Origin of the sequence: Acidiphilium sp. C61, from assembly GCF_905116885.1 — a bacterium.
GTDB lineage: Bacteria > Pseudomonadota > Alphaproteobacteria > Acetobacterales > Acetobacteraceae > Acidiphilium.
On the sequence record NZ_CAJHNI010000005.1, the window covers coordinates 574,163 to 687,217 of the forward strand.

Consider the following 113,055-nt stretch of genomic DNA (forward strand, 5'->3'; position numbering starts at 1 on the left):
CCTATCCGAAGGAGCTTTCCGGTGGCATGCGCCAGCGCGTCGGCCTTGCCCGCGCGCTGGTCACCCATCCCGACCTGCTGCTGATGGACGAGCCGTTCTCGGCGCTCGACGTGCTGACCGCCGAAACCCTGCGCACCGACCTCATCGATCTGTGGTCGGAAGGCAAGCTGCCGGTGAAATCGATCCTGATCGTGACCCACAATATCGAGGAGGCGGTGCTGATGTGCGACCGTATCCTCGTGTTTTCGTCCGATCCCGGGCGGGTCGCGCACGAGCTGCGGGTGCCGTTTCCGCATCCGCGCAACCGGCTCGACCCCGCCTTCCGCAAGATGGTGGACGACATTTACGCGGTGATGACGCGGCGCAAGTCGCCGGCCGACCTGAAGGCCGAGGCCGCCCGCCCGGCCACCGGCTTCGCCACCCCGCTGCATCCGATCGGCACCAACCTGATGTCCGGCCTGATGGAAACCCTCGCCGCCCCGCCCTATGACGGACGGGCCGACCTGCCGGCGCTCGCCTCGGTGCTGCAATACGAGGCCGACGAATTGCTGCCGCTCGGCGAAACGCTGCAACTGCTCCGCTTCGCCGAGCTTGAGGATGGCGACATCCGCCTCACCGAGCAGGGACGCAACTTCGTCCATGCCGATACCGAGGAGCGCAAGCAGATCTTCGCCGCGGCGGCGCTGGCCAATGTCAAGCTCGTCGCCGCGATCCGCCAGGTCATCGACGAGCGGTGGAACCACCGCGCCTCCGCCGTTCGCTTCCGCGACGAGCTCGAGGATCACATGTCGCCCGAGCGCGCCGAGGAAACGCTGCGCACCGCCATCTCCTGGGGCCGCTACGCCGAGATCTATTCCTATGACGAGGAAGCCCAGCAGTTCAGCCTCGAGGATATCGAGGAGGAATAGGCCCGGCCGGCCTTGCCCCCCTGCCCGCTTTAACCGGCGGGGGCGGCACGCCATCTGCTCCAGATGAACACCGGAGCAGAAAGACTGCGTGACGTGCCGGTCGGCATCGATGCGACCGGCACCCGCACCGAGCACGATTCGATGGGCGCGATCGAAGTGCCGGCGGATCGCTACTGGGGGGCCCAGACCCAGCGAAGCCTGCGGCATTTCGCCATCGGCGAGCGAATGCCGACCGCGCTCTACCGCGCCTATGCGCTGGTCAAGAAGGCGGCGGCCGAGGCGAATGAGGAGCTTGGCGTGCTGCCCGGCTGGAAGGTGGCGGCGATTATCCGCGCCGCGGAGGAGGCGATGGCGGGCGCGCTCGACGATCATTTCCCGCTGCATGTCTACCAGACCGGCTCGGGCACGCAGTCCAACATGAACCTCAACGAGGTGCTGGCCGCGCGGGCGAACCAGCTGCTCGGCGCCGCCCCCGGCGCGCACGCGCCGATTCACCCGAATGACGATGTCAACCGGTCGCAATCCTCCAACGACACCTTCCCCACGGCCATGCATGTCGCAACCCTCGCGGCGCTGGACGACGAACTCCTCCCCGCCATCGACGCGCTCGCCGGCGCGATCGAGGCCAGGGCCGCTGCCTGGATGGACATTCCCAAGACCGGCCGCACCCATCTGCAGGATGCGGTGCCGCTCACCGTGGGGCAGGAATGGTCGGGCTATGCGCACCAGCTGCGCGACGCGCTGGCGCGGGTCCGGGCATCGCGCGGCGGGCTGCTCGAACTCGCCGCCGGCGGTACCGCGGTCGGCACCGGCCTCGCCGCCCCCGCCGGCTTCGGCCGGGCGATCGCCGCACGGATCGCCGCGCCCACCTCCAAGCCCTTTGTCACCGCGCCGAACAAGTTCGCTGCCCAAGCCTCGCTCGATGCGATGGTGGCGACGATGGCCTCCCTGCGCGGCCTCGCCGTAGCGCTGATGAAGATCGCCAACGACATGCGCTGGCTCGCCTCCGGCCCGCGCTGCGGGATCGGCGAGCTTCTGCTGCCGGAAAACGAGCCGGGCTCCTCGATCATGCCCGGCAAGGTGAACCCGACCCAGTGCGAGGCGCTGGTGATGGTCTGCATCCAGACCATCGGCGATGACGCGGCGGTCGCCTTCGCCGGCAGCCAGGGCAATTTCGAGCTGAACGCGATGCGTCCGCTGATCATCAACAACGTGCTGCGCACCTGCCGGACCATGACGGAGTCCTGCACCGCCTTCCGCCGGTTCTCGGTCGAGGGGACCGAGCTGAACCGCGTGCGGATCGACGAGCAGCTCGGCCGCTCGCTGATGCTGGTGACGGCACTGAGCCCGGAGATCGGCTATGACCGCGCCGCCGCCATCGCCCATCACGCGGCGGAACACGGCCTGACGCTGCGCGAGGCGGCGACTGGCTATGGCGGCGTCGACCCCGCGACGTTCGACCGGCTCTGCGATCCGGCGAGGCTCGTCGGCTCCGGCGTGGCCGGCGCCTGACCCCGCCCGGCAAAGATCGGCTCCGCCGCGCGCATCCTCGCCGCCAGCGCATCGGCGACGGCGCGGATCCGCGGCACGTCGCGCGTATCCTCGTGCTGGACCAGCCAGATTTCCCGCTCCGGCAGCGGCGGCGAATCGATCCGCGTCAGCCCCGCGCCGAGGGCAACGTGGTGCCCGAGCACGGCGATGCCCAGCCCGGCGCGGGCGGCGGCGAGCTGGCTCACCCGGCTGTCGGTCCTGAGGGCGACGGATGCCTTCGGCGCCATTGCCGCCAGGGCATCGAGCTCAGGATAGGCGCCGGTCTCGTCGCGCGACAGGATCAGCCGGTGCCCCTCGCCCACGCTGCCCGGCAGCGTGGGCGCGCGATGCGCGGCAAGATAGGCCTCGCTCGCATAAAGGCCGAACGATACCGTGCCGATCCGCCGGCCGAGCAGCGACTGCCCACGCGGCCGCGCCAGGCGGATGGCCAGATCGGCTTCGCGCGCCGCCAGCGAAAAGGTCCGGTCGTCCGCGATCAGCTCGACCACGATCCCCGGATAGCGGGACGCAAGATCGCCGAGCGCGGGCATCAGCACGGCAGCCGCGAAATCGGCGACGGTGGTCAGCCGCACCGTGCCTTCCAGCCGTACATCCCGGCCGCTGACCGCGCGCTCGGCTGCCAGCGCCGCCGCCTCCATCCGCTCCACCTCGGCGCGCGCCGCCTCGCCGGCGACGGTCAGCCGGAAGCCGCGCGGCGTGCGTTCCAGCAGCCGCACCCCGGCCCGCGCCTCCAGCGCCGCGAGCCGCCGCCCCATCGTCGATTGCCGCACGCCAAGCCGGCGCGCTGCCGCCGACAGCGTCCCCTCGCGGGCGATGGCGAGAAAGCTGCGCAGATCATCCCAATCCATCGGCGTTTCCATGCAAAATCGCATGACGATAACCGAAAATTCGGGTATTAACCATCCGACTTCGCATGGCTATCTCGGCTGTGAAGGAGATCACGCATATGGACCCAAAAATCGATGCAAGAACGGCCGGCTATGGCGCGCTGCTGCTGCGCCTGACCCTCGGCTTCCTGTTCTTTGCCCATGACTGGCTGAAATACGCCATTTTTACCCCCGCCGGGACGGAGCATTTCTTTGCCAGCCTCGGCCTGCCGGGCTGGTTCGGCCTGTTCGTCATGCTCTGGGAGCTTGCCGCCGGCGTTGCGCTGGTGCTGGGGATCTGGGCCCGCCTCGCCGCGCTGCTGATCGTGCCCGACCTGATCGGCGCCATCGCGCTGGTGCATATCCATAACGGGTTCTATTTCACGGCGAAGGGCGGCGGATGGGAATATCCCGCGTTCTGGGCCGTCGCACTCGTGGTGCTTGCCCTGATCGGCGATGGTCCCTACGCGCTTGTCCCGACCCCGTTCGGCCGGAGGACGACATGATGCAACCCGCTCTCTTCGTCAGCCACGGTTCGCCGATGCTGGCGCTGACCGAAACCCCGGCGAGGAGCTTCCTCGCCGGACTTTCCGCCACCCTGCCCCGGCCGCGCGCCATTCTCGTCGTCTCCGCGCATTGGGAGACGGACGCGCCGATGGTCAATGCGGTCGAGCGCAACGGGACTATTCACGATTTCTTCGGCTTCCCCCGCGCGCTCTACCAGTTGGCCTATCCCGCGCCGGGCGATGCGGCGCTGGCCCAGCGCATCGCTGCCCTGCTCGGCGAGGCCGGTTTCCCGACCGGGCTCGACCCGAAACGCGGGCTCGATCATGGTGCCTGGGTGCCGCTGCTGCTGGCCTATCCGGCGGCCGACATCCCCGTGCTCCAGCTTTCGGTCCAGACCCGGCTTGGCCCGCGCCACGCTTTCGACATCGGCCGCGCACTGGCCCCGCTGCGGCGCGAGGATGTGCTGATCGTCGGCTCCGGCAGTTTCACCCATGACCTGCGGCGCTTCCGCGGCCAGCCGGTCGACGCGCCGGAAACCGAGGACGTGACGGCGTTCAGCGCCTGGATGGACGAGGCGATTGCCGGCAACGACATCGCCGCCCTGCTCGACTATCGCGCCCGCGCGCCGCATGCGCGCGACGAGCACCCGACCGAGGAACATCTGCTGCCGCTCTTCACCGCGATCGGCGCCGGAGAGGGCGACGCGGCGCGGCGACTGCACAACTCGACCGAACACGCCATCCTGCGGATGGATGCCTACGGGTTCGGCCTTCCGGCCTGATACCGCACCGCCCAGCGCAGCGGGATCAGCGAGGCGAGCAGCAATAGCCCGGCGACGACGAGGGCGGTGCCCGAGCGGGGCACATCCGCCGTGCCGTCAGGCCCCAGCGTCGCCGCATAGATCGTGGTGAACAGCAGCGGACCGACCAGCGCGGTCAGCCCGGTCAGACTGGCGAGCAGGCCCTGCAACCGCCCCTGCTCGCGCCCGCCAATCCGGTGCGCCATGATCCCCTGCACCGCCGGCATCGCCAGCCCCCAGGCCGAAAGCACCGGCACACCGATCCAGAAAATCTGCGAATCGGGTGCCAAGCCGAACAGCACGAACCCGGCGGCACCGCCGATCAGGCCGAGGATGAGTGTCCGCGGCTCGCCGAGCCGGCGCACCATCGGCCCGACCACTACACCGCCGACCACGGCAAACCCCACCCCGGCGGCGGCGAGGGCCGCGCCGATCAGCTGCGGGCGCCAGCCGAACCGTTCCTGCACGTAGAGCACCATGACCGACGGCACCGCCTGCAGCGCAAGCGTACCGAGCGCGTAGATCGTCGCCGGCGCCGCCACGCCCGGCCGGCGATAGAAGCGCAGCGCATCGAGCGGATTGAGGCCCCGCCAGCCGATCCGTCGCCGCCGGCGCGGCGCGAGCGATTCCGGCAGCGCCACCAGGCCATACAGGAAATTCGCAAGAGACAGGCCGGCAGCGAACCAGAACGGCAGGCGCAGCGACACCGCGCCGAGCAGGCCGCCCAGAGCCGGCCCGAGCACAAAGCCGATGGCCGCGGCAACGCCCGAGACGCCGAAAGCCGCCGCCCGGCGCTCCGGCGGCGTGACATCGGAGATATAGGCGTTGGCCGCGGCGATATTGGCAGAGGAGGCGCCGGAAAGAATGCGCCCGGCGAGCAGCCAGCCGACCGACGGCGCCAGCGCCATCACGGTGAAATCCACTGCCTGGCCGAGGCAGGAGAGCAGGATTACCGGCCGCCGGCCGAACCGGTCGGACAGCGCGCCAAGCATCGGCGAGGCGATGAACTGCATCGCCGCCCAGGCCGCGCCAAAGGCGCCGAAGACATGCGCGCTGAGCACTGGCTGCCCGCCCACGAGCCCGGTGATGAGCGCTGGCAGCACCGGCAGGACGATCGCCATGGCCAGCATGTCCAGCAGGATCGTAGCCATGATGAAGCCGAAAGCGGCCCCGCGCCGGCGGGGCGTGGAGCCGCTCATCGACGATGGCGCAAGGCGCGCGCCATCCCTCAGGCGTAGTCGGCGCTGCTGGTGACGTCGCGCGTGCGGTCCGACTTGATGGCGTGGAACACCGGCGACAGCACGGTGGCCAAAAGCACGTTCACGACGAAGGTCGCCAGCGCGATGTAGCAGGGGAACGTCACACCGCCGATATGGAACGGATAGATCGATCCCTTCAGGTGGTTGAGCAACGCGAAATGCGTCGCCAGCCCGATGCCGACGGCCCAGCCCACCAGCAGCGCCCAGCCATTGTAGAACCGGGTGAACAGGCTGAACACAATGGACGGGAAGATCTGGATCATCCACATGCCGCCGAGCAGCTGCAGTTGGATCGCGTATTTCTGCGGCAGGCCGAAGATGAAGATCAGCGCGCCGATCACCATCACGATCGAGAACAGCTTCGCGATCTGCGATTCGGCGCTGGGCGACATGCCGGGGGCAACGAACTCCTTCCAGATGTCGCGGGTGAAGATATTCGCCGAGGCGATCGCCATGATCGCGGCGGGCACCAGCGCGCCGATGGCAATGGCCGCGAAGGCGACGCCGACGAACCAGCCCGGCAGGGTATGGATCAGCAGCGCCGGCACGGCGAAGCTCGGACCATAGGTCTTGAAGCCGGCGGCGAATTGCGGCAGCGCGGCAACGCCGGCGGCGATCGCCATGGCGCCGAGCAACGTGATCAGGCCGAGCATCAGCGAATAGGCCGGCAGGATGACGGCGTTCTTCCGCACCGTCTCGCTCGACCGGGCGGAGAGAATGCCGGTCAGCGCGTGGGGGTAGAGGAACAGCGCCATGGCCGAGCCGAGGGCGAGGGTCGCATAGCCCGAATAGACGCCCGTGGTGTGCGGGCCGGGGATGGGCAGCAGCAGCTTCGCATGCGCTATCTTGGCGAAGACACCCCCGAATCCGCCAAGGGAGGACGGGATCGCGATGATCGCGACGATGATCGTCAGGTAGATCAGCGTATCCTTTACCACCGCGATCATCGCCGGCGCGCGCAGGCCCGACGTGTAGGTGAAGGCGGCGAGCACGAGGAAGGCGAGGATGAGCGGCAGATGGCCGCCGAACCCGATGCCGAGATTGAACGCGCCGATCACCACCTGCATGCCGACGAGCTGAAGCGCGATATAGGGCATGGTCGCGATGATGCCGGTGACCCCGACGGCCAGCGCCAGCCAGCGGTTGCCATAGCGGCCGCGGACGAATTCAGGCCCGGTGACGAAACCGTATTTCGCCGCCACCCGCCACATTTTCGGGAACACGACATACAGGATCGGGTAGGCGACGATCGTGTATGGCACCGCGAAAAAGGCAATCGCGCCCGCGCCGAACATCAGCGCGGGAACGGCGATGAAGGTGTAGGCGGTGTAGAGATCGCCACCGATCAGGAACCACGAGATCAGCGTGCCGAACTGGCGGCCGCCCAGGCCCCATTCATGAAGCTGGCTGAGATCGCCGCCACGCCAGCGCGCGGCGAAGAAGCCCAGAATCAGGACGGCAACGACCAGAACGGCAAAGACAATGCCTGCAGCAAACATGGTTCGGGCTCCTCAGCTCTCGACGCGCCAGACGATCCAGATCAGGATCGCCGACAGCACGACCCAGAGGAGCTGGTACCAGTAGAAAAAGGGAAAGCCGGCGATTTCCGGCTTGGCGTGATTGAAGAATGGAACCCAAAGCGTGGCCACGAACGGCACCACGAGAAGGATCCGCCAGAACGAAACGCGTGGCTTACGCTCCGTGTTGTCATCGGGCATGGAATGACTCCGGGTTAAGTGAATGTCGATTACGACAACGTTACAGCCCTTTAGACGGACTTGCCCTCCCGGGGCAAGGTATCCTCAACAATCCGTGAGGTCGCCAGCCTGCAGGCGCGCCGGATGGCCCGCAGATCCGACAGTGCGGCGGAGAAATCCGTGTTTTCGATGATGAAATCGAATTCCATCTGGTGGGCCAGTTCGCTTTCGGCTTCCTCCATCCGGCGTTCGATGGTCTCGGCATCGTCGCCGCGCGCGACCAGGCGCGCCCGCAACTCCTCGACGCTGCGGGTGCGGATGAAGACGCCCACCACATCGTTCGGCAAGGCGCTGCGGAGCTGGCGAAATCCCTGCCAGTCGATGTCGAACAGGATGTCCCGCCCAGCGGCCAGCGCCGCCTCGACCGGTGCACGTGGCGTGCCGTAGCGCCGCGCGAACACAGTCGCGTGCTCCAGGAACGCGCCAGTCTCGACCATGGCGGCGAATTCTTCGGGCGATTTGAAGAAATAATGTTCGCCATCGACCTCGCCGGGCCGCGGCGCGCGTGTCGTCGCGCTGATCGACAGCGACATCCATGAATCGCCCTCGAGCAGGGCGCGCGAGAGCGAGGTCTTGCCCGCGCCCGAGGGGGCGGCGAGCACGAGGCACATGCCGCGCCGCTTCATGCCGGCCTACTCAATGTTCTGCACCTGTTCACGCAATTGCTCGATCGTCGCCTTGAGGTCGAGCCCGATCGCGGTCAGCTCCAGCGAAGCGGATTTGCTGCACAGCGTGTTCGCCTCGCGGTTGAATTCCTGCATCAGGAAGTCAAGCCGGCGGCCGACCGCCACGGCGTCGGCCAGCAGCGCGCGGGCGGCACCGACATGCGCGTCCAGCCGGTCGAGTTCCTCGCGCACATCCGATTTCGTGGCGAGCAGGGCGATTTCCTGGGCGAGCCGCTCCTGCGGCAGCGGATCGGCAGCGCCGAGCAGGTCGGCCAGCGCCGCCTGCAGCCGGGCGCGGTGCTGTGCCGCCTGTTCCGGCGCATGCGCTCTTGCCGCGGCGATCAGCCGCTCGATCGCATCGAGCAGGTCGCCGGCGATTACGGCAAGCCGCTGCCCCTCCTCGCGCCGCGCCTGGTCGAGGGCGGCGAGGGCAGCGTCGAACCCGGCCGCGAGGGTGGCGGCGAGAGCTTCCTGCCGCGCCGACTGCGCGTCATCGGCGGCCTCGTCGGCGAGGGCGGGGCGGATCACGCCGGGCAGGGCCAGCAGCGCCTCCGCGCGCGGCACCATCGCCCCGGGAATCCGGTCCGACAGTGCGAGGGCATGGCGCAGGAACCCTTCGAGCGCCGCCTCGTCCACCATCATCGCCGCCTGCGCCTCGCGCCGGAGCGTCAGCGTCGCCGACACATTGCCGCGTTTGAGCCGCTTGCCGGCGGCATCGCGCAGCGCCGGCTCCAGCGCGTCCAGCCCGGCGGGAAGGCGCAGCCGCAGATCGAGCCCGCGGCCGTTCACGCTGCGGATTTCCCAGACGAAGCTGGCATTGTCATGCGTGCCCGCGTGGCGGGCGAAACCGGTCATCGAGGCGAGAGACATCTTCATGGCCGCAGCGTTTCGCGCACATGATCGAGGGCGACAAGCCGCCCCTCGCGCTCGACATGCCAGAAGGTCCAGCCATTGCAGCTCGCCGCATTCTGCACCGCCGCGCCAACCTGATGGATCGAACCGCGATGGGTGCCGGCGATGATGCTGGCATCGGCTGCGACGGTGGCGCTGACGCGGCGCAACCGGTCGTGCAGCACCGTTCCCGGCGGAACCATGCCCCGCTCGACCAGCACGCCGAAGGCGATGCGGGGCGCATCGCGGCGGCTCGGCATCGCCTTGGTCAGATGCGCCGGCGCCGCCCGCATCTCGCGCAGCCGCGCCCAGCCGGCCTCGACATAGGCCGGATGCCGCTCGATACCGATGAAATGCCGGTTCAGCCGCTTGGCCACCGCCGCCGTCGTCGCCGTGCCGGAGAACGGATCGAGCACCACATCGTCGGGATTGGTCGCCGCCAGGATCACCCGGTGCAACAGCGCTTCCGGCTTCTGGGTGGGATGCAGCTTCAGCCCGTGCTGGTTGCGCAGCCTTTCGCCGCCGGTGCAGAGCGGGATCGTCCAGTCACTGCGCATCTGGGTGTCGTCGTTCAGCGACTTCATGGCCTGGTAGTTGAAGCGGTAGCGCGATGTCCGCTCGCGCGCCGCCCAGATCAGCGTCTCGTGCGCATTGGTGAAGCGCCGGCCGCGGAAATTGGGCATCGGGTTGGTCTTGCGCCAGATCACGTCGTTGAGGATCCAGAAGCCGAGATCCTGCATGATCGCGCCGAGGCGAAAAATGTTGTGATACGAGCCGATCACCCAGATCGTCGCGTCCTTGTGCATCAGCCGCCGCGCCTCGCCGAGCCAGCCGCGGGAAAACGCGTCATAGGCCGCGAAGTCGCTGAACTTGTCCCAGTCATCGTCGACACCGTCGACCACGCTGTCATCCGGCCGGCGAAGCTCGCCGCGCAGCTGCAGGTTATAGGGCGGGTCGGCGAAGACGCAGTCGATCGATGCGTCGGGCAGCATGCGCATCGTCTCGACGGCATCACCGAGCAGAAGCTGATCGAGCGGCAATTCGCGAATGGCGGTCAAGGGCAATTTGGGCCTCGGTCTGTCTCTCCCTCCTATACCTGACGAACCCGCCGTGGTCGCGTCAATGGCCGATTCGCATCCGGACCGGCAAAGCGGGTTGCATCGGCGGCGAATTGGGCCATCCTGCCCCGGCAATGCGGAGGATTTCATGCCCTACGAAATGATCATCACCGAAACCGACGGCGCCGTGGCGTTCATCCGGCTGAACCGGCCCGAGGCGCTCAACGCGCTGTGCGACCAGCTCATGACCGAGCTGGGCGACGCGCTGCGCGGCTTCGATGCCGATGCCGCGATCCGCTGCATCGTCCTGACCGGGTCGGAACGCGCCTTCGCCGCCGGCGCCGACATCAAGGAGATGGCCGACCGCACCTGGCCGGCAACCGGGCTCGACGATTTCATCGGCCGGTCGTGGGAGGTGGTGACGACGATGCGCAAGCCGGTGATCGCCGCGGTCGCGGGCTATGCGCTGGGCGGCGGCTGCGAGCTGGCGATGATGTGCGACATCATCCTCGCCGCCGATACCGCGAAGTTCGGCCAGCCGGAAATCGCCATCGGGGTGATCCCGGGTGCGGGCGGCACGCAGCGCCTCACCCGCGCCATCGGCAAGTCGAAGGCGATGGAAATGATCCTCACCGGCCGGATGATGGATGCGGAAGAGGCAGAACGCGCCAATCTCGTCGCCCGCGTCGTGCCGGCGGCGGAGCTGATGGCGGAGGCGACGAAACTGGCCAAGCGGATCGCCAGCATGTCTCCGGTGGCACTCCTGCAGGCCAAGCGCAGCATCAACGCCGCCTTTGAAACCACCCTGTCCGAAGGCATCAGATACGAGCGCGCTGCCTTCCTGCCGCTGTTCGGAACCCCGCATCAGCGTGAGGGCATGCAGGCCTTCATCGCCAAGCGCAAGCCGGATTTTTCCTGACCCCGGGTTTCACCCCTGTCCTGTCCCGGGCCTGAAACGACCGCGTTCAGGATCGGGACACAAGAGCACGTTCCGATCCGAAAGGATCGGATGTCGTGCTCTATCATATTGATAATTAGAGCATCTTTATCCGATCAGATGATTCTATCTGATCGGATGATGCTCTAGGAGCTGGACGGAGAACAGGCGATCCGGATCCGTCCAGCTTTCGGCCACCAGCCAGCCCGCCTCGGCGGCCAGGGCGGCGAAGCGGGCCTCGGAAAACTTGTGGCTGTTCTCGGTATGGATCGTCTCGCCGGCAGCGAATTCGATCCTGCGCCCGGCAACGCGCACGCTCTGCGGAACCCGGCTTTCGAGATGCATCTCGATCCGGCGGAACCTGTCGTTCCACACCGCCCGGTGGCGGAACAGCGCGGGGTCGAAATCGGCCTCGGCTTCCCGGTTCAGCCGGCTGAGAATGTTGAGGTTGAACGCCGCCGTCACCCCCTCGGCGTCATCATAGGCCGGGATCAGGATATCCAGCGACTTCTCGAGATCCACCCCGATCAGCAGCGGCGCGCCGGGCCCGAGCGCCCCCCGCGCCCGCCCGAGAAACGCGACTGCTTCGTCGTGATCGAGATTGCCGATCGTCGATCCCGGAAAGAAGCCGAGACGCGGCATCCCCGCGATCGCTGCCGGCAGGCGCACCGGGGCGAGAAAATCGGCGGCCACCGGATGCACCGCGATTGCGGGATGACGCCGCCGCATCCGCGCGGCGAGTGCGGCAAGCGCGGGGGCGGCAATGTCGATCGGGACATAGGCGGCGCTCTCCAGCGGGCCGAACAGGAATTCCGCCTTCCCTTCATCGCTGGCGCCATATTCGACGAGCGCAGCACCGGGCTCCACCCACGCGCCAAGCGCCGCCGCAACCCGCGGCAGCAAGGCGCGCTCGGTGCGCGTCGGGTAATATTCCGCAAGCCTTGTGATCGCCCCGAACAGCGCGCAGCCGGGCTCGTCGTAGAACAGCTTGGGCGGAAGGCTCTTGCGCGGTGCCGTCAGCCCGGCGAGCGCCTCGGCAACGATGTCGGTTTCAGGCGATGCCAGCCCCGACACCGTTCAGCTGTCCCGCGCGAGACGAAGTCCCGCGAACTGCCAGCGTTTGTCCGGATGAAAGAAGTTTCGATAGCTCCGCCGCGCATGCCCGTCCGGCGTTGCCATTGAAGATCCGCGCAGAACCATCTGATTTATCATGAATTTCCCATTATATTCACCGATCGCGCCGGCAACCGGGCGGAAGCGCGGATAGGGGCGATAGGCGCTTTCGGTCCATTGCCAGACATAGCCGGTCATCTCCGCGAGGCGCGGATCCGCCGCCGCGGCTTCCCATTCCGCCTCGGTGGGGAGTCGCGCGTCGCACCAGCGGGCATAGGCATCCGCCTCGTACCAGGAAACATGCATCACCGGCGCATCGGGATCGAGGCTCAGCACGCCTTCGGGGCCGAAGCTGGACCAGCCATCATCGTCGTACCGCCAGTAGAGCGGCGCCGCCCAGCCGCCGGCACTCGCCGCTGCCCAGCCGTCGGCCATCCACAACGTGCTGGTCCGGTAGCCGCCATCCGCCATGAAGGCGAGCCAGTCGCGGTTGCGCACCAGCCGGTCGGCAAGGCGATAGGGCTCCAGCCATACCTGGTGCCGCGGCCCCTCATTGTCGAAATGAAACCCACCCCCGGCGAACCCGATCTCGACGAGCCCGCCGGGACAATCGACGAAGCCGTCGCCGCCGGGCACCGCCGGGGTCCGGGCAAAATGCGGTATCGGCGCCGGGGCGAGGCGGTTCTGCGCGAAGGCATGGGTAATGTCGGTGATCAGCAGTTCCTGATGCTGCTGCTCGTGATTGAGGCCCAGCACCACCAGATCGGCCGGCGCCCCGCCGCGTTCGATCAGGCCCTGCATCGCAGCGTCGACATGCGCGCGATAGGCGGTCACCCGCGCGCCATCGGGCCGGGTGATCAGCCCGCGCTCAGGGCGAGGCTGCCGTTCGCCGACCGAATCGTAATAGGAGTTGAACAGGAACTGGAAGGCCGGATCGAACACCCCATAGCCCGGGGCGTGGGGCAGCAGCACGAACTGCTCGAAAAACCAGGTCGTGTGCGCACGGTGCCATTTCGCCGGGCTCGCATCCGCCATCGACTGGATGCACTGATCCTCGGCTGAAAGCGCCCGGGCAAGGTCTTCGGTGTGGGCACGTACGCGTTCATACGACCGGGCCAGGCCGGGCGGGGTGTAACCATCCATCGCAATCCCTCCGATGCCGTTCACAAGACATGGACGACCGGGGGCGGTTTGTCAGCGCTTTTTTGCCTCCGGCACGGCAAGTTCACGCGACGCCCGGCACGCCTTTCGATGTCGAATATTCGAAATGCAGCGCCTGTTCGGGGTGAACGATCGGATGGATCGCGTGCGCCGCCATCGCCGCCTCGGAAAATCCCTGCAGGATCAGCTTCAGCTTGCCGGGATATTCGGCGACGTCGCCGATCGCGAAAATGCCGCGCGTGCTGGTCTCGCAGGTGGACGGGGTCACGAGAACGTGATGGAGGGAAAGTTCGAGTCCCCAGGTCGCGACCGGGCCGAGATCGGTGGCGAGGCCGAAAAACGGCAGGAGGACATCCGCCTCGAGATGCCGCGTCGCCCCGTCGAGATCGGCAACCTCGACCGTGTGCAGCGTGCCGTCGGCGCCATGCAGGGCGTGCAGCTGGTAGGGGATCACGAGATCGATTTCACCCTCGGCCGCCGCCGCGGCGAGCTGGGCCGCACTTTCCGGCGCGGCGCGGAATTTCGCCCGCCGATGCGCCACGGCGATGCTCGCGGCGATGCCCCGCAGGGCAAGCGCCCAATCCACCGCCGAATCGCCGCCACCGGCGATCACCACCCGCTTGCCGCGCAGCGCCTCGCGCCGCTTCACGTAATATTGCACCGCACCGCTCGCCTCGTAGGCGGCCAGCCCGGCAAGGGGCGGGCGATTCGGGCCGAACGCGCCGGCACCGGCGGCGATGATGATCGCCTTGGCGCGGACAAGATCGCCCTGGTCGGTGCCGATGGTGAAATCGCCGCAGGCGCCGGAAATCGCCGTCACCAGCCGGCCGAGCAGACGCGGCGCGGCAAAGGGGGCGATCTGCCGCTCCAGATTCTCGATCAGCCCCGCCGCCTCGATCGCCGGCAGGGCGGGGATGTCGTAGATCGGTTTCTCCGGGTAGAGCGCGGCGCACTGGCCGCCCACCTCGCCCAGCGCATCGATCAGCACGGCGCCGAGTTTCAGCATCCCGCACTCGAAGACGGCGAACAGGCCCGCCGGACCCGCGCCAATGATGGCCACATCTGTGGTGATCGTCTCTGCCATGCCCCATGCGTAGCCGAAACCGCGCGCGGGTCAACTTGCAAAGACCGGCTGATCGGGCAGGATCGAGCAATGGGGATTCGAACGATATCGCTCAGCGGCGAGGACGCCACCGCGGCGCTGGCGCGGCAACTGGCCGCACATGCGCGCGCCGGTGACGCTTTCCTGCTCTCGGGCCCGCTTGGCGCCGGGAAATCGACCCTTGCCCGCGCCTTCATCCGCGCCCGCGCCAATGATGCCACGCTCGACGTGCCGAGCCCGAGCTTCACCCTGGTGCAGACTTATGAACTTGATCCGCCGGTGTCACATTTCGACCTCTGGCGCCTCGGCGGCCCGGAGGATGTCGCCGAACTCGGGCTGGATGCGGCCCTAGCCGGCATTGTCCTGATTGAGTGGCCCGACCGGCTCGGCCCGCTCGCGCCTCATGAGGCTCTGGCGATCGCGCTCGATTGGGACGAGGGCAATCACCGCACTGCAACGATCCGTGGCCCAGATGCCCTGCTCGAAAGATTTCTGCCATGATCCCCAAGGTCCGGTTCGTCGGCGCCGATCGCCCGTTCCTGCTTGAGCTTGCCCGCGCCTGGCTGGAGACGGCGGCGCATGCCGGCCGCGACCCGGCCGATGGCGTGCTGTTCCTGCCCACCCGCCGCGCCGCCCGCGCCGCCGCCGCCGCCTTTCTCGAAGCGAAAGGCGGGCCCCTGATCATGCCCCGCATCGCCGCGATCGGGGCGGCGGACGAGGCCGCCCTCGGCATCCTCGCCGGGCTCGACCTGCCGCCGGCGATCGCCGCAGAGGAGCGCCGCACCATCCTCGCCCGGCTGATCCTGAGCATGGGCGGGCGCGACGGCGCGCCGACCACCCTCGCCGCCGCGCTGCTGCTCGCCGACGACCTTGCCCTCCTGCTCGACACCGCCGCCCAGGCCGAGATCGAGCTTGCCGACACGCTGCCGGGAATCGTGGCACCCGAACTCGCCGAACACTGGCAGCGCACGCTCGATTTCCTGTCGATCGTCACGCGCGCATGGCCCACGATCCTTGCCGAGCGCGGCGCGGTCGATCCGGCGGTGCGCCAGCGGATGCTGCTCGATGCGCAAGCCGAGCGCTGGCGCCTGGCACCGCCGTCGCACCCGGTCTGGCTCGCCGGGCTTGCCGCGGCACCGCCCGCCCTGTCGCGCCTCGCGCGTGTCGTCGCCAGTCTGGACCAGGGCTGCGTGGTGCTGCCCGGCTTCGATCCCGACCTGCCGGACGAGGCATGGTCGATGCTCGATCGCACGCCGTCCCATCCCCAGGCCGGATTCCGCCGCCTCGCCGAGGCGATCGGTGTGCAGCGCGCGGAAATCCATCCCCTGCACGCCCCCCTGGGCGCCCCCCTGCACGCCCCCCTGGGCGCCCCCCTGCCCCCCCCCTGGGCACCGGGGAGACGACCGGCCGGGCGGGCCGGATCGCGCTGCTCCGCGATGCGTTCCTGCCGATTCCGCCCGCGGCGGAGGGCGTAGCGGCGGCGGATGACGGGCTCTGGCGACTTGATGCTGCCGATGAACAGGACGAAGCGCGGGCCATCGCGCTCACCCTCCGCGATGCGCTGGAAACGCCGGGGCGCGATGCGGCGCTGGTCACGCCGGATCGCGGGCTGGCCCTGCGCGTGGCCGCCGAGCTCGAACGGCTCGGCATCCGCGCCGAAGACAGCGCGGGCGAACGCCTCGCCGACACGCCGCCGGCAATCGTGCTGCGCCTGCTCGCCACCTGCGTCGAGAGCGGCTACGACGCCGTGCCCCTGCTCGCGCTGCTGAAACATCCGCTGGTGACGGCCGGTCAGCCGCAGGGGCGGTGCCGCGCCCTCGCCCGCCGGCTCGACCTGCTGCTCCGCCGCGCCCTGCCCGGCCCCGGCTTCGCGGCCATGCTCCACGCCGCCGATCACGAGGCCGCGCACGAGGCAGCGCCGGATGATCCGCTGCCTTCCTTCCTCGCCGATCTGCAGCTTCGCCTCCGGCCGATATCGTCCCGCCCGGCGAGCCTGGCGCCGGCAACCCTTCTCGCGGGGCTGATCGCGGCGACGGAAGCGATCACCGACGATCTCTGGGCCGGCGAGGCCGGGGCAGCGCTATCCGAGCATCTGGCCATCCAGCTCGCGGCACTCGACGGCCTGCCGGATGTCCAACCGGCGGAACTCGTCCCGCTGCTCGACGCGGTGCTGGGCAGTGCCCGGCTGCGGCGCCCGCGCGCGCGCGACGCGAACCCGCGGGTCGCCATCTGGGGCATGATGGAGGCGCGGCTGCAGCGGGTCGACACGCTGGTTCTCGGCGGCATGGTCGAGGGCGTGTTTCCCGCGGAACCCGATCCAGGGCCCTGGCTGTCCCGGCCGATGCGGCGCGCCGCCGGCCTACCGGACGATGCCGAGAAGATCGGTGAGGCGGCACACGATCTCGGCATCCTGATCGGCGCGTGCGACGAGGTGGTGCTGTCGGCGCCGCGCCGGCGCGGCCGCGCCCCGGCGGTGCCCTCGCGCTTTCTGGCGCGAATCGACCTCGGGCTGCGGGGGAAAGGCGGCGTGTTGCGATCACACCCGGCGCGCCAATGGTCCGCCAGGCTGGACCAGCCCGGCAGCCCGACGCCCGGCAGCCCGACGCCCCGCCGCACGCGGCCGGAGCCGCGCCCGCCGGCGCATGCAAGGCCATCCAGCTACTCGATCTCGAAGATCACGACACTGCTCGCCGATCCCTACGCCATCTATGCCAGCGAGGTGCTGAAACTGCGCCCGCTCAACCCGCTGCAAGCCGAGACCGACGCCGCGATTTTCGGCACCATCACGCATGATGCGCTGATGGAGGTGGCATGCTCGCCGGGCTGGGCCAGGGCAGAGGACGCACCGCGCCGGCTCGCCCACGCCTTCGCCACCGCCTTGCGCGCGCGGCGCCTGCGCCGGGCCCTCGAGGCGTTCTGGCTGGTCAGGCTGGAACGCATCGCCGGCTGGATCGTCGAGATCGAGCGCGCGCGGCTCGTCGAAAAGGGCGAGGCGGACGATATCAAGGTGGAACGGCCCGGCGCCTGGCGGTTCGGCCGGTTCACCGTCGATGGCCGCGCCGACCGCATCGAGCGGCGAGGCGATACGCTTGCGATCATCGACTACAAGACCGGCAGCCCCCCTACCGACCGGGCGGTGGAGCAGGGCAAGGCACCGCAGCTGCCGATCGAGGCGGTGATCGCCGAAGCGGGCGGCTTCCCCGGTTTCGCCGGCAAGGTCGCCGAACTCGCCTATTGGAAACTGTCCGGCGGGGCGACCGAGGGCGAGACCAGGGCCTTGTTCGGGAACAAGGCCGAATCGCTCGATCAGGTGATCGAGGCGGCGCGCACGCAGATCCCCCCGCTGCTCGCCCATTACGCCGATCCCGCGACACCGTTTCTCGACGCGCCACATCCCGGCCGCAAACCCAAGGATCAACCCTACGCCGGCATATCCCGCCGCGCCGAATGGCAGGAGGACGCATGAGCGACGCCATCGCAGTGGCCGAGGCAGCGCAGCGCGCGGCCTCCGACCCATCGGTTTCGGCCTTCGTCGGCGCCTCGGCGGGATCGGGCAAGACCAAGCTGCTGACCGACCGGCTGCTGCGGCTGATGCTTTCCGGCGCACCGCCCAGCCGCATCCTGTGCCTCACCTTCACCCGCGCGGCGGCCGCGGAGATGGCGATCCGCCTGCGCCGGCGGCTCGGCGACTGGGCCATTGCGACGGATTCCCGGCTCGATGCCGATCTCGCGGCACTCGACATGCCGACCGATACCGCGACGCGGCAGCGGGCGCGGATGCTGTTCGGCCAGGTGCTCGACCTGCCGGGCGGCATGCGGATCGACACGGTCCACGCTTTTTGTCAGTCGTTGCTGCGCCGGTTTCCGCTGGAGGCGCAGATCTCGCCGCATTTCGCCGTCGCCGACGAGGCCGAAGCCGCCAGCCGCCGCCGCGCCGCGCGCGAGGCCGTACTGGGCGATGACAGCCGCACGGCCGAAGCCGCACTCAGGCTTCTCGCGGGGCAGATTTCGGAAACCGATTTCGCCGGCCTGACCGACCGGATGCTGACCGACGCCCAGGCGAGGCTGGCGAAGCTCGCATCCCGCTACGAAACCGTCGGCGGCATCGCCGCCATGCAGGCGGCGGCGCTCGATGCCCCCGAAGCCGACGAGGACGCGATCCTGCTCTCGATCGTCGAATTCGACGATCGCAACATCCGCGCCACTCTTCGCGCGATGAGCGAGCGCAGCTCGGACAAGGCGCGGGAAAAGGCCACCGCCCTGCTAGCCTGGCTGGACCTGCCGCCAGCGCAGCGGGTTGCCCGGCTCGATATCTGGCGGGATGGATTTTTCACCGGCGCCGGCGCACCGCGCGCGATGACGACGCTGTTGAGCAAGGCGCTGGATGCCGCGGAGCCGGCACTGCGGACATCGATCGAGGCCGAACAGGCACGGCTGCTGCGGATGATGGACCGTCTCGCAGCGCGGCGCCTCGCCGATCTTTCCGCCGCCCTCGCCCGGCTCGCGCTGCCGATCCACGCCGCAGAACAGGGAGCGAAACAGCTCAATGCGCGGTTCGACTATGCCGACCTGATCGCCCGCGCCGCACAGCTTCTGGTCGATCCCGGTGCCGCCTGGGTGCTCTACAAGCTCGATGGCGGGATCGATCATATCCTGCTCGATGAGGTGCAGGATATCGCACCGGCGCAATGGGCGGTGATCGACGCGATCGCGGCGGAGTTTTTCGCCGGCACGGGGACGCGGCCCGATGGGATGCGCACGGTTTTCGCGGTCGGCGACCGGAAACAGTCGATCTACTCCTTCCAGGGCGCCGACCTCGCGAGTTTCGACGCCTGGCGGGCGGGCATCGGGGCCCGTGTATCCGCCGCCGGGGCGCGCTGGCATGAAGGCAGCCTCGCCACCTCGTTCCGGTCCACGGCGCCGGTTCTCGCCTTGGTGGACAAGGTGTTCGAGAGCGGGCCGGCGCGCGCCGGCGTGGTCATGCCCGGCGAGACGCTCGCGCATGGCGCAAGCCGCGCCGGACAGGCCGGCTCGGTGTCGCTGTGGCCACTGGTTGCGGCCGATCCCGATCCCGATCTGCCGCCCTGGGCGCCGGCAGAGACCTATGCCGAACAGGCCTCGGCGCGGCGGCGGCTCGCCCGGGCGGTGGCCGGATGGATCAAGGCCAATATCGGCACGATGCGGCTTGAGTCGCGCGGGCGCATGCTCGCCGCCGGCGATGTCTTGATCCTGGTCAGGCAGCGCAACGAATTCGGCATCGCCCTCACCCGCGCGCTGAAGGAGTACAATGTCGAGGTTGCCGGGCTCGACCGCATGGTGCTGACCGAAACCCGCGCCGTGGCCGACCTCATTGCGCTGGCCCGCGCCGTGCTGCTGCCGCAGGACGATGTCGAACTCGCGACCGTGCTGGCAAGCCCGCTTGGCGGCCTGTCCGACGAGGAGCTGATGCGGCTTGCGCTGGGCCGCAAGACCTCGCTGCGCGATACGCTGTTCGCCCGCGCCGACGAGTGCGCCGCCTTCGCCCAGGCGCGTGATCTGATCGCCGAAGCGCAGGCGCGGGCTGATTTCGTCACCCCCTACCGCTTCTTTGCCGAAGTGCTCGGGCCGATGGGCGGCCGGGCCCGGCTGCTCGCCCGGCTCGGGCCGGAAGCCGCCGAGCCGCTCGACGAACTGCTCGCCACCGCGCTCGACTATGGCGCGCGCGAGGCGCCGAGCCTGCAGGGCTTCCTCGCCGCGCTCGATGCCACCGCGGCCGAGGTCAAGCGCGAGGCGGAGGCAGCCGGCAACGCGGTGCGGCTGATGACCGTTCACGGCGCGAAGGGCCTGCAGGCGCCGCTGGTCATCCTGCCGGATACGACCGGACAGCCGGGGAAAGAGGCGCGCGAGATGATCCACTGGCTCGAAGCGCCGCAGGATGGCGGCGAGGTACCCATCTTCTGCCCCCGCGCCGACATGCGCAGCGCCGCGGTGCAACAGGCGCTTGCCCGGAGTGCGGCCCGCGCCGCCGAGGAATATAACCGGCTGCTCTACGTGGCGCTGACCCGCGCCGAGGACCATCTGGTCGTCTGCGGCGCGGCGCCGAAGACCAAGCTGCCGGACTCATGCTGGTACGAGAGCGTGCGCGCAGGTTTCGCCCGGCTCGACGGCGTTGCCGACCGCGCGGCGGAAGTGCCGCTGGAAGGCAGCATCCTCTGCCTCGAAACCGCGCAGACGGCAGCGCCGGACCGGACCGCCGCCGTCGCCACGACGGTCGCATCGCCATTGCCGCACTGGATCGGCCCGGAAACCGGCTGGCGCGCGGCGCCGCCGCCCGAGCCCAAGCGCCGGATCGACCGCCTGGTGCCGAGCCGCAGCGCCGAAGGCGAAAGCACGGGCCTAGCCGCTTCCTCGCCGCTGGCGGGCCGCGAAACCGGCCGCGCCGCCGGTCTTGCACGCGGCCGGCTGATCCATGCGCTGTTGCAGCATCTGCCCGATCTTGCGCTCGCCGACCGGCACGAAGCCGCACGCCGCTACCTGGCGCAGCCCGCTCACGACCTCGACGCCGCCGAACAATCCGCGCTGATCGAGGCGGTTTTCGGAGTGCTCGACCATCCTGAGCTGACGCCGCTGTTCGGCCCCGCCTCGCGCGCCGAGGCGCCCGTGGCCGGTATTGTCGGCGGCGTCGAAATTGGCGGGCTGATCGACCGGCTCGCCGTGCTGCCTGACCGGGTGCTTGTCGCCGACTACAAGACCGACCGCCGGCCGCCGGACGATCCGGCTGGAATCCCCGAGGCCTATGCGGCGCAGCTCGCCGCCTATGTCGCGGTGCTCGGCGGAATATATCCCGATCGGCGGATCGATGCGGTGCTGGTCTGGACATCGCAAGCCCGTGTCATGCCGGTCCCCGCCGCGATGCTGGCCCGGCATGCGCCGAAGCAGGACCAGCCATCCGCTTGATCGTCACGGGGCAAGACGCCATTCTCTTCTCAAACGCATCGCTTCAAGGAGCATTATCATGGGTGCAGCCACGAAAGCCGTGTCTGACGCGGAATTTTCCAACTCGGTTCTCGACTCGAAGGAGCCGGTTCTTGTCGATTTCTGGGCAGAATGGTGCGGTCCCTGCAAGATCATCGGACCGTCGCTGGAAGAACTCGGCAGCGAATATGCCGGGCGGGTTACCGTCGCCAAGGTGAATATCGACGAGAACCCGATGACCCCGACCCAGTATGGGGTGCGTGGCATCCCGACCCTGATCCTGTTCAAGGATGGCAAGCCGGCGGCACAGCATGTCGGCGCCGCGCCGAAAAGCGTGCTGAAGGCCTGGCTCGACAAAAACATCTGACCAGCCCTGCGGGTGGATGCGGCGTGCTGCATCCACCCGGAGCGCCCAGCCCAGCACCCGACGCATAAAGCATCATCCGCTCAGAGATGCGGCCCCAATAGCGCGAGATCCGCCGGGCCGAGCCGGTCCTTAGCGGTCTGTGCCTGGTGCCAGTAGGGGTAGTGCAGCTTGCGCTGGCTTACCGCATCCAGCATCGAGCGTTCTTCCTTGGTCAGCGTCAGGCTGGCCGCGCGCAGATTGTCCACCAGTTGCTCCTCGTTGCGTGCGCCGATGACGAGCGAGGTGACCGCCGGCCGTCCGAGCAGCCAGGCGAGCGCGACCTGCGCCGCCGAAACGCCATGCGCGCCGGCCACCTCGACCAGCGCCTCCACAATGTCCCAGAGCCGGTTTTCGTCGTGGATCGGGGGTTCGCTCCACCCGGCAAGCTGGCGTGTGCCGGGCGGCGTGTCCTGGTTGCGACGATGCTTGCCGGACAGCAGTCCGCCGGCGAGCGGGCTCCAGACCAGCACGCCCAGCCCCTGATCGATCGCGAGCGGGATCAGTTCGTTCTCGGCCTCCCGCGCTTCGAGCGTGTAGTGGATCTGCTGGCTGACGAACCGTTCGCGATTCGTCCGATCGGCGATCGCCAGCGCCTTCATGACATGCCAGGCGGAATAGTTCGAACAGCCGACATACCGTACCTTGCCGTGGCGGATCAGCATGTCGAGCGCCTGCGTCGTCTCTTCGAGCGGGGTCAGCCCGTCCCATTCGTGAACCTGATAGAGATCGATGAAATCGGTTCGCAGCCGGGTCAGGCTCGCCTCGCAGGCCGCGATGATGTGGTGGCGCGACAGGCCGCGATCATTCGGCCCCTGCCCCATCGGAAACCGCACCTTCGTCGCGATCAGCAGACCCTGCGGCCGCTTGCCGCCCAGCGCCTCGCCGATGATCTCCTCGGCGCCCCCGGTAGAATAGATATCGGCCGTATCAACGAGATTGACACCGGCATCGACGCACATGTCGATCTGCCGCCGGGCCTCGGCGCGCCCGACATTGCCGACCTTCCCGAACACGCCGCGCCCGCCCATCGTCATGGTGCCAAGCGTCAGCGTCGAAACCTTCAGGCCGGATCGGCCGAGCTGGCGATAGTCCATCGGGAGGCTCCCTGCGTTGTTGCGGCAGATGTCGTGCGGCGCGGCCGCCGGAACAAGGGCGCGACCCGTCAGGCGCCGCCGCGCGCGGTGCGCTATCGTAACAACTGTCATCGAGGCTTCACACTAAAGCGCCGCTCGCTGGTCTACACGCGATTTGACGGGAGGCGGTCCGCGATGCGGGCTCGCCCCGTTCTGTTTGTCGGGCAAAACGATCCGGCCGAAGTCCTCCCGCTCCGTCACCGGCCCGGGAATGCTCCGGGCGGAGTCTCGGAGAGTCAGCATGACCCTGGATTATATCATTCACCTCGCGAATTATTCCGACGGGGTACTTTACGTTCTCGCCGGTCTTTTCGTCATCGCCGTCGCGGTGATCATCGACCGGATGTGGTATCTCCGCCGCGCGATCCTTCGCGGCAGCTCGATCGTCCGCCGCATGGCCGCCATGGGCCGCGTCAACGAGGACGATCTGACGACGCTGCGCGACTATGCCGGCCGGATGCCGGAGGCGCTGCTGCTCGACACCGCCCTGAACCACATGCACGATACCAACCACGCCTCGATGAACAGCCGCATGGACGAGGCGATCATGCTGGTAGCCCCCCGGCTCGACCGGCGGATGTGGGTGCTGGATACGATCGTGACGCTCGCGCCGCTGCTCGGCCTGTTCGGCACGATCATCGGCATGTTCCACGCCTTCTCGGTGCTCGCGACACCCGGCCATGCGCCGGCCGAGGTGACCGGCGGCGTGGCCGATGCCCTGGTGGCCACCGCCTGCGGCATCTTCATCGCCATGATCGGCCTTGCCACCTTCAACATGCTGCAGAACCAGGTCCGCCTGATCATTCATCAGCTCGAGACGATCCGCACCATGGTGCTGAACCGCACCGATGGCGCGCCGGTCGTGCCCCATGCCGGTAGCCGCCCGGCGATCCGCACCGCGGTGGCGGCCTGATTTCATGAACATGCGCTATTTCGAGGCCCGGAAGGCGCGCGTCGAGATCATCCCGATGATCGACGTGATGCTCTTCCTGCTGGTGTTCTTCATCATCGTCACGCTGCAGATGATCCCGGATGCGGGAATCCCGATGCAACTGCCGAACTCGACGCAGACGACGCATCTCAAGCACCCGAAATTCACCGTGAACATCCTTGCCGATGGCAGTATTCAGGTGAAGAAACAGGTGCTGACGCCGGACCAGCTCACCGCCATGTTCCAGGCCGATGGCGATCCGTCCAAGACCGAGGTGACGATCGCCGCGTCGAAGGCCGTCGCCTTCCAGCATTTCGTGACGGTGATGGACGCCGCGCGAAAGGCGGGTGTCACCGATATCGGCATCGCCGCGCAGCCGGTTGCCGGAGCTGCAGCTTCTCCGGCCGGCGGAACGCCTGCTGCTGCCGCGCCGGCCAGCGGCAACTGACCCGACTGGTTGGCCGGGCCCGAGGCGGCCCGGCCAACCTTCAGTCGAGAAACATCTTTCCCGGATTGAGGATGCCGCGCGGATCGAGCGACTGCTTGATCGCGCGCATCACGCCAAGCGCTGCCGCCCCGTGCTCGCGCGGCAGGAATTCCCGCTTGCCGAGCCCGACCCCGTGCTCGCCGCTCGCCGCCCCGCCAAACGACAGCGCCTGGGCGACGATTTCACGATCGAGCTCCCATGCTTTCGCCCGGCCTTCCTCACCTTCGGGATAGAGGATCAGCACGTGGAAATTACCATCGCCGACATGGCCGACGATGCAGGCTTCGAGACCAGAGCGGGTCACCGCCTCGCGCGCCAGCGAAACCGCCTCGGCCAGACGCGAGATCGGCACGATCGTGTCGGTCGCAAAGGCGCCCTTGCCGGGATAGGCGGCCCGCGCTGCCCAATAGGCATCGTGGCGGGCGCGCCAGAGCCGGTTGCGGGCCTCGGTTTCGGTCGCGAAGGCGAAGCCGCTGCCGCCATGGGCCCTGGCGATCTCCTCGGCCATCGCCCCCTGCTCGGCAACACCCTGCGCACTGCCGTGGAACTCGAACATCAGCGTCGGGCCGGCGGTGAGATGATCGAGCTTCGAATAGGCGATCGAGGCTGCCATCTGCGCGGTATCGGCGAATTCGATGCGGGCGACGGGAATGCCCGTCTGCATGATCTCGATCACCGCGGCGACTGCGGCGTGCTCGTCGGCGAAACCGCAGACGGCGGCACCGATCGCCTCGGGAATGCCGTAGAGTTTCAGCTGCACCTCGGTGATGATGCCGAGCGTGCCCTCCGAACCGATCAACAGGCGGGTCAGGTCATAGCCGGTGGACGATTTGCGGACCCGCCCGCCGGTGTCGATCACGGTGCCGTCGGCCAGCACGGCGCGCAGCCCCAGCACATTGTCGCGGATCGTGCCGTAGCGCACCGTGGTCGTGCCGGACGCGCGCGTCGCACACATCCCGCCGATCGTCGCATCGGCACCGGGATCGACCGGGAAGAACAGCCCGTGATCGCGCAGATAGGTGTTCAGCTGCCGCCGCGTCACCCCGGCCTCTACCCGGCCGTCGAGATCGGCGTCATTCACCTCGATCACCCGGTTCATCCGCGTCAGGTCGAGGCTGATACCGCCGCGCACCGGCGTCACATGGCCTTCGAGCGAGGTGCCCGCGCCGAACGGCGTGACCGGCACGCAAGCCGCGTGGCACAGCCGCAGCAGTTGCGAAACCTCCTCGGTCGACTCGGGAAACGCCACCGCATCCGGCAGGCTGGTGGCAGCATTGGCCTCACCATGCGCATGGGTTTCACGGATATTGGCGTTCAGGCTGAGCCGCTCGCCGAAAATGGCGCGGGCAGCGTCGATCGTGCTCTGCGTGTCCATGGCTTCAGGCTAACGTCATTTCCCGGCAAAGTCATGTGCCGGCCCACTAGCCGCCTGCGCCGACTTGCCCAACCGGCGCGGAGCGAATACCGCATGTCGCCATGCAGACGACAGTGATGAAGCTTCTCTATCTGGGTGACGTTGTGGGCCGGTCCGGGCGCGAGGCCGTCATCGCCGCCCTGCCACGGCTGAAACAGGAACTCGGCGCCGATGTCGCGGTAGTCAACGGCGAGAACGCCTCCCACGGATTCGGCCTCGCGCCGGACATGGCGGACGCCCTGTTCGCCGCCGGGGCGGATGCCATCACCCTCGGCAACCACGCCTGGGACCGCAAGGAGATCATCCCCTATATCGCCCAGCAGAAGCGGGTGATCCGGCCGCTCAACTTTCCCCCGGGCACCCCGGGCGATGGCGTGGTCGACATCACCCTGCCGGATGGGCGGCGCGTGCTGATCGCGCAGGTGATGGGCCGGCTGTTCATGGACCCGATGGACTGCCCGTTCCGCGCGCTGGAAGGGGTTCTGTCGCGCGTGCGGCTCGGCGTTACCCATGCGGCGATCATGGTGGATTTCCACGGCGAGGCGACGAGCGAGAAAATGGCCTTCGCCCATCGGTTCGACGGTGCGGTCACCGCCGTGCTCGGTACCCATACGCATATCCCGACCGCCGATCACCATGTTCTGGCCGGGGGGACCGGCTTCATGGCGGATGTCGGCATGTGCGGCGATTATGACAGCGTGATCGGCATGACCAAGGAGGCGGCGATCGGCCGGTTCATCCGCAAGATGCCCGGCGAGCGGCTGCACCCGACCGAGGGTGAGGCGACGGTGTGCGGCGCGCTGATCCGAATCGCCTCGGACGGGCGGGCGCTGGCGGTCGAGCCGGTGCGCCTCGGCGGCCGGCTCGCCCCCGCCATGCCCTCACGCTGAGCGGCGACCGGGCAACATCCGCCGGATGATATGCTCGCCGCGCATCTCATGCCGCACGGCGCCGCCGACATGGGCGGCGAACAGAAGGATGATGGCGATCCCTCCCCAGAAATGGAGGAATTCGAAAACCTCCTGCACGCCGTGATTCTTGCCGACAACGACAGGTAGGGTGAACAACCCGAAGAACGGCACCGGGCGGCCATGCGCCTCGACGAACAGGATGCCGAAGATCGGCATCGCCAGCAGCAGCGCGTAGAACAGCATCTGGGTCGCATGCGCCGCGATCTGGAATGGGCGCCCGATCGTCTCCGGCAGCGGCGGCACGCCAGAGCGGCGCCGGATGATGAGGCGAACCACCATCAGCGCGAGAATGGCAAGGCCGAAGCTCATGTGGATGACCGCGAGCGGGCGGTGAACGGATTTCGAAATCAGGTCGTAATGCAGCAGCAGCCCGGCAATCACGAGTCCGATGACGGTTGCGGCGATCAGCCAGTGCAGGACCTGGATGGATGGGCGATAACGGGCGTCCATGGATTGACCTCGAATGATGTTCGCATTGATTGACCACAGGAAAATGGCGCAGCAATGGCAGGCTCGTTACGGCAATCATACAATTTCGTGAGCCCGGTCCTCGCGGTTCATGCCGACTGGAGCGTGAGCCCCGCGAAGCGCTGGATGAGCGTCGCCCGGCGCGAGGCTGGGCGCTGGCGCATCGAAGCGCCGGAAAAGGTGGGCGAAGCCGCAACCCTCGCCGCACGGCTGCTCGAACGCGCCGCCGGTGCTGCTGTTGCGTTTGGCGTCGACTTCCCGCTCGGCCTGCCCCGTGCCTATGCGCGTGCCGCCGGCATCGACGATTTCGCAGCGTGGCTTGGACGGCTCGATCCCGCTGCCCCCTTGTTTCACCCCTGCGCCAATCTTGCCGAAATCAGCCTTGGTCGACCGTTCTACCCGCTGAAGACCGTGGCCGGCGCCGGGCAGATGGCCCGTCTCGCGGCCGCGCTGGGGATGGACGGTGCGGCTTCGCTGCGCCGCGCGGTCGATTGTCGGACCGCAAGGCGGCCGGCCGGCGCGCCGCTGTTCTGGACGATGGGGGCCAACCAATGCGGCAAGGCAGCCATTTCAGGCTGGCGGGATTGCCTGCTGCCAGCCCTCGCACAAGGGCTTACACTGCGCCTCTGGCCCTTTGCCGGTGCGTTTCACGACCTCCTCGCGCCCGATCGTATCGCCATTGCCGAGACCTATCCCGCCGAGGCCATGGTGCAGACCGGGCTCAGACTGACCGGGAGCAAGCGTCGGCAATCGGACCGGTCTCGCCTTGCCCCCGCGCTGCACGCGCATTTCACCGCCTGCCGTCACGATTCCGCGCCGGAGCTGATCGCCCGGATCGGGGATGGATTCGGCGCCGCACCTGAGGGCGAGGATGCATTCGACTCCCTGCTTGGCGTGCTGGGGCTGATCCGGGTGATCGATGGCGCGCCAGATGGCACGGAGGCAGGACTGCCGGGCGATTCGGCCATCATCCGTGCGGTCGAGGGCTGGGTTCTGGGACAGGTCGATCCGCCGCTGCCTCCCGCTCCCGCATGAGCGCCGCCTCCTCGGTGCGGCCAGATTCGGCGAGCGCGGCAATCACGCCGGCGCGATCGGCCGGCGGCCGGTTCTGGCTGAGCTTGCGCTTCGCGATCATCGTGTCGATCCGCATCACGACCCCGACAATCCCCTTCAGCTGGCCGGCGATGAAATCATCCGGCGCATCGTCGACATGCCACGGGGCGGGCTGCGATGCCTCCTCGCGGTCGGTCAGCGTCGCCACGATCTCATGCAACCGCTGCGGATCCTCGACGATCTCCACCGGCCCGCGCGCATGCACCGCCTCGTAATTCCAGGTCGGCACGACACGGCCAGTCTCCCGCTTGGTCGCATACCAGCCGGGCGAGACGTAGAAATCATGCGCCTGGAAAATCGCCATCGCCGGCGCGCCATCGCGTAGCGCCTGCCACTGGCGGTTGGCGCGGGCAAGATGCCCGACCAGCGTGCCGTGAGGGGCCGGATCGGCGCGATGGAACAGCGGGAGATGCGTCGCCTCCAGCCCTGCCGCGGCGGCCGTCACCAGGATCGGCAGGCGACAGGCGCGGATGATGCCGGCAATGACCGCCGGATCATCCTCGGCAAAGGCCGGCGGAGTATACATCGCCGACGATCAGCCCGCGCCGCAGGCGATCAGCGTCGCCCGAACGGCCTCCACCGGCACCTCGCGGCTGGTGAAGGCGCCGCCGATGCCGCGGGCCAGCACGAAGGCCAGCCTGCCATCGCGCATCTTCTTGTCGCGCTGCATGTGACCGAGCAGCGCCTCGGCGCTCCAGCCGCCGATCCGGTGCGGCAGGCCGACCGCTTGCAGATGTGCTGCGATGCGCGGCGCGATCGCCGCATCGCAATGACCGAGCCGGGCCGAGAGATCAAACGCGCAGACCAGGCCGATCGCCACCGCCTCGCCATGCAGCAGCGCCGCGCCATAGCCGGTTTCGGCCTCGAAGGCGTGGGCGAAGGTGTGGCCGAGATTGAGCAGCGCGCGGCCATCCTGCTTCGCCTGTTCGCGCGGATCTTCCATCACCACCCGCCCCTTGAAGGCGACGGCGCGGGCGACCGCTTCTTCCTGCAAGCCCTGGTCGCCGCCGAGCAGTGCCGCGCCATGGCTCTCGCACCAGTCGTACAGCGCGGGATCTGCGATCAACCCGGCCTTGACGATCTCGGCATAGCCGGCGGCGGCCTCGCGGCGCGGCAGGGTGGCCAGAGTATCGCTGTCGATGATCACGAGGCGGGGCTGGTGAAACGCACCGACGAGGTTCTTGCCATGGCGTGAATTCACCCCGGTCTTGCCGCCGACGCTGGAATCAACCTGCGCCAGCAGGGAGGTCGGAATCTGCGCAAAGGGCAATCCGCGGAGCACACTCGCCGCCGCAAACCCGGCCAGATCGCCCATCACCCCGCCACCGAGGGCGATGATCGCGGTCTGCCGCTCCGGCTTCAGTGCGAGAATATCCTCGACCAGCGTGGCGAAGCGGGCGAGGCTCTTCGATCCCTCGCCTGGCGGGACAACGATCCGCTCATGGATGAAACCCGCATCGTCGAGCGCGCGCGCGAGCCTCGGCAGGTGGGTCTGCGCCACATTCGCGTCGGTGACCACCACCGCACGCCGCGCCGGCAGCGCCGCGGCAAGGCGGGCGCCTGCACCATCGAGCAATCCGCGGCCGATCACCACGTCATACCCGGCATCGGGCAGGTCGATCCGCACGATCTGCGCCGGCGCATGGCGGGCAAGGGCGGCGGCAACGGTCTCGGTGGTCATGTCCGGTGAGTCCTCGGTACTGTCGACGATAATATCCGCCCCGGCATAGACCGGCCCGCGGACAGCGGAAAGCCGTGCGAGGATCTCGCCAGGGTCGCCCTGGTTAAGCAATGGCCGGTGGGTCCGGCCGCGCACCCGGCCGAGCAGGACGCCGATGGTTGCGCGCAGCCAGACCGAAATCGCCCGTTCCCCGATCACGGCGCGGGTATCCGGATCCATGAAGGCGCCGCCGCCCGTCGCAAGCACGACGGGCGGGCCACCGAGCAGGCCGGCGATCACCTCCCTCTCGCGGGCGCGGAACGCCGCCTCGCCTTCGGACGCGAAGATCTCGGCAACCGTCTTGCGGGAAACCGCCTCGATTTCGGCATCGGAATCGTGGAATGGCAGCTGAAGCCGCGCGGCCAGCCGCCGACCCACCGCCGACTTGCCCGCGCCCATCAGCCCGATCAGCACGATGCTGCGCCCTGGATGAGCCGCGGGTGCGCCGGCGGCATGAAAACTCTTGTCGGACATCGTCGCGCGGATTACCACAAAATCTGCATGGCACTAGAGCGGCATATCGAAGCTTTCCTTGAATCGATGGTTGCCGAGCGCGGGGCGGCGCAGAACACCGTTCTTGCCTATCAGGCCGATCTCGCCGATTTCGCCGCGTTCTGCGCCTCGCGCGGCAGTGGGCCGGCTGCCGCCGATGCCACGATCGTGACCGACTATCTCGCCAGCCTTGCGGCCGCAGGGCTTTCCGCCCGCACCCAGGCCCGCCGTCTCTCGGCGCTGCGGCAGTTCCAGCGCTTCCTGCTGCGCGACGGCCAGCGCCACGACGACCCCACTTCCCTCACTTCCTCGCCCAAGCAGCCGCGGACGCTCCCGAAAACGATCAGCGAGGCGGAGGTGAGCGCTTTGCTCGCCGCGGCAGGCACACTCCCTGGCGCCTCGGGGCGAGTTGCGGAGGCAGGGCTGGAAATCCTGTATGCGACCGGAATGCGGATTTCGGAAATGCTGGAACTGCCCGCCCATGCGCTACCGCTGGATGGCAACATGCTGCTGATCCGCGGCAAGGGCGGACGCGAGCGGATCGTGCCGCTGTCCGCAGCGGCGCGAGATGCGGCGAAGACATTGCTCGACACCAACCCCGAGCGGCCGGCGCGCTACCTTTTTCCGGGCCGCCGCAAGGGCATGCCGATGACCCGACAGGCTTTCGCGCGCCTGCTCAAGCGGGTTGCCCTCGCGGCGGGGATCGATCCCGGCCGGCTTTCACCGCACGCGCTGCGTCATGCCTTTGCGACCCATCTTCTCGCCCACGGCGCTGATCTGCGCAGCCTGCAGACGCTTCTCGGCCATGCCGATATCTCGACAACGCAGATCTACACGCATGTCCTCGCGGAGCGACTGCAAAAGCTCATGGAAGAGCACCACCCGATGGCCCGCGAGGCTTCCGGGCCCGCCGAACAGATCCCCTGAACAGCTAGAGCATCATCCGATCGGGTAAAAATATTAATTTTGTCAATATGATAGAACACGACATCCGATCCGAACGGATCGGAAAGTGCTCCAGCGCCTATTTAGCGAGCAGCCTGCGAGCAATCGACTGAATGACCGCTGCAGTGGGGGATTGCGGGAATTCCGAGAGAAACAGGCGCTGCCCGCGGATCGCCTCGCCGATATTGTCGTCCCGCTGTATGATGCCGAGCAGCGGCGGATCAAGGCGCAAGAAGCCGCGGGCGGCGCGCGCCAGCGCGGCATGCGCCCTCCGGCCGGCAGGCTCGGTCTCGATCTGGTTGATCACGATCCGCGCATCGACGGCGGCTCCACGATCAGCCCGATCCCGCTGGAGCAGCTTGAGCACGGCATAGCCATCGGTCAGGCTCGCCGGATCGCCGGTGGAGATCAGAACCAGAGTATCTGCCAGCGCCGCGAGATGGCGCGATGCGGGCTCGACCCCCGTGCCGAGGTCGAGCAGCACGATGTCGTATCTGGTCTTCGCATCCAGCAGGCTGCCCACGAGGCGCTCGATCACGACTGGATCGAGGCCGGAGAAGGTGCCTGAGCCCGCCTCTCCGGCCAGCAGGTCGAACCCGCCCTGGCCGACCCTGACGATGCTGTCCGCGAGCGACGCCTCGTTGCGCAGGACCGCCCCGATATCGGACTCGGCAAGATGGCCGAGCTGGATATCGGCATTGGCGAGCCCGAAATCCGCATCGAGAACCAGAACACGCGCGCCGCGCGCGCTCATCGCCTGCGCGAGCGACAATGTGAGCCAGGTCTTGCCCACGCCGCCCTTGCCAGATGCAATGGCAATCAGTCGCGGCTGCGTGCGCGGCACGGCCGTTACCGCGGAACGCTGCGCGCGGTCATGGAGAGCGGACACGCCGGCGGGGCGGAGAAAGGCGGGCTCAGGCCGCATGAGCAACAGCGTCGCTGGCGGTGCAGGCGGCGAGCAGGCGCTCGACGATGAAGGCGGGTGTTACGGGCTCGAGCGCATCGCTGACGCGCCCGGAGGTTCCCGCCTCGGTCAAGGTGAGCGGCACGGCACCGGCGGTCGCGACCAGGCCGCCGAGACGGCGGGATATGTCAAGCCGGGTCGGGATCAGCGAGGTTGCGCCCGCATCATGAAACCGCGAGGCGATCTCGACACTGTCGGCCGCATCAAGGCCGGCTGGCAACACAAGCGCCACGGTCCCGCCAACCTCCTCCGCCATCGAACGGAGCGTATCCATCTCGGCGTTATCGAACGGATCCATGCCCGGCAGGTCGATCAATGTCGGCCGCAGCGTGGCCGGCCGCCGCCGGATGGCCTTGGTGTTGGAGGCAGTGTCGATGAATTCGGCCCGCAGGATCCGGCAGAGCGCGGCAAGCTGGGCAGAAGCCCCCGCACGGTTCTGATCGGCATTGATCACGGTGGGCCTAATACCCGAGAGCGTGAAGCGCGTGGCAAGTTTCACCGTCGTCATCGTCTTGCCGGCACCCGGCGGACCGGCGATGATCAGCGGGCGGTCGAAATCGAGCTTGCCAAAGGCAAACGTGCCGGCGACGGCCTCGTCCGGCGACTGATTTGCCCATGCGGTCGCGAGTTCAGCCGGTACACCATGGAACGACAGCGCCTGCCGCCAGGGATTGGTCGAATCCTGCGGCACTTCGGGATCCAGCGCCACAGTGATCTCGAATTCGCGCCCCCGACGTCGGCTGTCGAGGATCAGCGCATCAGGGCCGAGCAGACGATGGGCCTCGGCGAATGCTTCGCGCATGGAGGCCGACCTGATCACTTTGACTTTCATTCAAATCGCTCCAACGGTTCTGATACGGGCACGCGGGAAAATTTCGGTCTGGGCAAGCACTGGGGTGGTCGGACGGATACGTTCGACGATTGCCCGTACATGGGCGCGAAGTTGCGGACTGGTGAGCAGCACGGGCGTCTCGCCCTCGGCACCTGCGGCCTCGCAAACCTGCGCGAGCCGTCGCGTGAACTCGGTCAGCCGGTTTGGCGCAAGCGCCAGCTGCCGCGCCTCGGCGGGGCCCACCAGCGCCTCGGTGAGCTCGGTTTCCCACTCCGTGCCGATGATCACGAGCGGAACATATCCGTGCGATCCGGTATGGGCATCTGTCAGCTGGCGAGCGAGGCGGGTGCGGACATGCGCGGCAATGGCCGGGATCGCCCGCAATTGCATCGAGACCGCCTCGTGAATGCCCTCGAGGATTGTCGGAAGATCACGGATCGATACGCGCTCGGCCAGCAGGGCCTGCAGCACGCGCTGGACCCCGCCGACCGAGAAATGCGTCGGGATGAGGTCGGTAACGAGGCGCTGCTGTTCACGCGGCAGGTCGTCAAGCAGCTTCTGGGTTTCGGCGAAGGAAAGCATTTCAGCCATGTTGTCCTTGACCACTTCGGTCAGGTGCGTGGTCAGCACGCTCGCCGGGTCGACCACCGTGCATCCGAGCCCGATCGCCCTTTCACGGTCTACCTGGTCGATCCAGATCGCCGGCAGGCCAAAGGCAGGCTCGGTGGTCGGGTCGCCCGGCAGCTCCGGCCGGGTCCCCGAGGGCGTCATGGCCAGCAACCGGGTCGGCTGCAGAACGCCCGATGCTGCCTCGATCTCCTTGATCCGCACGGAATAGGTCGTCGCCGCCAGCTGCATGTTGTCCTGAATCCGCACCGGCGGGAGGATGAAGCCCATTTCGGTGGCGATCGCCCGGCGCAGCGCCTTGATCTGTTCGGTCAGGCGGGGCGTGTCGCCGCCCGCCAGAACAAGCAGCGCATAGCCGAGTTCGAGCCTGATCTGGTCGATTTTCAGCGCATCGGTAATCGGCGGCTCCGCCGGGCCAGCGGGTTCCGGTGTCGCCACCTCATGGTCGGACTGCGGCGGATTCTTCCATCGGTAATATGCCCCCCACCCCGAAAGGCCTGACAAGGCGAGAAACGGGATGAACGGCAACCCGGGCAGGATTGCGAGTACGAAGGCGCCGGCTGATGCAATCGCCAGCGGCTTGTGCGAGCGGCTGAGCTGGGCCACCAGCGCGGCATCCGCGGTACCTTCAGCGCTGCCTTTGGTCACCACGATACCTGCGGCCACCGAAACCAGCAGTGCGGGAATCTGCGATACCAGTCCCTCACCGATCGAGAGAGTGGTAAACGCCGATGCGGCGTCATGCACTGACATGCCGCGCTGCACGACGCCGATGGCAAAGCCGCCGACGATGTTGATGGACGTGATGATCAGGGCCGCGATCGCGTCACCGCGCACGAATTTCGCGGCACCATCCATCGCACCGTAAAAGCCGCTTTCCTGCTCGAGGTCGGCACGCTTGCGGCGGGCCGTCACCTCGTTGATCGCGCCAGAATTGAGCTCGGCATCGATCGCCATCTGCTTGCCGGGAATACCATCGAGGGTGAACCGCGCCGCGACCTCGGCGACGCGGGTGGAGCCCTTTGTGATCACGATGAAGTTCACGACGATCAGGATCGCGAAAACGATCAGCCCGATCAGCAGGTCGCCGCCCATGAGAAAGCCGCCGAAGGCTGCGATCACGTGGCCGGCGGCTTCGGCTCCCTCATTGCCGTGCGACAGGATTTCGCGCGTCGCGGCGATGTCAAGGGAAAGGCGAAGCAGCGTGGTCAGCAGAAGGACCGTCGGGAAGCTCGTGAAGTCGATCGGCCGGCGGATGAACAGCGCGACCATGAGCACAAGGATACTGCCGGTGAAGGAGAGCGACAGGCCGGTATCCAGCAGGAAAGGCGGCAGCGGCACGATCAGGATGGTGATGATGCACACCACACCGACCGCGAGACCGATATCGGTGCCGATCCGGATTTCCTGCAGACGCCCCCGCAGAGTTGCGATATCTGTAGCAGCCATCAGGCGGCAACACCGTTATGGGGTGCCGGAACATCGGCACCACGGGCGGCATAGTCACGCAGCTTGTTGCGCAGCGCACGGATGGAAATTCCGAGAATGGTTGCCGCATGGGTGCGATTGCCGAGGCAGCGATTCAACGTCTCCAGGATCAGCGCCTGTTCGACATCCTCGACCCGCCGCCCGACAAGCGCGCCAATCGTGCCGCCCGACGCCAGAGCTTCTCCGGCATCGAGCATGCCCGGCTGATCCCGTGCTTCGCCCGAGAGGCCGATATGCTCGACATCGATCATCGGACCCGGCGACAGCAGGACCGCACGATGCATCGTGTTCTCAAGCTCACGCACATTCCCGCGCCAGGTATGGGCAAGCAGGCGTTCCACTGCCCGGCTGGTCAGGTGCTTTACCCCCGCCTCGTTCAACCGGGCATAATGCGCCACGAAATGATGTGCGAGCGGCGCGATATCATCCGGGCGCTGGCGCAGCGGCGGAATCCGCAGAGTGACAACGTTGAGACGAAAGAACAGGTCCTCGCGGAAACGTCCATCCGTAATCGCGGCACCAAGGTCGGCATTCGTCGCGGCGAGGATGCGCACATCCACCGGCACCGGACGGTCGCCACCCAACCGGTCGACCGTGCGTTCCTGCAGCGTGCGGAGCAGCTTGGCCTGCAGGCGCACATCCATCTCGCCGATTTCGTCAAGCAGAAGCGTGCCACGATCAGCCGCCTCGAACTTGCCGGCGCGCCGTGCGATCGCGCCGGAGAATGCCCCTTTTTCGTGACCGAACAGCTCCGACTCAAGCAGCGTGTCCGGTATAGCTGCGCAATTGAGAGCCACGAAGGCCCCCTTGCTACGCCGTGAGCGGCCATGAATGTAGCGAGCCAGCACCTCCTTGCCGGTGCCGCTCTCGCCCATGATCAGGATCGACGCGGTGGACTGCGCCACCTGATCCGCCTGGGCCAGGACCGCGCGCATGGCGGGATCGCGAACAATGAACTCGCCCTGCTGCTCCGCCGATACGGCCGACAGGATGGCCGCGATCAGGTCGGAATCCGGCGGCAGGGGCAGATATTCCCGCGCCCCGGCACGGATCGCGTCCACCGCCGCATCTTCGTCGTCCTCGGCACCGGCTGCGACAACCATCGTGGTGAACCGCTCGGCCACAAGCCGCTTCATCAGTTCGCAGAGGTCATGCTTGACATCGCAGATGATGAGGTCGGTTCGCGCATCCGTACGCAGGCTGTGCAGGGCCGCATCGATGGTTTCCGCCTGGGCAAGCGTGGCACCGCGGGAAGCCGCAATGCGCGCCGCGACGCCAAGCTCACCCGACAACGAACCGATGATGAGAACCCGCATGGCCGTCCTATCCGTTGCGGTCGGATTTGACGATTTCGGTCATCGTGATGCCGAGCTTGGTTTCGTCGAGCATCACGACCTCGCCGCGCGCGATCAGGCGGTTATTGACGAAGATGTCGATCGGGTCCCCCGCCTTGCGATCGAGCTCGACAACGGCGCCGCGCCCGAGCTTCAGCAACTGGCTGACCTGCATCGTCGAGCGCCCCAGAACGGCGCTGACGAGCACGGGAATATCGTAAACTGCCTCCAGATCCCGGCTCGGCCGCTGGGAGTCGCCACTATCCCCCGCGGGGCGGCGGGAAACGGGTGCGAGTTGCAGATCCGACAGGGTCTGCCCGTTGGGGGTCGGCTCTGTGATATCAGATGACAAGGTCGTCTTCCTTTCCGGTACCGATCTCGATTTCGCCCTGGGCTGCGAGTTCCTTGGCGGTGCTCACGATCGTGAGTTGTGCTGCATCGACATCCCGCAGCCTGACGGGGCCGAGCGCCTCGATATCCTCGCGCAGCATCTTCGCGGCGCGTTCGGTCATGTTACTCATGAACAGATCGCGGATCTTTTCCGAAGCCCCCTTCAGGGCAAGCGGCATGATGTCGCTATCGACCGCGCGCAGGACGGTCTGGATATCCCGCGGCGCAAGACGGATGAGATCCTCAAAGGTAAACATCAGCGAGCGGATGCGGCTGGCGGCTTCCTGGTTGCGGTTTTCCAGCGCGCTGAACATGCGGCTCTCGACCGTGCGGTCGAACGAGTTGAAGATTTCCGCGAGCTTCTCGTGTGGATCTCGCTGAATGCTCGATGAAAGATTGACCATGAAGTCGACCTTCAGGGTCCGTTCGACATCGTCGACCGCTTCGCGCTGCAATCCTTCGATCGTCAGCATCCGCTCGATAACCTCGATCGCCAGAGGTTCCGGCAGCAACGCGATGACACGGGCCGCATGCTCGGCAGTAACCCTTGACAGCACCATTGCCGCCGTTTGCGGGTGTTCGTGGCAGAGATAATCGGAGAGCACCGACTCGTTCACCTTGCCGAGCTTGTCCCAGATATTCTTGCCCGCCGGGCCATGGATATCCTCAAGGATCTGGTCGACCCGGCCCGGCGGGATCATCTTGCGGAGCAGTCTCTCCGCCAGTTCCGCCGAGCCCGACACGCCCGAGGTCCGCCCCATCCGTCCGGCAAATTCAAGGCAGAGCGCCTCGATGGTCGCCGCCGGCACCGAACGGAGGGCGACCATGGCGCGCGACACCTCGCGTAGCTCGTCGTCACTGAGTAGCGCCATCAGCTTCCCGCCGGCTTCCTCGCCGAGGGCAAGGATCAGCGCCGCCGCCCGCGCAGGCCCCTTGAGCTGAAGCTCGTCCGTCTCGCTCATTGCACCGGTTCCTGGCCGATCCAGTCGCGCAGCACCGCTACGCTTGCGTCAGGATGCCGCTCGATCAGGTCGGCGATGACCTTCACCGGATTGGTCTCATCGACACTGGCCGGCCCCGCGATCGCTGCGGTTTGCTCGCCATTCGCCGTCGAAGGCGGCTCGATTGCGGCCACCACCGGTTCGAGAATGCGGCGGACCATTGGCTTGAACACCACGAGCAGCGCCGCGATGGCGACACCTGCGGCCAGCAGCATGCGCAGCAGCGGCATCAGCAATCCGCTCGAAAGAAAGCGGTCAAGGAGCGAGGGCGCGTGCATGGCCGGCAACTGGTTCGGCGCAAACTGCAGGGACTGGACATCAACCACATCACCGCGCGACTTGTTGTAGCCGATCGCGGTTTTGACGAGATCCCGGATCTGCGTGATCTGCGCGGCCGTGCGGGGCTTCCAGACCAACTGCCCCTTCGGCCCTTTGGACGGCACTTCATCGAGCATCACGGCAACGCTGATCCGGGTAATCTGCGGTGTCGCGTGCACGATGTGCTTCACGCTCTGGCTGATCTCGTAGTTGGTCGTCTGCGTCGACTTGCTTTGGGTATCGAGCCGCGTCGGCGACGAACTCTTAGGCTGGGCGCCGGGCAGGTTGTTTGAAACCGATACGGTCTTGTTCGCCCCGTTGCTGCGCGCGCTTTTCGAACGCGTCTGCTCCTGGCTGCGCACGACCTGTCCGTTCGGGTCATACGTGGTCGAGGTCTGGTCGCTGCGATCGAAATCCATCGACACGGCGGTAACGACCCGCACGGCGCTGGGTCCGACCACGGCAGCCAGCATCGACCGGACAGCGTCCGACAGCTGGTGTTCGGTCGACCGCTTCAGCGCCGCATCGCGGGCGTTGAGCAGCGAGTCGTCGGTGCGCCCGGCCTGGGCGAGCAGATCGCCCCGGTTGTCGACGATCGATATGTTGGTCGGTTTCAGCCCCGGCACCGCCGAAGCCACAAGGTTGAGGATCGCATCGACACTTTCATGATCGAGCGGTGCGGCGCCAGCGAGCGAGAGCATCACGCTGGCCTGGGCCGGCGCCGTGCTGAGGCTGAACTCGTCGCGCCGGGGAAGCACAACCTGCACGCGGGACGCCGAGACGCCATGGATCAGGTCGATCGTCCGCTCAAGTTCGGAATCGAGGGCGCGCGTTTCGTCGATCCGGTTCAGAAAACTGGAGCCAAGGAGCGGGTTCTTGTGATCGAAGATGGCGAAGCCGTCGGACGAGCCGGCCGGAAGGTTGTGTTGCGCCAGCAGAAGCCGCGCCTCGTCGAGCTGGGCGGGCGTAACCAGGACGCTATGCCCGCCCTCCCCGATCGAATAGGGAATGTGTGCAGCCTTCAGCGTCGCGGTGATCTGGCCGGCATCCTTGAGGCCGAGACCCGAATACAGCGTTGCTGACGGGGAAGGACCACCGGTCAGCACCAATGCCGCCATCAGCCCAAGCACAGCAACCGCCACGGCCCCCATGGCACCCAGCTTTACCGGGCCCAGCGCCTTCAGGTTCGCGATCAGCTGTTTCATCGGCCGTGGGACCCCGATTTTGAGTCCCGACGCAGCCAGTTGTTGAACTGCATGTATCCATCCTGCGGTTACGACTTTTTGTCGCAGGATCAACATCGCTCATCAGAGTAACTGTTCGGTTAACACTCGGCAGAATTTGCCGAGCCGCGTCGCTCCCGAAAAAATTGTTGCAATAATGACGCGGCTGCAATCTCCCCGACCCCACCGATCACCTCCGGCCGGTGATGGCAGGAGGGCTGGGCGAAAATCCTTGGCCCGTGCTCGACTCCGCCCGATTTGGGATCATAGGCGCCGAAGATCAGGCACTGGATGCGGTACAGGGAAATCGCCGCGGCGCAGAGCGGGCAGGGTTCGAGGGTCACATACAGCCTGCAACCCTGCAGAAATTTCCCACCCCGCCGTCGGGCGGCCGCCCGCAGCGCGAGCAGTTCGGCATGCGCGGTCGGATCGGCGCGCGCCTCCACCTCGTTGCCGGCTGCGGCGAGAACGACACCCGCGGCATCGACGATGACGGCACCGACCGGCACCTCGCCGCGGTGCGCGGCGGCTTCGGCCTCTTCCAGGGCTTGGCGCATCGGGGTCACGTCCGCTCTCTTGCCTTGAGGGCGGGATGAGGTCTAGTTCTGCCCATGAAAAACCGTCCCCTGATCGGACTGACGCTGGATGCGGAGCAGCCTGGCGGCTACTCGAAATTCCCCTGGTATGCTCTGCGCGCCAACTACATGGACGCCATCGCCGATTGCGGCGGGGTGCCCCTGGCCTTGCCGCACCGGGCGGAACTGGCGCCCGACATGCTGGATGCCATATCCGCCCTCGTGGTCACCGGCGGCGCGTTCGACGTCGATCCCGCGCTGTACGGCGAACCCGGGCGCCATGAAACCGTGACATTGAAAGAGGGCCGGACCGCGGCGGAGGCAGCACTTGTCGGCGGCGCGCTCGCCCGCGACATGCCGGTTCTCGGCATTTGCGGCGGCGAGCAGTTGCTGGCGGTGGCCCTCGGCGGCACGCTCATCCAGCACATTCCGGATTCGGTGCCCGATGCCCTGCCCCACGAGCAACCCAACCCGCGCAACGAGCCGGGCCACGAGATCGCCATCACACCGGGAACCCGCCTCGCTTCCATCGTCGGCACCGCCACGATGCTGGTCAACTCGGCGCATCACCAGGCGGTGCGCGCGCCGGGCCCTCGCCTCGTCGTCAATGCTCTGGCGCCGGATGGCGTGATCGAGGGAGTGGAATCGGCCTCGCACAGGTTCTGCCTCGGCGTACAGTGGCATCCGGAATTCCTGATCGATCCCGGCGACCGGCGGCTGCTCGAGGCCTTTGTCGAGGCCGCACGATGAGCGATCCGGAGAGGGACGAACGCGGCGAGCGGATCGCGAAATTTCTCGCTCGGGCGGGTATCGCAAGCCGCCGCGATGCCGAACGCATGATCGAGGCTGGCAGGGTCTCGCTGAACGGCGCGAAGGTTCTCCACCCCGCAACCTTCATCACCGCCGGCGACATCGTACTCGTCGATGGCACGCCGGTGGCAGCTCCGGCGCGCACCAGGCTCTGGCGCTACCACAAGCCGGCGGGCCTGCTGACCACGCATCGCGATCCCGAGGGCCGGCCCACCATCTTCGAGCGGATGCCGGCCGAACTGCCCCGCGTGGTCAGCATCGGCCGGCTCGATCTGAACAGCGAGGGGCTGCTGCTGCTCACCAACGATGGCGCCCTTGCCCGCCAGCTCGAATTGCCGGCGACCGGGTGGCTGCGCCGCTATCGCGTGCGTGTGCATGGCACGATCGACCCGGCCCGGCTCGCGGCGCTGAAGGGCGGCATTGTCGTAGACGGCGTGCGATACGGCCCGATCGCGGCTGAAATCGACTCCACCAAGGGATCGAATTCCTGGCTCGCGGTTGGCCTCAACGAGGGCAAGAATCGTGAGATCCGCAAGGTTATGGCCGCACTCGGGCTGGAGACGACCCGCCTGATCCGTATTGCCTATGGCCCGTTCCAGCTCGGCAACATGCCACGCGGCGCGGTCACGGAGGTCAATCCCAAGGTCCTCCGCGAGCAATTGCCGAAAGCTGGCTGATGAGCGGCCCGCGGATCATCGCCGGCGCCTGGCGCGGCCGCACGCTCGCCGTGCCGGAGGGCGCACTGACCCGGCCAACCGCCGGTCGGGTGAGGCAGGCGCTGTTCGACATTCTTCTCCATGCGCCCTGGGCGGAGGACGCTGTCGTCGGGCGCGCGGTGCTCGATGCCTTCGCCGGCTCGGGGGCGCTCGGGCTGGAAGCCCTGTCGCGCGGCGCGGCAAGCGCCACCTTCATCGAGCGGGACCGTGCGGCGCTCGCCGCACTTCGCCGCAATCTCGTCGCATGCCGCGCGGAGGACCGCGGCCGGATTGTCGCCGTAGATGCCCTTGCCCCGCCGCGCGGCACGCCGCACGACCTCATCCTGCTGGATCCGCCCTACGGCAGGGATCTTGTGCCTCAGGCGCTCCAGGCGCTCGCCGGGGCCGGATGGCTTGCCCCCGGCGCGCTGATCGCTGCCGAATTCGGCAAGGCCGACCCGCCGCCAGCCGATCTTTCCGTGCTCGCCGAGCGCGCCCACGGTCCGGCGCGGCTGGTCATCTGGCGCCATCCGGCCTGAAAACTCCCGGCCATACCAACACTGTCAGGTCATGATTACCGCGACATGACCCTTCTCGCCGGCATAGCCGAGATAGCGATAGCTGCGTCCGCCCTCGGCGCAGAATTCCTGGAACGCCTTGTATTCGTGCTGCCGCCAGCCGGGATAGTTGAAATACTCGTCGAACACGATGACCGTGCCGGGACGGATGCGGTCGGACAGCAGATCGAACACGGTTTTGGTCGAGGAATAAATATCGCAGTCGATATGCAGCAGCGCGACCGGCTCCGCCGTCTCCGCCAGGAATGCGGGCAGCGTCGCGTCGAACCAGCCGACATGCAGGCGCACATTGCCGGGCACGTTCGGCAGCGTGCCGCGCCGGTCGAAGGCGCCGCGGGCGGAGGCGGTGCCGGCCCAATCCTCCGGCAAGCCCTGGAATGAGTCGAACCCATGGACCATGCGCGGCGTCGCCCGCGCGAGGCAGTTGACGGAAAGTCCCTTCTCCACCCCGAATTCCAGCACGAGCCCGGCTTCCGGCGCACGCGACAGGGCGAAGCGCAACAGGTCGAACCGGTCGCGCAGCATCATCGCCGCCTGCATGTGGCCCATCACATAATCCACTGCCTCCCGCTTGGCAGCGAGGCGGATATCGAAGGCGAGATCGTTGAGATACCATGAATGCAGGATCTTCCGGTACGCCCGTGCCAGAAGCCCGCCGCGCAGGCCGCGCTGGAGAATCGCCATGGTCAGAGCGGCTTCGGCACGCCGGCGCGGGCCAAGGCAGCCTCCTGCCGTGCCTCCAGCGATGCGGCATCGAATTCAGCGACCGTCTCCTGGAACAGCTGCTGCCAGTTCAGCTCTGCCCGCAGCCGGAGAAACACGCTGCCGAGCCCGATCGCCGAGCGGTCCATCAGCACGAATTCGCGCGGCGGCCGGACCCCTCCGGTGCGCTTCAGCCCTTCATGCACTTTTTCGGCAACGCTGCGGCCAAACGTCACGTCATTGGTCTCCTGGATCGCCCGCACCCTGTCCTGCATCAGCGGCTCGTAGAGAAAGCGCGCCCATTCGTTCAGCACGTCGAGCTTTTCGCGGGTGATGTCGGTAAACCCCCAGGAGGTGTAGGCATGATGGGCCAACTCGTCATCCTTGTCGCGGATCGCCCGGAACAGGTCGATCACCCCGGCGACGAAGCGGGCGCCGAACACGCGGATGGCACCGAAATCGAGCAGGTTGATCCCGCCCGCAGGGTTCACCTGGTAATTGCCGAGATGCGGATCGCCGTGGATCACCCCGTAGCGGTAGAACGGCACATACCAGGCACGGAAGAGCGCGCGCGCAACCCGGTTGCGGCTCTCCTGGTCGGGATCGGTGTCGAGAAACGCCTGCATCCCGATGCCATCGAGCCAGGACATGGTCAGCAGGCGGCGGGAGGAATATTCGGGGATCGGTTCGGGAATGACGATATCCGGCTGCCCCTCCAGCATGATCGCGTAAAGCCGCGCCTGTGCCGCCTCGCGCGTGTAGTCGAGCTCCTCGCGCAGCCGCGCCGCCAGTTCGACATAGATGTCATCCTGGTGGATGGCGTTGTCCATCCGCTTGTAGACGGCCATCGCGAGCTTGAGCTGCCGGAGATCGGATTCCACCGTGCTCGGCATGTCAGGGTATTGCAGCTTGCAGGCGACGATGCGGCCATCCGGCAATTCTGCCTTGTGCACCTGCCCGAGACTGGCCGCGGCAGCCGCTTCGCGCCCGAAGGTGCGGAATTTCCGTTCCCAGTCCTGACCGAGTTCGGCACTCATCCGCCGGCGGACGAACGCCCAGCCCATCGGCGGCGCATTCGCCTGCAATTGAGCGAGTTCCCGTGCATATTCCTCGGGCAGCGCATCCGGCACGGTGCTGAGAATCTGGGCGATCTTCATCATCGGGCCCTTGAGGCCGCCGAGGATGGTCTTCAGATCTTCGGCATGCCGGCCGCGATCGGTGCGGATGCCGAACACCCGCTCGCCGGCCACCCGCGCGGCGATGCCGGACACCGCCCCCGACGTGCGTGCGAAGCGCCTGATTTCGCCGAACAGCGTGCCGCCATTATCCGCTTCGTTGGCCATGTATCCCCGGTTTCCCTCAGTGTTCCAGTTCGTCGATGAAGCCGGCGATGACATCGAGCCCACGGCGCCAGAAGGCCGGGTCCGATGCGTCGAGGCCAAATGGTGCCAGCACCTCGCGGTGCCGCCTGGTGCCGCCTGCTGCCAGCATATCGAGATAGCGATTGACGAACCCGGCCGCTTCACCCCGCGCCGCGGCGTCATGGTAGACGCCATACAACGCGTTCACCAGACAGTCACCGAACGCATAGGCGTAGACGTAAAACGGCGAGTGCACGAAATGCGGCACATAGGCCCAGAACATCCGGTATTCGTCGGAAAATTCGAAGGCGGGCCCGAGGCTTTCACGCTGCACCGCGAGCCAGATGGCGCTGATCTCGTCGGGCAGCAACTCGCCGCGCCGCCGCGCCGCATGCAGCCGCTGCTCGAACTGATGGAAGGCGATCTGCCGGACCACCGTGTTCAGCATGTCCTCCACCTTCTGCGCCAGCATCAGCCGCCGCCGCTGCGGGTCGGTCTCGGCGTCGAGCAGTGCGCGGAAGGTCAGCATCTCGCCGAACACGCTGGCGGTTTCCGCAAGCGTCAGCGGTGTTGATGCCATGAGATAGCCCTGGCGCGCGGCAAGCACCTGATGCACGCCGTGACCAAGCTCATGGGCCAGCGTCATCACGTCACGGGTGCGGCCGTGATAGTTGAGCAGGACATAGGGATGGACATCCGGCACGGCGGGATGGGCGAACGCACCGCCGGACTTGCCGGGGCGGGGCACGGCGTCGATCCAGCCGCCATCGAAGAACCGGGCGGCGACCGCGCGCATCTCCGGGCTGAAGGCGCCATAGGCGCCAAGCACCGTCTCGCGGGCCTCGGACCAGCTGATCCGTCGGTCCGGCTCGCCCGGCAGCGGCGCGTTGCGGTCCCAATGCTGCAAGCGCTCAAGGCCCAGCCATCCGGCCTTGAGCGTGTAGTAGCGGTGCGCCAACCGCGGATAGGCTTGCGTCACTGCCGTCACGAGCGCCTCGACCACCTCGGGCTCGACCCGGTTCGCCAGGTGGCGCGCCGCTTCGGGCGTGGGATAGCGACGCCAGCCATCCTCGATCGCCTTGTCCTTGGCGATCGTGTTGAGGATCTGGGCGAAGAGCCGGGAATTGCGCTGCAGCGTCCCGCCGATCGCCCGGCCGGCGGCCTCGCGCCGCGCGCGATCCGTATCGGACAGCCGGTTGAGCGCGGCCGACAGCGTCAGGTCCTCGCCCGCCACCGGCACCCGCAGGGCAGCGGTCGTCTCGTCGAACAGGCGGGACCAGGCCGCATGCCCCGTCACCTCCTTCTCCAGCAGCAGCCGCTCGATCTCGCCGGACAGCTGATGCGGGCGCAGCGCCCGCAGATCGCGCAGCCACGGCGCGTACCGGGCGAGCGCGGGATCGGCGAGCGCCGCCTCGAGCGCAGTGTCGTCGATCAGGTTGATCTCGATGGGAAAGAAAACGAGGTTTCCACCGATCGCGGTCGCCCGTTCCGCGATCGACTGGTAGAACGGCCCGGCGGTCGGCACCGTGGCGTCGGCGCTGAAATTGAGCTGCGCAAATGTATGCAGCCGCCCCAGCCCCTGCTCGATCGCCTCGTATCGCGCGATCGCGGCGGCCAGCGCCGCCCCGTCCAGCCCGGCAACCGTTCCGCGCAGCGCTGCCGCGAAGGCGATGGCGTCGGCCTCGAGTCGCGCAAGATCCGCCTCGATCGCCTGGTCCTCGGTCCCACGATAGAGATCGGTCAGGGTCCAGGACGGCAAGGCAAAGGCGGCATCGTTGCCGGCCTCGGGCCGCACCGTCACGCCAGCCATGTCGTCGGGCAGGGCCAGTGGGCGGGTCAGCGTCATCGAAAACTCCTCGTGTCAACAATGCGCCAGGTCTGAAACCCGACGGATTTCAGATCCGGGTCCGGGCGTGGCGCGTTCACATTCTCTTTTCCGCCAGCCGGATCGTCCCGCTTTTCTCAACGGCAGTGCCCCAGAGATAGGCCGGAAAATCCACCCGTCAAATGCCAGGCTCTGGCGCGGCCCGCCGCGGGCGACTATCAGCCGGATCGAGATGAATTACCGCCACGCCTATCACGCCGGCAATGCGGCCGATTGCCTGAAGCACGCCCTGCTGGTCCTGCTGCTGCGCGCGCTGACGCGCAAGGCAAAGCCGCTCTTCGTGCTCGATACCCACGCGGGACTCGGCGCCTACGATCTCGCCGGCCCGGAAGCCGGCCGCACCCGGGAGTGGGAAGGCGGCATCGGCAGGCTTCGCGCCGCTTCGCCCACCGCCCTCGCCGATTATCTCGCGCTGGTGCCGCCTGGCCTTGCCTATCCCGGCTCGCCCGCGATTGCCCGCGCGCTGCTGCGCCCCGGCGACCGCCTCGCCCTCTGCGAGCTGCACCCCGAGGATGCGGCGGTGCTGAGACGCCGGTTCCGCGGCGATCCGCTGGCCCAGGTCCACGCTCGTGACGGCTACGAGGCCGTCTCCGCGCTGCTGCCGCCGGCCGAGCGCCGCGCCCTCGTGCTGATCGATCCGCCCTTCGAACGCCCCGACGAGTTCGCCATCCTCGCCAGGACGCTCGATGCCGGGCGACGCAAATTCCCCTCCGGCGTGTTCGCGGCCTGGTATCCCGTCAAGCACCGCGCGCCCGTCCGCGATTTCATGGCCGATATCACCGCCAGAGGCATCCCTGACGTCATTGCCTGCGAGATGCTGCTCCGCCCGGCGATCGACCCGGCGCGGCTGAACGGCAGCGGCCTGCTGGTGATCAACCCACCCTACGGATTCGAGGCCGCGGCGGCCCCGGTACTGGAAGCGTTGCGCGCCGCGCTGGGCGAGGAAGAGGCCAGTACCGCCATCATTCGGCTTGCCGGAGAGGACGCAGGATGACACAGCACCCCGAATTCGTCGTGATCGGCGCCGGCGCCTGGGGAGCCGCCCTCGCCACGCTCTACGCCGCGCAGGGACGGCGGGTGACGCTGGTCGCGCGCGACGCCGCGAAGGCCGCTTCACTGGCCGCTACGCGCGCGACCCCGCATTTGCCCAGCCTCCGCCTGCCGGACAATCTCGCCATCGCCGCGCGGCCGCCCGAAGCGCCGGTCACGCTTCTCGCGGTGCCGTTCCAGCATTTGCGGGAAACCCTCGGCCGCCTGCCGCAAGGCAACGGCACGCTGGTTCTCTGCGCCAAAGGAGTGGAGCGCGAAACCGGCGCGCTGGGGCCGGAAATCGCCGCCGAGATGGAACCCCGCCGGCCCTGCGCGGTGCTGACAGGCCCGAACTTCGCCCACGAGATCGCCGCCGGCCTGCCGGCAGCGTCCGTACTGGCAATGACCGACGCAACTTCCCGGCGCGACCTCGTCCAACGCCTCGCGACACCGCGCCTGCGCGTCTATGGCAGCGCCGACCCGATCGGCGCGGCGCTTGGCGGGGCTGCAAAAAACGTCATCGCGATCGCCGCCGGCGCGGTGATCGGCGCCGGGCTCGGCGAGAACGCGCGCGCGGCGCTGATCACCCGCGGCCTTGCCGAGATCGCCCGCCTCACCGAAGCCATCGGCGGTGCCGCGGAGACGATTTCGGGCCTCGCCGGGCTGGGAGACCTGATCCTGACCGCAACGGGCGGCGCCAGCCGGAATTACCGCGCCGGGCTTGCCCTCGGCCGCGGCGAGCGCCCCGCACCGGAGGGCGGCGTGATCGAAGGCCTGGCGACCGCCCCTGCCCTGCTCGCCCGCGCACGGTCGGCCGGCTGCGAAATGCCCGTCACCGAGGCGGTGGCGGATCTGATCGGTGGCCGCAGCACGCTTGAAGCCAGCATGCGCCGGCTGCTCGGCCGCGCCTTGCGGGACGAGCGCTGAGCCGCGTCAGACGCCGAATTCGGCAGCCAGCGCCTCGACCGAGTCGACGACGATCTCCCACGGCCCGGACGGGTTGGCGCGATCGCCGGTGGCGGCGCCGAATTCGAGCGGGCGGCTGATGAACGCCGTCCGCAAGCCGAAACTCGACGCGGCCGCGAGATCGTCGTTATGCGCGGCGGCCAGCATCACCTCATGCGGCGCGAGACCGAGATAGTCGCAGGCCCCGAGATAGACCTCGGCATCGGGCTTGTAGTGGCGGAAAATATCCGATCCGAAGGTGACATCCCAGGGGAAACCGTTGCGCCGCGCGAGCGAGACCTGCAGCGCGACATGTCCGTTCGAAAGCGGGCCGATGATTACCGCCTGCCGCAGCCGTGTGAGCCCGGCGACCGTGTCCGGCCACGGCGCCAGCCGGTGCCACAGCTTGACGAGGTGCTCGCAATCGGCGTCCTCCAGCGGACCGAAGCCGTGCCGCCGGGCCAGATCGACGATTGCATCGCGGTGCAGGTCATCGAGCAGGGTCCACGGGATGGCGCCGCGGCGAACCCGGTCCATCGAGGGGCGATAGGTCCGGCGCCAGGCATCGGCAATCTCGGCCCAGTCCGCATTGCGGCCGCGCGCGGAACCGAATGCGGTCAGGCCGGCGATGACGCTGCCGCGCCAGTCGACCAGCGTGCCGAAGACATCGAACAGGACGGCGCGGGGCTGGGCCATGCGCGTCAGCCGGTCACGATCAGGATGACGACGAGCGCCACGGCGACGGCCTGCAGGCCGACGCGCCAGCGCATCAGCCGGTTTTGCCGGCGCGGGTCCGCACCGCGGGTCATGCCGACGGCACCCGCCAGCAGCACGGCAACCACCGCGATCATGTCGACACCAAGCACAATCAAGAGAATATCACGCATGACGAACATATAATGGGCGAAACCCGATGCCGATAGGGGGGCAGTGTTGACATCGGCCGCAATGACCCGTTTCTCCCGAACCATGGTTCGCGTCCTGACGCTCGTCATCCCGTTCCTCGCCATGCTCGTCGCCGCGATGCCGCAGGCCACGGCGGGAAGCGTCGCGCCCGCTGCCGGCCGGAGTGCAGCCGTCACGACTGCCGCCCCGGCCGCGCTCGCGCCGGCGCAGATCAACGCCGCGATCACCACGCTGCAGAACCCCGCACAGCGCAACGCCCTCATTGCGACACTCAAGGCGATGAAGGCAGGCAAGGCCGCGAGCCCCGCGCCCGTCGCGGCGGCGCTCGGCCTTGGCATCACCCAGAGGGCAGAAGCCTGGACGAAACAGACCCTGCAGGGCGTGGGCCGGGCGCTGAGCGATGCCACCGACGTGTCGCTGATCTGGCACTGGATCACGTTCGTCGCGACCGATTCCTGGCTCCGCCATACCGTGCTGAAGGCCTCCTGGCGCCTCGCCGTGGTCCTTGCCACATGCCTCGCGCTGGAATTTATCACCCGTCGGGCCTTGCTGAAGCCGCGCACGCGGCTCGAGCGCGGGCCAGCCAGCGCACGCGGTGGCGACAAGCCCGACGCGCCGAAAGCCAATGCCGGCATCGCCGCGGCGGAAGCCGGCGAAACCGAACACCGTCGCCGACGCCAGCCGCTGCGGCACTGGCTGCGCCGGGTTCCGCGCGCGCTTGCCCATTTCGGCCTCGAACTGGCACCCGTTCTCGTCTTCGCGCTGGCCGGCTTCGCCCTCATTTCGAGCGACATCGCCGACGACCGGGTCTCCCGCCTCGTCATCATCGCCGCGCTGGAAGCCTATATCGTCTCGCGCATCGCCATGGAGTGCCTGCGGCTGCTGTTTGCCCCGCATGCGCCGGAACTCCGGCTGACCGGCCTTGACGATGCGCGCGCGCGGTGGATCGATCGCTGGCTGCGCACGATCGTCGGCACGATCGCCTTCGGCTACGCCGCGATCGCGACCGGCGGCCTGTTCGGGCTTTATCCGGCGGCCAGCAGGGTGCTGATCAAGATCGTCTCGCTGGCGGTGCATCTGATGCTGGCGGTGATGATCCTGCAGGCGCGGAGGCCGGTCGCGGCCTTCATCCGCGGCGAGACCGCCACCACCGGGTTCACCGCGGCGCTGCGCGTCGGGTTCGCGCACACCTGGCACATACTCGCACTCTTCTACGTGATCGCCCTTTGGGTCGCCTGGGCGATCGGCATCCCGCACGCTTTCTTCATCATGCTCCGCATCGTGATCGTGCTCGGCCTGGTGACCATCATCGCGCGCGGAATCGCGGCGAGCATCGCCTCCGCCCTCGATCATGCGTTCGACGAGCGCGGCACGCTGCGCGCCCGGCATCCCGGCATGCACGCAAGGCTGCGGACCTATCTGCCGGTGCTCAAGCTGGGGGCGGCGGCGCTCGTCGCCGGGCTTGGCCTGCTGGTCACCCTGCAGCTCTGGGGCATCGGCGTGTTCGCGTGGTTCGCGGGAACCACGATCGGCCGGCAGATCGCCTCCGCCATCATCACCATCGCGACCGCGATTCTCGCCGCGCTCATCGTCTGGGAAGCCGCGAACGCGGCGCTGGAGGCGCATGCCGAACGGCTGGAGCGTCAGGGCCGCGCCGGCCGTGCCGCGCGCTACCGCACGGTGATGCCGATGCTGCGCTCCACGCTCATGGGGGCGATCCTCGTGGTGGTGACACTGGTGGTGCTCGATACGATCGGCGTCAATGTGACCCTGCTGCTCGGCGGCCTGTCCATCTTTGGCCTTGCCATCGGCTTCGGCTCGCAGAAGCTGGTGCAGGACATCATCACCGGCCTGTTCCTGCTGCTCGAAGACGCCGTGCAGGTCGGCGACTGGGTGACCCTCGCGGGCGTCTCCGGCAGCGTCGAGAAACTCTCGATCCGCACGATCCGGCTGCGCGCCGGCGACGGCTCGCTCAACGTCATCCCGTTCAGCGCGGTCAGCACGGTGTCCAATTTCTCGCGGGAATTCTCCTTCGCGCCGATCAGCGTCGGCGTCGCCTACAAGGAAGACATCGATCGGGTCTTCCAGGTGATCCGCGACGAATTCGCGACCATGCGCGCCAATCCGGACTGGGCGCCGAACATCCTCGGCGACATCGAGCTGTGGGGGCTCGACCAATTCGGCGCCTCCTCGCTCGACATCGTCGGCCGGATGCGCACCCCGGCCGGACAGCAGCATGCGGTGCGCCGCGAATTCAACCGCAGACTGAAGAACCGCTTCGACGCCGAGGGGATCGAGATTCCCTTCCCCTATCAGCGGCTCACCATCGATCCCGCCGAATTCCGCGCCGCATTCGGTACGCCCCCGCGTCAGGCCAGCCCGCCACCCCCCGACCCCGCGCCAGGGAATGGCTGAGTTTACCTCCGCGTGACCTGTTACCCGTCCGGGAACGTGTTATTTCTGGCATATGGATCCTGTTGGCACCCGCAGTGAACTCGGCCTGAACCTCGCCGCCGAAGGCTTTGCCTTTCTGCCGGGGGTTGCCCTTGACCGGATGCTCCCCGCCGAGGCCATTGCCCCTGCCGCGTGGGAGGCCTTCGCGTCGAGCTGGGACGCAATGCCGATTGATCAATACATGGCTGATGGCGGCCGCTACCGCCGCCGCCGCTTCGGCGTGTTCACCGCGGTGCCGGACCAGCCCATCCGCCGCGCCGCGCATCAGCCGCATTTCCAGACCCGCGAATACAACGCCCTGAATGGCGGGGTGGAGCGCTGGTTCGAGCCGATCCCCGACATCATCGCCAATGGCGACACGTTTCAGGCCCTGCTCGGCTTCACCCGATCCCTCTTCGAGGAACGAACGGGCAGCATCGCCTGGCATATCGAGGCGCACCAATTCAGGATCGAGGCGAATCCCGATGGCGCCGGCCTGCCCACGCCGGAGGGCATGCACCGCGACGGCGTGGATTTCGTTCTGGTCCTGATGGTCCGCCGCGAAAACATCGAGCAGGGCACCACAACGATCCACGACCTGCACGGCAACGATCTCGGCAGCTTCACCCTGACGGCAGCGCGAGATGCGGCCCTGGTTGACGACCAGCGGGTGTTTCACGGCGTGACGCCGGTCATCCCGCTCGACCCTGCGCGGGCCGCTTTCCGCGACGTGCTGGTCCTGACCTACCGAAGGGTCTGATCCGCCGCCTCACGCAATTGCGGCGTGCGATCTGGCGGGCCGGTCATCGCCGGTTTCCTGCCCGCATGGGGCGCTGCGTGAAGCCCCCTGCGGTTCAGCCAGCCAGCAAGACGTCAATCGTCGTTCAGGTGATCCAGGGCGGTGTCGGCAGATTTTTGCTCCGCAGGAATTCCGGGTTGAAGAGCTTCGACTGATAGCGCGATGCACCATCGCACAGGATGGTGACGATCGTATGGCCCGGTCCCATCTCGCGGGCAACGCGAATTGCCGCGGCGACGTTGATCCCGGCGGAACCGCCGATGGAAAGCCCCTCATGGATCATCAGGTCGTAAACCTGTTCAAGCATCTCCGTATCGGGCACGCGCACCGCATCATCGATCGGCGCGCCTTCCAGATTGGCGGTGACCCGGCCCTGGCCGATCCCCTCGGAAATCGACGAGCCTTCCGCCACGATCTCGCCGGTCTTGATCCATGAATGCAGCGCGCTGCCCTCGGGATCGGCGAGGACGATCCGCACGGCCGGATCATGCGCCTTCAGCGCCATGGCGACGCCGGCCAGCGTACCGCCGGTACCGCAAGCACAGGTGAAGGCATCGATTCGTCCCCCGGTCTGCGCCCAGATTTCCGGCCCCGTCGTGCGACGATGGCCCTCGCGATTGGCGGTGTTGTCGAACTGGTTTGCCCAGCAGCCGCCCACCTCCTCGGCGATGCGCCGCGAGACGTGCACGTAATTGCCCGGATCGCGATAGGGCTTTGCCGGCACGAGGCGCAGATCGGCGCCGATCATCTGCAGGAAGTCCTTCTTCTCCTGGCTCTGCGTCTCCGGCATCACGACGATGCTGCGATAGCCGCGGGCATTGGCGACCAGCGTTAGCCCAATTCCGGTATTGCCGGCAGTTCCCTCGACGATAATACCCGGCTTGCCCGGCGTGAGCAGGCCGCGCGCCTCGGCATCCTCGATGATCGCGAGCGCCGCTCGATCCTTTACCGACCCGCCCGGATTCATGAATTCGGCCTTGCCGAGAATCTCGCACCCGGTCGCCTCCGAGGCGCGGCGCAGCCGGATCAGGGGCGTATTGCCAATGGCGCCGACAAATCCGTCGGCGATCGAGGTCGCTGCTTGCAGTGTCACGCTGTTCTGTCTCCCGTGTAACCGTCTTGCATCAGATCCGGCCGTCGGACAACAATGCCGCAACGCTATAACCGTGATGATCCGGAGGAAGATATGGTTGACGATGTGGCTCCGAAACAGGTGTGGGAAGCGCTGATGAGCAACCCGGATGCCATGCTGTGCGACGTGCGGACCAGCGCGGAATGGACCTTTGTCGGCCTTCCTGACCTGTCCCAGGCCGGCAAGCAGATCGTGCCGATCGAGTTGCAGAGCTTTCCGAGCATGCAGCACAACCCGCGTTTCCTCGACGAGATGCGGGGCGCCGGGCTGCGGCCGGAGCACCATGTGTATTTCATCTGCCGCAGCGGCGGGCGCAGCATGGCTGCCGCACGCATCGCGCAGGAGCACGGTTTCCCGCATGTCTACAACGTGCGGGACGGGTTCGAGGGCCCGCACGACCAGCGCGGCCATCGCGGCCTCGTCGCCGGCTGGAAACATGACGGGCTGCCCTGGGTGCAGAAATAGGCGCCGCTCCACCCCGGCAAGGAGGCTGACCTGCGCGGGACGGGCTGGAAAACCGTCCTGCCCTGCCGGCATTCAGGACGGATGAAGGACCCAACACCGCCGGCAGCCGCCCCGTCCCGCATCAGCCGAGGTACGCCCGCGTTTCGCCGGACCACGCTCGCGATGTTCGCCGCCGGCTTCGCGACCTTCGCCCTGATGTATTGCGTCCAGCCCCTGCTGCCGGTCTTCGCGACGGATTTCCACGTCCGCCCGGTCGCCGCGAGCCTCGCGCTCTCCCTGACCACCCTCACCCTCGCCGGCTCGCTTCTCGTCGCCAGCGCGCTCTCGGAAGCCTGGGGGCGCAAGCCGATGATGGCGACCTCAGTGATCGGCGCCGCGCTGCTGACCCTCATTTCGGCAGCCATCCCGCATTGGGGGGATTTTCTCGCGCTGCGGGCGCTGATCGGCCTCGTGCTGTCGGGCCTGCCCGCCGTCGCCATGGCCTACCTAGCGGAGGAGATCGAGCCGAGATCGATGGGTCTCGCCATGGGACTCTATGTCGGCGGCAGCGGTTTCGGCGGCATGAGCGGGCGCCTGATCGCCGGCATTCTCGCCGATGCCGCCGGGTGGCGCGCCGCCCTTGCCGGCATCGGCGCGATCGGCCTCGCCTCCGGCCTGCTGTTCATGGCGAGCCTGCCCGCCTCGCGCCATTTCATCCGCCGGCCGCTATCGATCGGCGCCCTCGCGCGGAGCTACGCAGCGCATCTCGCGGACCCGGCGCTGCGCCTGCTCTATGCCGAGGGGTTCCTGTTCATGGGCGGCTTCGTGACGGTGTACAACTACATCACCTTCCGCCTGCTCGCACCGCCATTCAGCATGTCGCAGGCCGCGGTCGGCACGATCTTCACGGTCTATCTCGTCGGCGTCGGCGGTTCCGCCTGGAGCGGGCAGCTTGCCGGGCAGATCGGCAGGGCGCGCATGCTGCCGGCAGCGATCGCGCTCGAACTGGCCGGCGCGCTGCTGACCCTCTCCGGCGCGCTCTGGCTGGTCGTTCTCGGCATCGCCCTCGTCACGCTCGGGTTTTTCGCCAGCCACGCCACGGCGAGCGCCTGGGTCGGAGCGGTTGCCCGCGGCGCGCGGGCGCAGGCGGCGGCGCTCTATCTTTTTCTGTACTATCTCGGCTCCAGCTTCGCGGGCTCGCTGGGCGGCGTCGCGTGGAGCGGTGCGGGCTGGAACGGCGTTGTGGCGATGATCGCGGCAATGCTTGTTGCCGGTCTCGCGCTGTCGGTCCGGCTGGCCACCTTGCCATTGCGCCGCACGGAAGTCATTTAACAGCGATGAAACTCAAAGCGGTCAACCCGGCGGAGTGCAGCTGATGGACAGCGGATCCGAACAGCGGCAGATCACGATCCACAAACCCGAGGATTTCGCGCCCATGCGCGCGGCCGGCGGGCTTGCGGCCGAAGTGCTCGACATGGTCGGCGCGCATGTCCATCCCGGCATCTCGACGGGTGAGATCGACCGGATCTGCCACGATTACATCGTTGCCCGTGGCGCCATCCCGGCACCGCTGAACTATCGCGGCTTCCCGAAATCGACCTGCATCTCGATCAACCATGTCGTCTGCCACGGCATCCCCGGCGACCGGGTGCTGATGGATGGGGATATCCTCAATATCGACATCACCGTGATTCTTGATGGCTGGCACGGCGATTCGAGCCGGATGTACATCGCCGGCACGGCGCCGACCAAGGCCCGCCGCCTGATCGACGTCACTTACAACTCCCTGCTGGAAGGCATCCGCGTGGCCAGGCCCGGCGCGCATTTCGGCGATATCGGCCATGCCATCCAGACCTATGTCGAGGCGCAACGTTTCTCGGTGGTGCGGGATTTCTGCGGCCACGGCATCGGCCGCCGGTTCCACGAGCCGCCGAACGTGCTGCATTTCGGCCGCAAGGGCGACGGCCCCGAATTGCGGCCCGGCATGTTCTTCACCATCGAGCCCATGGTCAATGCGGGACGCCCGGAAGTGAAGGTGCTCGACGATGGCTGGACCGCCGTCACGCGGGACCGCAGCCTGTCAGCGCAGTTCGAGCACATGATCGGCATCACCGAAACCGGATGCGAGGTGTTCACCCTTGCCGCCGGCGAGACGATCTGACCGGCAGGGCGGAAAGCGGCTTTTCAAGGACATTCGAATATGACAATCTCCGGTTGTGATTCCCTCTGGAGATTCGTTGCGCGAACCGGCCGCCCAGCCGGATCTTCTGCAGGATGAGGTCTCCTCACGGCACGGGGAACCAAACCCCGGTGCCCACGGCGCGGCCGGCCACCGTTCACGGCTGCGGGCGCGCCTGCTGAAAGCAGGACCGGACGCGCTGGCGGACCATGAAATCCTCGAAATGCTGCTGTTTCTTGCCGTCCCCCGGCGGGATACCAAGCCGGTGGCGAAGGAACTCATCCGGCATTTCGGCTCCTGCGCGGGCGCCATCGCCGCACCGGCCGAGGCGCTGCGCGGTGTCGAGGGGCTGGGCGAGGCCGGTGCCGCCGCTCTCAAGCTCGTCCAGGCCGCAGCGCTCCGCCTCACCAGGGCGGAAATCACCTACCGGCCGGTCCTGAACCACTGGGACAGGCTGATCGAATACCTCACCGCCGTCCTCTCCCGTGAAAAGACCGAACAGGTCCGCGTGCTGTTTCTCGATCAGCGCAACCGGTTGATCGCCGACGAGGTGCTCGCGCACGGCACGGTGAACCATGCCCCGGTCTATCCGCGGGAAATGATGCGCCGGGCGCTCGAACTGCATGCAACGGCGCTCATCCTCGTGCATAACCACCCGAGCGGCGATCCCACCCCGTCAGAAGAGGACGTGGCGATGACCCGAGAGATCAAGCAGGCGGCGGCGACACTTTCGGTCGTGCTGCACGACCACCTGATCATCGGCAACGGAAGGTGGATCAGCCTGAAGCGGCTCGGCCTGTTATGATCCCCAGCCGGTGATCACGCCCATGGGCCATTCGAGCCGCAGCCGGCCATCGGCATCCGCGATTGCCGCCAGCGCCATCGGAAACAGCGCGCGCGGCGGGCAGCGGCGCGAACGGTCGCGCAGCGCGTTGGTCTCCCCGGCATCCCTGAGATCGCGAAGCAGGTCGAGCGGGGCGGCGTATTCGAGACGCACGGTTTCCCGCTCGGCAACCGGCAGGGCGAACCCCGCCCGCTGCATCAGCCCGGCAGCATCGGCGAGCGTGGTGAAGGGCGAGATCCGCGGCGAAGCCCCCGCGGCGAGACGGTCCTCCGCATCGATCAGGGCGGCCCGCAAGTCCCCGAGCGTGCCGAGCAAAGGAAGGCTAGCGATGAACAGCCCTTCCCGGCTCAGCGCGCGGCGCAGCTGGATCAGCGCCCCTGGCAGATCGTTCACCCAGTGCAGCGAAAGATGCGCGACGATGAGGTCGAAACACCCCTCGCCAAAGGGGAGATATTCCGGATCGGCGGCAACCCCGCCGCTCCCGGCCAGCAGCGCCGGGGCGACATCGGCAGTGATCACCTCCAGCCCGCGCGCCGCCAGCAGCGGAGCCACGGCGCCGCGCCCGCCGAAATCGAGTGCCCGGCGAAACCGGCGCCCGGTATCGTCCAGCCGGTCGAGCACCCGCACCGCAAGCTCGTCGAGCACCGGCCTGACCCGCGCGAGGCGGTGCGCCGCGCGGCTGCGGTGCATGGCAACGGCCCTGCGGTCGAAGATATCGATATCGCTCATGCCCCCGCTTGTGCCGCTTTTGCGCCAGCCGGCAAAGAGCCGCCGATGCTGAGGCAGTTCGCCCGCGCGACGCTTGATCTCCTGCTGCCACCGCATTGCCTCGCCTGCGACGAGGAGGTGTCGGCCGAGGGCGTATTTTGTACGTCCTGCTTCGGCGCGGCGCGGTTCATCACCGGCCCGGTCTGCGGCAAGTGCGGGCTGCCGCTCGAAGACCCGGCCCCGCTCTGCACCGGGTGCGACTGGGCGCCGCCGGCGTTCCGCGCCGCGCGGGCCGCGCTGGTCTACAACGATGCCGCCCGACGGCTGATCCTGCCCTTCAAATATGCCGACCGGCCGGAGCGCGCCGCGGGACTGGCACGGCTTCTGCTCCGTCCCGGCGCCCCCCTGCTCGCCCGCGCCGATCTGCTGGTGCCGGTGCCGCTGCACCGCACCCGGCTCGCGCGGCGGGGCTACAACCAGGCGGGATTGCTGGCCCGCGCGCTCGGCCGGATGACCGGGCGGGACACGCTGATCGACGGTCTGGTCCGCCTGCGGGCGACGCCGCCGCTCTCCGAACTCGACCAGTTCGGCCGGGAGCAGGCGATGAAGAACGCGATCGGCGTGCGCAAAGGAAGGGCGGCGCAGTTCGCTGGGCGCACGGTGCTGCTGATCGACGACATCCTCACAACCGGGGCCAGCGCATCGGCCTGTGCCGAGGCGCTGCTCGCCGCAGGTGCTGCGGCGGTGGATGTGCTGGCCCTCGCCCGCGTTGCAACGCAGGACGGCGAGTAAAGTCGTTTTCGATCCTTCCGGATCGACGGCATTGCTCTATAATATTGATAATAAAATATATTTTACCGATCGGGTGATGGTACCCCACCTCAAGCCGCTGTAGAGCATCTTTATCCGATCAGCTGATCGGATAAAGATGCTCTAGTTATCAACAAGATAGAGCACGACATCCGATCCTGATGGATCCGAACGTGCTCTAAGACTTCCGCAACCGTCTTGCGATAAACTCCGTCTTGCGTATGTGAAGGATCGGAGACAACACATGCCGAAAATCGAAATCTACACCCAGGCCTTCTGTCCCTATTGCAGCCGCGCGGTAAGCCTTCTGCGCCAGAAGGGATTTGCCTTCACCGAGATCGACGCACCTCGCGGTTCCGCCGCGCGCCGCGAAGCTATCGAGCGATCCGGCGGCGGCACCACCGTGCCGCAGATCTTCATCGACGACCGGCCGATCGGCGGTTGCGACAATCTGGTCGAACTGGAGCGGACCGGCCGGCTCGATCCGCTGCTTTCGGCATGATCCACTATCAGCTGCGCTGCGGCTGCGGCCATGAATTCGATGGCTGGTTCGCGAGCAGCGAGAGTTTCGACCGCCAGGCAAAGCGCCGCCTGCTGAACTGCCCGCGCTGTGGCGGGGACGATGTCGGCCGTGCATTGATGGCCCCGCGGATCGGCAAGGCCGTGGCTGCCGAAACCGCCCCCGCACAGCCGCCGGCGAAGGCGACGCAATCGACCGCCGTCGCTGGCCGCATGCCGGACGAGCTCCGTGCTACGCTGGCCAGCTTGCGGCGCGAGGTCGAGGCGCGATGCGATTTCGTGGGGGATGAGTTCGCCGCCGAGGCGCGCCGCATCCACCATGGCGAGGCACCGGCCCGCGGCATCTACGGCGCGGCGACCGAGGCTGAATCCGAAGCGCTGGCGGACGAGGGGATCGCATTTGCGAAAATTCCCTGGGTGCCGCTCGCAGACAGCTGAACCGGGAGAGAAAGCCCCATGCGCCACGATCAGCCGGCCCTCTTTGAGCTCGACGGCATACGCCCGGAGATCGACCCGGATGCCTGGGTGGCTCCCGGCGCTGTCCTGATCGGCGCCGTGCGGATCGCTGCCGGGGCGAATATCTGGTTCAACTGCACCCTGCGCGCTGACAATAACGACATTACGGTCGGGCCACGCACCAACATCCAGGATGGCACGGTCGTCCACGTCAATGCCGGCGAGCGCTTCGCCGCGCGAATCGGCGCGGATGTCACCATCGGTCATGCCGCCGTCATCCATGCCTGTACACTTGAGGACCGAGCCTTCGTCGCGATGGGCGCCGTGGTGCTGGATGGTGCCGTGATCGAGGAGGGCGGCGTCCTCGCGGCGCATTCCCTGCTCGCCCCCGGCAAACGAATCGGCCGCAACGAGCTATGGATGGGGTCGCCGGCCCGCTTCGTTCGTATCATGTCCGATGAGGAGCGCGGCCGTTTCGACCAGACCGCTCCGCATTACGTCGAACTGGCCGAGCGGTTCCGCAAGGGACTGCGCCCGGCCTGATCGGGCTCGCGCCATTGTCGAGGCACCGTCATGAACCAGACTCTCCGCTCGCCCCACACGTTCCGCTCCGCTCTTGCCCTCGCGCTGCTCGGCCTGAGCCTTGCCGGCTGCGCGCTGGTCACACCACCGCCATCGACAGGATATCTGCCTGCAAATGCGTTCGATGGCCGGGTGACCGGCGAAGACCCCGCGATCGCCGCAACCAACGAGGCGCGCTGGGCCTTCTCGCATCCCGCGGCGATGCAGGGGCGACCGGCCGAAATGGCGCTCGCCGCCGCCTCGCTCGATGCGATGGCGGGCCAGTTCTCCACGGTCGGCCGCTGGCTCGGCATGAACAACCTCACGAAGCTCCAGATGCTGCACGCCCGCAAGGTCGTGCGGGCAGAACTGGGGATCCGGCCTGACACCCCCTCGCAGACAGTGATCGACGCGCTGGTCACGATCAGCCTCGACCTCCGCCATGGCGACCGCAAGGCGGCCCTCGCCGCCGCGAATGGTTCGGAATTCACCCTTCCGCCGCGCCGCACGCTCGCGATTCTCGCGCATTTCCCAGCCACTCCCGTCGCCGAACGAGCAACCGCGGCCGCCAGCCGCGATCTCTATCCGGGCGGATCGCCGCCATTTTTCACCCGCTGAACCGCGACTGCGGAAATTTCCGGAAACATCGCGGGCGCAGGCTCGCGGCAAGATGTCGGCACGGCTCCGGGCGTAAGAGGGGATAGAACGCCAAACGGCCAGGAACCGTCTGTTAACCCTTGTTCTGTGTCTATGTCCCTGCCCCGGACGTCCGGCTTCCGCCCCCGGCCGGCTCGAAACGATAGGGGCTGGCGCTGGTGGTCGATACGTCGAGCGACAGGCGGTGGGCCAGTGGCGGAAAGGCGCGCGAGCGGCAGTCTGGCCGGTCGCAGAGCCGGCATGACAGCCCGATCCCGACCGCTGCCCGGTCGAGATCGATCCCGTCGGCATAAACCACCTCACCGGCCCGGCCGATATCGCATCCCATCGCCACCACCCGCGTTGGCGGCGGCTCGCCCCAATGCGCCGGCGATGAGGTGATGGTGCGCGCGAAGCACAGATAGGTGACGCCATCAGGCAGCTGCGCCACCTGCACCCGCACGCTGCCGGGCGTGGCGAAGGCCGAATGTACGATCCAGCGCGGGCAGTTGCCGCCATAGCGGGCGAAGGGAAATCCCGCCGCCGAAAACCGCTTCGAGACATTCCCCGCCGGATCGACCCGCAGGAAAAAGAACGGCACCCCGCGCGCCCCCTGGCGTTGCAGCGCGGAAAGCCGGTGGCAGGCCTGTTCAAACGAAACGCCGAAGCGCATCGCCAGATGCTCGACATCGTGACGCAGCTCCGACGCCGCCCCCAGAAACGGCGCATAGGGCATCAGCACCGCACCGGCGAAATAGTTGATCAAGCCGATCCGCAGCAATTCGCCCGCATCGCGGGTGGTGAGCGTGGCGCGCCGGACGATCTCCTCGATCAGCTCGCGCGCCTCGATCAGGCCAAGCTGGAAGGCCATCTGAAAGCCCCTGCTCTCCCGCGGCAGCGTTTCGGACAGCACGAGCTGCCGCCGCGCCGGGTCGAAGACCCGCAGCGCCCCCGGCAGCGGCGCGACGGACACGACGAGCCCGTGCTTGTGCCGGAGCCGCTCCGCGAGCGCATGGTTCATGCCCAGCGTTGCCGCCGGCAATTCCGCTCCCAGCGCCTCGGCCGCCGCCTCGAGCTCGGGGAAATGATTTGCATGTTCATGAAAGAAATCCCGCACTTCCTCGTTCGGCAGCAGGATTTTCCGCCCCGAGGGCAGCGTGATGCCGCCGGTCTCTTCCCGCACCGCCTGATACGCGCGGTAAAGCCCCAGCACGGCCTGCGCCGCCGCCGGTGCCGAGGCGGCAATGAGCTGGGCTTCCGAGTCCGGCACCTGCTCGCTACCGATCAGCGGGTCGGCGAACGCCTCGCGCAGCGCCTGTTCCATCTGCCGTTCATCAGAGCCTGACAACGCCGCCAGATCCACTTGCAGCGTTTCGGTCAGCTTGATCAGCAGCGCCGCGGTAATGCCCCGCTGATCATGCTCGATGAGGTTGAGATAGGACGTCGAAATCCCGAGCCGCGCCGCAAGTTTCTGCTGCGTCAGCCCCTGTTCCTGACGCAGGCGGCGGACGATGCGGCCAATCAGCGGCTTGGACATGCGGGCACTCCATGACAACGGGCGATATTTTTCATGTTTTACATATTGTAAAACTTTACAGTCAATACCGCCACCTCTTTCATCATTTTATGCCATTTTCGCCGGTGACTTTCGCGCGTGCAGCGTAAATAATTCACCTACGGACGCTACCGGACTGCAAGATCACGGCGCCCTCAGACGCCGCCACAACATGCCGAAAGGCGCAAAGGAGAGACCATGTCGAACTTCCCCTCCCCGACCCATTCCCCCGAAGGCCTGCCGGGCGGTCTCTCCGTAGCGCCCGACCGGTTCGATGGCATCCGCCGCGACTACACCCAGGCTGAAGTCGATAAACTCGCGGGCTCCTTCCGCGTGCGCCACACCCTCGCCGAGATGGGCGCCAATCGCCTGTGGCACCTGCTGAAGACCGAGCCCTACGTGAACACGCTCGGTGCCCTCACCGGCAATCAGGCGATGCAGCAGGTCAAGGCCGGCCTGAAGGCCATCTATCTCTCCGGCTGGCAGGTCGCCGCCGATGCAAACCTTTCGGGCGAAATGTATCCCGACCAGTCGCTCTACCCGGTGAACTCGGTGCCGATGGTGGTCCGGCGCATCAATTCCGCGCTGCGCCGCGCCGACCAGATCGCCCGGATGGAAGGCGACACGTCGCAACACTGGATGGCGCCGATCATTGCCGATGCCGAGGCCGGATTCGGTGGCGCGCTGAACGCCTATGAGCTGATGAAGGCCATGATCGAGGCCGGCGCCGCGGGCGTGCATTTCGAGGACCAGCTCGCCTCCGAAAAGAAGTGCGGCCATCTCGGCGGCAAGGTTCTGGTCCCGATCGCCCAGCATATCCGCACCCTGACCGCCGCCCGCCTCGCCGCCGATGTCGAAGGTGTGCCGACCGTGCTGCTCTGCCGCACCGACAGCCACGCCGCCCAGTTGCTGACCGCCGATGTCGACGAGCGCGACCGCCCCTTCATCAGCGGCGAGCGTACGGCCGAGGGTTTCTACCGCATCAAGCCGGGCATTGGCGTCGAATACGCGATCGCCCGCTCCCTCGCTTACGCCCCCTATGCCGACCTGCTCTGGTGGGAAACCTCCGAGCCGAACCTTGAGGAGGCCCGCCAGTTCGCCGAGGCGATCCACAAGCAGTTCCCCGGCAAGATGCTCGCCTATAACTGCTCACCGAGCTTCAACTGGCGCAAGAAGCTCTCCCCGGAGAAGATCGAGAGCTTCCAGCGCGAGATCGGCGCGATGGGCTACAAGTTCCAGTTTGTCACCCTCGCCGGCTTCCACTCGCTGAACTACTCGATGTTCCAACTCGCCAAGGGCTACGCCGAGCGCGGCATGGGTGCCTATTCGGAACTGCAGCAGGCAGAGTTCGCCGCCGAGAAGGATGGCTACACCGCCACACGGCACCAGCGCGAAGTCGGCACCTCCTATTTCGACGCGGTGGCGATGGCGGTCAGCGCCGGCAAGGCCTCGACCACGGCCATGGCGGGCAGCACCGAGACCGAGCAATTCCACGATCAGGACGATGAAGCGGGCCATTACCACGATCATGACGATGGCCTGGTGCATCACCACAGCTGGGCGGTCAGTTCCCCCGACCGCTGAACCTTTCCCCCGTGGTGCCGGCGCCAGCCGGCATCCGTTCTGTCACCTTACCCCGGACCTCTTGGCCCGGGGTTTTTTCTGCCAGTGTCATCATCGCCGAGTGCCGCGAGCCCGGCATCCAGCGCCTTGCGCATGACCGTCGGAAGCGGCGTCTCCGGCGACTTTGCCTCGAGGTCCGGCGGCAGTTTGGGCACTTCTGCCGCGAGTACCAGCAGCCGTAATTCGAAATGGGTGAAGACGTGCCCGATGCTCCCGGCATCGACCCAGTCTGCCGCGCAAGGCGGATCGGCCCGTCCCGGCGCCGCTTCGAAACCGGTTCCCGGCAGTTCGAGCATGCCGCCCAGCAGCCCGCGCGGCGGTCTCCGACGCAGGCCGATCGCGCCGCTCCGGTCCCGCATCACGAAAACCGTGCCATGCCGCATTGGCCGCGCCGCCCGCCGCGCCTTGCGTGGCAACTCGGCCGCGATCGCCCTTGCCTGTGCAGCGCACCCCTCGCGCCAGGGGCAGATCATGCAGGACGGGTTGCGCGGCGTGCATATCGTGGCGCCCAGATCGAACAGCGCCTGCGCGAAATCGCCCGGGCTGGCGCAGGCCGCATCCTGCGCGCCGAGACGGGAAGCTGCGGTGGCGATCTCCGCCTTCGCCGCCGGCAGCGGAGTCTCGATCGCGAAAATTCTTGCGGCGGCACGTTCGACATTGCCATCCACCGGCACGACCGGCAGGCCGAAGGCAATGGCGCCGACTGCCGCCGCCGTGTACGGACCGATTCCCGGCAGGTTGTGCAGCCCCTCCAGCGTCGCCGGAAATCCGCCCGCAGCGGTGACCGCGCGGGCGCAGCGGATAAGGTTGCGTGCCCGCGCATAATAGCCAAGCCCAGCCCACAGGCCGAGAATGTCCTCATCCGCCGCCGCCGCCAGCTCGCCGATCGTGGGGTAACGCTCGATGAACCTGTGGAAATACGGTATCACCGTCGCGACGACGGTCTGCTGGAGCATGATTTCGCTCAGCCAGACGTGATACGGATCGGGACGGACTCCCGGGGCAGCCCGCCACGGCAGGACGCGCCGATGAACATGATACCAGCGGAGCAGACGATCAGCTGATGGCGGCGACACACTCACGCGACACTCCCCCGCGCCCGACCCGGTCGCACAAGGCAGCGGATGGCGGAAACTTGGCGAAGCCTCGCCCGGTCGCGCCGGAGCCGCCGCGCCACAGCGCCCCGCGGGGCATTTCGGCCCTGCTGGCGCCTGTGCTGCGCCCGGTCCTTGCCCGGCGGGGGGCCGTTCTCGGCACGCTGATCGCCGATTGGCCCGACATCGCCGGGCCCGACATCGCATCCCGCAGCCAGCCCACGAAATTCGCTGCCGGAACGCTGACCCTTGGCTGCGCCGGCCCCGACGCGCTGGCCTTGCAACACCTTGCGCCAGTATTGATCGGCAAGATTAATCTCGCCCTCGGTGGCGCGCCGGTGCAACGGCTGCGCTTCACCGACATGACAGTCCCCGCGCCCATCCGCCGCGCAGCGCCTGCCTCGGTAACCCAGGCGCCACCTCCCGCAGGGCTGCCGGATGGAGATCTCGGCGACGCCCTCGCGAGACTGCATCGCGGCCTCCAGCGGCAGCGTCCCGGAAATCGCACCTAGAGCATTATCCGATCGGACAAGGACGCTGCGATGATCGACACGACAGCGCACTACAGCCGATCCATCGGGGTCGGGAGGCGCACTGGATGGCAATCCATCCGCACTCAGTGCGCGTCCGACCAGTTGGAACCGATCCCGGTTTCCACCAGCAAGGGCACCGAAAGTGTGGCAGCCCCCTGCATCACCTCCCGCGCCAGCGAGGCCATTGCCTGCGCCTGGTCGATCGGCATTTCGAAGACGAGTTCATCATGCACCTGGAGCAGCATCACCGCCTCCAGCCCGGCATCGCGAATCGCCGCCGGCAGCCGCACCATCGCCCGCTTGATGATGTCCGCGGCGCCGCCCTGCAATGGCGCATTGATCGCCTGCCGCTCGGCATAGCCCCGCCGTGCCGGGTTTTTCTCGGCGATGCCGGGAACATAGCAACGCCGGCCGAACGGTGTCAGCACATACCCGTGGGTGCGTGCGAATTCGGCCGTTTCGTTCATGTAGCGCCGGATTTCCGGATAGCGGGCGAAATAGGCGTCGATATAGCGCTTCGCCTCGCCGTTCTCGATGCCGAGCTGGCGGGCGAGGCCGAAGGCGGAAATGCCGTAGATGATGCCGAAATTGATCGCCTTGGCGCGGCGCCGCACCATCGGATCCATCCCCTCCATCGGCAGGCCGAACACTTCGGCGGCCGTGCGGGCATGGATATCCTCGCCTTTGGCGAAACTCTCCTTCAGCGCCGGAATATCGGCGACATGCGCCAGCAGGCGCAGCTCGATCTGCGAATAATCCGCCGAGACCAGCGCCTTGCCGGGGGCGGCAATGAAGGCGCGGCGGATACGCGCCCCCTCGCTGGTGCGAATCGGGATGTTCTGCAGGTTAGGCTCGTTGGACGAAAGCCGGCCCGTCGTCGTGATGGCCTGGGAGAAGCTGGTATGGACCCGCTGATCCCCGATATCGATCTCGCCCACCAGCGCGTCGGCATAGGTGGATTTGAGTTTCTGCAACTGGCGCCATTCCAGCACACGGGCAGGAAGATCGTGTCCGGACGCCGCAAGATCCTCCAGCACCGCCGCATCGGTGCCCCATGCCCCGGTCTTGGTCCGCTTGCCGCCCGGCAGGCCCATTTCGTCGAACAGGATCTCGCCGAGCTGTTTCGGGCTGCCCGGGTTGAACGCGCGGCCGGCGAGCCGCTCGATGTCGCGTTGAATGTCGTCCATCCGCCGGGCGAACTCGGCCGACATCGACTCGAGATCCCCTCGATCGACCATGATGCCGGCGCGTTCCATGGCGAGCAGCACATTGAGCAGCCGGCGCTCGATCGTCTCGTAAAGCCCGAGCCCTCCCTCCGCGCGCAGGCGGGGGCGCAGCAGCACCCAGAGCCTGAGTGTGATGTCCGCATCCTCGGCGGCATAGGCCGTGGCGCGGTCGATCGGGACGGCTGCAAATGAAATCCGGTTGCGCCCGGTGCCTGTTACCTCGTCATAGGATATCGGCCGATGATCGAGATGCAGACCCGACAACTCGTCCATGCCATGCCCATGCCGTCCGGCGCCGAGCGTGTAGGAGAGCAGCATCGTGTCATCGACCGGCGCGGCATCCGCAAGCCCGCAACCGGCCAGAATGTGAATGTCGAACTTCGCGTTGTGAAAAATCTTCAGGATCGCCGGATCGGCAAGCACCGGCGCCATCCGCCCGATCACCAGGCTCCGCGGCAGTTGCGCCCCATCCTCGTGCCCGAGCGGGATATAGGCAGCCCGGCCCGGCGCGGTCGCCACTGAAATCCCCACGAGTTTCGCATGACGGGGATTAAGGCCCGTGGTTTCGGTATCGATCGCGAAATATCCGGTCTGCCGTATCTCGGCGATCCAGCGGTCAAGCTCGGCCTCGTCATCGATTGTGACATAAGGCCCGAAGGGTGCATCGGCCACAACGGGCGCAGCCGCTGGTACGGCGGGCGGATCGGGTGCATCGCCCCTCGCCGCCGCGGCGAGCCGCTCGCCGTTCCGCCGTGCCACCCCATCGAGCCCAAGGCGTGCCTTGATGCTTCTGAAACCCTGGGAATCGAGGAAATCGTTGAGATCCCCGTCATGCAGCGGCGCGACCACCAGATCGTTGACCGGTAGTGGCAGTGGGACATCCCGCCGCAATTCCACCAACCGACGTGAAATCCGGGCGTCTTCGGCGTGAGCGACAAGCGAGTCGCGCCGCTTGGAAGGCTTCATGGCTCCGGTCGCCGCCGCTGCGAGGATGGCTTCCAGATCGCCGAATTCGGCAATCAACTGCGCCGCCCCCTTTGGCCCGATCCCTGGCACGCCCGGAACGTTGTCGACCGTGTCGCCCATCAGGGCCTGTGCATCGACCATCTGCTCCGGTCTGACGCCATACTTTGCAATCACGTCTGCCGGCCCGATCGGCGTCGACTTGATGGGATCGAGCATCGAAACGCGGTCATCGAGCAATTGCATCAGGTCCTTGTCGGACGAGACGATGACCGTCTCACCGCCCGTCCGCTTCATCGCTTCGGCATAACTTGCGATGAGATCGTCAGCCTCAACCCCCTCAAGCTCGATTGCCGGCACCGCGAAGGCGCGGGTTGCCTCGCGCACCAGGGCGAATTGCGGCACGAGTTCCTCGGGCGGCTCGGGACGATGCGCCTTGTATCTGGGATCTATCTCGTTGCGGAACGTTGTGCGGCCGGCATCGAAAATCACCGCGAGGTGCGTCCCTGAATGCTCCTTGAGCAGCCGTGCCAGCATATTGCAGAAGCCGAATACCGCGTTGACGGGCGTGCCATCGTCGCGGGTCATTGGCGGCAAGGCGTGGAAAGCCCGGAAAATGAAGCCCGAGCCATCAACCAGGACAAGCCGCTGCGTCAATGTCCGGCGCCCGGTCTTGCATCTCCGGCCAGGCGGTAATGGCGGGAGCAATAAGGACAGGTGATCTCAATGCCCTCGATCTTCAGATAAACCCTCGGGTGCCCCAGCGGCCCGCCGCCGCCATCACACGCAACCACCCGCTCATGCACGAGGATCGGCTCCAAGCCAGTTGCATCTCTTGTATCGGCCATGAGTTCCTCTCGCACAGCAAACTATTACAAAGAGAATATCGCCAAAATGCACCGCTGCCTATCGTTGCCACAGGTGGCTCCCGTGCAACCCCACAGTTCAGCGCCAACAGGCATTGAGCCCCAGGCCGATCCGCGCTATGCGAGATTTGCTGGACCCGTAGCTCAGCTGGATAGAGCGTTGCCCTCCGAAGGCAAAGGTCGCGCGTTCGAATCGCGCCGGGTCCGCCAAATATTCCAACGGCTCACGCGATTTCGCCACGAGCCGGGAGTTCACCCCGATATCGCGAAACCGGACCGATTACTACCAGAATCGGATCATGGGCCTTCTCGGCGGCGAATAAGGCAGGCGAAGTCGCACCTCTAGGCTCTGGACTCAACTGATCCAAGATGTGACGGCGAGGACAAGGCAAATACCAGCGAGGAAATTTCGTGCGGTTTTGTCATATCGTGTGGCGATGGCGCGCCAGTCCTTGAGCCTACAGAAGGCGCGTTCGATGAGATTGCGCTTTCTGTAGGCGACGGGGTCGAAGGGCGGAATGGCGCGGCGGTTGGGCATGGGCGAGATCACCGGCCTGGTGCCTTGGCGGGTGAGGAAGGTGCTAAGATCATCAGCGCCGTAGGCCTTGTCGGCGATCAGCTCTTCTGGTGGCGGTATTGTGGGCAGAAGCGCCCTCGCGCCGCTGATGTCGGAGGCCTGTCCTGGCGTCAGGAGGAGTGCGGCGATGCGTCCCTGCTCATCTGCGACGGCGTGGATCTTGGTCGTCCGTCCACCCCTCGACCGGCCGATGGCCTGGCTTTGCGCCCCCCTTTACCGCCCGCGGCCGCGCGATGTGCCCGAACCGAGGTGCTGTCCACCATGGCGATGCGCGGCGGATCCGCGCAGGCGACAAGCGCCGCGAATATCTCCTGCCAGAGGCCACGCTGGCTCCAGCGGTTGAACCGGTTGAACACCGTGGTTCGTGGCCCATAGGCCTCAGGAAGCGCTCGCCATCGCAAGCCCTCGCGAAAGCGATGCAGGATGCCGCTCAGCACCCGGCGGTCATCAACCCGAGGCTTGCCGCCAAGCTTCGGCAGCAATGGTTCGATCGCAGCCCATTGCGTGTCGTTCAGCCAGAAAAGTTCCGCCATGTTCCAAGTCCTCCGAACAGACTTGAATCAGACGCCCCGTAGTCATGGCAATAGGTACAGAACCTAGGCTCTGGACACAACTGATACGTGATGTGACGGCAAGAGCGAGTCAGATACCGACGAGGAAATTTCGTGCGGTTTTGTCATATCGTGTGGCGATGGCGCGCCAGTCCTTGAGCCTGCAGAAGGCGCGTTCGATGAGATTGCGCTTTCTGTAGGCGACGGGGTCGAAGGGCGGAATGGCGCGGCGGTTGGGCATGGGCGAGATCACCGGCCTGGTGCCTTGGCGGGTGAGGAAGGTGCTAAGATCATCAGCGTCGTAGGCCTTGTCGGCGATCAGCTCTTCTGGTGGCGGTATTGTGGGCAGAAGCGCCCTCGCGCCGCTGATGTCGGAGGCCTGTCCTGGCGTCAGGAGGAGTGCGGCGATGCGTCCCTGCTCATCTGCGACGGCGTGGATCTTGGTCGTCCGTCCACCCCTCGACCGGCCGATGGCCTGGCTTTGCGCCCCCCTTTACCGCCCGCGGCCGCGCGGTGTGCCCGAACCGAGGTGCTGTCCACCATGGCGATGCGCGGCGGATCCGCGCAGGCGACAAGCGCCGCGAAGATCTCCTGCCAGAGGCCACGCTGGCTCCAGCGGTTGAACCGGTTGAACACAGTGGCCCGTAGGCCTCAGGAAGCGCTCGCCATCGCAAGCCCTCGCGAAAGCGATGCAGGATGCCGCTCAGCACCCGGCGGTCATCAACCCGAGGCTTGCCGCCAAGCTTCGGCAGCAATGGTTCGATCGCAGCCCATTGCGTGTCGTTCAGCCAGAAAAGTTCCGCCATGTTCCAAGTCCTCCGAACAGACTTGAATCAGACGCCCCGTAGTCATGACAATAGGTACAGAACCTAGGCTCTGGACACAACTGATACGTGATGTGACGGCAAGAACGAGTCAGATACCGACGAGGAAATTTCGTGCGGTTTTGTTGTAGCGTGTGGCGATGGCGCGCCAGTCCTTGAGCCTGCAGAAGCCTTGTTCGATGAGATTGCGCTTTCTGTAGGCCACGGCGTCGACATCCTTAACTCCTGCTCTTTGAGGATGCCAATGATCTCCTCCTCGTCAAACCGACTGCTCTTCATCTCGTCCGCTTCCCTGATGGGGCGGTCTCTACTCACTCCTGGAGGAAATCCATTTAGAGCACGTTCCGATCCATCCGGATCGGATGTCGTGCTCTGTCTTATTGATAGTTAGAGCATCTTTATCCGATTAGATGATTCCATCTGATCGGATGATGCTCTAGGTTCTGTACCTATTGCCATGACTACGGGGCGTCTGATTCAAGTCTGTTTGGAGGACTTGGAACATGGCGGAACTTTTCTGGCTGAACGACACGCAATGGGCTGCGATCGAACCATTGCTGCCGAAGCTTGGCGGCAAGCCTCGGGTTGATGACCGCCGGGTGCTGAGCGGCATCCTGCATCGCTTTCGCGAGGGCTTGCGATGGCGAGCGCTTCCTGAGGCCTATGGGCCACGAACCACTGTGTTCAACCGGTTCAACCGCTGGAGCCAGCGTGGCCTCTGGCAGGAGATATTCGCGGCGCTTGTCGCCTGCGCGGATCCGCCGCGCATCGCCATGGTGGACAGCACCTCGGTTCGGGCACATCGCGCGGCCGCGGGCGGTAAAGGGGGGCGCAAAGCCAGGCCATCGGCCGGTCGAGGGGTGGACGGACGACCAAGATCCACGCCGTCGCAGATGAGCAGGGACGCATCGCCGCACTCCTCCTGACGCCAGGACAGGCCTCCGACATCAGCGGCGCGAGGGCGCTTCTGCCCACAATACCGCCACCAGAAGAGCTGATCGCCGACAAGGCCTACGACGCTGATGATCTTAGCACCTTCCTCACCCGCCAAGGCACCAGGCCGGTGATCTCGCCCATGCCCAACCGCCGCGCCATTCCGCCCTTCGACCCCGTCGCCTACAGAAAGCGCAATCTCATCGAACGCGCCTTCTGTAGGCTCAAGGACTGGCGCGCCATCGCCACACGATATGACAAAACCGCACGAAATTTCCTCGCTGGTATTTGCCTTGTCCTCGCCGTCACATCTTGGATCAGTTGAGTCCAGAGCCTAGCGGGGATAAGGACGTTGTGCACACGGTTCTTATCTTTGTGTTCATATATTCCTGATAAAACCACACAACGAATAAATGATTTGTTAACGGTTAAAAACGCTAGATATCCCAAGGAGTGAGTATGAAAATTCTATACTATTCAGTTCATCATATCCTAGAAGATGATGAAGTACGTATGTTTAAATCTCTTGGGCACAGCGTTTGCGTTCTTGGCGCCAATAATGACCGCGGTGCAGTACAAAATTTTCGTCCTCATATCGAGTTTAACTTAGAAGAACTTGATTTCTACAAACAATTTCGTGAAATGGGATGCGAATTTAATTTTTATACAAGATATACAAAATTAAAGAAATCATTTATTGATTTGTTTGATGTTGTAATTGTTATGGATGATGTTGATTTTATTATAAATAACTGGAAATTATTCGATAATATACAAGTTATTTGGCGTACTATAGGTCAAAAATTAGATTATTGTGAAAGAAAAATTCGTGAATACCGCAAGAATGGTCTAAAAATTATTCGATATTCTGAAATTGAGAAAAAAATACCCTATTATTCCGGCGAAGATGCAATCATAAGATTTGGTAAAGATCCAATTTTATACTCAAATTGGAATGGAAAAAATGGTTTTATTTTAAGCTTTTCAAATAATTACAAAAAACGATATCCATTAGATGCCTCTGATTACATTACAATAACAGATGGATTCCCTCATATTCTTGGTGGAGTAGATAATGATGGATTTCCATGCTCAATAGGATATTTAGACCCAAAAGAGCAAATCGAATTTTATCGAGGTGCCGCAGTATATCTTTACGCATCTGGACTTAATATTCCTTACACTTTGAATTTTATAGAAGCTTGGATGATGGGCGTTCCTCTTATTGTATATGCTCCCCCGGAAAGATGCGGTCCATACTTTGAGATTGAAAAATTTATTGAGCACGGAAGCAACGGTTTTATTTGTCGAACAATTAGAGAATCCCGTGAAGTTATATATTCTTTATTAAATGACCAAAATTTATCAAATAAAATTAGTCAATTAGGACGCAGTGACGCGATAAATAAATTCAGTATCAATACAATATCAAAGCAATGGGACAGTTTTCTTAATTCTTTAAAAAATAATCAAGAAAAGTATAATATTAATTTTTATAATGATATTATAACAGACAATAATTCTATCGAAAATAATTTTTCTATTGTTAATAATTATAATGAAATTTTTAATACGCTATCTCTTCTCCGCCCTTTTGATATTGATTTAAAAAAAGTGAGATTTGGGAATGAGCGAGATGGCGGGTATGTCCTTGCTGATCGAGAGTTAAACGAAAACGTAATTTCATTTGGCGTAGGGCCGGATGTAAGCTTTGAGTTTGACCTTGCAGAACGTGGTGCAAATATCTTTCTACATGACCATACCGTTAGTGAATGCCCGCAAACGCATGAACGATTCAATTTTAAAAGAATTGGAATCTGCGGTGATAATGAAAAAGTATCAAAATGTATGCCTTTAATTGATCATCTTGATAACATTCCAAATAATAAAAATTCTATGATATTAAAAATGGATATTGAAGGTAATGAATGGGATGTTTTCTCTTGTATCAATCACGAAATATTATCTCGATTTGATCAAATTGTTTTAGAAATTCACTTTCTTGAGCGTATTTTAAATCCAAATTTTAATATAAAAGTTCGAAAATCACTTCAAATACTAAACGAACAATTTACACTTTTCCATGTACATGGAAATAATTGCATGCCTTTATATATAGTCGAGGGATTTACGATAGCGAGTGTTCTTGAGCTAAGTTTTATACGCACAAATTTGGTTAAAAGAAGCGCTTCATCGACCGTATATCCATCACCTTTAGATAAAGCAAATAATCCTAAGATGCGTGATCTACCACTACTTTTTTTTCCATTTCTTCCAGTATCAGCAGATGCTCAGTCAATTACAGAGATGATTGAAAGACTACCCCGCTAAAAACCTATTCGACTAGGCTCTGGACTCAACTGATCCAAGATGTGACGGCGAGGACAAGGCAAATACCTGCGAGTAAATTTCGTGCGGTTTTGTCATATCGTGTGGCGATGGCGCGCCAGTCCTTGAGCCTGCAGAAGGCGCGTTCGATGAGATTGCGCTTTCTGTAGGCGACGGGGTCGAAGGGCGGAATGGCGCGGCGGTTGGGCATTGGCGAGATCACCGGCCTGGTGCCTTGGCGGGTGAGGAAGGTGCTAAGATCATCAGCGCCGTAGGCCTTGTCGGCGATCAGCTCTTCTGGTGGCGGTATTGTGGGCAGAAGCGCCCTCGCGCCGCTGATGTCGGAGGCCTGTCCCGGCGTCAGGAGGAGTGTCAAGAATCGCGTGTGTGAGTGGCGTAGTGGGTAGAAAGGAAGACCCACATGGCACGACGGAAAGCACCGGCGATCCCGGACGATTTTCTGGACCAGCTGCTGGCTGGGGATGACGCGGCGGCAGGGCTTAATTCCGGGGATCTGGTGAACGCGCTGAAGAAGGCTCTGGCGGAGCGGGCCCTGAGCGCAGAGATGGATTACCATCTGAGTGACGAAGCGGAGGGGGAGAACAGCCACAACGGCTATGGCCGCAAGTCGGCGTCGACCGGCACGGGGAAGATCGAGATTGCGATCCCCCGAGACCGTGCGGGTAGCTTTGATCCGCAGTTGATCGCCAAATACCAGCGCCGGTTTCCAGGCTTCGATGACAAGATCACCTCGATGTATGCGCGGGGGATGAGCACCCGGGAGATCGCGGAACATCTGCGCGAGATCTACGGCATGGATGCCGCGGCGGAGTTGATCAGCACGATCACCGATGCGGTGCTGGACGAGGTGACATCCTGGCCGCAGCGTCCGCTGGACCCGGTCTATCCGCTGGTATTCTTCGATGCCATCCGGATGAAGATCCGCGACGAGGGCGTGATCCGCAACAAGGCGATCCATATCGCGCTGGGGATTATGGCCGACGGGACGAAGGTCGTACTCGGCATCTGGATCGAGCAGAACGAAGGCGCCAAATTCTGGCTGCGCGTGATGAACGAGCTGAAGAACCGTGGCGTCGAGGACATCCTGCTGGCCGTGGTCGATGGCCTCAAGGGGTTCCCGGAGGCGATCACGGCTGTCTTTCCCGAGACGATCGTGCAGACCTGCATCGTCCACCTGCTCCGGAATTCGATGGATTTCGTGTCCTACAAGGACCGCAAGGTGGTCGCCACCGCCCTCAAGGACATCTACCGGGCCGTTGATGCCAGGCCCGCCGAGGCCACTGCCAGGCTGCTCTATCTGATCCTCAACCGATCCAAAAAAGAGTGGGTGATGCCACCTCGAGAATGGGCTATGGCAAAGGCTCAGTTCGCCGTCATCTTCGGCGACCACTTCGTAAGGGCCCCTGGCGGCCTGATGTTCCACCGCCAACCATACACGGAATTCCTGATACCGCCATCGACGGTGTGATCGGCCCCAAGCACGCACATGCGTTCGCGAGCCTCCGCATCATCCGGGCGGCGGCTTTGATACCGCACTGTGGTCCGATCCACGCCCAGCGCATCGCAGGCCCGGCGTTGGCTCACCTCGAACAGGGTTTGAAGATGAGCCACCGCCTCCCGCTTATGGCTGGGCGCTAGAATTTCTTTTGACGCAATTCCCTTGAGCATGGCGTTGTCCAGCACGGCGTCTCCGGCAAAGCTTCGAACACCTGCCCGGAATCACATTTGGCCCAACCAGCCAATCCCTCACCAAAAAACGTTTCCGCCCCATTCCGAAATGGCCTCGAGGGACCGACGGCTGATGAGTCTTTATGCTGATTGGTAAAAATACATTTTTAATAAAAAATAAATTATCAAATTATATACATATTATTAGCTCACTTTGAACCGCCAAAAATATCCGGATTCAACCATGGAAAATGAAAAACTTAGTTGGATTTTTTCGTCTGAATATCGAGGCAGCAGGCCTTATCAGAAGATACTAGAGAAGGAATTAAAAAATTCAGTGAATGTTTTCACTGGATCAATCGATATTGCATTAAATCTTATAAAATCTCATCGGTGTGTATTTCATTTGCATTGGGAAGATTTATTATACGTTGATATTGATAGCGAAATCGAAGCATCATCAACAATATCTAAAATTTTAGAGAAATTTATTGCATTTCAAGCACAAGGCGGACATATCGTATGGACTGTGCATGACGACGTGCCACATGATGGCAGGTTTCCCAATCTATATACGCGATTGAGAGAAGCAATAGCACAAATTGTTGATACTATTCATGTACACTCTTACACTGCTAAAACTTTATTATTAAATGTAGGTGCAAACGAAAGAAAAATAGTTATTTCTAATTTTCCAAATATTGCAGCATTTTATCCAAATGATATAAATGACGATGCAGCAAAGAAATATTTTGAATTTGACGAATCTAATATTTTATTCTCTTTTGTTGGCGATAATAATAAAGAAAAAGAAATAGATCAATTATTAGATTGTTTTGTTGCTCTTAACGCAATTTTTCCTCACGCACGCTTAGTTATGGCAGGTCGGCGAAGTGGATATTTTGAAGAACGTTACATAACTATAGAGAACTGTATCCGACTCATACCTCGATTTATTGATGATACGGTTATGCAATACGTAATAAAATCAGCTGATTTTGTTATACTTCCCTATCGGCGCGCGTTGACATCAGGTACTTTATCTCTAGCGCACGGTTTTGGTCGTCCTACAATCGTTCCTGATCTACCCGCCCTTCTTGATTTTATTAGACCCGCAGAAAATTCACTTACTTATCGTGCTGGCGATGCAGAAAGTATGCTTGATACTATGATTAAGGCTGTTGAATTGTCAAAAAGAGACCGATATCAGATGCGTGAGTTGGCTTTGCAGTCAGCAAAACAGGCAGACATCAAGATACTAGCGTCATCTCTTATATCTAGAATAATGGACCAAAACTCTTCTTCAAGCTTATAGTCTGCAATAAAATAATAATAACGAAACGGAATCATAGCAATGTCATCAAACTTTTTTTTCTCAGAAAATTTAAATAAAATGAGACATCGACAACTTTTTGTCGATGTGTCAGCAATCTGTCATGTAGATATTCATACAGGAATACAGAGAGTTGTTCGTGAAGTACTTATAGAACTATTGAAAAATGAAGTATTTGGATATCGAATTGAGCCAATATATGCAGGATCATCGTACGGATATCGCTATGCTCGCCGCTTTACAGCAAAATTTCTTGGCTTTGATCCAGGCTCAATTTGTGACGATGCAGTAGAAGTTTGGAAAAATGATGTATTTTGGGGTCTTGATTTATCAACATATACAACTATTGTGAATAAAAATCAAATTTTTAATTGGCAAAAAATAGGAGTTAAAATTTTATTTACTGTATACGATTTGATGCCAGTGCTTCACCCTGAAACGACATTGCCAATTGTCACTGAAAATCATAGAATTTGGCTTGAAACTATATCAAATGCAGATGGTTTGCTCGCTATATCCCAGACTGTAATGAATGATCTTCGTGACTGGCTAAATCTATTTCATTTTCAGAAAAATCATGAAATCAAATTAGGCTGGACGCATCTTGGAGCAAATATCCATTCATCTAATAAAAATCGACACAAAAATTTTAATATTTTACAAAAATTTAATATAAATGAAAAAAATTTAAAATTTTTAATGGTTGGTACAATTGAAATAAGAAAAGCACATGAACAAGTAATTGATGCGTTTGAGCATCTTTGGGCGTCGGGAATGGATATTCAACTTGTTATAGTTGGAAGGCCCGACTGGAAGAGTCAAATTCCTGCAGAACGCATACGTAAACACCCGGAATTCCAACGTCGTCTAATTTGGATTGAATCGCCAGACGATAATGTATTAGAAAATATATATAAAATTTGCGATTGTCTAATCGCAGCAAGTATAAATGAGGGATTTGGGTTACCCTTAATTGAGGCAGCTATGCGTGGTGTGCCGATAATTGCACGTGATATACCTGTTTTCCGAGAGGTTGCAGGCGACAATATATTCTATTTTGCAGGAAATAATTCTTCTGAATTAGTAAATATGATTCAAAAATGGATTCATGATTACAAGAATGGACTTTCTCCTAATTCAAATAAAATAAATTGGTTAACATGGGAACAAAGCACAAAACGAATGTTAGATTTTATTTTACACGAAAAGAGTCAATAAATAATTATATTTTAATATTTTTCGTTAATTTTATTAAATTATTTGTAAAAATGTGGAGCTGGACGCCCGTATTTACCCTTGCGTATTGAGCGGTTGGTTGGATCTGAATCTGGATACTGCGCTCCTGGCCGTTTGAAGAGCCTCATTCGACCGTCGGGCGTGGGTCGCGGAGGCCGCGATCGGTGCCGCAATCCCGAGGTCTGGACGGATTCATCCCATGGCTTGGGCGCGTTCATGGAAGATGAGCCGGTCGAAATTGTAGGCGATATTGGCCAGGATGAGTTTCGCTTCGGCCCGCGCGATGCCGATGGTGCGGATGAACAGGCCGAACCTGTTCTTCTGGTGGGCGAAGACGTGTTCGACATGGGCACGGATCGACGATTTCGCGGCATTGGCCCGCGCGATATTGTGCGGCATCGGCTTGTCCGCCGGCTTGCGCCTGTGGATGCGTCTGACCAGCATCCTTGAAGCCAGCCATTTCTCATTCTTCTGCGAGCGATAGGCGCTGTCGGCCCAGACCTCCGAGGAGGAATTCTGTGTGCTCACTAGTCGCGACAGCATCCGCCCATCCGGTTGCGCGGCCGAGGTCACCGCACTCTCCCGGATGAAGCCGAAGCGCCAGTCGATCGCGACATGGGATTTGTAGCCGAACACCGGCAGCGCAATCTGGGGCAGTGGCGTGCCGTCCGGCCGATACCGGATCTTGCCGCCGATCTTGAGCGTTCATCGCGCGTCCGTGTCTTTTTGCGCCGCCTTGTGGGGCTCGTCCGGCCAGATCTCACGCGCTGTCTTGCCGGCCTTGATCGCTTCCTTCTCCGCATCCGTGTTCCGCTGCTTCGGCGCCGGCACCAGCGACGCATCGACGATCTGGCCCGACATCGGGATGTAGCCCTTCTTCTGCAATTGCCAGTCGAACGCCTTCATCACCTGCTTCAGCGTGCCGGTCTCGGTCAATTTGTTACGGAACAGCCGGATCGTGTTCTCATCCGGCGTCGGCCCGCCAAGATCAAAGCGCAGGAAGCGCATCCAGGACAGGCGGTCCCGGATCATGAACTCCATCCTGGCATCGCTCAGATTGTGCTGGGTCTGAAGGATCAGCGTCTTGAACATCGAAACAGGGTCGAAGGGCGGGCGGCCACCCCTGGCTCCGTCGCAATAGCCCAGCCCTTCAACCAGCTAGCCACGGAAATGCTCGAAATCGACCGTCGCTTCCAGAACCTCCAGCGGGTCCCCGGTCTTGCTCAGACGCTCAAGATGCTCCGAGAGCCCGAATAGCGACCACGCCTCCATCCACCCGCCTCCAATTCACGACCCGCTCAGTGAATCACGAATTCAACAACCTTCACAGGGTTATTGCGGGTGTCCAGCTCTAACCAACTAGTGTCGCGAGTACTGGCACTACCAGCGCAGTCGCCAGCGCCGTCAGGCCGACACCGAGCGCAGCGTAGGCGCCAGCTTCCGGATCACGCGCGACTGCCTCGGCGGCCCCGATCCCGCTGCCTGCCACACCCGCAGCAAGGCCGAAGGCTCGATGATCCTCGATTCCGAACCAACCCAATAGCGGACGCGCTGCAATCGCAACAATCACTCCGCCGGCGATCGCAAACACCGCCGCAAGCGAAGGGGAGGCACCGATCTCTTGCGCAACCACCATCGCGATCGGCGTTGTTGCCGCTTTTGGCGCCATTGCCAAACCTAACACACTGGTTCCACCTAAAACTTTCAAAACCAGCGGGCCAGAAATTGCCGCGGTCAGTGCGCCGGAGGTGAGAGAGACGAAAATTGCCGCACTATCGCGTATGATCGCGCTCAAATTACGCGCGAGTGGCACACCGAGCGCGACCGTCGCGGGTCCGAGCAGCCAGGCCAATGGCTCCGATCCGCGTGCATAGGTCGGATAAGGCACACGCCCAGCTGCCAACCCGGCCATTATGACTAAGATCGTCAAAAGAGTTGGGTTCAGCGCCGGGTGTTTCACCCGACGCGTCATCCATAGCGCCGCCTCAAAAATCAGCATAGTGGCGGCGGTAAACCCAAATTCGGGCAACATACCGTGAAGCACCTCACTCATGGCCGCAGACCACCTGCAACACGGCGCGTCGCGAACGGGCCTGCAACCCAAGCACCAGCTGCATTGTCAGCCCCGTCACCACGAGTGCGAGCAGCGAGGAGACGATCAGAGCCGTCACTACCGCTGGCCAAGCCCCCCGCAGCGGGCCGAAGCTGGTCATCACCCCCACGCCTGCAGGCACGAAGAACAGCGCATAGCGGCGCATTAGCAGCGTTCCCGCCTCACTAGCTGCCACCGCAACTCGCCCGCGATGCGCCGTGAGCAACGCCGCCAGAACCACCATGCCCATCAGCGCTCCCGGCAACCGCACCGGCAGCAGCGGCGCGAGGGCGCCGCCCACCTCAAGGCAAGCTAACATGACGAGAAACCCGAATATGAGGCGACCCGCCCGCCGCGCAGCAGGCGCCAGCCCTTTCGTCTGAAACTCAGCAATCCGGCGCATCTCTCTCTCCTCATCACCCGATCCTATTTGCGCCTGCCGTTACCCATGCTGTAGAAGCAGAAATCACAATTCATTTTTGCTCTGGGAGCACAAGCAAGCCGTATGGACGAACTCGCCCGACTCCGCGCCTTCGTTCGTGCCGCCGAACTTGGCAGCTTTTCCGGCGCCGCACGCGAGGCCCGACTGCCGCCGTCTTCGGTTTCACGCGCCATTGCCTCTCTTGAAGGCGAACTCGGCGCTGCGTTGTTCAACCGCTCCACCCGCAAGCTGCATCTCACCGAGGTCGGTTTCGCCTTTCTCGAACGGGCCCGCCGCGTGCTTGCCGAACTCGACGAAGCCCGCGCCGTCGCCGCCGATCTCAACGCCCGGCCACAGGGCCTGCTGCGCCTCAACGTGCCATCCGCCTTCGGCCGGTTGCATGTCATGCCGTTTCTGCCGGGCTTCGCTGCTGCCTGGCCCGACATCCGCATCGACCTCACCCTTAACGATACGGTGGTCGACATCATCGAATCGGGAACCGATCTCGCCATCCGCATCGGCGCGCTGGAGGAAAGCCGGCTGATCGCCCGCAAGCTCGCGCCGCACCGCCGGGTGCTCTGCGCCTCCCCTGCCCTGCTCGCCCGGTACGATCCGATCGGCAGTCCCGACGATCTCTTCCGCCTGCCGCATCTCCTCTTCGCCTTGCAACCACACGACCGCTGGCTGCTGACCGACCCGGCGGGACAACGGCACGACATACCGCTCACCGGCCGTATTCGCCTGAATGACAGTGAGGCCCTGCTCGCCGCGACCCGGGCGGGGCTTGGGGCGGCCCTGCTGCCGGGCTGGATCGCCGGTGCCGCGTTGCGCGCGGGCGAACTGGTCCGCCTGCTGCCCGATCATCAGGCGATGTTCTGGCCTGGCGAGCGCTTCATCTGGGCGGTTTATCCACCCAAGCGGGTGGTCCCACCCAAGGTGCGTGCTTTCATCGACGGTTTTGCTGCCCATCTCGGCACGCCGCCCTATTGGGAATGCGACGCCAGGACGACCTGAACCACCTGCCGGCACCTATTGCTTCGCGCTCTCATGGTTGCCAGAACAACCATCAGGGCTGTCAGGAGAGCTGAACGTGTTGAAAATCGCGATCATCGGCGGCGGCTATGTCGGTCTGGTTTCGGCAGCCTGTTTCGCCGAATTCGGTGTGAGCGTGATGGTCGCGGAAACCGATCCAGGACGGCTCGGCCGGCTGCATCGCGGCGAGATCCCGATCTATGAACCTGGGCTCGATCCGCTGGTGGCGCGCAACCGCGCCGCTGGCCGGCTTGGATTCACCGGCAATATCGAAGAGGCTATCGCGGGGGCCGAGGCTGTTTTCATCGCCGTGGGCACACCCGCCCGCCGCGGCGGCGGCCATGCCGACCTGTCTTATGTGTTTGCAGCTACCGAGCAGGTGTTGGCGGCACTCGATCATTCAACCGTATTGGTCACCAAATCCACCGTCCCGGTCGGCACCGGCCGCCGACTTGCCGCCCTCGCTGCCGCCCGCCGCCCCGACCTCTCGATCGACGTCGCCTCGAATCCCGAATTCCTGCGCGAGGGCAGCGCGATCGGCGATTTCATGCGGCCGGACCGCGTTGTCGTCGGCGCCGAGACCGAGCGCGCCCGCGAGGTGCTGCGCGCGCTCTACCGCCCGCTGAACCTGATCGAGACGCCAATCCTGATCACCACCCTCGAGACCGCCGAACTCATCAAATACGCCGCCAACGCCTTCCTTGCGATGAAGGTTACCTTCATCAACGAGATGGCCGATCTCTGCGAGGCAGTAGGGGCGGATGTGCACGGGGTTGCCCGCGGCATGGGGCTCGACCGGCGGATCGGCGCCAAATTCCTTCACCCCGGCCCCGGCTTCGGCGGCTCCTGCTTCCCAAAGGACACGCTGGCCCTCGCCCGCATCGCGCAGGACGCCCGCGCCCCCTCCCGGCTGACCGAAGCGGTGGTGGCGGTGAACGAGGCACGCAAGGCCGGCCTCGGACGGCGCATCCTGGATGCCGCTGGCGGCTCGGTGCGCGGCATGCGCATTGCCGTGCTCGGCCTGGCCTTCAAGCCCGAAACCGACGATATGCGGGACTCACCCGCCATTCCCACAATCGAAGCACTGGCAGATGACGGCGGCGAAATCATCGCCTATGATCCGGCAGCGATGGATGCGGCAAAAGCGCTGCTGCCAGACTGTGTAAGCTACGCCGAAACCGCCACAACGGCGATCGACGGCGCCGCGATCCTGGTTGTGCTGACCGAGTGGAACGAATTCCGTGCCCTCTCGCCAGAGTGGCTGGCTGCGCGGATGCAGGGACGACTGATTGTCGACCTGCGCAATATTTTTGATCCGGAGGCAATTCGTGCCGCCGGCTTTGTTTATCACGGCGTGGGCCGTGGCGGCGTTTCACATTTTGCCGCCGGTCCGGAATTTGAGCAGGACAGGGAGTATTTTGATGAGTGAATTAATCGCCGCGGCCCCTGCCGCAGGCGCGCAGCCGGAAATCGCGATGGCTGGCGCCTATCCGGATTTTGCAAACCCCGAGTTGCTTGCTGCCATCCCCCTCGATGCGCGAACCGTGATCGATGTCGGCTGCAGTGGCGGCGCGCTCGGCGCCGCCTATTTGCGGCTCAACCCACGTGCCCGCGTCCTCGGTGTCGATGCTGACACAACAGCACTCGAACTGGCCCGGACACGGCTGACCGAGGTTGCTCTCTGCGACATTGAGACGGATGATTTTCCTTTCGACCTGTCCGGTGGCGTCGACGTCCTGGTCTATGGCGACGTGCTCGAACACATGGCCGATCCCTGGGCGGTGCTATCCCGGCATCTCCGCCACCTGAACCCAGGTGGATCGGTGATCGTCTGCTTTCCCAATGTGGAGCACTGGAGCATCGTCTATCGCCTGTTCACCGGCCAATTCGACTACGATCATCACGGCCTGCTCGATCGCACCCATCTGCGCTTCTTCACCGCCCGCAGCATGCGGGCCCTGCTCGAACAGGTAGGGCTGACACCGTGCGATGTCCGCTCCCGCCCGAGCGACCAGGGGCCGGCATCCCGCTTCGTCGAGGCCATCACCCCCGCCCTCGCAGCTCTCGGCATTGCCCCGTCCGAATATCTCGACCGCGCCACACCTGTGCAGTTCATCTGGCGGGCCAGCCGCAACCCGCGCGAGCGCCTCGTGGTGATCTCCACAATGCTGCCGCCGCAAGGCGGGGTCTCCGATGTACGAGTGATTGAACCGGCCGCAGCCCTTGCGTCCGATCCCACCGTCTTCAGTGCGGTGCGGGAAGAGGCCGAGATCGCCCGCGTCATCGACGGCTCACCGCACATCGCCGTGCTGCATCGCCCGCTCCTGGTGGGCGATGCCGGCCGCGCCCGCGTCCGCGCGCTGATCGATCGCGGCTTCCTCGTTGTTACCGAGTTCGACGATCACCCTGATTTCCTTGCTGCCCGCGGCATCGATGTGAATGACCTGCTCACATTCACCGGTGTCCACGCGATCCAGACCAGCACCGAACCTCTCGCGGCCACCCTGTCCGCATGGAATTCCGAGATCGCGGTCTTTCCCAACGCGATCCGCGACCTTGAGCCGCCCGCAAATTTTACCAACCCCGACCGCCTGACCATGTTTTTCGGCGCGCTCAACCGCGAAGAGGACTGGGGGCCCTTTATCCCGGTGCTCAACGAAGTGCTGCGCGCCGTGGGCCCCCGCCTGCACATACACGTCATGCACGACCGCGGTTTCTTCGATGCCCTGGAAACACCGCATAAGGACTTCGTGCCGATCTCCGACTACGTAACCTACCGCAAGCACCTTTCGGGTTGCGAGATCAGCTTCATGCCGCTGGCAGACACGACGTTCAACCGCAGCAAGTCCGACCTGAAATTCATCGAAGCAGCCGCCGCCCGCGTGATTCCTCTCGCCAGTTCGGTAGTCTACGGCGCCTCGCTTCGTGATGGCGAAACCGGGCTGCTCTTTACCTCGCCGGACCATCTGCGCATGCAGCTCCTCCGTCTGCTCGCCTATCCCGAGGCCGCCCGCCGCCTGGCTGACGCCGCCCGCGCCGAGATCGCCGCCAACCGCATGCTGGCCTACCAGGTCCGCGCGCGGACCGACTGGTATCGCTCCCTCTGGGCCCGTCGCGAGGAACTCGACGCAGCACTCCGCGCCCGCGTTCCTGCCCTTTTCATGTAACGAAGAGACGCCAACTCCCGGCCATGACGACCACCCCGCTCCAACCCGCCACCGCCCCGGCAATCCGCGTCCACTGGCCGGATGCGCCGGCGGCGCCGCAGGATCTCGTCTGCCCGAATTGCGGCGCCGAAGGCCCCAAGCCCCGCCTGCTCGACGTCGCCTGGACTGCGCCCAAGCTGCCTCGCGGCGACCGCAAGCCGGTATTCGCCTGCCCCGCCTGCACCGCCCGCTTCTATCCGCCGCTGCGCGTGCCCAATTATGGCGACCCCGACGTGATGGACTGGGGCTGGCACCAGTTTCACATCCAGCAAGGCGCCGGCCTCGTTGCCATCACCCGCCTGCTCGGCCGTATCGCCCGCCCTGGCGGCACGCGCTGCCTCGAAATAGGCTGCGGCTACGGTTTCGGCCTCGACTTTGCCCGCCACGCGATGGGCTGGACCTGCCTCGGCATCGACCCGTCGCCAATGGCCCATGTCGGCGCCGCCGATCTCGGTCTCGACATCATCGACGGCTATTTCCCCGACGCGCTGCCCGATGCCAAACCTTGGGACGTCATCGCCGCGACCGAGGTGATCGAACACGTCCAGCGTCCCGCCGCGCTGATCGCCGAGCTGCGGGCCCGTCTGGCACCGGACGGCATTCTGTTGCTCACCACCCCCGACGGCGCGGCGATCGACCGCGCGACACCGGAAACCGATCTCGCCCAGCTGCTCGCCCCCGGCATCCACATGGTCTTCCAGACCGAGGCGAGCCTGCGCCGCCTGCTCGAAGCTGCCGGCTTCGCCAATGTCCGTGTCGCCCGCGAGGGGCTCACCCTGGTCGCCTATGCCGGCGCCACCCGTGGCGCACTGGCCGAGGACGATGCCGCCCAGCGCCCCCGTTTCCGCGCCTGGCTCGCCGATCGTGCCCGCGCCCTCGATCCCGCCTCCGATCCCGGCCTCGGCTTCGCCGCCCGCGCCCTGTTCGAGGCAGCGATCGATCTCGACTGGCCGGCCGCAGCCGCCGCGCGCTCCCATCTATGGCCGGCCATCCGCGCCCGCTACGGCTTCGAGCCCGACACGCTGGAGACCATCCCGGCGGACTGGATGAGCTTGCCCCTTGCCCGGCTGAACGAGGTCATGCCGCTCAATCTCGGCATGATCCTGCACGCCGAGGCCAGCCGCCTGCGCGCTGATCGCGCCACGCGGCCGCGCGCCGGCGCCGTGTTCGCCCTCGCCGGCGATGCCGCCGCCGCCCTGCATGAAGCCCTCGCCCGCCTCACGCTAAATGATGCGCTGGCTACCCAGCTCGCCTTCCGCGCGGCCGCCGAAGCGGCGCTCGAAGCCGCCCGCGTCGCCGCCCCCGAAACCCATGGCCGCTTCGCCGTCCTTGCGACCCGCGACGCACCAGAGGCCGAGCGGCGCGACGTGCTATGGCGCGGCGTGATAGAACTGGTGAACGCCGGCGCGCCAGAGCGCGCCCGTGCGCTGATGCAGGAAGAGGGTCTCACCGAACCCGGCCCCGAACTGCCACCCGCAACGGTGCAGGACGCGCTGATTGTACTGGGACAACTCGCCCTCGGCCCGGGTGGCGACCCGCACCGCGCCATCGCTCTCGCCGATCGGCTCGGCGCCGACACGCCCTCCAGCCCCGGTGCGCCATTCCTTCTGGGGGCGATCGTCCGCCTGTCGAATGACGGTGAGGAAGCCTCCCTCGTCCCGTTGCTGCACCGCACCGCCCAACTCTGCGCGGGCCGCACCGACGCGCTCGGCACCGACGCCTCGAACGCGCTTGCCGGTGCCATCGAGCGCCATGCCGACCCGGTCGAGATTCCTCTGCTGCTCCGTCCGTTGCGGATTGACCCGAGACGCCGGGTCGAGGCGGTGCTCACCGCCTTCACCCGCCTCGTCGCCGCCGCCCGGCACGAAGAGGCGGTGGCGATGGCCGATGCCGAGAACATCGTCAGCCACGCGGTCGCCCGCGACGATGCAATCGGCCGCGACACCCGCCGCGCCCTCGCACTGCTCGACCTTGCCACCGGCGATCCCGCGGATATTCCGTCCCGGCTGTCCGGCCTCGCGCTCGATCACGCAACACAGCGGGAAATGGTGATCGATGGGTTCTGCCGTCTAGTAAACAACGGCCGTTACGCCGACGCCGCCCGCTATGCCGAAACCTCTGGCGTGGAGACGCTGGCCGCCACCGGCGATCCGGCCGATCCGACCCGCATCGCCGCGGTAAGCGCCCTTGCCATTCTCGACCTCGTCACCGGCGATCCGGCCCACGCCCCAGCCCGCATCGCCGCAGTGCCGGTCTCACCCGAGCGGCGCCGCCAGATCACGCTCGGCGCCTTCGTGACACTGGTCAACCGCGCCCGCTACGACGAGGCCGTGACTATCGCCGAATCCGCCCCCGTCACCACCTGGGCCGCGATAGACGATGCCGACGGACATGATGCCGCGATCGCCATGATTGCCCTCACCCTGGTCGCCGGCGATCCCGTCATGCTGCCCGCCCTGCTCGAAGGCCTGCCGCATCTCGATCACGCCGCAAGAGGCGATGCTCTGGTCCAGGGCGCGCTCCGCCTGCTGCATCTCAACCGGCCCGACGAGGCCAGCAGCCTGATCGCCCCAGTCGACGAAGCCGCCCTCGCCCCACCGGCCCGGATCGAACTGCTCGCCGCAAGGGCAGGCTGCGCCGTCGCAACGGGCGACATCGGCAATGTGATCCTCCTCCTGGAGCGGCTGGAAGCCGAAGGTGCGCCGGCAGACCGCATCGCCGGACTCGCGCTCGGCACCTTTACCCAAGCGGTGAATGCCGGAGATTTCGCGGCGGCATCCCTGCTGCGCCGCCGCATCGAGCCCGCTTTCGCCGGTTTCACCCCGGCAACGAACGAGACGCTGCGCGGCGCTGGCTTCGCCCTCGGCCTGCTCGAACTTCAAGAGCCAGCCCGCCCGCATCGCGCCGAACTTGCCTTTGCCGCAGTCCGCCGCGGTTTTGCTGCCGATCTCGCTGCCGGAGAAGCGGCGCCACTACTGTTCTGGGAGGCGCTGCGCGGCGAGATGATCGCCTTGCATCGCACCGGCCGCGCCGCCGAAGCCACGGCTCTGGGCCGGGCGATGCTGACGCGCTATGACGGCGCTCCCGACAGTCTCAGGACCGAACTGGCCGCACCCGCCCCATGAACACTGCCCAGCTTCTCCGCCTCACTTGGCGCGGCCTCCGCGACGCCTGGAACCTCGTCATCATGAGTGTCGCAGCCGTAATCGGCCGGCTGCGCAGCCCACACCAGGTCATTGCCCGCAAGCCCGATCGGGGCATCGAGCTTGGACCTCGTGTTGTTCTCTTCCTGCACTGGGACCGCGGCGGGCGCGTGCGCGAGGCACTGTTCGATTACATCGCCCAACTCGCTGCCTCCGGTCGGTCAGTGGTCTTCCTGACCAATGCCGGTGAGCTCGATCCTTCCGCCGAAGCGCGCCTGCTCGACATTTGCGCCGGCATTCTCGTGCGGCGAAACATCGGCTATGATTTTGGTGGCTGGCGCGACGCGATCGAGACGCTCGATCTCCCGCGTGCCGGGACCGAGGAGATCATCATCGCCAATGACAGCATTTTCGGTCCGATCCGCCCGATCGACTCGATGCTTCTCCGGCTGGACTACGACGAAGCCGATGTCTGGGGCCTCACCGAGAGCTGGCAGCGCCGCTACCACCTGCAGTCCTATTTCGTCGCCTTCGGCCCGCGCGCCCTCCGCAGCCCCGCCTTCCGCCGCTTCTGGTCGGGCGTGATCCCTGCGCCGTCGAAAGCCTATGTGATCGGCAAATACGAGGTCGGCCTGACCCAGGCGATGATTCGTGGCGGGCTGCGCGTCGCCGCACTCTGGCCCTATGAGGCGCTGACCCGGCAGATCACGCGCGATCAGCTCGCGCCCTATCTCGATATCGAGCCCGGCGGCCGCGCCGACCCGCACGATCTCACCCGCTGGCTGCACATCCTCCGGCTGCGCGACGCCATCGCCCGCCGCCGCCCGCTGAACCCGACCTCGGATCTCTGGCGCCATTTGCTGCTGTCCGGCTATCCGTTCATCAAGCGCGAGTTGTTGCGCGACAACCCCACGAGGGTCGAAGATATCGGCGACTGGGCCGATCTGCTGCGCGATGAACTCGGCGCCGACCCGGCTCCCATCCTTGCTGACCTGCGCATGATGCTGCGCGGCGACGCGCCATGATCGCGCGCGCAACACCGCAAGGCTGCGCGCCATGTTGAAAAAACTTTCCGGAGCGCGAATGTACGCCCGGCTCGTCGCCGTGCTGGCCTGGACAATGGCACTCCTGCCGGTCCAGCTCCTGCTGATCCGTCAACCGGGCCGGGCCAAGCAGGCTCTGCCGCTGCGCTACTGGGGCGGCGTCGCCCGCATCCTCGGCCTCGAACTCCAGGTCATCGGCCGGCTCGCCGAAACCGAGAGCCGTCCTGTCCTGTTTGTCTCGAACCACACATCATGGCTCGACATCGTTGCCCTCGGCGCGGTGCTACCGGCCTGTTTCATCGCCAAGGCGGATGTCGGGCGCTGGCCTGGCATCAGCGCCGTCGCCCGTGCCGGCCGCACCATCTTCGTCAGCCGCGCGCGCTCGGGCGCCGGGCGCGAGCGCACCGAACTCGCCGAACGCCTCGCCGCCGGCGACAGCCTGATTCTCTTCCCCGAGGGCACCACGTCCGACGGCGCACGGGTGCTGCCCTTCCGCTCCAGCTTCCTCGCACTTGCCGAAACCGACCCGTCGCCGCTGATCCAGCCCGTCACCATCGTCTACGACCGGATGGATTCGCTGCCCGTCTGCCGCCGCAACCGCCCGCGCATCGCCTGGTATGGCGATATGGAGATCGCCTCGCACTACGCCGAACTCGGCCGGCACGATTGGCGCGCGACCATCGTGCTTGACGACCCGATCGAGCTGGACGGCGGCCGCAAGGCGCTGACCGCGACCCTCGAACGACAGATCGCGGCCCGCGCCGCCGCAATCCGCCAGGGTCGCTTCCCGGGCCCCTTCACGAAAGCATAACTCGAAATCGCTTGACAGCGCCGCCCTCCGATCTGCGATAGTTACGATCATGGAATCGGGAGTGATCTCATTCTTTCGCGCTTGACCCGACCGGCATACCGGCACATCCACAGGGCAAACCTTTGCCCGGATGAACTGGAATGACCGAGACCGCCTCCCGCCGCACGCTGCACATCACCACCTGGGGCTGCCAGATGAACGTCTACGACAGTGGACGCATGGCGGACGTCCTGCGCCCACTCGGCTACCAGCAGGTCGCAACGCAGGATGCGGACATGGTGATCCTCAACACCTGCCACATCCGCGAGCGTGCCTCGGAAAAACTGTTCTCCGAGCTCGGCCGCCTGCGCGCGCTCAAGGAATCCCGCGGCGGCGCGATGATGATCGCCGTCGCCGGCTGCGTCGCCCAGGCAGAGGGCGCCGAAATCATCGCCCGCGCTCCGCATGTCGATCTCGTGGTCGGCTCGCAGGCCTATTACCGCCTGCCTGAGCTGATCGCCGAGATCGAGGCCAAGCGCCGCGCCGTGATCGATACCGACTTCCCCGCCGCGCAGAAATTCGACCTGCTGCCCGAGGACCAGGCAAGCCAGGGCCCGATCGCCTTCCTCGCCATCCAGGAAGGCTGCGACAAGTTCTGCACCTTCTGCGTCGTCCCCTACACGCGCGGCGCCGAGGCCAGCCGGCCGGCCGCCGCCATCCTCGCCGAGGCCCGTCGCCTCGTCGCCGGCGGGGCGCGCGAGATCGCCCTGCTCGGCCAAAACGTCAATGCCTGGCACGGCAAGGCGCCTGACGGCTCCACCTGGAATCTCGCCCGCCTGCTCGCCGAACTCGCCGACATCGACGGCCTCGCCCGGCTGCGCTACACCACCTCCCACCCGCGCGACATGGACGCCGCACTGATCGCCTCCCATCGCGACAATCCGAAACTCATGCCCTTCCTGCACCTGCCCGTGCAATCCGGCTCGGATGCCGTCCTCGCCCGCATGAACCGCCGCCACGATGCCGACCTTTTCCGCCGTATCGTCGGCGAGCTGCGCGCGGCCCGGCCGGACATCGCGCTGTCGTCCGATTTCATCGTCGGCTTCCCCGGCGAGACCGATGCCGATTTCGCCGCGACAATGCAGCTCGTCCGCGAAACCGGCTTTGCCCTGGCCTACAGCTTCAAATATTCCCGCCGCCCCGGCACGCCCGCCGCCGACGCCGCCGACCAGATCGACGAGGCGGTGAAGGATGCCCGCCTGCAGGAACTTCAGGCCGTGCTGCGCGACCAGCAGCACGGCTTCAACCGCGCCCAGGTCGGCCGCAGCTTCGAGGTCCTCTTCACCGGCACCGGCCGCCATCCCGGCCAGTCCGCCGGCCGCTCGCCCTACCTGCAACCCGTTGTGGTCAACGATGCCGACATCGTGCCGGGGACTCTCCACACGGTGAAAATCGTGCAGTCCAACCCCAATTCTCTCATGGCCAGTCTCATACAGGAGCAGATCGCCGCTTGAGCCAGATCGTCACATCACAGCCGCCAAGGCTGTCCCGCACCCTCACCTTCAACGACAACGGGTTGCTCTCCATCCTGCTCGGCGATCACGACCGCAACCTCGCCCGTCTTGAAAAGCGGCTTCATGTCCGGCTCGCCTGCCGCGGCAATCGGGTGTCGATCTCGGGCGAACCCGACCAGGTTGCCGCCGCCGAAACCGCGCTTTCGGCACTCTACGACCGTCTCGCCCGCGGCGAGCAGATCTCCGGCGCCGAGGTCGATGCCGCCGCCCGCCTGGTCGATCCCACCGCCGAGCCCCGGCTGCCGCTGTCCGACCTGCCGGCCATCCGCACCCGCAAGGGCGTGGTCGGCCCGCGCAGCCCCGGCCAGGCCGCCTATATCGAGGAGCTTTCCCGCCACGAGATGGTCTTCGGCATCGGACCCGCCGGCACCGGCAAGACCTATCTAGCCGTCGCCCAGGCCGTTGCCATGCTCACCTCCGGCCGCGTCGACCGCATCGTCCTCTCCCGCCCAGCGGTCGAGGCCGGCGAACGCCTCGGCTTCCTCCCCGGCGACATGAAGGAAAAGGTCGATCCCTATCTTCGCCCGCTCTACGACGCGCTGCAGGACATGATGCCCGGCGAGGTCATGGCCCGCCGCATGACCGCCGGCGAGATCGAGATCGCCCCCCTCGCCTTCATGCGCGGCCGCACCCTCGCGCATGCGTTCGTCATCCTCGACGAGGCTCAGAACACTACTCCGGCGCAGATGAAGATGTTCCTCACCCGCATGGGTGAGGGCACACGGATGGTCATCACCGGCGACCTCTCGCAGATCGACCTGCCGCCCGGCAGCCGCTCGGGCCTTGCCGACGCGCTGGAGACGCTGGAAGGCGTGTCCGGCATTGGCGTCACCCGCTTCAATGCCAGCGATGTGGTGCGCCACCCGCTGGTCGCCCGCATCGTCGAGGCCTACGACCACCGTTCGGAGGCGCAGCGCGAGCGCGCGCGGGATCTGTGAACGAGCCTCCAAGTAGCCCCCCCCGCGGCGCCGCGCTGCGGGGGCTCATCCACATTGCCGAGCCCCGCTGGCGCCGCTTCGTGCCGGACGCCGAGCGCGTGGTCGCGCGCGCGCTTGAAGCTGCCGGCGCCGCCTGCCCGGTCATCCTCGCCGATAACCGCACGGTGAAGGCGCTGAACGCGCGCGACCGCGGCCGCAACAAGGCGACCAACGTCCTCACCTACGAGATGCCGCCGGAGATCATCCTTGCCCTCGGCGTCGTCCTGCGCGAGGCCCGCGCCGCACGCCGCCGCCCGGCGCACCATCTCGCCCATCTCGTCGTCCACGGCGCGCTCCACCTCGCCGGCGAGGATCACCACGAAGCCGGCGAGGCCCGCCGCATGGAGCGCCTCGAAGCTCGTCTGCTGCACCGCCTAGGCGTGCCCAACCCCTGGAAATATGCGTCATGACAGCGCGCAGGGCTGGCGTGGCGGCTGCGCGCCGAAGCGAAAAAAATCATCGGCGGAACCGGAGACTGCGCCGATGAGTGGGTCGTGGTTCTCACGCCTGCTCAGCAAGATGCGCGAGCAGCCCGATCTGCGCCGGCAGATCGGCGAGCTGATGGAAGAAGCCGCGGAGGAAGCCGGCGGCGATGAGGGCGGCACCGGGCTCGACCGCCAGGAACGCGCGCTGATCGCCAATGTCCTCCGCCTGCGCGGCATCACCGCCGACGACGTGATGATCCCCCGCGCCGACATCGTCGCCATGCGCGCCGACGTCACGCTGGACCAGGCGATCGACCAGATCCGCCGCGAGGGCCATTCCCGCATGCCCGTCTTCGGCGAGCATCTCGACGACATTCTTGGCATGGTCCACATCAAGGATGTGGTCGGTTACACCGGCCGCGCCGAGGCCTTCTCGCTCCGCGCCATCCTCCGCCGCCCGCTGATGGTCGCCCCCCAGATCCCGGTCCTCGACCTGCTGCTGCAGATGCGCCAGCGGCGCACCCATCTCGCTCTGGTCATCGACGAATATGGCGGCGTCGACGGGCTCGTCACCATCGAGGACCTCGTCGAGACCATCGTCGGCGACATCGACGACGAGCACGACGAGATCGAGGGCCCGCTGATGATCGACCGTGACGACGGCGCGGTCGATCTCAACGCCCGCCTTCCGGTGGAGGATTTCACCGCCAGGTTCGGCGACTTCCTGACCGACGAGGAAAAGGAAGCCGATCTCGACACAGTGGGCGGCCTCGTCTTCACACTCGCCGGACGCGTGCCCACCCGCGGCGAGATCATCGCCCACCCCGCGGGTATCGAGTTCCTGGTCCTCGACGCCGATGCCCGCCGCATTCGCCGCCTGCGCGCCCGCCGCATCGCCCCCGAAACAGACTAATCGGATCATCCTTACCTTACCGTCCCGGCAAGGGTCTTTTGCTGCCCCCGTGCCTACCGCGCCGCAGCGCGCGGGCACAGATAGGGGAAGCAGATCACCAACCAAGGACAATCATCATGACCCGCAACATCCTGCTCAAGCTGCCCATCGTTCTGGCTCTTGCCGTTGCACCCGCACACGCAGCAGCAACGCATGACGTACCCTGGTTCACTCTTCACGCCTCAGCCCGTCAGGCCGCGATTGCGACCTGCGCCGCCAATCCCGGCGATCTCGCGGCAAGCCCGGACTGCATCAACGCCAATACGGCCGCCCACGAGGCACTCGCCAGCGAACTCTGATCCGTAACCTTCGTCTTGCGAGCGGTGCCGATCGCCGCGATGCTGCACTGCAGCAAAAGCAAATCGGCGTCGATCGCAAATCTGCTAATGATCTGCGCAGACAGTTTTCCCTGAACTTGGCAAAATAAAATCCCGATCCGATCAGGCGCTGAAGCCTGATCGGATCAGGCGATTGCCGTCGGCCTCCCTCTCGAGGTTACGAGAAGCGGCCGTCCGCATCGGAACCCGGTTGCATGCCGTCATATCCCTCCACCACCACAACATCAGCGGCTGAGGCACCTGCCCGCAGCGCCTTCGCCTTTGCGTATTCGGGCGAGTGATAGCAGGCCAGCGCGGTCGCACGGTCTGGAAACTCCAGCACCACGATGCGGGACCTCATGCTTCCCTCGACTGCCTCCACCGTTCCGCCGCGCACCAAGAACCTCGCACCGTATTTTGCGAATGCTACCGCATTCTCGCGCACGTAAGCCGCATAAGCCTCAGGATCGCTCACATCGACGCTCGCGATCCAATATCCCTTCGCCATTTCCCCGCTCCATCCGACTGCTGACTGATCATTCGCGCTCAGCGCAAAACATGACATGGCAAAATCACATCGTAAAACCCGTCTGCGCCAACACACATCATGATGTCACTACAGCAGGTAGACTTCATCGAAAAATTTACCGGATGCTCTGAAGTGGGTTGTTCGCTGTATAGAAGCGGCGTTTCTATTTCATATATTCAATAATAAAATTACGATTTTTTCTAAACCATATCTTATCTTGAATAATTTAAAATATATAATAAAATTTAATTATCGAAAAGATAATCTATATCATAAATCACTGATCTATCCAATAATCAAAACGCCTGCAGGCGTTATCATATCATATCCATATGTAAATAATATTATCATGGTTTTTTCTTTATTTTGATACATATTATTCAAATAACGGCAACCTGTAAGGAAAAATCTGCCTGATATGGGTTTGAGAATCGTGGTTCGGTTATTGCCTCAGTGATCCGGGTTGATGGTCGCCGCTACGACTTGATTGTTCGAGAGCGAGAGGAAGAGGAGGGCAACATGACATTTTCAACAACACGGCGCGGCGCGCTCACCCTGTTCGGCGCCGGCATGACCGCCGCAACCCTCGGCGTCCCCGGCGATGCGGAAGCGGCGAATGTGCTCGACGGCATCCGCGGCCGCGGCTTCATCCGCATCGCCATCGCCAACGAGGTGCCTTATGGCTTCATGAACGCGGACGGCCAGGCGCACGGCATCGCCCCCGACGTGGCGAAACACGTCCTCGGCGAAATCGGCATCCACCGCCAGCAATGGGTTGTCACCCCTTTCGGCTCGCTGATCCCCGGCCTCAAGGCCCGCCGCTTCGACATGGTCGCCGCCAGCCAGAACGTGCTGCCGGCGCGCTGCACCCAGGTCGCGTTCTCGGTCATCAATTCGAGCTATGGCGAGGGCCTGCTGGTCAAGGCCGGCAACCCGCTCGGCATCCATGGCTATGACTGGTTCCTCAAGCACCGCGACAAGAAATTCGCGATCGTCGCCGGCGCCGACGAACTCCGCTTCGCCCACGCCGTTGGCATCCATGACAGCCAGATCGTCAATCTCAGCGCCAATGCCGACGCGCTCTCCGCCGTGGCCGATGGCCGCGTCGCCGCCTATGCCGCGACCGGCCTTACGGTCGCCCGCCTCGCCCGCCACAGCAAGGCGGTCGAACCCGCCGCCCCATTCACTCAGCCCGTGGTGCATGGACATTCGGTGCGCAGCTACGGTGCCTTCAGCTTCCGCAAGGACGAGACCTCCCTCCTCACCGCCTTCGACAAGGCGCTCGACGCCTACAAGAAAACCGACGCCTGGGCCCACACGCTGATGAAATATGGCCTGACGAAGCAGGACGTCGAAGCCGCCCGCCAGATGACCACGGCGGATCGCTGCAAGGCGTGACGATCGGCGCGGCGGAGCAGACCTGATGCACTGGACCGGCTTCATCGCCCCGCTCGCGCGCGGCGCATGGATCACGGCCGAGATCACGGCATATTCGACGGTGCTGGGCGCGGCCCTGTCCTTCGCCGCCGGTCTCGGCCGCGTCTCGCGCGGCCGCGCCGCCCGCGTCACCGCCGCAGTCTATATCGAGATCTTCCGCGGCACCTCGCTACTGGTCCAGATGTTCTGGCTCTATTATGCGCTGCCCCTGCTCGGCCCCTCGCTGTCGCCAATGGTCAGCGGCGTGCTCGCCCTCTCGCTCAATATCGGCGCCTATGGCGCCGAGGTCGTGCGCGGCGCCATCAACGCCGTTCCGCCCGAGCAGTGGGAAGCCTCGACCGCGCTCAGTTTGACCCGCCGCCAGGCGCTCTGGCGGATCATCATGCCCCAAGCCCTCGCCGAGATGATGCCGCCCTTCGGCAATCTCGCGATCCAGAACCTGAAGGACACCTCGCTGGTCTCGCTGATCACCATCAGCGACCTCACCTTCCATGCCGATGCGCTGCGCAACCTCACCCTCGCCAGCACGCCGATCTACACGCTGACCCTGCTGATGTATTTCGGCATGGCACTGGTGCTGACGGTGATGATCCGACTGATCGAGCGCTGGAGTCGCCGCCACCTCGCCCCGGCACGGGGTGCGCACGCATGATCTACGGCATCCACTGGAATCTCCACACCCCGCTCGCCTTCGCGATGTCGATCCTGCCGATCCTGCTGATCGGCATGAAGGTCACGGTGGAGGCGACCATTCTCGGCTTCCTGGTCGCCCTGCTGCTCGGCCTCGTCCTCGCGCTACTGCGGCGGGTGCCGCTGCGGACCATCGCCTGGCCCACCGCGGTGGTGATCGAGTTCCTCCGCGACACGCCGCTGCTCGTGCAGCTCTTCTTTCTCTATTACGTGCTGCCGAAATACGGCGTCACCCTGCCCGCCCTGTTCACCGGCGTTCTCGCCCTCGGCGTGCAGTACAGCGCCTACACGTCCGAGGTCTACCGCGCCGGGCTCGATGCGATCGATCGCGGCCAGGTCGAGGCGGCGACGGCGCTGAACCTCTCCCGCGCGCGGCTCTACCGCACCATCATCCTGCCGCAGGCGGTCCCGCGCATCATCCCCGCGCTCGGCAACTACCTTGTCTCGATGATGAAGGACACGCCGGTGCTCTCGACCGTGACGGTGATGGAAATGCTCAACCTCGCCCAGATCATCGGCGACCGAACCTATCGTTACCTCATCCCGCTGACCATCGTCGGCGCCCTGTTCCTGCTGCTGACGGTGATCGCCAGCACCACCGTCAACCGGCTCGAGCGGGTGCTGCCCAAGGAAGGAGTTCCATTGCGATGAGCCCGCCCGCCGAACCCGGGACGGCCCCGGACGAGATCATCCGCTTCGAAACCGTCACGAAGCGCTTCGGCCCGCTTACCGTGCTCGACGAGTTCGACTTCCACGTCGCCCCCGGCGAGAAGGTGACGCTGATCGGCCCGTCCGGCTCCGGCAAATCCACCGTGCTGCGCATCCTGATGACACTGGAGCCGTTCCAGAAAGGCCGCGTCGAGCTCGACGGCATTTCCTATCACGAACCCGGCGGCAAGGGTCCGTTCAAGGCCTCGCCGCGACATTTGCGCGAGATCCGCACCCGCGTCGGCATGGTGTTCCAGGGCTTCAACCTGTTCCCGCACATGACCGTGCTGCGCAACATCATCGAGGCGCCCGTCGCCGTGCTGAAGATCCCGAAGGAGGAGGCGATCGAGCGGGCGATGGGCTTGCTCGACCTCGTCGGCCTCGCCGACAAGAAGGACGCCTATCCCCGCCAGCTTTCGGGCGGCCAGAAGCAGCGCGTCGCGATCGCCCGCGCCCTCGCCATGCGTCCGCGGGTGATCCTGTTCGACGAACCGACCTCGGCGCTTGATCCGCAGCTCGTCGGCGAGGTGCTGAACGTCATCCGCGACCTCGCGCACGAGCACGATCTGACCATGCTGATGGTCACCCACGAAATGCGCTTCGCCCGCGAAATCTCGGACCGCGTCTGCTTCTTCGACCAGGGCCGCATCGCCGAGCAGGGCTCGCCGGAGGAGATTTTCAGCGAACCGCGCGAAGATCGCACCCGCGAATTCCTGCAATCCGTGCTTGGCTGATTGGTCTCGGGCGCTCGTTACTTATCGCCCCCTTGGCCGTGGCATCCAAAATAGAGCACCGCAGATCGACCAGGTATGGTCGGGGCATCATACGTACTGTATTCGTCAACGAAGCCAGTTTTTCCGATCTGCCCGACCATCTCGCATGCCATATCTGGCCTGAAGCGGGCATGATCCGGGCGGCGGGCCGCAGACTTTGAAACTGACGTCTGCCATTGCCGAAGGAACATAGGACCGATGACCACCGACACCCCCCGCAAGCCTGGCCGGCTGTTCTTTGCGAATCCCGGCCCGACCAACATACCTGACTCGGTATTGCGGGCGATGGACCGGCCAACAACCGATTTCATGAGCGCCGATTTCATCGACATCTATGACCGCGCAGTTGCGGGACTGAAACGGCTGCTGTTCACCACCGGCGAGGTGTTCATCTACACCTCCAGCGGCCACGGCGCCTGGGAAGCAACGCTGCAGAACCTGTTCTCGCCGGGTGATCGCATCCTGATGCCCGATGCAGGGTATTTCTCCCGCGTCTGGGGGGCGATGGCGCGCACGCTCGGGCTTGAAGTCGAGATGCCGGAAGCCGACTGGCGGCGTGGCCCCGATATCAGCGCGATCGCCGACCGGCTCGCCGCCGACACCGCGCACGACATCAAGGCGATCTGCATCGTCCATAACGAAACCTCGACCGGCGTGGCGGTGCCTCTGCCCGAAATCCGCGCCGCGCTGGACGAAGCCGGCCACCCGGCGCTGCTGCTGGTCGACACCATCTCCTCCTTCGGCTCGTTCGAATTTCGGATGGTGGACTGGGGGATCGACGCCGTGGTCGGCGGCAGCCAGAAGGGTCTGATGCTGCCCGCCGGCCTCGCCTTCACTGCGGTGAGCGAGAAGGCACTCGCCGCCCATGCCGAGGCACGGCTGGCAAGGTTCTATTTCGACTGGACCCGGATGATGGCGCGCCGGCATCGCAGCTTCGCCGGCACCGTGCCGATCGCCCCGTTTTATGGCCTGTTGGAAGCCGTGCGGCTCATCGAGGCGGAAGGGGTCGAAGCGGTATGGCGCCGGCATCATCGCCTCGCGGAAGCAACGCGGCGGGCGGCATCGGTCTGGAGTGGCAATCAGGGTGTGGCGTTCTTCTGCACCGATCAGGCTCGTCGGTCGGATTCGGTGACCGCAATCCTGATGCCCGAGGGTCACGACGGCGAAGCGGTGCGCCGGATCGCCTATGAACGCTTCAACGTCTCGCTCGGCGCCGGACTCGATCCGCTCGGCGGCAAGGTGTTCCGCATCGGCCATATGGGCGATCTGAACGAGCCCATGCTGCTGGGCACGCTCGGCGTGGTCGAGATGGCGCTGCGCCTCGCCCGCGTGCCGCACGCCCGCGGCGGCGTCGATGCGGCGATCGACTATCTTGGCGCCGGCTGAACCTGCACCAATTTGCACCTGACCGGCCGAGCCACTTGTTGAGTCTCGCAGCCGCTCAGGGTAATCAGACGAAGCGGGCCGGGTTAGCACAGCGGTAGTGCAGCGGTTTTGTAAACCGAAGGTCGGGGGTTCAAATCCCTCACCCGGCACCAGCCCTCCACCAGGTCCGATTTTGAGCGCTCTTGGCAACAGGCGGGCAAATCGCCCGGCCTGTTGTCCTGAAATTTCAAACGGTCGCGATCGGCGTTACTGGTGAGCCGACAGCGCCTGGCAGACGCAAGGGGGGGGCGGTCAGCAGGAACCTCGATCGACCGTTGGTTCGCAACCAGTCTGCGAGCGGCGTAAGATGCCATAGCTCGCCGAGATGGATCCCGTTCTTGAACAGGCAGTGTTCGTGGATCGGCAGAACCGAACAGCACTCGTCGGCGCCGGGTTGCGCCGGGAAGGCTTCGACGGCGTAATTGTCAGCAATCAGCACGGCGAGGCCACTTTCCGTGATCCAGTTCAGCAACCGGGAATCACGGCCGTTCAGAACTGCACAGGCTCCATGAAGGACTGTTGCATCCGGTTTGCGGTCCATGTCGAGGAGAAGCTGGGCAAAACCCGTATGCAGGCAGACCATGTCTCCGGTTTCGACCTCGACACGATCGGCCTCGATCACCCGCATGAGTTCATCATAGCCGACCAGGGTGCGGGCATCGCCATAATGGGCTCGCAGGTCGATCATCACGCCGCGCCCCTGCACCCCGCGACTGGCCATCCGCTCAATGCCCAACGCCCCGGCATTCGATGTGCTGTGTCGCCTCATCGCGGTCTGAATGCCGGCGTCCTTGCCATCCTCAGGTCCAACAATATGCTCTCCAGCACGGAAACCATTGTAAAATACTTTCTCTAGAATCCCATCTCCGTCGACGTCGAACAGACCGCCGACATGGGACAGTGCATCCCATTGCGTCGAATATTGCAGATGGATGATTGCCAGATCATCATTGAACACATCGGTTCGCGCACGCTCCGGGCCTGTCAGCGTGCAATTGAAATTGGGCCGATCCCCTCGCAAGGTTGGCCGCAGAACCGGCGGATGTCGCCGTTCATTGAGCAGGTTGCCGCCGGGATAATCGAGCGGCAGACTGAGACAGAAGACAAGTCCCTCACGCGCTTCAGCAAGCCCCTGCCGCACGTTTTCCGGCGTGATCAGGTTGAGGCGGCCATTCTGGTCATCCGGTCCGAAATCCCCCCAATTCGACCCTTCAGGTCGATGACGCCAGCGCGGGTTGGCCATTTCATTTCCCCTCTATCCATGTGTTGGCATTGCATTGATCAACAACATCAAGCGCGTTTAAGGGCAATCGTGAAGCCGCAAGCACGCCGAATTTTCACGTCCGACTCGCTCGCCAGATCCGACGACATCTCCAGATCGGCTTGCCAATGGCTTATGATATGATATTTCGATAATTATGGAAAAATCGCATCGTGGTCAGGAAGGGCGAGACATCGCCTGGATGGTGGCGGCTCTCTCTGCCCTTGCACACGAGCATCGGCTTGCGATCTATCGTCTGCTGGTTGAAGCAGGCCCGGTCGGGTTACCCGCAGGTGAGATTGCGGATCGCCTCGACATTGTGCCGTCATCCCTGACATTTCACGTTCAGGCCCTAGCAAGAGCCGATCTGATCACACAGCGGCGGGCGAGCCGCAACGTGATCTATGCGGCCGATTTTTCCGCCATGAACGATCTTTTGTCCTATCTGGCCAAAAATTGCTGTGGTCAGGATCCTTTCATCCATCCCGCATTGTGCGATCCCTGTCTTACGGCAACGCAACAAAGTCCGGAGCGGTCGGATGAGCATTTTACCTAATTATCAGTCCCGCGGGGGCCGAATGCAAAACCAAGGCAGCCGCATAAACCGACAAGGAACCGTATTGTGAGTGTTACGATCTATCATAATCCCGCCTGCGGCACATCACGCAACGTCCTGGGCCTTATCCGCAATGCGGGGATCGAGCCGATCGTGATCGAGTATCTGAAAACACCGCCAGGCCGCGAGCAATTGCGCGACCTGATCACGCGGATGGGAGTACCCACGCGCGCCATCCTGCGCGAAAAGGGAACACCCTATGCCGAACTTGGCCTCGACGACGATAAATTGACCGACGATGCACTTCTCGATGCGATGATGGCGCATCCGATCCTGATCAACCGGCCGATTGTGGTAACCGACAATGCCGTGCGTCTCTGCCGTCCTTCGGAAACGGTGCTCGACATTCTGCCCGCCCCCCAGCGGGGCGCCTTCGTCAAGGAAGACGGCCAGCAGGTGATAGACAACGCCGTTCAGAAACAACCCTGAACCTCCAGCTCATGGAGCACTTTCCGATCCTGATGGATCGGATGTAGTGCCCTATCATATTGATAAACAGAGCATCTTTATCCGACCAGATGACCCATCCGATCGGGCGATGCTCTAAGCCGGAAGAAAAATCATGCTCGCCTTCGCGATTTTCATCGCCACGCTCGTGCTCGTCATCTGGCAGCCCCGCGGCCTTGGCATCGGCTGGAGCGCGATGGCCGGCGCGGTGGTCGATCTCGCGCTCGGCATTGTCCACTGGCGGAATATTCCCACCGTCTGGCACATCGTCTGGAACGCGACTTTCACTTTCGTCGCGCTGATCGTGATTTCGTTGCTGCTCGACGAGGCTGGCTTCTTTCGCTGGGCGGCGCTGCATGTCGCTCGCTGGGGACGAGGGCGCGGGCGATGGCTCCTGCCACTGGTCGTGCTGCTGGGTTTCGTGATTTCTGCTGTCTTCGCCAATGACGGGGCCGCCCTGCTGCTGACGCCGATCGTCATGGCGATTCTCGCCAGCCTCGAATTTCCCCCCGCGGCGGCACTCGCCTTCATCATCGCGACCGGCTTCGTCGCAGATACGACGAGTCTGCCGCTCGTCATCTCCAACCTCGTCAACATCGTCAGCGCCAATTTCTTCGGGATCGGCTTCAACCGCTACGCCCTGGTGATGGTTCCGGTCGATTTCGTCGCCCTCGCCGCGACGCTGGCCGTGCTGATGCTCTGCTACGGCAAAGCCTCCAACCGGCACTACGATGTCACCGAACTCGAAACCCCGGCACACGCCATTCACGACCACGTGGTCTTCCGCGCCGCGTGGCCGGTGCTGATCCTGCTGCTCGCAGCCTATTTCGTCACCGCGCCGCTGGGTGTGCCCGTTTCCTACGTGACGATCGCCGGCGCGCTCGTATTGCTCGCACTTGCGGCCCGCTGGCCCGCTGGCGGCCGCCGTGTGATTGATGTCGGGCGCGTGTTGCATGGCGCACCCTGGCAGGTCGTGATCTTCAGCCTCGGGATGTATCTGGTTGTCTACGGGCTACGCAACGCCGGGCTCACCGGCCATCTCGCCGCCCTGCTGCGGATCTTCGCCGCGCATGGGATCTGGGCCGCCTCGCTCGGCACTGGCATCCTCGCTGCCCTGCTCTCCTCGGTGATGAACAACCTGCCGAGCGTGCTGGTCGGCGCGCTGGCCATCGCCCATGTTCACGCCTCCACCACGATTCGCGACGCGATGGTCTATGCCAATGTCATCGGCTGCGATCTCGGCCCCAAGCTCACCCCGATCGGCAGCCTCGCGACGCTGCTTTGGCTGCATGTCCTTGCCGGCAAGGGAGTGCGGATCGGCTGGGGCGAATACATGCGTATCGGCCTGCTGATCACGCCGCCGGTTCTGCTGGCGGCACTGGCCGCACTGGCATTCTGGCTACCGATGACCTTTTCAGCCGGCCACGGATAACGTCCGGTGGTTTGATAATCATCAGTAGCTTATTCTGCCATTGACGCAGCCGCTTCCGGTTGCCCGGCTGCCGGGCGGGTTTCGTCTTTCTGCGCAAGCACAAGACGCGCACGCAGCCCGGGCTGGTTATCCTCAAGCAACAAGGTCCCGCCGTGCAACTGCGCAATCGCCGACACGAGAGCCAGGCCCAACCCAGATCCCGGCGTGGAACGGGCCGACTCCGCGCGGTAAAAACGCTCGGTCGCGCGGGATAGGTCAGCTTCGGGAATTCCGGGCCCGTGATCAGCGACGATAATTTCCACACGCCCCCCGCCAGCGTGAGCGGAAATCGTTACCTTGTCCGCCTGGCTGGAAAACTTGATGGCGTTGTCGAGCAGATTCGCGACAGCCTGCTGGAGCATGTCGCGATCACCGAAAAGCGGAATTGATTTGGGCCAATTCCTGAGAATCGAAATGCCGCGCTCATCTGCAAGAGCGTCAAAGAATTCGGCGAGATCATCTAGCACAGGTGCAAGATCGATATCCCTGAAAGCCGATCGCCTGGCTCCCGCCTCAATTTCCGCGATGCGCAGCAACGCCTGAAAGACGTTCACGATTCCGTCGAGATCAAGGGTCGCACGCTCGACCGCGTTGCGCAGTTCCTCACTGGTGCGGGCATGTGATGCAGCGTCCTCAAGCCGTGTGCGCGCCCGGGTGATAGGCGTACGGAGATCATGCGCGATCGCGTTGGAGACCTCGCGAACGCCGTCCATCAGCTTGGCAATCCGGTCGAGCATATCGTTGATCGTTTCGGCGAGTTCGTCGAACTCGTCGCCATTGCCGGAGCGGCGTACCCGCCGGGTCAGATCTCCCCGGGCAATCGCACGCGTGATGCCGGATATATCCGCAAGCGAACGCTTGAACAGGCCGCGAATGACGATGGCGCCGAGAACCCCCAGAAACGCCATAGCCGCCAGCGCCCAGAGAAGACCGTCCCGCAAGATACGTCGCAACTGCGCGCGCGTGCTGACGTCCCGCCCAACAAGCAACTGAAAGCCACCGGGTAGTTCGTAATATCGAATCAGTGCCGTCGATTTTCGCCCTCCCCGTTCGAGCGGCACCTGATACCAGACATGCGCGGTGGTGATTCCTTGCGGCCAACGGCTCATGTTGCCGGCAATCCGGTTGCCAAGGGGATCAACCAGCAAATAGATGGCGTGATCGTTTATGTCCTCGCTGATCCGGCTATCCAGCGTGATAACCAGAGCGGTCAGCCCGCCGGCCTCGAAATGAGTGGCAAGACTACGGGCATCCACCCGTATCGCTTCGTGGGTCTGCCGCCCCAGAAGGCCGATCGTTGAATAATAGAGCGAGCCCGCGAGCACGATGGCCGATATGCCGAAAACAAGGGCATAGAACACCGCGAAACGGACCCCCGCCGAACGCAGGAGTCGGTTCTGCACTCCCCGCGGTTGAAGCGGATCCTGCCCCTCTGTCGTACCGGATAGAGACCTTGCCACCGACGGGCCTTAGGGTTCCTCAACGCGAAGCATATAGCCAGCGTTACGCACCGTATGCAGCAAGGGCAAATCGAACGGCTTGTCGATTTTCTGGCGAAGCCGCGAAATGTGCACATCGATCACATTGGTCTGCGGATCGAAGTGATAGTCCCACACGCCCTCGAGAAGCATGGTTCGCGTGACGACCTGGCCGGCATGGCGCATAAGATATTCGAGCAACCGGAACTCACGCGGCTGAAGATCTATCTTCTGGCCAGCGCGCTTCACACCCCGGGACAGCAGATCCATTTCGAGATCTCCCACCGCAAGGCGCGTCGAAGGCCCCTCGCCCTTGCCACGCCGCGCCATCGCCTCGACACGCGCCAGCAATTCCGCGAATGCGAATGGCTTGGTGAGATAGTCGTCTCCCCCCGCCTTCAGTCCCTTGACCCGGTCATCCACCTCCCCGAGCGCAGACAGAAACAGGACGGGTGTCGCGTTATCCTGAGCACGAAGCGTCTCAAGCAGCCGCAGCCCGTCGATCCCGCCAGGGAGCATTCGGTCGAGAATGATTGCGTCAAAATTCTCGGACGCAGCCATGAACAAGCCATCACGGCCATTATCGGCATGCTCGACAGTATGCCCGGCCTCCCGCAAGCCTTTAACTACAAAGCCGCCGACATCCTTGTCATCCTCAACAACCAATATCCTCATGATTGCCCCCCAAATTCAGCAGGCCCAAAGGCACCTGTTACAAATTGTGTCCACATCTTGCGATTTTTTTGCCTCCGAAAAGCAACTCTTGCGAACGGCACCGCTATGACCCCGGAATTTCATCATCTGCTTTTGCCACGTAAATGAGACTTTGTCCTGATGGCAAGATTATCGACAACGACGCGCGGCCCCGGCAAATGGCCGAGACCGAAGCGCCATATCTCATGACTTGTACAATATTCATCCGCATGATTTTGTCCCGTATCGCGCAAAAGACAACGACGAGCGAAAAATTTTTAATTCAATATTTTATGATACGTATCTAAAGAAATTGAATTCAAAGTAAATTTTTCATCATAAAAAATTTTATTGAATTTTTATTGTATATTATATCTGTTAAATTTCCAATGAATCGATATATGCGCCGATTTACATATGATGAAATCAATGCCCATCGACGCCTAATTATTTTCAAACAAGACCCCAAACAAATCACTCCGGCAATCCTTACTCACGCCAGATCGATTTTCATGCCATACGATTTCGACACGTGATAACTAAAATGCACTTTCTAAAGCGTTTCATCAACGTTACGAGTTATGCACATTCATAAAACATATTTTGGAAGAAACGGGGTTTTATTGGTAATTTTTTATTATTCATGAAATTGATAAGTAAAATTATTATGATTAATTTTTTGTCATTTTGTAGGAAATATCTTTGTGACCAATATTTTATAAATATATCACAAATAATTGTAAATAGAACTTTTCAATAATTGATATTTATTATTGGCGGCAAATCTCTTGTCGCTGCACGACGACCTCCCATCATATAACCTTAGATAGTAATCCATAAAATTATTGGTTGCATTGAATTACCCGAGGGCCTGTCCATCGGATCGGAAGCCTCTCTTTCGCTTTTGCCGAAAACTTGCCACAATTGCATCGAGATGATTTTATATGGGTCCTGTGCGGCGCTGGATGACGATGGTGTCTTGTTGCTTGGTCCATCCGGATCAGGCAAATCTGACTTATTGCTGAGACTTCTCGATCGGGGATTTTCGCTCGTTTCCGATGATCAAGTCAGCATCGAAGGCGAATTCGCATCGGCGCCTCCGTCGCTTTTGGGTATCATAGAGTTGCGGGGCTTGGGTCTATTCAAGGTTCCCGCGACCAGAATCGCCCGCTTGCGTTTGGCCGTGCAGCTTGGGAACGAACAAGATCGCTTGCCGTTCCCTAAGCGCAATGCTGAGCTGAATGTCCCGGAAATCTTCATAGATCCGCGCCTGGATTCAGCGCCTATCAAGGTCCAATGGGCTCTCGACACCATCGCCGGGCGTCGGGAGCAAGTTTGCGGGTGCTTTGTATCATGAGGGATCAACCCAGCCGGTTGATTATCGTAACCGGACTGTCAGGTGCCGGCCGTAATTCCGGCTTGAGGGCACTGGAGGACATCGGCTATGAGGCCGTGGATAATCCGCCTCTGGCGATTGTCGAAACCCTCGCCCGGGTGGACAGGCCTCTTGCTGTGGGGATCGACACACGCACAAGGGATTTTTCCGTCGAGGATGTCCTATCCACAATCGATCGCCTGCGCTCCAGCGCCTCTGTCCATCCGGAATTGCTGTTCCTGACTGCCAGCCCGGAAGCCTTGCAGCGTCGGTTCAGCGAGACCAGAAGGCGACATCCTCTGGCGCTGACAGGCAAGGTGACAGAGGGAATCGAAGCCGAGCAGGCTCTGACGCTTCCCCTTCGGAACGCTGCGGATTGGGTCATAGATACATCGCAATTGTCATTGACCAGCCTGCGTCAAATTATCGAGCAGAGGTTTGGCCTCGGCGGCCCAGGCATGACCATCACCCTGGTATCGTTTGGCTTTCCTTCCGGATTGCCTCAGGAGGCTGACCTCGTCATCGACACGCGCTTCCTGCGAAACCCGCATTACATACCGGATCTGCGGGAAAAGACCGGGCTTGACCCTGCCGTGAGAACCTATATCTCGGAGGATCCTGACTTCCCAGAGTTCTACGAGCGGGTCGGTGGCCTGATTGAGTTCCTGTTACCGCGCTTTGTTCGTGAGGGCAAAAAATACGTAATGATCGCAATTGGTTGTACTGGCGGAAAACATCGCTCGGTTTCGCTTGTCGAAATGCTCGGGACAAGGCTGAGCGACAGGGGATGGGGTGTGCTCGTCGAGCATCGCAATCTGGACATGAAATCTGTCGTGGTCCCGCACGACAACGCAACCGGCAATGCTGCCAGCCAGCCAACGGTCGGAGTTGAAAAATGATCGGTATGGTGCTGGTCAGTCATGGCAACCTTGGTGTTGCGCTGCGGGAAGCCCTCGAACATGTCGTTGGGCCTCAGCGTAATATCGCGACCGTTTCCGTTGAGGCCGATGCCGATATAGAGACGCAACGGAAGGAGATCGCGGAACGCGTGTCGGATGTCGATGCCGGCGACGGCGTCGTCGTGCTGACTGACATGTTCGGCGGTACGCCATGCAATCTGGCCATGAGTATGCTTGACCGGGATGACGTGGAGGTCATCGCGGGTGTGAACCTGCCGATGCTCGTCAAACTGGCCAAAATACGCGGATCATACAACCTGTCTGATGCCGTTCACTGTGCTGAGGAAGCAGGCCGTAAATATATTGCCTGCGGATCAGACATTCTCCACCCATCGGCTCCGAAACGCGCCTGCGGATGAATACAGATCAATCGCCTGTTCGGCTGACTCAAACAGTCACGATCACCAATACCCGCGGACTCCACGCCCGAGCTGCCGCCAAGCTTGTAACCCTTGCAGAAAAATTCAGTGCGGCACTGGAGGTATCTCGGGATGGTCAAACCGTCTCCGCGCAGTCGATCATGGGATTGATGATGCTTGGCGCTGGGCTTGGATCGACTGTCGAGATTTCAGCAGAGGGATGGGATGCCAAAGAAGCCCTCGCTGCGGTGGTGGAACTGGTCGAGGCGGGGTTTTATGAGACGGGCTAAAAAGTACGAATAGTGCGCCAACAGAAACAGGCTCTGGATATTTCCAGAGCCTGTTTTTTTATGGACACAGAACTCAGTTTTTACGGTTACCCATGAACTGCAGGAGAAACAGGAACAGGTTAATGAAATTCAAATATAACTGAAGCGCATCATATACACTTCGCTTCGCTGCTACATCGTCGCCGAAGCGGGATCCATATTGGAGATAATCCGCTTTGATTCTTTGCGTATCGTAAGCGGCGAGGCCAGTGAAAATCAGAACGCCAATCGCACTGATCGCGAATTGCACCACAGGGGAGTGCAGAAAAATATTTACGATCATGGCAACCAGCAGTCCAATGACACCCATCACCAGGAAACTGCCGAATTTGGTAAGGTCATTCCGCGTCGTGTAGCCGTAAAGGCTCATGCTGCCAAAGGTAACGGCCGTGACAAAGAATGTCGTCAGAATAGACTGGCCGGTATAGACAAGGAAGATATTGGTTAGGCTCGCCCCCATCACAGCGCAGAACGCCCAGAACAGTGCCTGAGCCTGCGTCGTGCTGAGTTTGTTCACACCGAACGACATCACGAGCATGAACCCGAGCGGCGCGAAAATGCTGATATAAGCCAATATTCCCGGCTGACGTATCATCGCGCCGCCAGGCGCCGCCACAAGGGGGTAAAAGGCGTTGATAAGGCCGGTATTGGCGATTGCGTAGGAGACGATCGCCGTCAGCAGAAGGCCAGACGCCATCCAATTATAGACCCGCAGCATGTATGCCCGCAGGCCTTCGTCCAGAACGCCTGTACCTGCCGCAACCGATGCGCTGCGATAGGAACGCATGTCAGGACCCATAGCCATGATTGCTTGCCACTCCTCGTCAGGCGGCGGAATGCCACCATCAGCCTTATTTTGGCCATTCGCGCCCGCCGATCAAGCATAATCGGCGGGCGGAGGATGAGATCGGTGTAACGATTTGGCGTTTGGAGGGAATTCAGCTCAGCGACGCAGGCCGAGACGACCGATCAGGGCTTCGTAACGCTTCACATCCTGACGCTTGACATAGTCCAGAAGGCGGCGCCGGCGACCGACGAGCATGAGGAGGCCGCGGCGCGAGTGGAAATCCTTCGCATGCGTCTTCAGATGCTCGGTGAGATTGACAATCCGTTCGGTCAGAAGCGCAACCTGCACTTCCGGGCTGCCCGTGTCGCTGGGCTGTTTCGCGTATTCGCCAATCAGTTCCTGCCGGCGATCCGGTGTAATCGACATCGGATATACTCCTGTTTTTAAAGTTAAAGCACGCGTTCAGGCTTGAGCAGGCCGTCACCCAGCCGGCCCAGAGCCACAAAACGGCCGCTCGTCATCAGCCGTGCCAACCCACCATTGGGATCACATGACGGATGAATCCGCCCCATGAACTGAACAAGGCTCAACGCCTGGCCATTTCCAAGGGCAGCAGCTTCCGTTTCGGTCAGGGCCAGAGCCGGGATGTCGTCCAGCGCGGTCCCGACGGGAAGCAGGAAACTCGAATCAGCACCGGGGCTATCGCCGGAATCGGTAATCTTGTCCAGCGGAATCGCCGCCGCCTCCTCGAACGGACCAACGGAAAGTCGACGCAGCGCAGCTATGTGGCCGACCGTGTTCACCGCCAGCGCCACATCGCGCGCGAGCGATCGCATGTAGACGCCTTTCCCCGATTCGACCTCGAAGATGGCATGATCTGCATCAGGCCGGTCAACCAGTTCAAACCGCGACACCTGTGCCGGGCGAGGCGGCAATTCAGGAGCCAACCCGGCGCGGGCTAGGTCATACGCCCGTTCACCACCAATCTTGATGGCCGAGAAAGCGGGCGGCACCTGCATGATATTGCCCCGGAACCTCCCCAGAACCCCCTCGATTGCAGATGTTTCCGGACGTATGGCCGATGTCGCGACAACGGCCCCATCGGCATCGTCGGTGTCACGGGCCTCACCGAAACAAAGGGTGAAGCGATAGCGCTTGGAGCCGTCCATGACGTAGGGCACCATCTTCGTTGCCCGCCCAAGGGCTATTGGCAACACCCCCGTCGCCAGCGGATCGAGTGTACCGCCATGACCGACTTTGGCTGCCTGCAATGCCCGTTTGATGCGAGCCACAGCGTGAGCGCTGGTGATCCCTTGCGGCTTGTCCAGTATGATCCAGCCATCGATGATGCGTCCGCGTTTCTGCCGCGGCTGATGAGGCGCCATGTTATCCTGCAATGTCTTTGGGGTGCTGCGCCTGATAGCGAAGCCGGCATGGCGTGGCAAACGCTGCAGGCTTCGGTCAGCGAAATCAGGCCTGATTGATGTCGATCAGGGCTTGCCGGATCTTCCGGCCACGTAAAACCTTGTCTTCGATGTAGGCCGCGTCGCCCCAACGAACAGCCCGCGCCATAGCCTGCGCGTCTTCGGTGAATCGCGCGAGCATTTCCAGCAGAGCTTCCCGGTTGTTCAGGAAGACGTCCCGCCACATCGTGGGGTCGGATGCCGCAATACGCGTGAAATCCCGGAAACCGGAGGCCGCAAACTGCAGGACTTCCTTCCTCGTCTCGTCCGCCAGATCATCCGCTGTCCCGCAAATCGTAAACGCGATCAGGTGGGGCAGATGGCTTACGATGGCCACGACACGATCGTGATGGGCTGCGTCCATCACGCTCACCATCGCGCCGGCGCGCTCCCAAAACAGCCTCATGCGGGCAACGGCGTCCTGGTCAGTCCCGGTTACGGGCGTCAGGAGGCACCAGCGTCCCTTGAAAAGATCCGCGAAGCCGGCATCGGGGCCGGAAAATTCGGTTCCCGCCATCGGATGCGCCGGCACGAAGTGAACCCCATCCGGTAGATGCGGACCGATGTCACGGATGACCGACTGCTTGGTCGAGCCGACATCGCTGACAATTGCGCCCGGCGCGATATGGGGCCCCACGATCTCCGCCAAGGCGGCATAGGCACCGACCGGCGCGCAAAAGATCACGCAGTCGGCCCCCTGCACGGCGCGTGCCGGATCGATCTCGCATTCATCGGCGATGCCGAGTTCGGCTACCCGATCGAGGGTTGCCTGCGTGCGGGCATTGGCCACGACGGTCCGGGCAAGATCCCCGCGTTCGCGGGCAATCCGTGCAATCGATGACCCGATGAGCCCGAAGCCGAGCAGCACAAGCCGGTTGAACAGTGGCTCAGGCATGCTGTCGGCCAAACTCGTCGAGCGCATCAGCCGCAGCGGCGCACTCATCATCGGTCCCGATCGTGATTCTGAGGCATTGCGGCAACCCGTAAGCTGCCACCCGCCGGACGATGATGCCGCGGTTGCGCAGATGCAGGTCCGCGGCGGCGGCGCGATCCGTTGTTTCCATATCGGCAAGCAGGAAATTCGCGCTGCTCGGCCAGACATGGAACCCTGCTCGCTGGATACGGGCCGAGAGTTCGGCCCGCGCCCGGGTATTGTGGCTCCGGCTGCGTTGCACCCACCCCTGCTCGGCCAGCGCCGCAATCCCCGCTGCCGCGGCAGGTCCGCTCACGTTGAAAGGCATCCTCGTCCGGTTGAGCACGTCGATGATCGCCGGCGCTGCATACGCCCATCCGAGCCTCAGGCCACCCAGACCGAAGATCTTGGAAAATGTCCGGGTCATCACCGTGTTTTCACTCGCATCGACCAGGCCGACGCCTGGATCGTAGTCACCGTCTTCGACATATTCCGCATAGGCCGCATCCAGCACCAGCAGGACATGCGATGGCAACTGACGCCGCAGCCGCACGATCTCGGCAGACGGCACGAGCGTGCCGGTGGGGTTGTTGGGGTTGGCCAGGAATACAAGCCGGGTGGCCGGTGTCACTTCGGCGAGCATGGCATCGATATCGGCGGTCAGGTCGCGCTCCGCAGCCTTGCGCACCTCCATGCCCGCGAGCCGCGCAGCGATCTCGTAGATCAGAAACCCATGGCGGCTCATGACCAGTTCGGTGCCCGGCCCGCCATAGGACTGGATGAGCAGGGAAATCAGGTCATCGGACCCGTTGCCGCAAACAATCCTGGCCGGATCGAGATCAAAATGCCGGCCAATCGCGTTGCGCAGTTCGACGGCGCCGCCATCGGGATATCTGTGAATCTTCGACGCAACGGTCTGCAACGCGGCAATAGCACCGGGAGGAGGGCCAAAGGCCCCCTCATTCGACGACAGCTTGATGACCCGGCTTACTCCGTTCAGATGGGATTCACCGCCGACATAGGGCGGCACGGAGAATACGGCGGGCCGAGCCGCAGGCGATCCGGTCATCGCATCATGCCCGATGCGCCGATTGGGCTGGCATAGGCACCAAGCACGACCGGCGGTGCAGGGAACGTCGAAATAGCGCCAAGCCGCGGGTCCTCGCGCGGAATATAGCCATCAACGTCCGCCAGCGCATAAGCCGCCTCCCGCCTCGCAATCCGGCGGATCAGCAACGAACCGACAT

The 113,055-nt window shown here is 64.3% G+C and carries 108 protein-coding genes, 2 tRNA genes and 4 pseudogenes (2 of these 114 only partly in view); 63 read left to right on the plus strand and 51 right to left on the minus strand.

Going from position 1 to position 113,055, the window contains the following annotated elements:
• Together HUW10_RS05470 and HUW10_RS05475 are read left to right on the plus strand one after the other, a co-directional pair.
• On the plus strand, positions 1-908 hold the 3' portion of the coding sequence (locus HUW10_RS05470; protein WP_174502587.1) for an AAA-associated domain-containing protein. 412 nt of this gene lie to the left of the window's left edge; only the last 908 of its 1,320 coding nucleotides appear in the window; its start codon lies beyond the left edge, outside the window; its stop codon occupies positions 906-908.
• A gap of 63 nt (positions 909-971) precedes the next feature.
• Positions 972-2,420 carry a lyase family protein gene (locus HUW10_RS05475; protein WP_174502588.1) on the plus strand — a complete coding sequence of 483 codons (1,449 nt, stop codon included), beginning with the start codon at positions 972-974 and terminating at the stop codon, positions 2,418-2,420.
• On the opposite strand, the gene HUW10_RS05480 is transcribed toward HUW10_RS05475, so the two are convergent.
• Positions 2,339-3,307 carry a LysR family transcriptional regulator gene (locus tag HUW10_RS05480; RefSeq protein WP_174502589.1) on the minus strand — a complete coding sequence of 323 codons (969 nt, stop codon included), beginning with the start codon at positions 3,305-3,307 and terminating at the stop codon, positions 2,339-2,341. The genes HUW10_RS05475 and HUW10_RS05480 overlap by 82 nt on opposite strands.
• A gap of 98 nt (positions 3,308-3,405) precedes the next feature.
• Here HUW10_RS05480 and HUW10_RS05485 point away from each other — a divergent pair, with 98 nt between their 5' ends.
• The gene (locus HUW10_RS05485) at positions 3,406-3,831 is read left to right on the plus strand and encodes a DoxX family protein (RefSeq protein WP_174502590.1); all 426 of its coding nucleotides are present in this window, start codon (positions 3,406-3,408) and stop codon (positions 3,829-3,831) included.
• A complete protein-coding gene (locus HUW10_RS05490) occupies positions 3,831-4,613 on the plus strand; it encodes a class III extradiol ring-cleavage dioxygenase (RefSeq protein ID WP_174504753.1) in 783 nt (260 codons plus the stop codon). Before HUW10_RS05485 ends, HUW10_RS05490 begins: the two co-directional genes overlap by 1 nt.
• On the opposite strand, the gene HUW10_RS05495 is transcribed toward HUW10_RS05490, so the two are convergent.
• Genes HUW10_RS05495 through HUW10_RS05520 form a run of 6 tightly spaced genes read right to left on the minus strand, consistent with a single transcriptional unit; the run spans position 4,589 to position 10,201 of the window.
• Positions 4,589-5,830 carry an MFS transporter gene (locus HUW10_RS05495; protein WP_236656229.1) on the minus strand — a complete coding sequence of 414 codons (1,242 nt, stop codon included), beginning with the start codon at positions 5,828-5,830 and terminating at the stop codon, positions 4,589-4,591. The two genes, HUW10_RS05490 and HUW10_RS05495, sit on opposite strands and share 25 nt — an antisense overlap.
• Positions 5,831-5,859: 29 nt before the next feature.
• The gene (gene mctP / locus HUW10_RS05500; protein ID WP_174502591.1) at positions 5,860-7,389 is read right to left on the minus strand and encodes a monocarboxylate uptake permease MctP; all 1,530 of its coding nucleotides are present in this window, start codon (positions 7,387-7,389) and stop codon (positions 5,860-5,862) included.
• 12 nt (positions 7,390-7,401) lie between these two features.
• Positions 7,402-7,608, minus strand: coding sequence for a DUF3311 domain-containing protein (locus HUW10_RS05505; RefSeq protein ID WP_174502592.1), 207 nt, complete (start codon positions 7,606-7,608; stop codon positions 7,402-7,404).
• Positions 7,609-7,658: 50 nt separating this feature from the next.
• Complete coding sequence (gene gmk, locus HUW10_RS05510) at positions 7,659-8,273, minus strand: guanylate kinase (RefSeq protein WP_174502593.1); 615 nt, start codon at positions 8,271-8,273, stop codon at positions 7,659-7,661.
• Positions 8,274-8,279: 6 nt separating this feature from the next.
• The gene (locus HUW10_RS05515) at positions 8,280-9,188 is read right to left on the minus strand and encodes a YicC/YloC family endoribonuclease (RefSeq protein WP_174502594.1); all 909 of its coding nucleotides are present in this window, start codon (positions 9,186-9,188) and stop codon (positions 8,280-8,282) included.
• Entirely contained in the window at positions 9,185-10,201 is a 1,017-nt protein-coding gene (locus tag HUW10_RS05520) for a site-specific DNA-methyltransferase (protein WP_174504754.1), read from the minus strand. The genes HUW10_RS05515 and HUW10_RS05520 overlap by 4 nt, the downstream gene beginning before the upstream one ends.
• A 208-nt stretch (positions 10,202-10,409) precedes the next feature.
• On the opposite strand from HUW10_RS05520, the gene HUW10_RS05525 reads away from it, so the two are divergent.
• Positions 10,410-11,180, plus strand: a complete 771-nt coding sequence (locus HUW10_RS05525) for an enoyl-CoA hydratase-related protein (protein ID WP_174502595.1) — start codon at positions 10,410-10,412, stop codon at positions 11,178-11,180.
• Positions 11,181-11,324: 144 nt separating this feature from the next.
• On the opposite strand, the gene egtD is transcribed toward HUW10_RS05525, so the two are convergent.
• The 3 genes from egtD to HUW10_RS05540 all read right to left on the minus strand — a co-directional run bounded on the left by egtD (position 11,325) and on the right by HUW10_RS05540 (position 14,556).
• Complete coding sequence (egtD, locus tag HUW10_RS05530) at positions 11,325-12,272, minus strand: L-histidine N(alpha)-methyltransferase (protein WP_174502596.1); 948 nt, start codon at positions 12,270-12,272, stop codon at positions 11,325-11,327.
• Between the two features lie 3 nt (positions 12,273-12,275).
• Positions 12,276-13,454 (minus strand): ergothioneine biosynthesis protein EgtB, encoded by a 1,179-nt coding sequence (gene egtB / locus HUW10_RS05535; RefSeq protein WP_174502597.1) that lies wholly within the window; start codon positions 13,452-13,454, stop codon positions 12,276-12,278.
• 82 nt (positions 13,455-13,536) lie between these two features.
• Positions 13,537-14,556, minus strand: coding sequence for an NAD(P)/FAD-dependent oxidoreductase (locus HUW10_RS05540; protein ID WP_174502598.1), 1,020 nt, complete (start codon positions 14,554-14,556; stop codon positions 13,537-13,539).
• A 69-nt stretch (positions 14,557-14,625) separates the two neighbouring features.
• On the opposite strand from HUW10_RS05540, the gene tsaE reads away from it, so the two are divergent.
• Genes tsaE through trxA form a run of 5 tightly spaced genes read left to right on the plus strand, consistent with a single transcriptional unit; the run spans position 14,626 to position 21,895 of the window.
• Entirely contained in the window at positions 14,626-15,075 is a 450-nt protein-coding gene (gene tsaE, locus HUW10_RS05545) for a tRNA (adenosine(37)-N6)-threonylcarbamoyltransferase complex ATPase subunit type 1 TsaE (protein WP_174502599.1), read from the plus strand.
• Positions 15,072-16,049, plus strand: coding sequence for a hypothetical protein (locus tag HUW10_RS18290; protein WP_236656230.1), 978 nt, complete (start codon positions 15,072-15,074; stop codon positions 16,047-16,049). The genes tsaE and HUW10_RS18290 overlap by 4 nt, the downstream gene beginning before the upstream one ends.
• Positions 16,025-18,040, plus strand: a complete 2,016-nt coding sequence (gene addB, locus HUW10_RS05550) for a double-strand break repair protein AddB (RefSeq protein ID WP_236656500.1) — start codon at positions 16,025-16,027, stop codon at positions 18,038-18,040. Before HUW10_RS18290 ends, addB begins: the two co-directional genes overlap by 25 nt.
• Entirely contained in the window at positions 18,037-21,510 is a 3,474-nt protein-coding gene (gene addA, locus HUW10_RS05555) for a double-strand break repair helicase AddA (RefSeq protein ID WP_174502600.1), read from the plus strand. The genes addB and addA overlap by 4 nt, the downstream gene beginning before the upstream one ends.
• 58 nt (positions 21,511-21,568) lie before the next feature.
• Entirely contained in the window at positions 21,569-21,895 is a 327-nt protein-coding gene (gene trxA, locus HUW10_RS05560; protein WP_174502601.1) for a thioredoxin, read from the plus strand.
• Positions 21,896-21,975: 80 nt separating this feature from the next.
• Here trxA and HUW10_RS05565 read toward each other — a convergent pair whose 3' ends face one another.
• Complete coding sequence (locus HUW10_RS05565) at positions 21,976-23,028, minus strand: aldo/keto reductase (protein ID WP_174502602.1); 1,053 nt, start codon at positions 23,026-23,028, stop codon at positions 21,976-21,978.
• Positions 23,029-23,308: 280 nt separating this feature from the next.
• Here HUW10_RS05565 and HUW10_RS05570 point away from each other — a divergent pair, with 280 nt between their 5' ends.
• Positions 23,309-23,980 (plus strand): MotA/TolQ/ExbB proton channel family protein, encoded by a 672-nt coding sequence (locus HUW10_RS05570; RefSeq protein WP_174502603.1) that lies wholly within the window; start codon positions 23,309-23,311, stop codon positions 23,978-23,980.
• Positions 23,981-23,984: 4 nt separating this feature from the next.
• Positions 23,985-24,446 carry a biopolymer transporter ExbD gene (locus HUW10_RS05575; protein ID WP_174502604.1) on the plus strand — a complete coding sequence of 154 codons (462 nt, stop codon included), beginning with the start codon at positions 23,985-23,987 and terminating at the stop codon, positions 24,444-24,446.
• A 40-nt stretch (positions 24,447-24,486) separates the two neighbouring features.
• Here HUW10_RS05575 and HUW10_RS05580 read toward each other — a convergent pair whose 3' ends face one another.
• A complete protein-coding gene (locus HUW10_RS05580) occupies positions 24,487-25,860 on the minus strand; it encodes an FAD-binding oxidoreductase (protein ID WP_174502605.1) in 1,374 nt (457 codons plus the stop codon).
• 116 nt (positions 25,861-25,976) lie between these two features.
• On the opposite strand from HUW10_RS05580, the gene HUW10_RS05585 reads away from it, so the two are divergent.
• On the plus strand, positions 25,977-26,789 hold the full coding sequence (locus HUW10_RS05585) for a TIGR00282 family metallophosphoesterase (protein WP_174504755.1): 813 nt from the start codon (positions 25,977-25,979) through the stop codon (positions 26,787-26,789).
• Here the strand turns inward: HUW10_RS05585 and HUW10_RS05590 are convergent.
• Complete coding sequence (locus HUW10_RS05590) at positions 26,781-27,320, minus strand: cytochrome b (protein WP_174502606.1); 540 nt, start codon at positions 27,318-27,320, stop codon at positions 26,781-26,783. The two genes, HUW10_RS05585 and HUW10_RS05590, sit on opposite strands and share 9 nt — an antisense overlap.
• An 87-nt stretch (positions 27,321-27,407) precedes the next feature.
• On the opposite strand from HUW10_RS05590, the gene HUW10_RS05595 reads away from it, so the two are divergent.
• A complete protein-coding gene (locus tag HUW10_RS05595) occupies positions 27,408-28,373 on the plus strand; it encodes a hypothetical protein (RefSeq protein WP_236656231.1) in 966 nt (321 codons plus the stop codon).
• Here the strand turns inward: HUW10_RS05595 and HUW10_RS05600 are convergent.
• Complete coding sequence (locus HUW10_RS05600) at positions 28,306-28,977, minus strand: FMN-binding negative transcriptional regulator (protein ID WP_174502608.1); 672 nt, start codon at positions 28,975-28,977, stop codon at positions 28,306-28,308. The two genes, HUW10_RS05595 and HUW10_RS05600, sit on opposite strands and share 68 nt — an antisense overlap.
• Positions 28,978-28,986: 9 nt before the next feature.
• The gene (gene aroB, locus HUW10_RS05605) at positions 28,987-30,645 is read right to left on the minus strand and encodes a 3-dehydroquinate synthase (protein WP_174502609.1); all 1,659 of its coding nucleotides are present in this window, start codon (positions 30,643-30,645) and stop codon (positions 28,987-28,989) included.
• Between aroB and HUW10_RS05610 the strand changes: the two genes are divergently transcribed.
• Entirely contained in the window at positions 30,625-31,590 is a 966-nt protein-coding gene (locus HUW10_RS05610) for a site-specific tyrosine recombinase XerD (RefSeq protein WP_174502610.1), read from the plus strand. The two genes, aroB and HUW10_RS05610, sit on opposite strands and share 21 nt — an antisense overlap.
• A 97-nt stretch (positions 31,591-31,687) precedes the next feature.
• Here the strand turns inward: HUW10_RS05610 and HUW10_RS05615 are convergent, their stop codons facing one another.
• The 8 genes from HUW10_RS05615 to HUW10_RS05650 all read right to left on the minus strand — a co-directional run bounded on the left by HUW10_RS05615 (position 31,688) and on the right by HUW10_RS05650 (position 40,342).
• On the minus strand, positions 31,688-32,452 hold the full coding sequence (locus HUW10_RS05615; protein WP_236656232.1) for an AAA family ATPase: 765 nt from the start codon (positions 32,450-32,452) through the stop codon (positions 31,688-31,690).
• Positions 32,453-32,522: 70 nt separating this feature from the next.
• Positions 32,523-33,374, minus strand: coding sequence for a GTP-binding protein (locus HUW10_RS05620; RefSeq protein WP_236656233.1), 852 nt, complete (start codon positions 33,372-33,374; stop codon positions 32,523-32,525).
• Positions 33,375-33,404: 30 nt separating this feature from the next.
• Positions 33,405-35,480 carry a flagellar biosynthesis protein FlhA gene (gene flhA, locus HUW10_RS05625; RefSeq protein WP_174502612.1) on the minus strand — a complete coding sequence of 692 codons (2,076 nt, stop codon included), beginning with the start codon at positions 35,478-35,480 and terminating at the stop codon, positions 33,405-33,407.
• On the minus strand, positions 35,480-36,835 hold the full coding sequence (locus tag HUW10_RS05630; protein WP_174502613.1) for a sigma-54 dependent transcriptional regulator: 1,356 nt from the start codon (positions 36,833-36,835) through the stop codon (positions 35,480-35,482). Before HUW10_RS05630 ends, flhA begins: the two co-directional genes overlap by 1 nt.
• 7 nt (positions 36,836-36,842) lie before the next feature.
• Positions 36,843-37,154 (minus strand): flagellar motor switch protein FliN, encoded by a 312-nt coding sequence (gene fliN, locus HUW10_RS05635; protein ID WP_371808643.1) that lies wholly within the window; start codon positions 37,152-37,154, stop codon positions 36,843-36,845.
• Positions 37,155-37,194: 40 nt separating this feature from the next.
• Positions 37,195-38,205: a flagellar motor switch protein FliG gene (locus tag HUW10_RS05640; RefSeq protein ID WP_174502614.1), complete on the minus strand. Its 1,011-nt coding sequence runs from the start codon at positions 38,203-38,205 to the stop codon at positions 37,195-37,197.
• Complete coding sequence (gene fliF / locus HUW10_RS05645; RefSeq protein WP_236656234.1) at positions 38,202-39,863, minus strand: flagellar basal-body MS-ring/collar protein FliF; 1,662 nt, start codon at positions 39,861-39,863, stop codon at positions 38,202-38,204. The genes HUW10_RS05640 and fliF overlap by 4 nt, the downstream gene beginning before the upstream one ends.
• A 23-nt stretch (positions 39,864-39,886) precedes the next feature.
• Complete coding sequence (locus HUW10_RS05650) at positions 39,887-40,342, minus strand: nucleoside deaminase (RefSeq protein ID WP_174504759.1); 456 nt, start codon at positions 40,340-40,342, stop codon at positions 39,887-39,889.
• A 54-nt stretch (positions 40,343-40,396) separates the two neighbouring features.
• Between HUW10_RS05650 and HUW10_RS05655 the strand changes: the two genes are divergently transcribed.
• From HUW10_RS05655 to rsmD, 3 genes are read left to right on the plus strand one after another with little or no spacing between them, the layout of a single operon-like run.
• Positions 40,397-41,110: a gamma-glutamyl-gamma-aminobutyrate hydrolase family protein gene (locus tag HUW10_RS05655; RefSeq protein ID WP_174502615.1), complete on the plus strand. Its 714-nt coding sequence runs from the start codon at positions 40,397-40,399 to the stop codon at positions 41,108-41,110.
• Positions 41,107-41,847: a pseudouridine synthase gene (locus tag HUW10_RS05660; RefSeq protein ID WP_174502616.1), complete on the plus strand. Its 741-nt coding sequence runs from the start codon at positions 41,107-41,109 to the stop codon at positions 41,845-41,847. The genes HUW10_RS05655 and HUW10_RS05660 overlap by 4 nt, the downstream gene beginning before the upstream one ends.
• Positions 41,847-42,404 carry a 16S rRNA (guanine(966)-N(2))-methyltransferase RsmD gene (gene rsmD, locus HUW10_RS05665; protein WP_174502617.1) on the plus strand — a complete coding sequence of 186 codons (558 nt, stop codon included), beginning with the start codon at positions 41,847-41,849 and terminating at the stop codon, positions 42,402-42,404. The genes HUW10_RS05660 and rsmD overlap by 1 nt, the downstream gene beginning before the upstream one ends.
• A 24-nt stretch (positions 42,405-42,428) precedes the next feature.
• On the opposite strand, the gene HUW10_RS05670 is transcribed toward rsmD, so the two are convergent.
• Genes HUW10_RS05670 through HUW10_RS05680 form a run of 3 tightly spaced genes read right to left on the minus strand, consistent with a single transcriptional unit; the run spans position 42,429 to position 46,352 of the window.
• On the minus strand, positions 42,429-43,127 hold the full coding sequence (locus HUW10_RS05670; RefSeq protein WP_174502618.1) for a class I SAM-dependent methyltransferase: 699 nt from the start codon (positions 43,125-43,127) through the stop codon (positions 42,429-42,431).
• A gap of 2 nt (positions 43,128-43,129) precedes the next feature.
• Positions 43,130-44,488, minus strand: a complete 1,359-nt coding sequence (locus HUW10_RS05675) for an AarF/ABC1/UbiB kinase family protein (RefSeq protein ID WP_174502619.1) — start codon at positions 44,486-44,488, stop codon at positions 43,130-43,132.
• 16 nt (positions 44,489-44,504) lie between these two features.
• A complete protein-coding gene (locus HUW10_RS05680; RefSeq protein WP_174502620.1) occupies positions 44,505-46,352 on the minus strand; it encodes a M3 family oligoendopeptidase in 1,848 nt (615 codons plus the stop codon).
• A 211-nt stretch (positions 46,353-46,563) separates the two neighbouring features.
• Between HUW10_RS05680 and HUW10_RS05685 the strand changes: the two genes are divergently transcribed.
• The gene (locus HUW10_RS05685; RefSeq protein WP_174502621.1) at positions 46,564-47,385 is read left to right on the plus strand and encodes a 23S rRNA (adenine(2030)-N(6))-methyltransferase RlmJ; all 822 of its coding nucleotides are present in this window, start codon (positions 46,564-46,566) and stop codon (positions 47,383-47,385) included.
• Positions 47,382-48,347 (plus strand): NAD(P)H-dependent glycerol-3-phosphate dehydrogenase, encoded by a 966-nt coding sequence (locus tag HUW10_RS05690; protein WP_174502622.1) that lies wholly within the window; start codon positions 47,382-47,384, stop codon positions 48,345-48,347. Before HUW10_RS05685 ends, HUW10_RS05690 begins: the two co-directional genes overlap by 4 nt.
• A gap of 6 nt (positions 48,348-48,353) precedes the next feature.
• On the opposite strand, the gene HUW10_RS05695 is transcribed toward HUW10_RS05690, so the two are convergent.
• Entirely contained in the window at positions 48,354-49,061 is a 708-nt protein-coding gene (locus HUW10_RS05695) for a haloacid dehalogenase type II (RefSeq protein WP_174502623.1), read from the minus strand.
• A 5-nt stretch (positions 49,062-49,066) separates the two neighbouring features.
• Positions 49,067-49,336, minus strand: coding sequence for a twin transmembrane helix small protein (locus tag HUW10_RS05700; RefSeq protein WP_236656235.1), 270 nt, complete (start codon positions 49,334-49,336; stop codon positions 49,067-49,069).
• On the opposite strand from HUW10_RS05700, the gene HUW10_RS05705 reads away from it, so the two are divergent.
• Positions 49,335-51,686: a mechanosensitive ion channel domain-containing protein gene (locus HUW10_RS05705; protein ID WP_174502624.1), complete on the plus strand. Its 2,352-nt coding sequence runs from the start codon at positions 49,335-49,337 to the stop codon at positions 51,684-51,686. The two genes, HUW10_RS05700 and HUW10_RS05705, sit on opposite strands and share 2 nt — an antisense overlap.
• 52 nt (positions 51,687-51,738) lie before the next feature.
• Complete coding sequence (locus HUW10_RS05710) at positions 51,739-52,464, plus strand: 2OG-Fe dioxygenase family protein (protein ID WP_174502625.1); 726 nt, start codon at positions 51,739-51,741, stop codon at positions 52,462-52,464.
• 124 nt (positions 52,465-52,588) lie between these two features.
• On the opposite strand, the gene HUW10_RS05715 is transcribed toward HUW10_RS05710, so the two are convergent.
• Complete coding sequence (locus tag HUW10_RS05715; protein WP_174502626.1) at positions 52,589-53,596, minus strand: cysteine synthase A; 1,008 nt, start codon at positions 53,594-53,596, stop codon at positions 52,589-52,591.
• A 93-nt stretch (positions 53,597-53,689) separates the two neighbouring features.
• Between HUW10_RS05715 and HUW10_RS05720 the strand changes: the two genes are divergently transcribed.
• The 4 genes from HUW10_RS05720 to radC all read left to right on the plus strand — a co-directional run bounded on the left by HUW10_RS05720 (position 53,690) and on the right by radC (position 57,063).
• On the plus strand, positions 53,690-54,100 hold the full coding sequence (locus HUW10_RS05720; protein WP_174502627.1) for a rhodanese-like domain-containing protein: 411 nt from the start codon (positions 53,690-53,692) through the stop codon (positions 54,098-54,100).
• An 81-nt stretch (positions 54,101-54,181) separates the two neighbouring features.
• Positions 54,182-55,411: an MFS transporter gene (locus HUW10_RS05725; RefSeq protein WP_174502628.1), complete on the plus strand. Its 1,230-nt coding sequence runs from the start codon at positions 54,182-54,184 to the stop codon at positions 55,409-55,411.
• A 43-nt stretch (positions 55,412-55,454) separates the two neighbouring features.
• Positions 55,455-56,240, plus strand: coding sequence for a type I methionyl aminopeptidase (map, locus tag HUW10_RS05730; protein ID WP_174502629.1), 786 nt, complete (start codon positions 55,455-55,457; stop codon positions 56,238-56,240).
• Positions 56,241-56,316: 76 nt separating this feature from the next.
• Entirely contained in the window at positions 56,317-57,063 is a 747-nt protein-coding gene (gene radC / locus HUW10_RS05735) for a DNA repair protein RadC (RefSeq protein WP_371808617.1), read from the plus strand.
• Here the strand turns inward: radC and HUW10_RS05740 are convergent.
• Positions 57,058-57,831 carry a methyltransferase domain-containing protein gene (locus HUW10_RS05740; RefSeq protein WP_174502630.1) on the minus strand — a complete coding sequence of 258 codons (774 nt, stop codon included), beginning with the start codon at positions 57,829-57,831 and terminating at the stop codon, positions 57,058-57,060. The two genes, radC and HUW10_RS05740, sit on opposite strands and share 6 nt — an antisense overlap.
• A gap of 45 nt (positions 57,832-57,876) precedes the next feature.
• Between HUW10_RS05740 and HUW10_RS05745 the strand changes: the two genes are divergently transcribed.
• The 5 genes from HUW10_RS05745 (at position 57,877) to HUW10_RS05765 (ending at position 60,774) form a co-directional block, all read left to right on the plus strand.
• Entirely contained in the window at positions 57,877-58,602 is a 726-nt protein-coding gene (locus HUW10_RS05745; protein WP_174502631.1) for a ComF family protein, read from the plus strand.
• 262 nt (positions 58,603-58,864) lie between these two features.
• Complete coding sequence (gene grxC / locus HUW10_RS05750; protein ID WP_174502632.1) at positions 58,865-59,122, plus strand: glutaredoxin 3; 258 nt, start codon at positions 58,865-58,867, stop codon at positions 59,120-59,122.
• Positions 59,119-59,577 (plus strand): DUF1178 family protein, encoded by a 459-nt coding sequence (locus HUW10_RS05755; protein WP_174502633.1) that lies wholly within the window; start codon positions 59,119-59,121, stop codon positions 59,575-59,577. The genes grxC and HUW10_RS05755 overlap by 4 nt, the downstream gene beginning before the upstream one ends.
• 18 nt (positions 59,578-59,595) lie before the next feature.
• Positions 59,596-60,138, plus strand: a complete 543-nt coding sequence (locus tag HUW10_RS05760) for a gamma carbonic anhydrase family protein (protein WP_174502634.1) — start codon at positions 59,596-59,598, stop codon at positions 60,136-60,138.
• A gap of 30 nt (positions 60,139-60,168) precedes the next feature.
• Positions 60,169-60,774, plus strand: coding sequence for a hypothetical protein (locus tag HUW10_RS05765; protein WP_174502635.1), 606 nt, complete (start codon positions 60,169-60,171; stop codon positions 60,772-60,774).
• A 130-nt stretch (positions 60,775-60,904) separates the two neighbouring features.
• On the opposite strand, the gene HUW10_RS05770 is transcribed toward HUW10_RS05765, so the two are convergent.
• Positions 60,905-62,329, minus strand: coding sequence for a short-chain fatty acyl-CoA regulator family protein (locus tag HUW10_RS05770; protein ID WP_174502636.1), 1,425 nt, complete (start codon positions 62,327-62,329; stop codon positions 60,905-60,907).
• A gap of 216 nt (positions 62,330-62,545) precedes the next feature.
• Between HUW10_RS05770 and aceA the strand changes: the two genes are divergently transcribed.
• A complete protein-coding gene (gene aceA / locus HUW10_RS05775) occupies positions 62,546-63,931 on the plus strand; it encodes an isocitrate lyase (RefSeq protein WP_174502637.1) in 1,386 nt (461 codons plus the stop codon).
• 47 nt (positions 63,932-63,978) lie between these two features.
• On the opposite strand, the gene HUW10_RS05780 is transcribed toward aceA, so the two are convergent.
• Complete coding sequence (locus HUW10_RS05780) at positions 63,979-65,052, minus strand: A/G-specific adenine glycosylase (protein WP_174502638.1); 1,074 nt, start codon at positions 65,050-65,052, stop codon at positions 63,979-63,981.
• 53 nt (positions 65,053-65,105) lie between these two features.
• Between HUW10_RS05780 and HUW10_RS05785 the strand changes: the two genes are divergently transcribed.
• The gene (locus HUW10_RS05785; protein WP_236656238.1) at positions 65,106-65,576 is read left to right on the plus strand and encodes a DUF721 domain-containing protein; all 471 of its coding nucleotides are present in this window, start codon (positions 65,106-65,108) and stop codon (positions 65,574-65,576) included.
• Positions 65,577-65,680: 104 nt separating this feature from the next.
• On the opposite strand, the gene polA is transcribed toward HUW10_RS05785, so the two are convergent.
• Both polA and HUW10_RS05795 read right to left on the minus strand, forming a co-directional pair.
• Positions 65,681-68,443 carry a DNA polymerase I gene (gene polA / locus HUW10_RS05790; protein ID WP_174502640.1) on the minus strand — a complete coding sequence of 921 codons (2,763 nt, stop codon included), beginning with the start codon at positions 68,441-68,443 and terminating at the stop codon, positions 65,681-65,683.
• Positions 68,440-68,634: a zinc-finger domain-containing protein gene (locus tag HUW10_RS05795; protein WP_174502641.1), complete on the minus strand. Its 195-nt coding sequence runs from the start codon at positions 68,632-68,634 to the stop codon at positions 68,440-68,442. Before HUW10_RS05795 ends, polA begins: the two co-directional genes overlap by 4 nt.
• A 151-nt stretch (positions 68,635-68,785) precedes the next feature.
• On the opposite strand from HUW10_RS05795, the gene HUW10_RS05800 reads away from it, so the two are divergent.
• A tRNA-Arg gene (locus HUW10_RS05800) sits at positions 68,786-68,862 on the plus strand.
• Positions 68,863-69,007: 145 nt separating this feature from the next.
• Here HUW10_RS05800 and HUW10_RS05805 read toward each other — a convergent pair.
• The 3 pseudogenes from HUW10_RS05805 to HUW10_RS05815 form a co-directional block, all read right to left on the minus strand.
• Positions 69,008-69,762: pseudogene (locus tag HUW10_RS05805) on the minus strand (IS5 family transposase).
• A gap of 109 nt (positions 69,763-69,871) precedes the next feature.
• Positions 69,872-70,586 (minus strand): annotated as a pseudogene (locus HUW10_RS05810) (IS5 family transposase).
• Positions 70,587-70,695: 109 nt separating this feature from the next.
• Positions 70,696-70,815: pseudogene (locus HUW10_RS05815) on the minus strand (IS5/IS1182 family transposase); the annotation flags it as partial.
• Between the two features lie 292 nt (positions 70,816-71,107).
• Here HUW10_RS05815 and HUW10_RS05820 point away from each other — a divergent pair.
• Together HUW10_RS05820 and HUW10_RS05825 are read left to right on the plus strand one after the other, a co-directional pair.
• Positions 71,108-71,862 (plus strand): IS5 family transposase gene (locus HUW10_RS05820; protein ID WP_371808618.1). Its coding sequence is split into 2 segments (ribosomal slippage): positions 71,108-71,428 and positions 71,431-71,862, totalling 753 coding nucleotides; the frame shifts between segments, so codons are not numbered across the junction.
• Positions 71,863-71,996: 134 nt separating this feature from the next.
• On the plus strand, positions 71,997-73,868 hold the full coding sequence (locus HUW10_RS05825; protein ID WP_174502644.1) for a glycosyltransferase: 1,872 nt from the start codon (positions 71,997-71,999) through the stop codon (positions 73,866-73,868).
• A gap of 25 nt (positions 73,869-73,893) precedes the next feature.
• On the opposite strand, the gene HUW10_RS05830 is transcribed toward HUW10_RS05825, so the two are convergent.
• Positions 73,894-74,241: a transposase gene (locus HUW10_RS05830; RefSeq protein ID WP_174502645.1), complete on the minus strand. Its 348-nt coding sequence runs from the start codon at positions 74,239-74,241 to the stop codon at positions 73,894-73,896.
• Between the two features lie 45 nt (positions 74,242-74,286).
• Here HUW10_RS05830 and HUW10_RS05835 point away from each other — a divergent pair, with 45 nt between their 5' ends.
• The 3 genes from HUW10_RS05835 (at position 74,287) to HUW10_RS05845 (ending at position 78,105) form a co-directional block, all read left to right on the plus strand.
• Entirely contained in the window at positions 74,287-75,354 is a 1,068-nt protein-coding gene (locus HUW10_RS05835) for an IS256 family transposase (protein WP_236656241.1), read from the plus strand.
• A gap of 444 nt (positions 75,355-75,798) precedes the next feature.
• The gene (locus HUW10_RS05840; RefSeq protein WP_174502646.1) at positions 75,799-76,869 is read left to right on the plus strand and encodes a glycosyltransferase; all 1,071 of its coding nucleotides are present in this window, start codon (positions 75,799-75,801) and stop codon (positions 76,867-76,869) included.
• Positions 76,870-76,908: 39 nt separating this feature from the next.
• Entirely contained in the window at positions 76,909-78,105 is a 1,197-nt protein-coding gene (locus HUW10_RS05845; protein WP_174502647.1) for a glycosyltransferase family 1 protein, read from the plus strand.
• A gap of 210 nt (positions 78,106-78,315) precedes the next feature.
• On the opposite strand, the pseudogene HUW10_RS05850 reads toward HUW10_RS05845, so the two are convergent.
• From HUW10_RS05850 to HUW10_RS05860, 3 genes and pseudogenes are all read right to left on the minus strand, one after another.
• Positions 78,316-79,395 (minus strand): annotated as a pseudogene (locus HUW10_RS05850) (IS5 family transposase).
• A 79-nt stretch (positions 79,396-79,474) separates the two neighbouring features.
• On the minus strand, positions 79,475-80,176 hold the full coding sequence (locus HUW10_RS05855; RefSeq protein WP_174502648.1) for an LrgB family protein: 702 nt from the start codon (positions 80,174-80,176) through the stop codon (positions 79,475-79,477).
• Positions 80,169-80,618 carry a CidA/LrgA family protein gene (locus tag HUW10_RS05860; RefSeq protein WP_174502649.1) on the minus strand — a complete coding sequence of 150 codons (450 nt, stop codon included), beginning with the start codon at positions 80,616-80,618 and terminating at the stop codon, positions 80,169-80,171. The genes HUW10_RS05855 and HUW10_RS05860 overlap by 8 nt, the downstream gene beginning before the upstream one ends.
• Positions 80,619-80,720: 102 nt before the next feature.
• On the opposite strand from HUW10_RS05860, the gene HUW10_RS05865 reads away from it, so the two are divergent.
• From HUW10_RS05865 to HUW10_RS05915, 11 genes are all read left to right on the plus strand, one after another.
• Positions 80,721-81,650, plus strand: coding sequence for a LysR family transcriptional regulator (locus tag HUW10_RS05865; protein WP_174502650.1), 930 nt, complete (start codon positions 80,721-80,723; stop codon positions 81,648-81,650).
• A gap of 79 nt (positions 81,651-81,729) precedes the next feature.
• Entirely contained in the window at positions 81,730-83,097 is a 1,368-nt protein-coding gene (locus HUW10_RS05870) for a UDP-glucose/GDP-mannose dehydrogenase family protein (RefSeq protein WP_236656502.1), read from the plus strand.
• Complete coding sequence (locus HUW10_RS05875) at positions 83,090-84,835, plus strand: methyltransferase (protein WP_174502652.1); 1,746 nt, start codon at positions 83,090-83,092, stop codon at positions 84,833-84,835. Before HUW10_RS05870 ends, HUW10_RS05875 begins: the two co-directional genes overlap by 8 nt.
• 23 nt (positions 84,836-84,858) lie before the next feature.
• The gene (locus tag HUW10_RS05880) at positions 84,859-87,999 is read left to right on the plus strand and encodes a class I SAM-dependent methyltransferase (protein ID WP_174502653.1); all 3,141 of its coding nucleotides are present in this window, start codon (positions 84,859-84,861) and stop codon (positions 87,997-87,999) included.
• A 62-nt stretch (positions 88,000-88,061) separates the two neighbouring features.
• Entirely contained in the window at positions 88,062-89,042 is a 981-nt protein-coding gene (locus tag HUW10_RS05885) for a rhamnan synthesis F family protein (protein ID WP_174502654.1), read from the plus strand.
• A 58-nt stretch (positions 89,043-89,100) separates the two neighbouring features.
• Entirely contained in the window at positions 89,101-89,871 is a 771-nt protein-coding gene (locus tag HUW10_RS05890) for a 1-acyl-sn-glycerol-3-phosphate acyltransferase (protein WP_236656242.1), read from the plus strand.
• Between the two features lie 140 nt (positions 89,872-90,011).
• Positions 90,012-91,364 carry a tRNA (N6-isopentenyl adenosine(37)-C2)-methylthiotransferase MiaB gene (gene miaB, locus HUW10_RS05895; protein WP_174502656.1) on the plus strand — a complete coding sequence of 451 codons (1,353 nt, stop codon included), beginning with the start codon at positions 90,012-90,014 and terminating at the stop codon, positions 91,362-91,364.
• Positions 91,361-92,362, plus strand: coding sequence for a PhoH family protein (locus tag HUW10_RS05900; protein WP_174502657.1), 1,002 nt, complete (start codon positions 91,361-91,363; stop codon positions 92,360-92,362). The genes miaB and HUW10_RS05900 overlap by 4 nt, the downstream gene beginning before the upstream one ends.
• On the plus strand, positions 92,359-92,811 hold the full coding sequence (ybeY, locus tag HUW10_RS05905) for an rRNA maturation RNase YbeY (protein WP_174502658.1): 453 nt from the start codon (positions 92,359-92,361) through the stop codon (positions 92,809-92,811). Before HUW10_RS05900 ends, ybeY begins: the two co-directional genes overlap by 4 nt.
• A 73-nt stretch (positions 92,812-92,884) precedes the next feature.
• Positions 92,885-93,739, plus strand: coding sequence for a hemolysin family protein (locus HUW10_RS05910; RefSeq protein ID WP_174502659.1), 855 nt, complete (start codon positions 92,885-92,887; stop codon positions 93,737-93,739).
• A 116-nt stretch (positions 93,740-93,855) separates the two neighbouring features.
• Positions 93,856-94,077, plus strand: coding sequence for an EexN family lipoprotein (locus HUW10_RS05915; protein WP_174502660.1), 222 nt, complete (start codon positions 93,856-93,858; stop codon positions 94,075-94,077).
• Positions 94,078-94,273: 196 nt separating this feature from the next.
• Here HUW10_RS05915 and HUW10_RS05920 read toward each other — a convergent pair whose 3' ends face one another.
• Positions 94,274-94,603 carry a DUF1330 domain-containing protein gene (locus tag HUW10_RS05920; RefSeq protein WP_174502661.1) on the minus strand — a complete coding sequence of 110 codons (330 nt, stop codon included), beginning with the start codon at positions 94,601-94,603 and terminating at the stop codon, positions 94,274-94,276.
• A gap of 540 nt (positions 94,604-95,143) precedes the next feature.
• Here HUW10_RS05920 and ehuB point away from each other — a divergent pair.
• The 6 genes from ehuB to HUW10_RS05950 all read left to right on the plus strand — a co-directional run bounded on the left by ehuB (position 95,144) and on the right by HUW10_RS05950 (position 99,770).
• A complete protein-coding gene (gene ehuB, locus HUW10_RS05925) occupies positions 95,144-96,022 on the plus strand; it encodes an ectoine/hydroxyectoine ABC transporter substrate-binding protein EhuB (RefSeq protein WP_201712588.1) in 879 nt (292 codons plus the stop codon).
• Positions 96,023-96,047: 25 nt separating this feature from the next.
• Positions 96,048-96,713 carry an ectoine/hydroxyectoine ABC transporter permease subunit EhuC gene (ehuC, locus tag HUW10_RS05930; protein WP_174502662.1) on the plus strand — a complete coding sequence of 222 codons (666 nt, stop codon included), beginning with the start codon at positions 96,048-96,050 and terminating at the stop codon, positions 96,711-96,713.
• Positions 96,710-97,402 (plus strand): ectoine/hydroxyectoine ABC transporter permease subunit EhuD, encoded by a 693-nt coding sequence (ehuD, locus tag HUW10_RS05935; RefSeq protein WP_174502663.1) that lies wholly within the window; start codon positions 96,710-96,712, stop codon positions 97,400-97,402. The genes ehuC and ehuD overlap by 4 nt, the downstream gene beginning before the upstream one ends.
• Positions 97,399-98,193: an ectoine/hydroxyectoine ABC transporter ATP-binding protein EhuA gene (gene ehuA, locus HUW10_RS05940; protein WP_174502664.1), complete on the plus strand. Its 795-nt coding sequence runs from the start codon at positions 97,399-97,401 to the stop codon at positions 98,191-98,193. Before ehuD ends, ehuA begins: the two co-directional genes overlap by 4 nt.
• Positions 98,194-98,430: 237 nt before the next feature.
• On the plus strand, positions 98,431-99,618 hold the full coding sequence (locus HUW10_RS05945) for an alanine--glyoxylate aminotransferase family protein (RefSeq protein ID WP_174502665.1): 1,188 nt from the start codon (positions 98,431-98,433) through the stop codon (positions 99,616-99,618).
• A gap of 77 nt (positions 99,619-99,695) precedes the next feature.
• Positions 99,696-99,770, plus strand: a tRNA-Thr gene (locus HUW10_RS05950).
• 74 nt (positions 99,771-99,844) lie between these two features.
• Here HUW10_RS05950 and HUW10_RS05955 read toward each other — a convergent pair.
• Positions 99,845-100,900, minus strand: a complete 1,056-nt coding sequence (locus tag HUW10_RS05955; protein WP_174502666.1) for a cyclase family protein — start codon at positions 100,898-100,900, stop codon at positions 99,845-99,847.
• Between the two features lie 175 nt (positions 100,901-101,075).
• On the opposite strand from HUW10_RS05955, the gene HUW10_RS05960 reads away from it, so the two are divergent.
• The 3 genes from HUW10_RS05960 to HUW10_RS05970 all read left to right on the plus strand — a co-directional run bounded on the left by HUW10_RS05960 (position 101,076) and on the right by HUW10_RS05970 (position 103,413).
• On the plus strand, positions 101,076-101,474 hold the full coding sequence (locus tag HUW10_RS05960) for a helix-turn-helix transcriptional regulator (protein ID WP_236656243.1): 399 nt from the start codon (positions 101,076-101,078) through the stop codon (positions 101,472-101,474).
• A gap of 66 nt (positions 101,475-101,540) precedes the next feature.
• Complete coding sequence (arsC, locus tag HUW10_RS05965; RefSeq protein WP_174502667.1) at positions 101,541-101,963, plus strand: arsenate reductase (glutaredoxin); 423 nt, start codon at positions 101,541-101,543, stop codon at positions 101,961-101,963.
• Positions 101,964-102,096: 133 nt separating this feature from the next.
• A complete protein-coding gene (locus tag HUW10_RS05970; RefSeq protein ID WP_291343748.1) occupies positions 102,097-103,413 on the plus strand; it encodes an arsenic transporter in 1,317 nt (438 codons plus the stop codon).
• A 29-nt stretch (positions 103,414-103,442) separates the two neighbouring features.
• On the opposite strand, the gene HUW10_RS05975 is transcribed toward HUW10_RS05970, so the two are convergent.
• Both HUW10_RS05975 and HUW10_RS05980 read right to left on the minus strand, forming a co-directional pair.
• Complete coding sequence (locus HUW10_RS05975; RefSeq protein ID WP_236656246.1) at positions 103,443-104,813, minus strand: HAMP domain-containing sensor histidine kinase; 1,371 nt, start codon at positions 104,811-104,813, stop codon at positions 103,443-103,445.
• 108 nt (positions 104,814-104,921) lie between these two features.
• Positions 104,922-105,605 (minus strand): response regulator transcription factor, encoded by a 684-nt coding sequence (locus tag HUW10_RS05980; protein ID WP_174502668.1) that lies wholly within the window; start codon positions 105,603-105,605, stop codon positions 104,922-104,924.
• A 952-nt stretch (positions 105,606-106,557) separates the two neighbouring features.
• On the opposite strand from HUW10_RS05980, the gene HUW10_RS05985 reads away from it, so the two are divergent.
• Genes HUW10_RS05985 through HUW10_RS06000 form a run of 4 tightly spaced genes read left to right on the plus strand, consistent with a single transcriptional unit; the run spans position 106,558 to position 108,606 of the window.
• On the plus strand, positions 106,558-106,980 hold the full coding sequence (locus HUW10_RS05985) for an HPr kinase/phosphorylase (RefSeq protein WP_174502669.1): 423 nt from the start codon (positions 106,558-106,560) through the stop codon (positions 106,978-106,980).
• The gene (gene rapZ, locus HUW10_RS05990; protein ID WP_174502670.1) at positions 106,977-107,897 is read left to right on the plus strand and encodes an RNase adapter RapZ; all 921 of its coding nucleotides are present in this window, start codon (positions 106,977-106,979) and stop codon (positions 107,895-107,897) included. The genes HUW10_RS05985 and rapZ overlap by 4 nt, the downstream gene beginning before the upstream one ends.
• Positions 107,894-108,316: a PTS sugar transporter subunit IIA gene (locus HUW10_RS05995; RefSeq protein ID WP_174502671.1), complete on the plus strand. Its 423-nt coding sequence runs from the start codon at positions 107,894-107,896 to the stop codon at positions 108,314-108,316. Before rapZ ends, HUW10_RS05995 begins: the two co-directional genes overlap by 4 nt.
• On the plus strand, positions 108,313-108,606 hold the full coding sequence (locus HUW10_RS06000) for an HPr family phosphocarrier protein (RefSeq protein WP_174502672.1): 294 nt from the start codon (positions 108,313-108,315) through the stop codon (positions 108,604-108,606). Before HUW10_RS05995 ends, HUW10_RS06000 begins: the two co-directional genes overlap by 4 nt.
• A 73-nt stretch (positions 108,607-108,679) precedes the next feature.
• Here the strand turns inward: HUW10_RS06000 and HUW10_RS06005 are convergent, their stop codons facing one another.
• From HUW10_RS06005 to HUW10_RS06030, 6 genes are all read right to left on the minus strand, one after another.
• Positions 108,680-109,450 (minus strand): Bax inhibitor-1/YccA family protein, encoded by a 771-nt coding sequence (locus HUW10_RS06005; protein ID WP_174502673.1) that lies wholly within the window; start codon positions 109,448-109,450, stop codon positions 108,680-108,682.
• 138 nt (positions 109,451-109,588) lie between these two features.
• Positions 109,589-109,858 (minus strand): 30S ribosomal protein S15, encoded by a 270-nt coding sequence (gene rpsO, locus HUW10_RS06010; protein WP_174502674.1) that lies wholly within the window; start codon positions 109,856-109,858, stop codon positions 109,589-109,591.
• 23 nt (positions 109,859-109,881) lie between these two features.
• The gene (truB, locus tag HUW10_RS06015) at positions 109,882-110,817 is read right to left on the minus strand and encodes a tRNA pseudouridine(55) synthase TruB (RefSeq protein WP_174502675.1); all 936 of its coding nucleotides are present in this window, start codon (positions 110,815-110,817) and stop codon (positions 109,882-109,884) included.
• Positions 110,818-110,902: 85 nt separating this feature from the next.
• Positions 110,903-111,790: a prephenate/arogenate dehydrogenase family protein gene (locus HUW10_RS06020; protein WP_174504766.1), complete on the minus strand. Its 888-nt coding sequence runs from the start codon at positions 111,788-111,790 to the stop codon at positions 110,903-110,905.
• The gene (gene hisC / locus HUW10_RS06025) at positions 111,783-112,877 is read right to left on the minus strand and encodes a histidinol-phosphate transaminase (RefSeq protein WP_174502676.1); all 1,095 of its coding nucleotides are present in this window, start codon (positions 112,875-112,877) and stop codon (positions 111,783-111,785) included. Before hisC ends, HUW10_RS06020 begins: the two co-directional genes overlap by 8 nt.
• Positions 112,874-113,055: the final stretch of a chorismate mutase gene (locus HUW10_RS06030; protein ID WP_236656247.1), read on the minus strand. The gene runs 757 nt beyond the window's last position; 182 of the gene's 939 nt are visible here — the last part of the coding sequence; its start codon lies beyond the right edge, outside the window — the gene reads right to left on this strand; its stop codon occupies positions 112,874-112,876. Before HUW10_RS06030 ends, hisC begins: the two co-directional genes overlap by 4 nt.

Coding starts and splice junctions, on each gene's coding strand:
- HUW10_RS05475 (WP_174502588.1), top strand. CDS start 972: ATGAACACCGGAGCAGAAAGACTGCGTGACGTGCCGGTCGGCATCGAT.
- HUW10_RS05480 (WP_174502589.1), bottom strand. CDS start 3,307: ATGGATTGGGATGATCTGCGCAGCTTTCTCGCCATCGCCCGCGAGGGG.
- HUW10_RS05485 (WP_174502590.1), top strand. CDS start 3,406: ATGGACCCAAAAATCGATGCAAGAACGGCCGGCTATGGCGCGCTGCTG.
- HUW10_RS05490 (WP_174504753.1), top strand. CDS start 3,831: ATGCAACCCGCTCTCTTCGTCAGCCACGGTTCGCCGATGCTGGCGCTG.
- HUW10_RS05495 (WP_236656229.1), bottom strand. CDS start 5,830: ATGAGCGGCTCCACGCCCCGCCGGCGCGGGGCCGCTTTCGGCTTCATC.
- mctP (WP_174502591.1), bottom strand. CDS start 7,389: ATGTTTGCTGCAGGCATTGTCTTTGCCGTTCTGGTCGTTGCCGTCCTG.
- HUW10_RS05505 (WP_174502592.1), bottom strand. CDS start 7,608: ATGCCCGATGACAACACGGAGCGTAAGCCACGCGTTTCGTTCTGGCGG.
- gmk (WP_174502593.1), bottom strand. CDS start 8,273: ATGAAGCGGCGCGGCATGTGCCTCGTGCTCGCCGCCCCCTCGGGCGCG.
- HUW10_RS05515 (WP_174502594.1), bottom strand. CDS start 9,188: ATGAAGATGTCTCTCGCCTCGATGACCGGTTTCGCCCGCCACGCGGGC.
- HUW10_RS05520 (WP_174504754.1), bottom strand. CDS start 10,201: ATGCGCATGCTGCCCGACGCATCGATCGACTGCGTCTTCGCCGACCCG.
- HUW10_RS05525 (WP_174502595.1), top strand. CDS start 10,410: ATGCCCTACGAAATGATCATCACCGAAACCGACGGCGCCGTGGCGTTC.
- egtB (WP_174502597.1), bottom strand. CDS start 13,454: ATGGATGGTTACACCCCGCCCGGCCTGGCCCGGTCGTATGAACGCGTA.
- HUW10_RS05540 (WP_174502598.1), bottom strand. CDS start 14,556: ATGGCAGAGACGATCACCACAGATGTGGCCATCATTGGCGCGGGTCCG.
- tsaE (WP_174502599.1), top strand. CDS start 14,626: ATGGGGATTCGAACGATATCGCTCAGCGGCGAGGACGCCACCGCGGCG.
- HUW10_RS18290 (WP_236656230.1), top strand. CDS start 15,072: ATGATCCCCAAGGTCCGGTTCGTCGGCGCCGATCGCCCGTTCCTGCTT.
- addA (WP_174502600.1), top strand. CDS start 18,037: ATGAGCGACGCCATCGCAGTGGCCGAGGCAGCGCAGCGCGCGGCCTCC.
- trxA (WP_174502601.1), top strand. CDS start 21,569: ATGGGTGCAGCCACGAAAGCCGTGTCTGACGCGGAATTTTCCAACTCG.
- HUW10_RS05565 (WP_174502602.1), bottom strand. CDS start 23,028: ATGGACTATCGCCAGCTCGGCCGATCCGGCCTGAAGGTTTCGACGCTG.
- HUW10_RS05570 (WP_174502603.1), top strand. CDS start 23,309: ATGACCCTGGATTATATCATTCACCTCGCGAATTATTCCGACGGGGTA.
- HUW10_RS05575 (WP_174502604.1), top strand. CDS start 23,985: ATGAACATGCGCTATTTCGAGGCCCGGAAGGCGCGCGTCGAGATCATC.
- HUW10_RS05580 (WP_174502605.1), bottom strand. CDS start 25,860: ATGGACACGCAGAGCACGATCGACGCTGCCCGCGCCATTTTCGGCGAG.
- HUW10_RS05585 (WP_174504755.1), top strand. CDS start 25,977: ATGAAGCTTCTCTATCTGGGTGACGTTGTGGGCCGGTCCGGGCGCGAG.
- HUW10_RS05590 (WP_174502606.1), bottom strand. CDS start 27,320: ATGGACGCCCGTTATCGCCCATCCATCCAGGTCCTGCACTGGCTGATC.
- HUW10_RS05600 (WP_174502608.1), bottom strand. CDS start 28,977: ATGTATACTCCGCCGGCCTTTGCCGAGGATGATCCGGCGGTCATTGCC.
- HUW10_RS05610 (WP_174502610.1), top strand. CDS start 30,625: ATGAAAACTCTTGTCGGACATCGTCGCGCGGATTACCACAAAATCTGC.
- aroB (WP_174502609.1), bottom strand. CDS start 30,645: ATGTCCGACAAGAGTTTTCATGCCGCCGGCGCACCCGCGGCTCATCCA.
- HUW10_RS05620 (WP_236656233.1), bottom strand. CDS start 33,374: ATGCGCGAAGCATTCGCCGAGGCCCATCGTCTGCTCGGCCCTGATGCG.
- flhA (WP_174502612.1), bottom strand. CDS start 35,480: ATGGCTGCTACAGATATCGCAACTCTGCGGGGGCGTCTGCAGGAAATC.
- HUW10_RS05630 (WP_174502613.1), bottom strand. CDS start 36,835: ATGCGGGTTCTCATCATCGGTTCGTTGTCGGGTGAGCTTGGCGTCGCG.
- HUW10_RS05640 (WP_174502614.1), bottom strand. CDS start 38,205: ATGAGCGAGACGGACGAGCTTCAGCTCAAGGGGCCTGCGCGGGCGGCG.
- fliF (WP_236656234.1), bottom strand. CDS start 39,863: ATGTTGATCCTGCGACAAAAAGTCGTAACCGCAGGATGGATACATGCA.
- HUW10_RS05650 (WP_174504759.1), bottom strand. CDS start 40,342: ATGCGCCAAGCCCTGGAAGAGGCCGAAGCCGCCGCGCACCGCGGCGAG.
- HUW10_RS05655 (WP_174502615.1), top strand. CDS start 40,397: ATGAAAAACCGTCCCCTGATCGGACTGACGCTGGATGCGGAGCAGCCT.
- HUW10_RS05660 (WP_174502616.1), top strand. CDS start 41,107: ATGAGCGATCCGGAGAGGGACGAACGCGGCGAGCGGATCGCGAAATTT.
- rsmD (WP_174502617.1), top strand. CDS start 41,847: ATGAGCGGCCCGCGGATCATCGCCGGCGCCTGGCGCGGCCGCACGCTC.
- HUW10_RS05670 (WP_174502618.1), bottom strand. CDS start 43,127: ATGGCGATTCTCCAGCGCGGCCTGCGCGGCGGGCTTCTGGCACGGGCG.
- HUW10_RS05675 (WP_174502619.1), bottom strand. CDS start 44,488: ATGGCCAACGAAGCGGATAATGGCGGCACGCTGTTCGGCGAAATCAGG.
- HUW10_RS05680 (WP_174502620.1), bottom strand. CDS start 46,352: ATGACGCTGACCCGCCCACTGGCCCTGCCCGACGACATGGCTGGCGTG.
- HUW10_RS05685 (WP_174502621.1), top strand. CDS start 46,564: ATGAATTACCGCCACGCCTATCACGCCGGCAATGCGGCCGATTGCCTG.
- HUW10_RS05690 (WP_174502622.1), top strand. CDS start 47,382: ATGACACAGCACCCCGAATTCGTCGTGATCGGCGCCGGCGCCTGGGGA.
- HUW10_RS05695 (WP_174502623.1), bottom strand. CDS start 49,061: ATGGCCCAGCCCCGCGCCGTCCTGTTCGATGTCTTCGGCACGCTGGTC.
- HUW10_RS05705 (WP_174502624.1), top strand. CDS start 49,335: ATGGTTCGCGTCCTGACGCTCGTCATCCCGTTCCTCGCCATGCTCGTC.
- HUW10_RS05700 (WP_236656235.1), bottom strand. CDS start 49,336: ATGGTTCGGGAGAAACGGGTCATTGCGGCCGATGTCAACACTGCCCCC.
- HUW10_RS05710 (WP_174502625.1), top strand. CDS start 51,739: ATGGATCCTGTTGGCACCCGCAGTGAACTCGGCCTGAACCTCGCCGCC.
- HUW10_RS05720 (WP_174502627.1), top strand. CDS start 53,690: ATGGTTGACGATGTGGCTCCGAAACAGGTGTGGGAAGCGCTGATGAGC.
- HUW10_RS05725 (WP_174502628.1), top strand. CDS start 54,182: ATGAAGGACCCAACACCGCCGGCAGCCGCCCCGTCCCGCATCAGCCGA.
- map (WP_174502629.1), top strand. CDS start 55,455: ATGGACAGCGGATCCGAACAGCGGCAGATCACGATCCACAAACCCGAG.
- HUW10_RS05740 (WP_174502630.1), bottom strand. CDS start 57,831: ATGAGCGATATCGATATCTTCGACCGCAGGGCCGTTGCCATGCACCGC.
- HUW10_RS05745 (WP_174502631.1), top strand. CDS start 57,877: ATGCTGAGGCAGTTCGCCCGCGCGACGCTTGATCTCCTGCTGCCACCG.
- grxC (WP_174502632.1), top strand. CDS start 58,865: ATGCCGAAAATCGAAATCTACACCCAGGCCTTCTGTCCCTATTGCAGC.
- HUW10_RS05755 (WP_174502633.1), top strand. CDS start 59,119: ATGATCCACTATCAGCTGCGCTGCGGCTGCGGCCATGAATTCGATGGC.
- HUW10_RS05760 (WP_174502634.1), top strand. CDS start 59,596: ATGCGCCACGATCAGCCGGCCCTCTTTGAGCTCGACGGCATACGCCCG.
- HUW10_RS05765 (WP_174502635.1), top strand. CDS start 60,169: ATGAACCAGACTCTCCGCTCGCCCCACACGTTCCGCTCCGCTCTTGCC.
- HUW10_RS05770 (WP_174502636.1), bottom strand. CDS start 62,329: ATGTCCAAGCCGCTGATTGGCCGCATCGTCCGCCGCCTGCGTCAGGAA.
- aceA (WP_174502637.1), top strand. CDS start 62,546: ATGTCGAACTTCCCCTCCCCGACCCATTCCCCCGAAGGCCTGCCGGGC.
- HUW10_RS05795 (WP_174502641.1), bottom strand. CDS start 68,634: ATGGCCGATACAAGAGATGCAACTGGCTTGGAGCCGATCCTCGTGCAT.
- HUW10_RS05825 (WP_174502644.1), top strand. CDS start 71,997: ATGAAAATTCTATACTATTCAGTTCATCATATCCTAGAAGATGATGAA.
- HUW10_RS05835 (WP_236656241.1), top strand. CDS start 74,287: ATGGCACGACGGAAAGCACCGGCGATCCCGGACGATTTTCTGGACCAG.
- HUW10_RS05840 (WP_174502646.1), top strand. CDS start 75,799: ATGGAAAATGAAAAACTTAGTTGGATTTTTTCGTCTGAATATCGAGGC.
- HUW10_RS05845 (WP_174502647.1), top strand. CDS start 76,909: ATGTCATCAAACTTTTTTTTCTCAGAAAATTTAAATAAAATGAGACAT.
- HUW10_RS05855 (WP_174502648.1), bottom strand. CDS start 80,176: ATGAGTGAGGTGCTTCACGGTATGTTGCCCGAATTTGGGTTTACCGCC.
- HUW10_RS05860 (WP_174502649.1), bottom strand. CDS start 80,618: ATGCGCCGGATTGCTGAGTTTCAGACGAAAGGGCTGGCGCCTGCTGCG.
- HUW10_RS05865 (WP_174502650.1), top strand. CDS start 80,721: ATGGACGAACTCGCCCGACTCCGCGCCTTCGTTCGTGCCGCCGAACTT.
- HUW10_RS05875 (WP_174502652.1), top strand. CDS start 83,090: ATGAGTGAATTAATCGCCGCGGCCCCTGCCGCAGGCGCGCAGCCGGAA.
- HUW10_RS05880 (WP_174502653.1), top strand. CDS start 84,859: ATGACGACCACCCCGCTCCAACCCGCCACCGCCCCGGCAATCCGCGTC.
- HUW10_RS05885 (WP_174502654.1), top strand. CDS start 88,062: ATGAGTGTCGCAGCCGTAATCGGCCGGCTGCGCAGCCCACACCAGGTC.
- HUW10_RS05890 (WP_236656242.1), top strand. CDS start 89,101: ATGTACGCCCGGCTCGTCGCCGTGCTGGCCTGGACAATGGCACTCCTG.
- miaB (WP_174502656.1), top strand. CDS start 90,012: ATGACCGAGACCGCCTCCCGCCGCACGCTGCACATCACCACCTGGGGC.
- HUW10_RS05910 (WP_174502659.1), top strand. CDS start 92,885: ATGAGTGGGTCGTGGTTCTCACGCCTGCTCAGCAAGATGCGCGAGCAG.
- HUW10_RS05915 (WP_174502660.1), top strand. CDS start 93,856: ATGACCCGCAACATCCTGCTCAAGCTGCCCATCGTTCTGGCTCTTGCC.
- HUW10_RS05920 (WP_174502661.1), bottom strand. CDS start 94,603: ATGGCGAAGGGATATTGGATCGCGAGCGTCGATGTGAGCGATCCTGAG.
- ehuB (WP_201712588.1), top strand. CDS start 95,144: ATGACATTTTCAACAACACGGCGCGGCGCGCTCACCCTGTTCGGCGCC.
- ehuC (WP_174502662.1), top strand. CDS start 96,048: ATGCACTGGACCGGCTTCATCGCCCCGCTCGCGCGCGGCGCATGGATC.
- ehuD (WP_174502663.1), top strand. CDS start 96,710: ATGATCTACGGCATCCACTGGAATCTCCACACCCCGCTCGCCTTCGCG.
- ehuA (WP_174502664.1), top strand. CDS start 97,399: ATGAGCCCGCCCGCCGAACCCGGGACGGCCCCGGACGAGATCATCCGC.
- HUW10_RS05945 (WP_174502665.1), top strand. CDS start 98,431: ATGACCACCGACACCCCCCGCAAGCCTGGCCGGCTGTTCTTTGCGAAT.
- HUW10_RS05955 (WP_174502666.1), bottom strand. CDS start 100,900: ATGGCCAACCCGCGCTGGCGTCATCGACCTGAAGGGTCGAATTGGGGG.
- HUW10_RS05960 (WP_236656243.1), top strand. CDS start 101,076: ATGGAAAAATCGCATCGTGGTCAGGAAGGGCGAGACATCGCCTGGATG.
- HUW10_RS05970 (WP_291343748.1), top strand. CDS start 102,097: ATGCTCGCCTTCGCGATTTTCATCGCCACGCTCGTGCTCGTCATCTGG.
- HUW10_RS05980 (WP_174502668.1), bottom strand. CDS start 105,605: ATGAGGATATTGGTTGTTGAGGATGACAAGGATGTCGGCGGCTTTGTA.
- HUW10_RS05985 (WP_174502669.1), top strand. CDS start 106,558: ATGATTTTATATGGGTCCTGTGCGGCGCTGGATGACGATGGTGTCTTG.
- rapZ (WP_174502670.1), top strand. CDS start 106,977: ATGAGGGATCAACCCAGCCGGTTGATTATCGTAACCGGACTGTCAGGT.
- HUW10_RS05995 (WP_174502671.1), top strand. CDS start 107,894: ATGATCGGTATGGTGCTGGTCAGTCATGGCAACCTTGGTGTTGCGCTG.
- HUW10_RS06000 (WP_174502672.1), top strand. CDS start 108,313: ATGAATACAGATCAATCGCCTGTTCGGCTGACTCAAACAGTCACGATC.
- HUW10_RS06005 (WP_174502673.1), bottom strand. CDS start 109,450: ATGGCTATGGGTCCTGACATGCGTTCCTATCGCAGCGCATCGGTTGCG.
- rpsO (WP_174502674.1), bottom strand. CDS start 109,858: ATGTCGATTACACCGGATCGCCGGCAGGAACTGATTGGCGAATACGCG.
- truB (WP_174502675.1), bottom strand. CDS start 110,817: ATGGCGCCTCATCAGCCGCGGCAGAAACGCGGACGCATCATCGATGGC.
- HUW10_RS06020 (WP_174504766.1), bottom strand. CDS start 111,790: ATGCCTGAGCCACTGTTCAACCGGCTTGTGCTGCTCGGCTTCGGGCTC.
- hisC (WP_174502676.1), bottom strand. CDS start 112,877: ATGACCGGATCGCCTGCGGCTCGGCCCGCCGTATTCTCCGTGCCGCCC.